Below are 115343 nucleotides of genomic sequence, written 5' to 3' on the forward strand. Positions count from 1 at the left end.
CGCGGAAAATGGAGGATTTAAGGAAATGGAAATGAAAACTCGAAACAAATCAAAATTGAAAAAGCTAGTTTTGACAGCACTCGTGGCTGCCAATTGCCTAGCCGCAGCACCTGCGTTTGCAGAGGAAATTAGTTCAGATTACACGTCAATCTGGTCACGTCAGCAAGCAGAAAAAGTAACGCCGACAGATAAAACAACAGCACCAAAAATTGATCTTGAATTTGATCTTGTAGCACCTGATCAATGGGTATGGGATACTTGGCCGCTTCAGAATAGAGATGGTTCACTGGCTATTGTTAATGGCTACCGCGTGGCTTTTGCATTGGTAGCACCGCGCTCCCTAGGTTGGGGTGAACGCCATACGGAAGCAAGAATTGGTATGTTCTACTCTAAAAACGGCAAAGATTGGACTTACGCAGGAATCCCTTATGACTATGATAAAGCCTTAGGTTATATGCAATGGGCTGGTACATCTATGATAGATGAGAATGGAAAAGTGCATTTATTCTATACGGCAACTGGTGATAGAGATAATTGGGATTACAATGGCTGGGATAAAAGAGCCGTACAGCGTCTTGCTAAAACTACCTTTGACATCAGTGCCGATAAAAACGGTGTCCATCTGACGAATGAAGGGAAACATCAAATCATTCTTGAAGCAGACGGCAAACACTATGAAACAATCGAACAAGCAAATAGTCCTATCATTACGGCATTCCGAGATCCATTCTTCTTACAGGATCCGAACACTGGAAAAGAGTATATTATCTTCGAAGGACAAGCTGGAAGCAACAGAGATTTTATCAAACCCGAAAATATCGGTGATGAAGAATACCGCAAAACCCACTCAGTTCCTGCTGGAGCCGAATTGTATAACGGTAATATCGGAATCGCAGAAGTACTTGATAAGGATGTAACAAAATTAAAGCTTCTGCCTCCATTGCTTGAGTCAGTGGGAACAAACCACCAGATGGAACGTCCGCATGTTGTCGTAAATGGAGATGATTATTATCTATTTACCATCAGCCATACATTTACTTATGCTCCAGGCTTAACTGGTCCTGATGGTGTCTATGGTTTTGTTGGTAAAGGGCTGTTCGGTGACTATAAACCAATGAACGAAAGTGGTCTTGTAATTGCAAATCCTAAGGAAAACCCATATCAAGCCTATTCTTGGATGGTCCTTCCAGACCAACAGGTAATCAGCTTTATTAACGAGCCGAAGGATGAGAACGGTAATGTAAAATTTGGAGGTACCTTCGCACCAACTCTAAAAGTGAAACTGAATGGAGATACATCTGAAATTACACATGAAGGTAAACACGGTGAAATTAAGCCATTTGGGGCAAATCGTTAATCGTTAAATTAAATAGGAAGAGGAGAAAAAGGATGATCTTTAATTATAAGAAAGCTGTATCTGCAATCGTGTTAACAGCAAGTGTTGTTGCCTCGACTTTTTCTGGACTAACTGTAAAAGCAGAAAGCACCGAGCAAACGGTAAATTGGACACGAGAACAGGTGTCAAAAATTGAACTTAATCAAGACAATACTTTACCTTATACAGATATAAGTGAGCTGGAGAAATTAGCACCAGGTTATCATATTTGGGACACATGGCCGCTGACTGATCGCGATGGAAATATCGCTAGCGTGAAAGGCTGGAAAGTGATGTTTGCACTATCCGCACCAAATGATGTGCTGCCGGGTAAAGTACATGATATCGCAACGATCCGCTATTTTTACTCGAAAAACGGTAAAGATTGGACTCTTGGCGGGACACTTTTCCAAGAAGGAGCTTCATTAGGTTCTCGTGAGTGGGCTGGATCTGCCATGATGGATAATGGGAAAATTCATGCATTCTATACAGCAACTGGACACAGAGGTGAGGAGCGGTTGACATTTGAGCAGCGCCTTGCCATGGCAACAGGTGATATTATTGCAGATCATAATGGAGTTCATTTTGAAAACTGGGGCAAACACAAGATCATTTTAGAGCCGGACGGCAAATATTATCAGACGAAAGAACAGGCTCATAAGGGTGAAGGCGGCGGTTATGCTTTCCGTGACCCGATGTGGTTTAAAGACCCAAAAACGAATAAGGAATATATTTTATTTGAAGGAAATTCAGGGGGGACTGTAGGCGAGCGCACATATAAACAAGAATTTGCTGGAAGTTCCGAGTATGCCAGCAAGAACCCTGTACCTGCAGGAGCCGTTCATGCGAATGCAAACATTGGTATTGCAGAGGTAGTTGATGGTGATCCTTCAAAACTTAAAATGATGCCTCCACTTTTGGAAGCAAATTATGTAAATGAAGAATTAGAACGCCCGCACATTGTTGTAAAGGATAAAAAATATTATCTATTTACTGACAGCCATATCAATAAGTATGCTGAAGGGCTGCAAGGACCTGAAGGGTTATATGGATTTGTTTCCGATACGTTGATTGGTGGTTATGAGCCGCTGAATGAAAGTGGTTTGGTTTTAGCCAATCCTCCGGAAAATCCATACCAAGCGTATTCATGGCTTGTACTTCCTAATTTAAATGTGGTCGGGTTTGCTCATTTTGGAGATTTAGGCGATATGTCAATTGGTGATGTTGGCAACCAATCACCAGAATTCCAATTTAGCCATTTTGGAGGCACATTGGCTCCAACAATCCAGCTGTCAATCAAAGGTGACACAACAAAAATAGCAAAAGAGTTAAGCCCAGGCTGGATTAAACAATAAGGAAATGATTTAGAATAATGAGAAAGGTCAGTCAATCGTTTAAAATATTGGCTGACCTTTCTATGAAAAGAAGAGGACAACGTTATATAGACAAGGAAGGTATTTAGGGGATGAAAAGGAACAAAATCAAAAAGAGCAAATCTATTATAGCTGCTATTATAGGACTTTTTACTATTTTTACACCCATTGTCAGCTCAAGTGTTTTTGCTCAAGAAAATACAGATACATTCAACTGGACACGAGAAAATGTTAGTAATCTTATGATAAATGACCATAATACAGCACCGGAAATTAATAAAGACGAGCTTGTTGAAATTTCTTCAGACTCTTATATTTGGGATACATGGCATTTGCAGGATTTAAATGGTCATCCAGCTGTTGTTAACGGCTATAAAATTATTTTCGCCTTATCCGTTCCAAAGGATGTACTTCCTGGAAAACGCCATGATACAGCTGAAATACATTATTTCTATTCAAAGGATGGAAAGAGCTGGGTGTCGGGTGGCCCAGTTTTTAAAGATGGTGAAGCATTGGGATCCAGACAATGGGCTGGCTCTTCCATTGTTACTCGAGATGGAAAGCTGCAAATCTTTTACACAGCTACAGGACAAAACAATGAAACTCAACTGAGCTATGATCAGCGGATCGCAACTGCAACTGCAGATATTCGTACAACAAACACCAGTGTGGCATTTACGAATTGGTCGGAACATGAAATTATTCTTGAGCCAGATGGTGAATACTATCAAACAAAGGAACAAACAGGACACGAAGAATCCTCTTATGCATTCCGTGACCCGTATTTTTTCCAGGATCCGAAGACTGGGGAAGAATATCTTTTATTTGAAGCAAACTCTGCTGGAAAGCTTGAAGACCGCCCATTTAAACATGAATATATTGGGTCCGAAGAATTCCGCCGAAACCATGTCAGCCCTGAAGGTTCAAAAGCTTTTAATGGCAGTATAGGTATCGCAAAAGCATCTGGTGAAGGGTTGGCTAAATTTAAACTGCTGCCGCCTTTATTAGAAGCAAATTATGTTAATGACGAACTTGAACGGCCAAGTGTAATCGTAAAAGGAAACAACTATTATCTTTTTACAAAAACACATACTGAGAAATTCGCATCTGGCCTTGATGCGCCGGAAGGATTATATGGATTTACTTCAGACTCACTCTTTGGAGGCTATAAACCGTTGAATAAAAGTGGACTAGTCATTGCAAATCCAATGGAAAATCCGTATCAGGCATATTCTTGGATGGTTATGCCGAATGGCACTGTTATAAGTTTTGTGAATTATGTTAATGTTGACGATAAAGATATTCATGAAATTGGTGAACAATCACCAGAGTATCAAAAGGAACATTTTGGCGGAATGCTGGCACCTTCCATAAAAATATCTATCACACGTGATGAAACAAAGATTCTTCATGAGAAGAAGCAAGGTGTTTTTAAATAATCGATTAGGATACGAGAGTGGCGTTCAGTTAATAACTGAGCGCCACTGTACATTGTTAAAGTATTTGTCATTATTTACCTGGAAATCAGGGCACAACAATAAGCCAAAACGGACGAATTTATAAATTCAAGGTGGAGGATGAATATACAAGACAAACGGAAAGAACCTCAGGATATTGCTCAAGACTTATTACCGTTATTAGGCGGAAAAGACAATATTAAAAAGATGACCCATTGCACGACCCGATTACGTTTTGAGCTTCAAGATGAGTGCAAGGTTAATAAAGCGGCAATAGATGAAATGAATGGTGTACATGGGACCTTTTCTCGAATGGGACTTTTCCAAATTATTTTAGCTCCAGGTGTTGTCAATAAGATATACAGGGCAATTCATGAAACAAAGCCAGATCCTGTTTCTGGAACCTCCAATACTGAACCGCCAAAGGTGAGAATGAATCCTTTTATTCAATTTGCTAGGACTTTGTCTAATATTTTTGTTCCTATTATTCCTGCTATTGTTGCAAGTGGTTTATTAATGGGACTTATCGGAATGATCAAGGTGTTTCAGTGGGCACCGCAGGATAGTTCCTTAATGAAAATGTTGGATATTTTTTCAAGTGCTGCCTTTATTATTTTGCCAATATTGATTGGTTTTAGCGCTGCTAAGGAATTTGGAGGCAATCAATTCCTGGGTGCAGTAATAGGAGGAATTTTAACTCACCCTGCCCTCTTAAATCCTTCTGCGCTTGGATATAAAGTACCAGAATATATCGAGGTGATAGGGATTGATATACCTTTAATCGGGTATCAGGGAACAGTAATACCGATATTAATTTCTGTTTTTATTATGAGCAGGCTTGAATTGCGCTTAAGGAAAATGGTCCCAAGTTCATTAGATTTGTTCCTTATCCCGTTTTTAATCATTATATTTATTGGTTTTATCTCCCTTTTAATTATCGGACCGATCTCATTATTTATCGGTGACATCATGACAAATACATTTGAGTTTGTCTATAAAGCTGGAGTAATCGCCGGGTTTTTATTTGGCGGCTTATATTCTCTCATTGTGATCACGGGGTTACATCATACTTTACATGCAGTCGAAATGGAATTACTCGCAAATCCAGAGATAGGTGTGAACTTTTTATTACCGATTTGGTCAATGGCCAATATTGCTCAAGGTGGAGCGGGGCTAGCTGTATTTTTTAAAACAAGGAACGAGAGAATAAAAAAAATTGCGATCCCTTCCGCTTTTTCAGCCTTTTTCGGTATTATTGAACCGGTTATTTTTGGGATTAATATAAAACTTGTTAAACCATTTATAGGTGCAGCTATAGGAGGTTCTTTTGGAGGAGCGTATGTGGTTCTTACACATGTCGTGGCAAATTCCTTTGGTTTAACAGGAATTCCAATGATTGCTATTGTAGCGCCATTAGGGATTTCGAATTTAGCGCATTACCTTATTGGTCTCGGTATCTCTGTAATGACTGCATTCATAGCTACTTTTATTCTTTGGGGGAATGAAGAAGCCGAATAAAGTAGTCATGATTATAATCACAGCCAAATGCGAGAGCAAAGGAGGAAGGTGAAAGATATGAGAATTAATAAAATCTTAAATAATTGTGTAGTTGTAGTGAAAGACGCAGACGGAGAAAAGATTGTGATGGGAGAAGGGATAGGATTCCAGAAAAGAAAGAATGATCTGGTGAATCAAGATAAAATTGATAAAGTTTTTATCATGAAGGATCCAAATGAGCATAAAAAATTCGAAGAAATATTACAATTCTTACCGGAAGAGCATATACAAGTAGCAGAAGAGATTATCACTTATGCAGAAAAGGACTTAGGTGTCATGGTAAACGAGCATATCCATGCTGCCTTTTGTGATCACTTATCATTTGCAATTGAACGATTAACAAATGGTATTTCCATTAAAAATGTACTGCTTGATCAAATTAAAATTCTTTATGTAAAAGAGTATCAAATAGGACTTTGGGCAAAGGAGTTAATAAAAGAAAAATTAGGAGTAGAAATTCCTGAAGATGAAGTAGGAAATATTGCGATGCATATGCATACTGCCAGAATGAATGCAGGCGATATGCAGGAAACAATTGATATTACAACGACTATTCAAGAAATTACGAGAATCATTGAAAGTTGTTTAAATATAAATATTGTCGAAGATACGATGTCATATGAACGATTAATTACCCATTTACGTTTTTCACTTAAAAGTCTATTATCAAATGAGACGAACCATGACTATGATCCAAAAATGGCTTCGATGATCAAGGAAAATTTTAAAGAAGCATTTTCCTGTGCACAAGAAGTTGGTCAATTTGTGGAAGGGAAATATCATATAAAATACCCAGATGCAGAGTTAATGTATATTTCCATGCATATTCAAAGATTTTATAATCGAGCTAATATGCAGGAAAACAAACATGAAGGCTGATGTTCATAAGATAATATTCAAGGCTTTCCGACTTATTCGGAAGGCTTTTTATGTTTTGAGTTAATTTTAGGACCTTACACTCGTTTTTTACAAAAGGTCGACAAAAAATATTAAATCCAGTCTAAAACTACAGAATACCTGGTGACTTAATTCATTTTTAATTAATAAGCTTGAAGGAAGTGGTAGCACTTATTAATTAAACTTAAGCGATTGCCAGTTTGGAGATAATGTTCTAATATTTGAAGATTTGGCTTAACATATTTTTTGCCGACTTTATTGTCATTTTGTATACAGAAGATTCTGTTTCGAAAATCGATTGTTTCTTCACTCATAAGTTGAAGTTTCTTAACCATGGAGTGAATATTGTCCAGAGGACTTGAAGTCACTACGCTGCTTTGCAAGCGGAATAGATAGGAGGGGTAGCCGGATTTGTGCTGAGAATGATATCCATGAGTGTGATACGAATAGCCGCAAAATAAAATATTAGTTGTCATATGCTCCCTCTTTTTTAATAAAATAGCAAAATAGTAGATGTTTTGATTATATCATCTATGTTTAAATGTTGTAACACCCTATAAGATGTAATTAAATAATCAAGGTTTCTAGAAATGGGGAAGAAGGATGACATATATTCCAGTTGCTGTCCAAATGTTCACATTGCGGGAAGAAAGTGCCCAAGATTTTGCCGGAACATAAAAAAAAGTAGCTGAGCTTAGCTTTGATGGTATTGAATTTGCCGGGTATGGCGGATTGACTGCAAAAGAAGTTAGAGCTTTATTAGATGGGTTTGGACTCCAAGCAGCGGCCAGTCACGTGCCTCTGGAAGAAATGGAAAATAATCTGTATCAAGTTATTGAGGATCAGAAAGTATTAGGAAGCTATTATGTGGTCTGCCCTTATTTACTGCCAGATCGCCGCAGCATTGAGGATTACAAAGCTCTTATTTCCTTTTTGGATCAAACTGGTGAAACCTGCCGTCAGGAAGGCATTTACTCTTTGCTATCATAACCATGACTTTGAACTAGAGCGGAGTTCAAATGGCAAAACAATCCTCGAAGCCATTTTTGATAAAACGCACTCTATTAATGTAAAAACAGAACTGGATGTATATTGGCTGACAAAAGCGGGCGAAAATCCGGTTGAGTGGATGGATCGATACAAAAATCGAACACCCCTTATTCATTTAAAGGACATGACGACAGACGGTGAACAATTTTTTGCCGAGCTAGGAACAGGCGGGTTGATATTGAAGCCGTGCTACATAAAGGAAAGGAAAACGGAGTTGAGTGGTGGGTGGTCGAGCAGGATGTTTGCCGCCGTTCACCATTTGAAAGCATTAAAATCAACATGAATTACTTAAAAACAGTGAATAATAATTAAGTTACCCGAGTTCAATATTTTCCACCCTACGTGTCAATGTAAGCAGTTTCATTAATGGTTCAATCCATTAAAATAATAGAAAAGTAATCTCAAAAGGGAGTTTGGTTATCATGGTAAAAGTAACTGTATGGAATGAAAATCGTCACGAACAAAAAAATCCGGTTGTAAGAGATATATACCCTGACGGCATTCATGGTACAATAGCAGAATTTTTAAAAGAAAACGGTCATGAAGTAAAGACCGCTACTCTAGACGAACCAGAGCATGGCTTAACGGATGAAGTTCTAGACAATACCGAGGTGTTAGTTTGGTGGGGGCATTTAGCACATGGTGAAGTAAAGGATGAAATTGTTCAAAAGGTTCAGCAGCGCGTTCTCGACGGTATGGGTCTGATTGTTCTTCATTCCGGGCATTTCTCAAAAATATTTAAGACATTGATGGGAACCAGTTGTGATTTAAAATGGCGGGAAGCAGACGAAAAAGAGAGACTTTGGGTAGTAAGTCCAAGTCATCCGATTGTAGAAGGTATCTCAGAGTATATTGAATTAGAAAAGGAAGAAATGTATGGGGAACATTTTGATATTCCGCAGCCAGATGAACTGATCCTTACAAGCTGGTTTGAAGGTGGAGAGGTGTTCCGCAGCGGCTGTACATTCAAACGTGGAAACGGGAAAGTATTTTACTTCCGTCCTGGACATGAAACCTATCCTACTTACCACAACAAAGACATCCAACGAGTCATTAGTAATGCGGTAAAATGGGCAAAGCCGGTAAAGCGTGAACGTCCAGTCTATGGAAATGCAAAACCACTAGAAGGTATTGCACGGAAATAAGAATGGAAAAATTAAAAGCAGGCTTGAAGTAGAATGATGAAGATAACTTCTCAGCTGCCTATTGGGGTGAGGAGTTTTTATATGTTATAGTATTTTTTATTATTTTGGCGGGAGGGTCATAGTGTGAAAATGAATGATCAATGGTGGAAGAAAAGTGTCGTGTATCAAATTTATCCGCGAAGTTTTATGGATTCTAATGGAGATGGAATTGGTGATCTCCAAGGGATTATCCAAAAACTCGATTACTTGAAGTTATTGGGTGTAGATGTTATTTGGCTCAGCCCTGTTTATGATTCACCAAATGATGATAATGGGTATGACATCCGAAACTATCAAGCCATCATGAAAGAGTTCGGAACCATGGGTGAATTTGACCAGCTTCTCACGGAAATACATAAAAGAGGGCTGAAGGTCATTATGGATTTAGTGGTTAACCATACCTCGGATGAACACGAATGGTTTGTAGAATCCAAAAAATCGAAAGACAATCCATATAGAGATTATTATATTTGGCGGGAAGAACCAAATAACTGGGGCTCAGTATTCAGTGGGTCTGCCTGGGAGCATGACGAAACGACGAATGAGTATTATTTGCATTTATTTTCAAAAAAACAACCAGATCTAAATTGGGAAAATCCAAAGCTCCGTCAGGAAGTATATCAAATGATGAAATTCTGGCTGGATAAAGGAATTGACGGCTTCCGAATGGATGTTATTAATTTTATTTCTAAACATCCAGATCTTCCGGATGGTGTGAAAGATGAGCAGCAGCAATATGGCGATGGCAGCCCTTACTTCATGAATGGACCAAGAATTCATGAGTTTTTGCATGAAATGAACCAAGAGGTTTTATCAAAGTCTCCGGTCATGACAGTTGGTGAAATGCCGGGTGCTTCACCTGAGGACGCCATCCAATATACAGATCCTAATCGGGAAGAAGTAAATATGATTTTTACTTTTGAACATATGGATTTAGACAGTGCACCAGGAGGTAAATGGAATTTAAAACCATTATATTTACCTGATTTGAAGGAAAACTTGGCGAAGTGGCAGACGGCACTGCATAATAAGGGCTGGAATAGCCTATATTGGAACAATCATGACCAGCCGCGGATTGTTTCACGGTTTGGTGATGATCAAGACTACCGCGTAGAATCAGCAAAAATGCTTGCAACATGTCTTCACTTTATGCAAGGAACACCGTATATTTATCAAGGTGAAGAAATTGGAATGACGAATGTGAAGTTTGATTGCCTTGAGGATTATCGTGATATCGAGACCATCAATATGTATCATGAGAGAAAATCTCTAGGAAATTCCCATGAGGATATCATGAATTCTATTTACACAAAGGGAAGAGATAATGCGAGAACACCCATACAGTGGGATGATTCGGAAAATGGAGGATTTACATCCGGCAAACCATGGATTCAAGTGAATCCCCGCTATAAAGAAATTAATGTTAAAGCAGCACTGGAAGATCCAAATTCAATCTTTTATTTTTATCAAAAATTGATTGCTTTACGAAGAGAACTGGATATCATTGTCGAAGGAAGTTTCCAATTGCTCTTAAAGGATCATCCAGAAATATTTGCTTACGAAAGAAAATGGCAGGATGACCATCTGATTGTATTGTGTAATTTTAGTAGCTCCGAAATTGTCATTGATGAGGAAGATTTGCTGTCAAAAATGCAGGAATATCAAGTGGTTATTTCCAATTATGAACAGGGTAATAAGGGGACTTTACGTCCTTACGAAGCTATTGTGTTAAGAAAGTAAATCATGAAAAAGGGGCTCTCTTACGAGCCCCTTTTCTCTTATATAATTTGTAAAATGGCAAATCCATTGCCTTCAAGCTGGGTCGTAAAAGCTTCAGCGGAATTCTTCTTTTCTTCTCCGGTCCATAAATCTTTAATATTTTTCTTTGCTGCACTAAATGGAATTTCAAAATTCACAGGATCGTTGCTAGTATTAAGGATGATGAGAATTGTTTGTTCATCATTTGCCTTTGTATAAGCGAGACAATCTAGATTTTCAGAATCAACAAAGGTAAAGTCTCCTTCGTTTCGAAGTAACGAATGTTCCCTTCGCAATTGAATTAGTTTATGAACATGGTTAAATAGGTCTGTATTTTGTTGCGCTGTATCCCACTCCATACACTTACGGCAGCCAGGATCTTGGGTACCGGTCATACCAATTTCATCTCCGTAATAAATACAAGGAGTTCCAATAAAGGTTAGTAACATGGTAAAGACTTGTTTTACCCGGTCGATATCATCGCCGCATTCCGTCAGTATCCGTGGAGTGTCATGGCTGCCGACCAAATTAAAAGCTACATCGTTTACATTTTTAGGATACATATGAATAACGCCTGTCATATTCTCCATAAATTGTTTTGCAGAGATGGTTTGCTTAGCAAATAAGTTTAATATATTTGTGGTAAAAGGATAATTCATGACAGCGTCAAACTGATCACCTCTAAGCCACGGCATCGAGTCGTGCCAAATTTCCCCTAGTATATATAAATCTGATTTGATTGCTTTTACTTCTTTACGGAACTCTCTCCAGAATGCGTGGTCTACCTCGTTTGCAACATCCAGTCTCCAGCCATCGATATCAAACTCTCTTACCCAGTATCGGCCTACCTCTAATAGATAATCTTTTACTTCAGGATTTTCAGTATTTAGCTTTGGCATAAACGGAGTAAAGGCGAATGTATCATAATTTGGTTTTGGTTCGGTTACAATAGGAAATTCATGGATATGGAACCAATTTTTAAATCGGGAATTTTCCCCTTTTTCAAGGACATCCTGAAAGTGAGGGAATAAAAAGCCGCTATGGTTGAATACGGCATCAAGCATAATTTTAATCCCATGTTGATGGCAGGATTCTACCAACTTTTTAAACGTTTCCTTTGTTCCGAACTGCGGATCTATTTCTAAATAGTCAATGGTGTCGTACTTATGGTTGGAAAACGCTTTAAAAATGGGAGTGAAGTAAATACCTGATATTCCAATTTTTTTTAGGTATGGTATGTTTTGCAATACCCCTTCAATATCTCCGCCAAAAAAGTTGGTTGGTGAAGGTTCTTCACTGCCCCATGGAACCACACCCTCAGGATCATTGGCTTTATTTCCATTAGCAAAACGTTCAGGAAATATCTGATACCACACCGTATCCTTTACCCAATGTGGAGCAGTAAAAATGTCGATCGTATTCATAAAAGGGAAACAAAAATAATAGGCAGTATCGTCCAACGGGGGCTCTGTATAGTACCCTTTTTCTGTTAGACAGGTAGTTTCTGCACCATCTTCTAAAATAAAACCATAGCGCAATCTTCGGAAGGGAGGAGCTACAGCCACAACCCAATAATCAAATAATTGATCAGAACCGCTCTTTTTTAATGGTGTCATGCTTGTCTGCCATTGATTTTCTTTCCAATCATAGGGATCACCATAGATAAGAGTAACTGCATAAACATCATTTTTTTTCGTGCGAATTTGGATATTCAACTTACCATCTGCGCAAACGTATGCATAATTATCCTTGGGCCGATGATAAATGGCTTCTTTTAACAAAAGAGTCAACTCCTTATTCATAGCTATTCATTCAAGGGCTATTTTACCCTAAAAGCCTTGATAATACTAGGATATATTTAGATAATAATTTCCCAATAAATCTATAAAAAAATTTTTTTTGAAAAAAGTTGTTGTATTTTTAAAAAATGGGCATATAATTAGACTTAAGTTGTGCAACCGTTTTCGCAAATGTAAGCGCTATTTGAAAGGGTTTGCTTTTTGAAAAGTGTTTGTACAATGCAAAACATCCTAAACAATGCACAGGAGGAGAAAAAATGAAAAAAGCAATATCCATTTTCATGCTTGTTGTTTTAATATTTGGTGTACTTTCAGCGTGTGGACCAAAAAGAGAAGAAACATCAGGTACAAAAGACACTAACAAAACAGAAGATGCAGCAAAACCAGAAAAATTAGTGGTTTGGGAAGATAAAGATAAATCAGGCTGGCTTGAAAAAGTAGCAGCTGACTTTGAAAAAGAATATGGAATTAAGATTGAGTATAAAGAAGTTGAAATGGCTACAAAGATGCGTGATCAGCTTCGTCTTGACGGTCCTGCTGGAACAGGTCCTGACATCGTTACATTACCACATGATCAAATTGGTCAAGTTGTAACGGAAGGCCTTCTTGCTGAACTGAAATTAGATAAAGAAGTTACAGACAAATTCTCGAAATCATCTATTGATGCACAAACATATGACGGTAAAATTTACGGACTTCCAAAGTCCTCTGAGACACCTGTATTTGTTTACAATAAAGATTTACTAAAAGAAGCTCCAAAAACAATGGATGAGCTTTATTCTTTCTCAAAGAATTTCACAAAAGATGGCAAGTTTGGTTTCTTAGCACTTTGGGATAACTTCTATTTCGCTCACGGTATTATTGGCGGTATGGGTGGTTATGTGTTCAATAATGACAATGGAACACTAGATCCTGAAGATATCGGCTTGAATAATAAAGGTGCAGTTGAAGGTACAGAGTATATTCAAAAATGGTACTCTGAAGGATTATTCCCTAACGGTATTATTGGTGAAAATGGCGGATCAGCAATGGACGGTCTATTCACAGAAGGTAAAGTTGCGGCAGTTATGAACGGACCATGGTCATTCCAGCCGTACAAAGATGCAGGAATTAACATTGGAATGGCAGCATTGCCAACTCTTCCAAATGGTGAACATGTTAAAACTTTCATGGGTGTAAAAGGATGGCATGTATCTGCTTACTCTAAGAACCAAGAATGGGCTACTAAATTCTTAGAATTTATTACAAATGATGAAAATGCAAAATACCGCTTCGAACAAACAGCTGAAGTTCCAACAAATACAGCTTTAGTTGATGATCCTGCAATCAAGGATAACGAAGGTGCAAGAGCAGTTGCTGAGCAATCTCAATATGCTGTTCCAATGCCAAACATCCCTGAAATGGGACAAGTTTGGGATCCAATGGCTAAGTCATTACAAACAGTGGTAACAGGTAAAACTGAACCTAAAGCTGCACTTGATTCTGCAGTGGAACAAATTAAAGCAAATATCGCTTCAACAAAATAATTTCAAAGTCAGCAGTACCTCTAAATTGGGGGTACTGCTGACAAATAATGAACAGTTTTGCTGCGTTATGAAGAAAAAAATATTTTTTTCTTGATAAAGCATTAAAGCTTATAAATTTGACTTTAGAAAGGGGAGTTTAGGATGTCTAAAGATTTATCCTATACAACCAGTCACCGTAAAAAAGCCATGATTCTTTCCATTATACCTGGGCTGGGTCAGCTATATAACAAACAGTTCTTAAAGGGAGCATCCTTTCTCATTATGAGTGCTGCTTTCATCTATGTTTTCTATGATTTATTAAACCTAGGTTTATGGGGTTTGGTTACGTTGGGGGAAATCCCATTTGAGGATCATTCTATCTTTTTATTAGTGTACGGTATCTTGGCACTTATCGTTTTAGTATTTGGAATTGGCTTTTATTTATTTAACCTGCGTGACGCCTATAAGGTTGGCCAGAAACGCGATAATCAAGAACCAGTAAGTACAGTGAGAGAGCAATACAGGAATTTGATTGACAATGGTTTTCCATATTTAATTATGTCTCCTGGCTTTTTATTATTAGTATTTGTAGTTATTTTTCCGATACTTTTCGTATTATTACTAGCATTTACGAACTACGATTTATATCATTCTCCTCCTGCGAAACTTGTGGATTGGGTATTATTTAAAAACTTTATTGACATTTTTAAGGTGGATATGTGGCGTGACACCTTCTTCTCGGTATTATCTTGGACTTTGGTTTGGACATTTGTTGCAACCACATTCCAGGTGGCTCTGGGTATTTTCTTAGCGATTATTGTCAATCAAAAGGATGTAAAAGGAAAAGCAATCATTCGTACCGTATTTATTCTTCCTTGGGCAGTACCAGCATTTGTATCCATACTTGTTTTTGCAGGTATGTTTAATGAATCCTTTGGTGCGATTAACAGAGATATTCTAGGATTCTTCGGTATGGAAGGTCTTCCTTGGATGACAGAACCAATTTTCACAAGAATCGCCTTAATCTTTATGCAAACATGGCTTGGCTTCCCGTTCATTTTTGCGATGACAACAGGTGTCCTGCAGTCAATTTCACAGGACTTATACGAAGCCGCTACGGTTGATGGTGCATCCAACTTCCAAAAGTTTAAAAATATTACTTTGCCGCTTGTGCTTTATGCTATTGCACCGGTTTTAATAACTCAATATACATTCAATTTTAATAATTTTAACATCATCTATTTATTTAATGGTGGCGGACCGGCTATCTCTGGTCAAAATGCTGGAGGAACAGATATCTTAATTTCTTGGATATACCGCCTGACAATGACTTCAGCTCAATACTCCAAGGCGGCAACGTTAACGATGTTGTTATCCATCATTGTTATTACAGTTGCGATCTGGCAGTTTAAAAGAACAAAATCATTCCAAGAAGAGGATATGATGTAATATGAAAAAACAAAATTTTGGTAGACTCACCCTTACGTACTTAGTTATCCTGATCATGTTTGTAATCATTTTATATCCACTTGCATGGATCATTGGATCATCATTTAACCCCGGGCAAAGCTTATCAGGGTCAAGTATTATTCCTGAGAATGCAACACTAGCCCACTACAAAGAGCTATTTGATACGAGTAAAAGTAACTATGTTTTTTGGTATATCAATTCGCTAAAAGTTAGTATCTTAACGATGATTTTTACTGTTATTTTAGTCAGCTTTACAGCTTATTCGTTCTCACGGTATCGCTTTGTCGGCCGTAAAAATGGTTTGATGACCTTTTTAATCCTGCAAATGATTCCTAACTTTGCAGCATTAATTGCTATTTATATCTTAGCCACTCTTACCGGATTAATTGATACTCATTTAGGCTTAATCATGGTATATGTCGGCGGACAAATTCCGATGAACACTTGGTTAATGAAGGGTTACTTAGATACGATTCCAAAAGAACTTGATGAATCTGCAAAAATTGATGGTGCGGGACATTTACGGATTTTTATCCAAATTGTTATGCCGCTTGCAACACCAATTATTGCGGTGGTTGCGTTATTCTCGTTTATCGCACCGTTTGCTGACTTCATCGTGGCAAGTATCTTACTAAGAACAGAAAAAAATTACACGCTGGCAGTTGGCCTTTACGATTTGGTGGCAAAACAATTTGGTGCCGAATTTACAACATTTGCTGCAGGTGCAGTATTGATTGCAGTTCCAATTGCAATTTTATTCTTGTCATTCCAACGCTTCTTCGTGTCTGGACTAACAGCAGGCGGAACCAAGGGATAAAAATGATTTTGCAAGAAGGAAAATCCTTATTTCTGGATTATAATAAAAACAAAAACCCTTTGAGGGGATGTAGAGTATGGCAGTTACGATTAAGGATGTGGCAGCAGTTGCGAATGTTGCTCCTTCAACCGTTTCAAGGGTGATAGCTGACAGCCCAAGAATTAGTGAAGAGACAAAAATAAAGGTAAAGAAAGCGATGGAGCAGCTTGGATACCATCCAAACTTAAATGCAAGAAACCTAGCAAGTCAGTCTACACAAGTGTTAGGACTTGTCATGCCAACGTCAAAAGATGTTGGCTTTCAAAACCCCTTTTTCCCGGCCGTTTTACAAGGTATTAGCGAGGGAGCACGAGAGAAAAATTATGCGTTACAAATGTCGACGGGAAAATCAGAAAAAGAAGTTCTTGATGCCGTTATACAGATGGTACAGGGAAAAAGAGTGGATGGAGTTATACTTCTTTATTCTAATGTTGATGATCAGGTTATATCCTATCTAAGGGAGCAAAAATTTCCTTTTGTACTAATTGGGAAGCCTTATATAGATATGGAGGAAATTACTCACGTTGATAATGATAATGTTCGTGCTGCAAAAGAAGCGACTGAATATTTAATCGGATATGGACATGAGAAAATTGGTTTTATTGGCGGTAGTCCTGAGCTTATGGTTACCGTAGATCGTGTGACGGGTTATCAGCTGGCCTTAAAAAATGCTGGGCAGGAAATCAAAAAAGAATACATGATTCATGAGGAGTTTTTAAGAGAAGGCGGTCAGGAAGCCGTTCGTGAATTAATGGCACTTGAGCAGCCTCCTACTGCACTTGTTGTAGCGGATGACTTTATGGCGCTTGGTGTTCTAAATACCTTGGATGAACTAGGAATTAATGTCCCGAACGACCTGTCTATTGTTAGCTTTAATAATGTACTGCTTGCAGAAATGGCAAGACCGCCATTAACCTCCGTTGATATAAATATATTTGAACTTGGCTATCAGGCATCGAAAAACCTAATTGTTATGGTGGAAAATAAGAACGAACCTACGAAGCGGTTAATCATTTCTCATCAAATCATCGAACGTTTATCATGCACTAAGCCAAATCCAGATAGGATTGGAAAGGATTTAACATGAAAAAATTATGGTGGAAAGAAGCAGTAGCCTATCAAATTTATCCTCGAAGCTTTATGGATTCAAACGGGGATGGAATAGGTGATATTCAAGGGATTATATCTAAATTAGATTATTTAAAAGAATTAGGCATTGATGTAATTTGGATTTGCCCAATGTATCAATCACCTAATGATGATAATGGGTATGACATTAGTGATTATCAAGAAATAATGGATGAATTTGGAACAATGGCTGATTTTGATCAGCTATTACATGAAACGCACCAACGAGGTATGAAGCTTATCCTTGATTTAGTAATCAATCATACAAGCGATGAGCACCCATGGTTTATTGAATCCCGATCCTCAAAAGATAGTCCAAAACGAGACTGGTATATTTGGAAGGACGGAAAAGACGGGAAAGAGCCAAATAATTGGGAAAGTATTTTTAGCGGGTCTGCTTGGGAATATGATGGGCAAACAGATCAATACTTTTTGCATCTCTTTTCAAGAAAGCAGCCTGACCTCAATTGGGAGAATAAAGAGGTTAGACAATCCTTATATAACATGGTGAATTGGTGGCTGGATAAAGGAATTGATGGATTTCGTGTTGATGCAATCAGCCATATTAAAAAAGAAGCTGGTTTAAAAGACATGCCGAATCCTAAGGGATTAAACTATGTTTCTTGCTTTGATAAAATGATGAATGTCGATGGAATTCATACATTTTTAAAAGAGCTTAAGGAAGAAACGTTTTCTAAGTATGACATCATGACCGTAGGAGAAGCAAATGGTGTAACGGTTGATGATGAAGCTGACTTAGAACAGTGGGTTGGAGAAGAACATGGTAAATTTAATATGGTTTTTCAGTTTGAGCACCTTAATCTATGGGATGCCGAAGTGAAAAAAGAACTTAATATTATTGAATTAAAAGATGTCTTAACCCGTTGGCAAAAAGGGCTTGAAGGTAAAGGTTGGAATGCCCTGTTTATTGAAAATCATGATAAAGCACGTGTTGTTTCAACGTGGGGTAACGACCAAGAGTTTTGGCGCGAAAGTGCAACCGCATTTGGAGTCATTTATTTCTTCATGCAGGGGACGCCTTTTATTTACCAAGGACAAGAAATTGGCATGACAAATGTTCAATTTGATTCTATTGATGATTATAACGATGTCTCAGCTAAGAACATGTACAGATTGAAGAAGGCTGAAGGGGTCCCTCATCAAGAGATTATGGAAGTAATCTGGTCTTCAGGCCGTGATAATTCCCGTACCCCAATGCAGTGGTCAGAAGAAAAAAATGCTGGATTTTCAACAGGTAACCCATGGCTGAAACTGAACCCAAATTATAAAACAATTAATGTTTCCTCTCAGGAAAGAGACGCTTCATCTGTACTGAATTTTTACAAAAAGATGATACAGTTAAAAAAGGAAAACGAAGTATTTACTTATGGTAAGTATGATTTGCTGATGGCGGACGACCCGCAAATCTATGCCTATACTAGAACGTTGAATGATGGAAAGATACTAGTAATGGCAAACCTTTCTATTAGTCCAGCAGAAGTTAAGGATGTTAAGCTGGAAAACCACCAACTATTATTAAATAACTATAATCATGATGAGCAAGAAGGGACGCTTATCCTACAGCCATATGAGGCAAGAGTTTATCGGATTAACTAGCATAAGAAAGAAAAAGACGATTTCAACTTTTGAAATCGTCTTTTTCGTGTTATTTACTTTATCCTAATTCCATGCGTCTATATACGCCGGGTGCGATACCGTACTTTTTATGAAAGACCCGATGAAAATAAGGATAGGTGCCAAAACCACATTCCTCAGCAATTTGTTCTAGTGTCAAGGAGGTGTATTTCATTTGATCAATGGCCGCGGCTAACCGAATTTCAAGAGCATATTCAATGATTGTTTTACCAATAGTGCTTTTGAAGAGATGAACAGTACGGGAAATGCTCAGTCCTGCATGCTGGGCAACATCCTCTATTTTCAATGCCTGGGTTGCGTGCTCTTCAATGTAACGCATCATACGTGTCACTGAATAGGGCCGGTTGAAAGATGGTGCAGTCTCACGAACAGTCCGCTCTAGAAATAAACAAAGCGCTTTAAATAAATAGCTGGCAAGTTCTTCGTCTTGATTGGAAGCAGGACGGCGTTTTTCCATCATGATTTGGCGCCAAAGAGATAGTAATTTTTCGTCGATATGAATGCGAGAAACATTTTGTTTCTTATTTCGATCCCACCATTCTTTCACCCAGTTTCCTTCACAAACAAGGTGATAATCCCCGCTAATTTGCCCATCTTCAACGAGCAGTTCATAGTGATCCCCGGGTTGAATGAATAAAAGGTCTCCTTTTTCAAGATTCATTTTCTGTCCCTTTACCACCACTTCACAATGGCCTTCTGTCTGCAGGCGCAACAAATATGAGGGGTATCCTGATTTATGTTGTGAGTGATATCCATTTGTATGATAAGAATAACCGCAAAATAAAATATTCGTCATAATGAATCCTCATAAAATAGCAAAATAGTAGATGTTTTCATTATATCATCTATGTTTATATGTTGTAAAAACCATTATTATGGTATCAAATCAGTAATGTCATTATAAGGAGGGCGTAAGTTGACAAACATTCCAATTGCATTACAAATGTACACATTGCGAGATGGGAGCGAAAGGGATTTTTCTGGTACATTAAGAAAAGTCAAAGAACTTGGTTTTGATGGTGTTGAATTTGCAGGTTTTGGAGGAATGTCCGTTCTTGAGGTTAAGGCATTAATAGAAGAAATTGGACTCCAAGCAGTGGCTTGTCATATTCCCCTAAATGAACTGAAGAATAATTTGTATCAGGTTATTGAAGATCTAAAAACACTTGATTGTCGCTATGTTGTCTGCCCCTATTTAATGCCTGATTCTCGAACCGAGGCAGACTATAACGCCCTCATTCCATTTTTAGACCATGCAGGTGAGATTTGCTGTAATGAAGGGATTACACTTTGCTATCATAATCACGATTTTGAATTGGATAAGTTGTCCGACGGAAAAATGGCACTTGAAACGATATTTGACAAAACACAATCTGAAAATGTAAAAGCTGAGTTGGATGTTTATTGGCTGACAAAAGCAGGAGAAAACCCAGTCAACTGGATGAAACGTTATCAAAACCGAACTCCGCTTATCCACTTAAAAGACATGACCTTAAATGAAGAAGGATTCTTTGCAGAACTTGGAACAGGCGGAGTCGATATTGAAGCAATTTTAGATCATGGTGAAAAAGCGGGAGTACAATGGTGGATTATTGAGCAAGATGTAAGCCGTTTAACACCCTTTGAAAGTATAGAGATTAGTATCAATTATTTAAAACAAAAATTGGAGGGATAAGAATGACTAAATTAAGAGTTGGAGTGATTGGTTGCGGCAGTATTGCGATTCATCGCCATTTACCTGAATATCTATCAAATAAAAACGTTGAACTAACTGCTGTGTGTGATATCAATGAAGAGCGCGCACAAAACACTGCTGATAAATATGGAGCAAAAGCTTTTACAAGCTATGAAGAGTTAATCAGCAGCGGTTTGGTAGACGCAGTCAGCGTTTGTACACCAAATTATCTCCACGCTCCGATTACAATCGCTGCTTTAAATGCTGGACTTCATGTTCTATGTGAAAAACCAATGGCCACGTCAAAACAAGAAGCAGAAGAGATGGTTGCAGCAGCAACAGCCAATGGCAAGAAGCTTATGATTGCTCATAATCAGCGGTTTGTAGCTTCACACCAAAGAGCACGTCAGTTAATCCAAAGCGGAGAGGTCGGTAAGATTTACAGCTTCCGTACCGCATTCGGACATGGAGGACCAGAAGGCTGGAGTGTTGATGGCAAAGAAAGCTGGTTCTTTGAGAAAGAAAAAGCATTTGTTGGGGCAATGGGGGATCTCGGTGTACATAAGACCGATTTACTGCGCTATGTGTTAGGTGAAGAAATTACCGAAGTAGGATCTTTTGTTGAAACAAACGCAAAGGGTTTCGCAACGGTTGATGATAATGCGGTATGTGTATTAAAAACAGAGAGTGGAATCATCGGAACTCTTGCTGCTAGCTGGGCTTATACAAGCAAAGAAGATAACTCAACTATTATCTATGGAGAAAAAGCGATTCTACGTTTGGAAGATGACCCTGTAAATTCTCTTGCCGTTCAATATACAAACGGAGAAATCGTGAACTATCAGCTCGGCAAAATTCAGTCCAATGAAGCCGGAGGGCAAAATAATTCTCGAGTAATTGATCTGTTTGTAGATGCTTTAATTCAAGATCATGAGGTGCCTGTTACCGGTGAAGAAGGCATGAAATCATTGGGTGTTATTTTGGCCGCGTTAGAGTCTAATGAAACGAAGCAAATAGTAAGAGTGAGAAAATGATGAAAAAGCTCCGTATTGGAATCATCGGAGTTGGCGGTATTGCGTTAGGCCGTCATATTCCTTCATTTTTACAGTTGAAAAATATTTGTGAGATTACTGCTTTAAGTGACATAAATGTGGAACATGCTCAGGAAACGGCAGAAAAGTATAATATCTCTCATGTTTTTTCGGATTATCATGATCTTTTTTCAGTGGTTGATGCCGTTTGTATTTGCACGCCAAATAAATTCCACGCTGAAATTACCATTGCAGCACTTGAAGCGGGAGTACATGTATTGTGTGAAAAACCGATGGCATTACGTGCTGAGGAATGTGAAGCGATGATTAAGGCTTCTATAAAGGCAGATAAAGTTCTTGCGATTGCTTATCATTACCGTTTCATGAAGGAAGCGCAAGCCGCTAAGAAAGCCATGGAGGATGTAGGTACACCTCTTGTTATAAGGGTACAGGCATTGAGACGACGAAAGGTCCCTGGCTGGGGAGTATTTACCAACAAAGACCTGCAAGGCGGAGGCAGTTTAATTGATTATGGGTGCCATCTATTAGATTTAGCTTTATGGCTGATGGGGAATCCAAAACATACATTGGTGACAGGCACCACCTATAACACATTAAGTAAATTGCCAAATCAAGTGAATCACTGGGGCTCGTTTAACCATGAGACCTTTAATGTCGATGATCATGTGACTGCCTATCTACAATTTGAAAGTGGTGCTTCCATGTTGTTTGAAACATCATGGGCAGCCAATATAAAGGATGACGCGGAGCACCTTAGCATTTCTGGTGTGGACGGGGGATTAAGTGTTTTCCCATTTGAGCTCTATACTACCAAGAACGGAATGCTTTTAAATAGTGAAGCTACATGGCTTCCTGGTGAAGAAGACCCTGGTTTGCAGCAGGCTAGAAACTTTATTGAAACATGTCTTGGATTAGATGAACTAGTAGTGAAACCGGAAGAGGCACTTCAAGTTTCGCAGATTATAGATCAACTTTATGAGAGTGGGGGAAATACATTATGAAACTAGGAGTTTTTACCGTACTATTTGGAGAAAAGTCATTTGAGGATATGCTTGATAGAGTCAAAGAAGCAGGACTTCATGCAGTTGAAATCGGTACAGGGTGTTATCCAGGAAACAGCCATTGTGATTTAGAGGGGTTATTAGAGAGTGAAGAAGCTCGTAATCTATATCTTCAACAAGTGGAGAGCCGTGGATTAACCATCAGTGCATTTAGTTGCCATGGTAACCCCATTTCTCCTGAAGAGGGTTTCGCTAAAACCTCACATGAAACACTATTAAAAACCATTAAGCTTGCTTCCCTATTAGGTGTTCCTGTTGTTAACTGTTTTTCTGGTACTGCAGGAGACCATGAAGGTGCAAAATATCCAAATTGGCCAGTAACACCATGGCCAAACGAATTTGGTAATGTGCTCAAGTGGCAATGGGAAGAAAAATTAATTCCTTATTGGAAAGAAGTTGGTCAGTACGCGAAGGAACATAATGTGAAAATTGGGCTGGAGCTTCATGGAGGGTTTTTAGTTCATACTCCATATACCCTATTAAAACTTCGTGAGCAAACATGTGACGCAATCGGTGCTAATTTAGATCCAAGTCACTTATGGTGGCAGGGAATTGATCCAGTTGCCGCAATCAAAATTTTAGCAAAAGAAAATGCCATCCACCATTTTCATGCGAAAGACACATACATTGACCAAGAAAATGTGAATATGTATGGACTGACAGATATGCAGCCCTATGGGGAAGTACGAACCCGGGCATGGACATTCCGTTCCGTTGGCTGTGGACATAGTTTAAAAGATTGGTCAGATATGCTGAGTGCGCTGCGTACGTATGGCTATGATTACGTAGTAAGCATTGAGCATGAAGACCCAATTATGTCTATAGATGAGGGCTTTCAACGTGCGGTGGCTAATTTGAAATCCGTTTTAATTGAAGAGCCTGTTTCACAAATGTGGTGGGCGTAAAAAAGGTAAAAAAAGGTAAAAAACTTAAGGGGCAGACGCCCCTTAAGTTTTTTAGTTTATGGTTTCTAATTTATTACTTTTCGCAAACCTCTCCCAAGGCTTTGTAAGCCAGCGTCTTGGACAAAAGTAAGTCCATAATTAAAAACCTCTCCATGGATATCATATAATCGGAGCAGCGGTTCACCTAAAATAAAAACAAAAATGGCAATACCTATTCCAAACCAGAAATTCAATCCGAATACGGAGTAGGATAACTGCCTGGCCCGCTGTAGTTTTCCTGCACCAAGGTTTGACTTAACATTAACGTTGCCACAATCCCCATGCCCAAATGAAGGGCTAACTCAATAAATAGCGGCCAGGTAATACTGAATAAAGTCTGTTCTTGATATTTATTTTGTTGTTCTTCCACGAAATTCTCCTGATTCTTATTATTTAAAAAGTATGATTAATTTTACTCTTATATGGATGAATTAGGAATAGGAAAATGGAAAAATAATAAGATTGTTATAAAGCCATGGATTTGCTATTTTAAAACTAACACATTACTAAAATGGGAGAAAACCATGGTCATAAAAGGAAATCTATATCGGGTTTTGTTAATCCTAATTTTTTGCTTATTATTCTCTTTAGAGGCTGCTGATCTACTCCTGCCTAATTTTTTTCACTCTATAAAAATGACAAGTTATTTAACCATCGCCATATATATAGTAGCAATCTTTACGTTGTTTCTTCTTACAAAAGAGTTTGATTATAAGGCAGATGAACTCCATAAAAGTCAGCAAAAAATGAAAAATATCTTTGATACCCTTGATGTGGCCATATGGTCGCACGATTTAAAAACCGACACGCTATTAATTACGCCAGGGATTGAAAAGTTATATGGCTTTAAGCTGGAAGCTTTTTATGAAAATACGGACCTTTGGAAGGAAGTTATTTACCCGGAAGATTTGTATGTTTTAGAAGAAAGGGCAAAGAAAATTGCGATGGGTGAAAATGTAACCAGCCAATACCGTATTGTACGTCCCGATGGTGAAGTTCGCTGGATTCAGGATAGCGGAATACCAACCTTTGATTCAAAAGGAGAGTTTGTTGATTTTAGCAGTGTATTATTTGATATTACAGACCGGAAAGAAAGCGAAGGCCTCTATCAAAGTTTAGTAGAGATGTCACCTGATATTATTGCTGTCGTTTATGATGGAAAAATTGAATATATCAATGAAGCGGGCTGCAAATTAATAGGTGCTGAAAATCAGGAGCAATTGATCGGTCAATCAGCTAAAAATTTTGTTGCACCTCAAATCACGGATTTAATAAAAAACAAAGTATTCTCCCCTAATAAGGCCGAAAACGAGAGATATAATTTTGAATTTCAAGTTAGGCGAATTAATGGTGAAAGTATTGACGTAGAGATGGCGGCCAGGTCTATTCTTTACGTAGGACGATTTGCCATTCAAGTAGTGGGCAGGGATATAACTCAAAGGAAGAAATCGGAGCAAACGATTAAATTCATGGCTTATTTTGATAGCTTAACCGGTCTGCCAAATCGCAATCAGTTCAGAAATCATCTAAATGAAGTATTACACCAACAAAAGAATAACATGCATGCAGTTATCTTTTTAGACCTAGACCGTTTTAAGATTATTAATGATACAAAAGGGCATTCAGTTGGAGATATCATTCTCCAAAGGGTTGCAGACCGTTTAGAAACAGCCGTTCAAAATGACGGTCTAGTTTCACGCCAGGGCGGGGATGAGTTTATTATCGTCCTTGAAGATGTAGACAAAGAAAATGCTTCACTAGTAGCGAAACGAATTCTTAATGAATTTTCAAACCCAATTGAAGTCAATAATGAAGAGTTTTATGTTACACCAAGTATCGGTATCAGTATTTATCCTACAGATGGAAGCGACGAAGAAACACTGATTAAAAATGCAGATACCGCTATGTACCAAGCAAAAGAACGCGGAAAAAATAACTATCAATTTTACTCAAATAATCTCTATGGAATTTCGACATGGAAAATGAAGCTAGAAAATTGGTTAAGAAGGGCTATGGAGCAAAATCAAATGACGCTCCACTATCAGCCGCAGATTGATTTAAACTCAGGCAAAATTGTCGGTGTTGAAGCATTAATCCGGTGGTACCATCCGGAATATGGCTATATTGCTCCGTCTGAATTTATTCCTTTAGCGGAAGAAACAGGTCTAATTGTGCCGCTGGGGAAATGGATTTTACGAGAGGCATGTGAACAGAGAAAAGCATGGAAGGATGCCGGTTTTAGTGATTTTCCTATAGCTGTTAACGTCTCTGTACGTCAATTTCAAGATGAGCAAATCATTCCATTTATTTCGGATCTGCTTGAGGAAGTTGGACTAGAGACAAATTATTTGGAACTTGAAATTACCGAAAGTCTTATGCAAAACCTTGAGAATTCAACCATCATTCTGAATCAATTGAAAAGCCTGGGCGTTCTGTTATCGGTCGATGATTTTGGTACTGGCTACTCCTCACTGAGTTATTTGAAACACCTTCCGATTGATAAGATTAAGATTGATAAATCCTTTGTCGACGATATTATCTATCATTCTAATCAAGGTATGATGGTGAAAACGATTATTGATATGGGGGTAAATTTAAAGTTCACTGTCATCGCGGAAGGAATCGAAACAGAAGAACAGGTTAAGTTCTTAACGGAGAATGCTTGTCAAATTGGACAAGGCCATTACTACAGCAAGCCCTTATCTGCTGATAAATTAGAAAAATTTCTTAATGAAGATAAGGATCATACTCCATCGTGAAGTAGTAAGAGCCAATATGTTTTAAAAAGAGACCTTCATCGAAGGTCTTTTAATTTCCCCATTTTAAGTTTACGGTTAAGGTACAGCAGGTCATTTGACTGCTTGGATCTGGTTGTGTTTTCAGTTCAAAGTTCACACCGGTTGGAGTAAAGGTTGTCTTCACAGGTACTTTTAGACCTATCGTTTTCATTAACCGATCCACTTCGGCTTGGTTTCCTTGTTGAGCAGCCGTCATTAACTTAACGTCAAAATCCTTATCGTCTAACCGATTCAACAAGATACTGCCCTGGCTCAATAATAACCGATAGGACTTAATGGACTTTGTGAAAACATTTACATCCACCGGTGGATATTGTCTGGTTATAGGGTAGTGGTAATGATAACCAGGGTAAGCGGGCTGCTGTGGGTACAGAGGGTAAGGATAGTGGTAATAATACATCATAAATCTCCTTCCTTCCATATTCAGTGCACAAGGCATTATACGATATGAGATATGGACTATTTTGGTTACAAGGGAAAATCGTCTGGATTTCGTATGTTGGAAGCTATATGGAAAATATTTTCGATGAGCAAAATATAAAAAACAATCACGGCACTTCACATAGAAGTGTCTTTTTTGATGTTATTCTGTGATTTTGGGTAAAGTAAAGGGAGAAAAATTCATTGACGTGAAACCAAAAGGTTTTATATAATTTAGAAAGTGAAACCAAAAGGTTTTATATTAAAAATGAAAGTAGGAGAATTTCTTGCAAAATACGTTACAAGATATTAAACAAACCGTTGTTATTAACGCACCAATCCAAAAGGTATGGGAGCAAGTATCATCTGCAGAGGGTATGTCTGCATGGTTTATGCCGAATGATTTCAAACCGGAAGTGGGAGCAGAGTTTCATTTACAATCTCCATTCGGTCCATCTCCATGTAAAGTGACTGAATTTAATCCTCCTCATTCTCTTTCGTTCAGTTGGGATACTGAAGGATGGTTTTTATCGTTTAGTTTAAAGGATTTGGGGGATAAAACAGAGTTTACCGTTATTCATGGCGGCTGGCCACAATCTGATGCAATCATTGGCAAGGCCAACCAAAAAGCTTCTGATATTAGAAATCATATGTCTCAGGGCTGGGCTGGTATCGTTCAAAAACTCCGTACCCTTTTGGAGAGCTAAGTGTCATCCTCTGCACAAAAGCATGATGTATTTCAAGCGATTGCTGACCCCACTCGAAGAGAAGTATTAAGATTACTTGCGGAAAAAGAGCGCCCCATCTCAGAAATAACCGCCCATTTTCCAATGAGCAGGACAGCCATTGCTAAACACCTTCAAGTTCTTTCAGAAGCTGAATTAGTTCATGGTCAAAAGGTAGGGAGAGAGAAAATTTACCGGCTTCAACCTGAGCCGCTGACAGAACTCAAGCAATGGCTTTCGTTCTACGAAAAATTCTGGGAAAATAAGCTTTCGATCCTTAAACATATTGTTGAAAACCCTGAAGACCAAAGACTTCAGGTAATAAAATCAGAAGAAACCGACAAAAATTAATGTCGGTTTTTTTATTTTATAGTGACCAAAGAGCATTCAACTCTAGGACATTCTTATTTATCATTTTTTTAAAAGCCAATTTCTAGAAAATCGTGATAAGATATTTGTAAACACGTGTATAGGAGAGAGCGATATGTGGGCTTTTATTTTGGTAGTGCTGGTCCTGTTTCTAATCCCAGGCCCGGCGGTGTTATTGACCTTGACTCAAACTGTAAGAGGCGGATTAAGAGCTGGGATTATCACAGGTGTTGGTATTGCTGTAGGAGACTTAATTCATACGATTGCAGCGGTTCTTGGACTTTCAGCCATCCTTATGACATCGGCTTTAGCTTTTGAAATAGTTAAATATTTAGGTGCTGCCTATTTAATTTTTTTAGGAATAAAGGCGTTTCTCGAAAAAACAAAACAACAGGAACTGCAAAATACAAAAATAGAGAAATCGGCGGTATCCTTTCGACAAGCATTACTCATTGAGTTGCTTAACCCAAAAACGGCATTATTCTTCCTTGCGTTTCTACCGCAATTTGTAAAAACTGATGGACCCCCAGTGGTCTATCAATTACTAACACTAGGTCTAGTTTTTGTAGTCATGAGTATTCTGTACACATCGTCCTTAGCCTTTCTAGCAAGTTCATTAGGGAATAAGCTATTTGCTAAAGATAGCAAGATGTCCCGCTGGCAGGGAAAAGTAGTAGGAACTATATACATTGGATTAGGTTTACAACTGGTATTCCAAAGTCAAAAATAAGAGATATAGAGAATCACTCCCAATCCTTACCTATTTGTAGAAAAAAGCCTAATTTTTTAGAGTGTTAGGTAAAATTAGGCTTCTACCATAATCTTATAAATTAAATTATAAATACTCGTCTAAATCCATAATCAACATATTTGTCAATAATACTTAAATTAGTCTTACCTAAAATCTAGAGGAGGTTATTTGCTAAACTTACTCTTCCATTAATAATAAAAGGTTATTAATAAACCCATCATAATTGTTGGATTTTAATAACAGGTAAACATTTTCGGGTTCTGATAATATTTTGATAAAACTATCATAGACATCCCGAAATATGCTTCGTTCTTCCTTATTTAGAGCAATTAGGGCAATAATCTGTACAGAATGGTTTCCCCATTTAACTGGTTTGTCATTTAATACAATCGATATAGCTGACTTTAATGCGTTCATTTGCATCGAGTGTGGCACAGCGACATTATTATTAAAGGATGTCGAGGACATCTTTTCCCTTTCAATGATGTCATCAATACCCCCTTCTTCCATATATCCTGACTGAACCAGTTTACCTCCAATAAACCTGATCATTTCAAATTCATCTTTTAAATAAATGTTATGCTGAAACAACTGGGGATCGAAGAGCCTAATTAAATGATTTTTCAGCTTCATACGACTTCGTTTTTTATTAATTTTTGTGATGATGTGCTGAATCTTCTGCATATCCTCTTCTAAAAAAAATGGATTTACATGGACAATTTCATGTTCTGTTATTTTGGGAAGCTGAACCGTTGTGATAATCAAGTCTGAGTCAATTTGTCCGAAATTACTATCAAGTTGGGTAATCACTCTGCTTATCTCAATTTGTTCTCCGAAAGACTGCTCAAGTCTTTTTAACATCGGGATGTGCATGTTGTAATACTCCGGACATACAACTGTGCAGGTGATTTTATATTCAAGCGCTTTTTGCCGCTCCAGGAAGGCACCAATATGGAAGGCAATATAGGCAATTTCATCTTCATTGATTTGAATATTTTCTTTTTTTTGTATCTCATTTGAAATAAATACTGCCAGGTCATAAATGAGTGGGTAAGATGATTTAATCTGCTTGGTTAATGGGTTTTTTGACAAATAATTATGCCTTGCCCGGTTAATTAAATTTCGTATGTGTAAGGTAAATTTTATTAGAAATTCATCACCATATATATCCACGAGATAGTAATCCTTCACTTTTTGTATAATTTCATTTACTAAGTAAATATAACGCTGCTCAATATATTCCCCAAGGTTTTCGTTGTTGAGGTTGTCATAACGTAAAATAGTGGCCTTACTAATTAAAAGAATCGTTAAGTAAGAAAGCTCTGCCCCCTCAAACGTAGTCCCAAATTCGGATTTTATTAACTTGGCGATATCCAATGCCGCCTTATATTCTTTTGTTTTGGTCAATGCATCTATGTTTTCTTTCGAAATGGTTCGCTGCTGCCTGACCCGTTCCGTTGCGATCACGATATGGAGCAGGATGTTTCCGATGGTATACTCATTTATATAAAGATTATAGGATGACAAAATTTTAATAAGCTCTTCCTTGAAATCATTTAAATCATAACCAAATGCGGATTGAATACTTTCTACATGCAAAAATTGGTCCCGTGTGTCTTCGTAAAAAATATGGCTCATTAGCTTACGTTTATCTCGTTCAAGTCCATTTAAAATAATCAAGTCTCCATCACGTTTGAACGATAAATTAAATTTTTCCAAAAGGCTTTTGGCTTTTTTTAAATCTCCTTCAATCGTAGAAGTACTTACATAAATTTCTTCACTTAGGTCAAATATATCCATACCTTCAGAATGGGCAATCGATTGCTTTAATAGATAATAGAGCCGCTCAAGTGGCGTCAGTCCTATTGTTGTTTCTTTATCCTCTTTCTGCTGCAGTTCTTGGTAAACGATTTCATTTATTTTATAACCAAGGTTGGAGGACATAATTAATACGTCTGGAGAGGTTGTTTCATTTATTGCATTTACATATTTGCGGATGCTCCGACTGGATACAGAGAATTGTTTAGCGAAAATGTCTGCTTTTACCCAATCGTTCTTATTTAACAAGAATTGAATAATCTCTCGCTCTTTCTCTTTTTTCATGCTACAACACCCCCCAAAAAGGTCTATTTATCGTTAGTTTTCCACTTATATATTGTAAAAAAACACATAATAAAATGATAGGTTGAAAAAGTTCCTACCCCCCGGAACATTTTCAACTTGAGATAAGATCTAAAAAAATAAGACAATGACCTCAGAAAGTTAATTCAAATTTTTCTAGGGAGGAATTTATGATGACAGAAAAGACCATTCTTTTAGTTTGCGGCGGCGGTGCATCCAGCGGATTCATGGCCCAAAATATTCGAAAGGCAGCTAAAAAAAGAGATATTGATTTAAATGTAATTGCCAGAAGCGAGTCTGAAGTAGACGATTATCTAAATGAAATTGATGTCCTGCTCATTGGCCCGCACCTGAAATACATGGAAGAGGATTTACAATCGAAGGTTAGACCGCATAACATTCCGGCTGCGGTGATCCCTCAAACCATTTATGGTCTGTTGGATGGAAACAAAGGTCTGGACCTCATTTTGGACCTTCTTGGCGAAAAATAAAATAGAACGGAGGTTATCCGGGTGAATACGTTTATTAATTGGATGAACCAAAACTTTACGCCAAAAATGAATAAAATTACGAGAAATGTATGGGTTTCTTCGATCCAGGAAGCCATTATGGCAACTTTGCCGCTGATTCTGGTAGGATCGTTGATTACATTGATTTCAATTTTGAATAATTATTTTTCAAAAATGCCTAATTTTTCACCTATTACTACCTTTTCATTTGGTCTTATTAGTATATTTGTTGCACTATTAGTTCCTTATTTCATTATGGAAAAAAAGAAAAAGAATGATAGAAAAATAATCTCAGGATTAACGGGTATTTCTTTATTTCTAATGCTGCTTGTTCCTAGGCTTACAGACGACGGCGGCATCACCTTCACGTTAGAACGTTTCGGAGGCAACGGCATGTTTGTTGCTTTGGTTGTTGGTCTTTTGGTTGGAGCATTCATGTATCTTTTTTCTAAGTTTTCTTTCTTTAAAGGATCAAGTTCGCTTCCGGATTTTATTATTATCTGGTTTGACACGATTATTCCTATCACCATTCTCCTTCTGTTCGGATGGTTGTTTACCTTCCAATTGAATGTTGATTTGTATGATTTAATCTTAAAAGCTTTTGAACCTGTTACCATGATTGCCCAAAGTTTTGCCGGATTTGTATTCATTAGTTTTCTCGGTATTTTCTTTTATTCTTTTGGAATCAGTGCCTGGATTCTGTATCCGATTATTTTTCCGATTTGGCTTGAGGCTATTCAAGAGAATATCAGTGGTACAGCCCAAAATATCCATACAATGGAGACGCTTACTGCTTGGGTGTGGATTGGAGGTATGGGTTCCACACTGCCATTGGTACTGATGATGTTATTCTTGGCAAAGTCCAGTCAATTAAAAGCAATCAGTAAAGTAACCATTGTACCTTCTATTTTTAATATTAATGAACCTGTTATTTTCGGTGCCCCGGTTGCATTCAATCCCATATTAATGGTGCCAATGTGGCTAAATGGATTGATTTTACCAGCTATCACTTATATTGTCTTGAATCTAGGATTGGTCACAGTTCCTGAAAGACTCTTCCAACTCTGGTATATGCCAGTCGGAATTTCATCCATCCTCATTAATTCCGATTTCCGAGGGTTGATTTTAGTAGCTGTAGTTGTAGTTGTTTCATGGTTAATTTGGTTTCCGTTTTTCAAAGTTTATGACATGCAGCAGTTTAAAAAGGAACAGGAACAGTAGAAACAAATTTGGAGGCTTACACAATGAACGAAAACAGCTTGAATGATATCAATGAAGTATCGATGAAAATCATCATAAATGCTGGTGACGCGAGATTAATCATTAAAGAAGCACTGGACTGTGTTGCAACTTGTGAGTTTGACGCGGCAAAGCAAAAGCTTAGTGAAGCAAAAAAGAAAATTAACGCAGCACACTCTGCCCAGACTGAAACGATTCAAGGAGAAGCTCGCGGAGAGAAGATTGCATTCTCCCTCTTGTTTGCCCATGCACAGGACACATTAATGACCATTATGAGCGAGTGGAATACAGCCAATCATATTGTTCGTTTATTTGAAGTGTACGATGAACGATTAAGTAAGCTTGAAGGAAAATAATCATGATTAAATGCCAGGTGGTCGTAAAATCTGGCATTTGCCTTTTCAGGAAATTGACAGATTAGGAGAGATTAAGATTATGCATAAACTAGAATTTCCAAGAAACTTTTTTTGGGGGGGCAGTATTGCCGCTCATCAATGTGAGGGAGCATATCAGGCTGACGGAAAGGGCCTCGGCCATATGGACTTAGTGACAACAGGAAGCTATGAAACGGAGCGTAAAATCACGAAGTCCATTGAGGAAGGAAATGTATATCCTTCGCATGATGGAATTGACTTTTATCATCGCTATAAAAGTGATATTCAGTTGTTTGGGGAGATGGGATTTAAAGCTCTCCGTATTTCCATTGACTGGTCCCGTATTTTTCCTCATGGAGATGATGAATTACCAAATGAAAAGGGACGGGCCTACTATCATCATGTCATCGATGAACTGCGAGCAAATCAGATTGAACCGATCATTACTCTATGTCATTTTGAGATGCCGATATCTTTAGTACGTAAAAATCAATCCTGGCTAAGCAGGGATACGGTTGAGTTATATCTTCGTTTTTGTGAAACTGTGATGAAGGAGTATAAAGGTAAGGTACGTTATTGGGTAACGTTTAATGAATTAAATCATTTAGAAATACAGAGTGATTTTTCTAATACTTTTACGTATATGATTACTGGCTTACAGTATTCTGATTTACATGATAGAGAGTTGCAGCTTGCGACAATGGGATATCATATGACGTTAGCGAGTGTTAAAGCCGTCAAAGTCGCACATGATATTGATCCGGATAATCAGGTTGGTTGTGTTTTTGGACTCACACCTTGTTATCCGAAGACTAGTAACCCTGCTGATGTATTGCAAGCCTTTAAAGATACAGAAAGAGATCTATACCAGGTTGATGCGATGTGCAATGGAGCGTTTCCTTTATATAAACTGAAGGAGTATGAGCGGAGAGGTATTACATTGCCAATTAGTGAAAGTGATCACCGTGCTTTTGAGGAAGGAAAAATAGACTTTATTGGGTTAAATTATTATTCCAGTGACGTTAGTTCGGCTGAACGTGATGAAAGCACTGAATCTTCTTTGTTTGGCGGAATAGCTAATGAGTATTTGGAAAAGTCATCATGGGGGTGGTCTATCGATCCAACGGGTTTAAGGTATATGCTGAACTATTTGTATCATCGATATGGCATTCCGATTATGATCACGGAAAATGGTTTAGGAGCTGTCGATAAAGTGGAAAACGATGGCAGCATCCAAGATGATTATCGCATCGATTATCTGAGGAAACATTTAGAAGCATTAAAGGCTGCCGTTGAAGAAGATGGTGTCGATTGTTTTGGCTACTTAATGTGGGGCCCCATCGATTTGGTTAGTGCTACTACGGGCGAAATGAAAAAACGTTATGGATTTATTTATGTCGACAAACAAGATGATGGAAGCGGAACATTTGAGCGAAGTAAGAAAAAGAGTTTTTACTGGTATCAGAAAGTGATAGCTACAAATGGAGAGGATTTAGATGTTAAAGGAGATTGATTGAAAAATGGTAGAAAAAATATATACAGTAACAGCGGAAACAGGAATTCATGCACGTCCAGCAACAGTATTAGTTCAATCAGCAAGTAAATATAATGCAGATGTAAGCCTAGAGTATAGCGGTAAAATAGTTAATCTAAAGTCTATCATGGGTGTTATGTCTTTAGGTATCCCTCAAGGGTCTCATATTAAAATTATTGCTTCTGGAGCAGATGAAGATCTAGCACTTGATGGGATTGAAGAAACATTAATAAGTGAGGGGTTAGGAGAATAATCGTTACACATTCGTAAATGGTTGCTGCGGCAACCATTTTTATTATGGTCTTGACACAAATATGAGTTTATGGTTTAAAATTAAATTACATTGGCACTCCTATAAGTGGAGTGCTAAAAAGCATGGAAAGGAGATATCTTTATGGCAAAAAAGCAGTTTAAAGCGGAATCTAAAAGGCTGTTAGAAATGATGATTAACTCAATTTATACCCATCGTGAGGTATTTTTGAGAGAGTTAATTTCCAATGCAAGTGATGCGATTGATAAAATCTACTACAAAGCCTTAACTGATGATGCGTTAAGCTTTGATAAGGACAGTTACTTTATTAAAGTAATACCTGACAAGGAAACGAGAACCTTAAAAATTATCGATACCGGTATTGGTATGACAAAGGAAGAGCTTGAGAATAACCTTGGTACCATTGCTAAAAGTGGATCTTTAGCTTTTAAAAAGGAAACAGAACTAAAGGATGGCTATGACATTATCGGCCAATTCGGCGTCGGTTTCTATGCTGCATTTATGGTGGCAGACGTCGTTACTGTAACAAGTAAGGCATTAGGAAGCGAAGAAGCCTACAAGTGGGAATCAGATGGAGCAGAGGGTTATACGATCGAACCTGCTGAGAAAGATTCAGTTGGAACTGAGATTGTCTTAAAAATCAAGGAAAATACCGAAGATGAGACCTATGATGAGTTTTTAGAAGAGTACCGTTTAAAGTCGATTATTAAAAAATACTCAGACTTTATCCGTTATCCAATTAAAATGGATGTTACCGGCAGAAGGCCAAAAGAAGGCAGCGAAAACGAGTTCGAGGACTATGTAGAAGAACAAATTATTAATAGCATGGTTCCAATTTGGAGAAAAAATAAAAGTGAATTAACGGATGAGGATTACGAGAATTTCTATGCTGAAAAACGATATGGTTTTGATAAGCCGCTAAAACATATCCATATCAGTGTAGATGGAACGATCCGCTATAATGCTATTTTATATATTCCTGAAAAAATTCCATTTGACTTTTATTCAAAAGAATTTGAAAAGGGACTAGAACTATACTCCAATGGCGTTTTAATTATGGACAAGTGTGCCGACTTGCTTCCAGACCATTTCAGCTTTGTTAAAGGGATGGTTGATTCTGAGGATCTGTCTCTAAATATTTCAAGAGAAATGCTCCAGCATGACCGTCAACTAAAGCTTATCTCCAAAAACATCAACAAAAAAATTAAGAGTGAATTGCAAAGCTTGTTAAAAAATGAAAGAGAAAAGTACGAAGAGTTTTATAAATCATTTGGCCGTCAGTTAAAATATGGGGTTTATAGTGAATTTGGTGCCAATAAAGAAGTATTGCAGGACCTTATCATGTTCTATTCTTCAAAAGAGAAGAAGCTTGTCACCTTAGATGAATATGTATCAAGAATGCCGGAAGATCAAAAGTATATTTATTACGCTTCTGGTGATTCCATTGAAAGAATCGATAAACTGCCACAGGCAGAGTTTGTCTCTGAAAAAGGCTATGAGATTCTCTATTTCACTGAGGATATCGATGAATTTGCAATCAAGATGTTAATGACTTACAAGGAGAAAGAATTCAAATCTATCTCCAGCGGTGACTTAGGAATAGAAGGAGAAGAAAACAAGAGTGATTCCGAATCAGAAGAGAAGGAATACAAAGAAATCTTTGACTATATGAAAAATATTTTAGAGGGTAAAGTCAAGGATGTCCGCGTTTCTAAGCGCTTAAAGTCTCACCCTGTCTGCCTGGCAACCGAAGGTGATATTTCAATTGAAATGGAAAAAATCCTTGCTGCGATGCCTGATAATCAAAATATTAAAGCAGATAAAGTACTTGAGATTAATAAAAATCATGAAGTATTCCAATCCTTAAAGGCTGCTTTTGAAAATGATAAAGAAAAGCTCAATCTGTATACAAAGTTATTATACAATCAAGCATTGCTTATAGAAGGTTTGCCTATCCAAGATCCAGTGGAATTTACGAATGATATTTGTAAGGTGATGGTATAATTTATAGATAATTCTTCACCATTTCTTTTGACAAAAAGGAGCAGGCAACAACCTGCTCCTTTCAAATTTGTATTACAATGAGAGCCACCACGATTGTGACTGAATTATGGTCCCATTCGTCAAGATGTTTTAGTTATTTAAAGCAATCTTGATCGTTTCTAAATTTTTACGCATGATAGTGAAGTAATCATCTTTTTGTTCAATGTTTTCTTGTGTTGCTGCTTCTAGATTATGGAGCGTTAGTGATTTTGCACCTATTTCGTTTTGAATTATTTTTGCCACCTTTGGTGATAAATTTTGTTCAAAAATAACATAATTAATGTTATGTTCCGATGATTCTTCAATAATAGCCTGTAACTCTTTCTGGGAGGGTTCTTGCGTTGGAGATAAGCCTGCAATCGAAATCAGTTCAATGCCATAACGCTTTTCCCAATAACCGTAGGCAGCATGTGCAACTAATAAATATTTCGTCTTTGAAGCATCAATGGATGTCTGAAATTCTTGATCAAGCTGTTCTAACTCGCTTTTTAGATTATTAAAATTGGTTTCAAACTCAGCTTTGTGTCCGGGCATGATTTCGCTTAACGAGTTTTTTATATTTTCGGCAAGATCAATCGCAAGAACTGGATCTAACCATACGTGGGGATCTAAATCGCCATGATTATGTTCATCTTCTGCATGTTCATGAGATTCCGCCTCACCTTCAGAATGTCCCTCTTCACCTTCATGGTGTTCGCTTTCGGAATGCGTTTCTTCACCTTCATGTTGATGCTCATCAGAACTAGGAATGAGTTCAATTCCTTCTCCAGCTTTTAAAATTTGAACATCTTCTTTTTGTAATGTTTCAGCTGCTTTATCTGCAAACCCTTCAATGCCAACTCCTGTATAGATGAATAAATCAGAATCTGCTAGATTAATCATGTCTTTTGTCGTAGGTTCATAGGAATGAGCATCCACATTTGGCGGGTAAATACTTTGAACTTCGACAAACTCACCGCCGATTTTTTTTGTGAAATCCTCCAGTGGATAAATCGTTGTATAAACCGTTAATGTTTCTTTCTCATTCTTGTCTGTATTCTCACTCACCGTTTCTGTTTTCCCACATCCAGATAGTATAAGACTGAACGTCAGAATCGAAGTGGAGACTAAATGCTTCATTTTCATTTTTATTACTCCAATCTGTTATTTTTTTGAAAATCGTAATTATTTCGTTTTAAATTCCATATTATCTCATGTGCTTTAAATGAAAATACGATTCGTATATTTAGCTAATCGAAATCGTTACGTTTTACATTCTAGAACATCTCTATGATTTTGTAAATGAAATTATGAATCTTTTATTTTGGGAATTCAAATGATGGAAGAATTCCTTCCTATGGGAGAAAAAGGGGATGAGCCTGTTTTTTTTTAAAACTTGCATTTAAGAAAAAGATTTATTATGATGTTAACCGTAACTATTACGATTTAGTTCAATCTATTTAATTACCATTATGCTACGCTTAAAGGGAGAGGTATAGAAGATGAGAATAAATAGATTAAGTCTACTCTTTAAATCGTAATGATTTTGATTTATAAAATGAGGTGAAGAAATTGGCTAAAAAAATCCCAGTTACTGTGCTCAGTGGTTATTTAGGTTCAGGGAAAACAACGTTATTAAATCATGTTTTAACCAATCGTGAGAATAAAAAGATTGCTGTTATTGTAAATGATATGAGTGAAGTCAATATTGATGCAGCCATGATTAAACAAGGTGGTTTCTCTCGGACGGATGAAAAAATGGTAGAACTTCAAAACGGATGTATATGCTGCACTTTAAGAGAAGACTTGATGATTGAAGTGGAAAGGCTGGTTCGGGCAGGGGATATTGACTATATCTTAATTGAATCATCAGGGATTTCGGAGCCTGTTCCTGTTGCTCAAACCTTTACATATGTTGATGAAAGTTTGGGAATCAACTTATCTGATTATTGCAGGCTTGATACCATGGTGACAGTGGTTGATGCAAATCGATTTTGGCATGATTTTTCATCTGGAGAAAGTCTTCTTGACCGGAAGCAAGGTACAGACGAGTCGGACACTCGTGAAGTGGTGGATTTATTAATAGATCAAATTGAATTTGCAAATGTGTTGGTCTTAAATAAAATCGATTTAGTTGATCAAGAGAGTGTAAGGGAACTAAAGGCAGTCCTCCAAAAACTAAATCCAGATGCCAAAATAATTGAAAGTGCTCATTCACGAGTCCCATTAAATGAAATCTTAGATACCCATTTATTTGATTTTGAAGAGGCAAGTCAAGGGGCAGGATGGATCAAGGAATTAACGGAAGAACATACTCCAGAAACAGAAGAATATGGGATTTCATCCTTCGTCTATCGTAGGAAAAAACCATTTCATCCCGAAAGATGGATGCAATGGTTAGAGAATTGGCCAATAGATGTCGTTCGGGCCAAAGGATTCTTTTGGCTGCCAACCCGAAATGATATGACAGGGTTGTTGTCACAAGCTGGACCTTCCATCATGCTTCAGGGAGCTGGTGAATGGCTCGCGGCTTATCCTGAACAGGAAAGAAATCAAATACTGAAGGAAGAACCAGACCTATTGGAAAATTGGGATGAAGAATTCGGCGACCGGATGACAGAGCTTGTTCTAATCGGTGTAGATATGGATCGCGAGGAAATTGAAATCTCATTAGATAAATGTTTATTAACAGATGATGAAATGAAAATGGAGTGGAAAGCATTTAGCGATCCGCTTCCAGCGTTTACAGTCACAGCATAAAGAAAACGATACTAGGAGGAAATCAATATGAGAGTAAAAATTACGTTAGCATGTACAGAAACAGGAGACCGCAATTACATTACTACTAAGAACAAACGAAACAATCCAGACCGTATAGAATTAATGAAATACTCGCCAAGGTTAAAAAGACGTACATTACACCGAGAAACAAAATAATTATTACTCGAAATATTACGTAAGAGCTCCTTATATTTGAGGGGCTCTCATTTAATAAACCTATGAACTAATAGACATAAAATTTACTGTATTTTCACAAAAAAGGGGCTTCATTATGATAACAATAAATAAAAATACCGGGCGCTGTTACGTCAGTATTAAAAGTTTCCATAAATACATAAATAATCGCTTTCTTAAAATTAGTATCTTTTTGATATGTGTCAGCTTGTTAAGTGCTTGTGCACAATCCTCGCAAAGCAATGATAAGGAAAAAGCAGATGATAGGCACATTAGTTTTCTTTATAATTTTTCCACTAATTCTTTAGATCCCCATGTTGATTCAAGTTATGTCCCATTAAGGGCCGGAATAACTGAAACGTTAGTCCGACTAGATGAAGAAAACTTAACCGTTGCACCATGGCTGGCTGAAAGCTGGGAAGGTATGGATGGGCAACATTGGACGATTAAACTTCGTGGAGATGTTACGTTCCAAAATGGAAATAAAATGGATGCTAAAGCAGTGAAAGCTTCTCTTGAACGAGCACTGAAAGAGAGTGTTGCTGTTCAAAATGCACTCAAAATCGATAAAATTGAAGCAGATGGCTATACATTGCACATTTCGACGACACAACCTTTTCCAGAATTTGTTTCTGAATTAGTTAACCCAAATGTTTCAATCATTGACGTAACTGAACAGGATATTGTCAATAAGCCGGTCGGTACAGGACCTTTTGCATTGAAGTCATTCACACCGGGAAGCAAGCTTGAGCTTGAACGCTATGCTGATTACTGGGATGGTGCTTCAAATCTTGATTCAGTGACATTTGCGTTTAATGAGGATGCCAATGCTCGCACGCTTGCACTGAAGTCTGGGCAAGTTGATATTGTTTATCGTCCAGAGGTAGAAAGCCTGGAAGCATTACGAGCACAAGATGGGATTAAAGTTGAGTCAACAGCGACCTTCCGTGTACATCAAATGACGATGAACATGGAGCGAAAAAGTTTGCAGGATGTCAATGTACGTCGTGCCGTTAACGCAATGATCGACCGTCAGAAGATTGTTGACAAGATTCTTTTGGGGTATGCTGAACCTGCCGTTGGTCCGTTTTTACCATCACTGCCGTTTGCCCCATCTTATGAAGAGACTGAAACAGGATTGGAAATAGCTGAAAAGCACTTGAAGGAAGCAGGTTATTCACTTGAAGATGGGAAAATGCAAAAGGATGGAGAACCTCTTAAATTTACCCTTTTAACCTATAGCGCAAGAGCTGACTTGCCATTAATTGCCCAAGTTTTCCAATCGGACGCTAAACGGATCGGAATTGATGTCGAAATTCGTCAAATAGATGGCCCTGAGGAATATATGGCTTCAAATCGTGAATGGGATTTGGCTACGTATAGTAATTTAACAGCCCCGCGTGGAGATGCAGGCTATTATTTAAACGCTACCTATCACCCGACTGGTGCTCTTAACTTTAGCGGTGCCCATGAGCCTGAACTAACTGCAATTATTGACAAGCTTAATCAAACTGTCAGTCAAGAAGAAAGGGCTGTCCTTGCAGAGCAGGCAGCGGATTTTGTCCATGACCATGTAATTAATTCATTTGTGTTACATCCATCCACGATTGTTGCGTATAACGAAAATAAAGTTAAAAACTGGCTTACAACGCGAAGTGAATATTACATGATTACAAATGTCTTGGATGTGAAGTAAATGGTTCAAATTCTTACTCGGAAGTTTTTTGAAGTTTTATTTTTTATGCTATTTATAACATTTGTTAGCTTCTTGTTTGTTCGGCTTGCACCCGGCGATCCTGTTTTGACCATATTGAATGTTGATGAGCTATCAGTAAGTCAGGAGCAAGTAGAGGAATTAAGAGAAGAGATGGGGTTCAATAAACCATTGCTCGTTCAATACGGGCTTTGGTTGTTTAAATTTATACAACTTGATTTTGGAGAGTCCTATGCCACAGGACAACCTGTAATGGATATGATTATAATCGGATTGCCTGCCACAATTGAATTGACGATTGGTTCGTTAATTGTCATGCTGATCGTCTCTGTTCCATTAGGTTCGCTTGCAGCTCTTTATCGAAATAGCTGGATTGATCAAGTGAGTAGATTTCTTTCTATCCTTGGCGCAGCTGTTCCAAGTTTTTGGCTTGGCCTTATTTTTATTGACCTTTTTGGTGTGCGCCTTAACTGGCTTCCTACAATGGGGAGAGATGGATTCATCTCTTTAATTTTACCTTCATTGACACTAGGGTTGGCCATTTCAAGCGTTTACGTTCGGTTGCTTCGTTCCAGTTTATTGGATTCACTTAGTCAGGAATTTATCCGTGCAGCCAGAACACGTGGGTTATCAGAACGGCGAATTTTTTTTGTCCATGCATTTAGACACAGCCTTCCTCCTGTTATTACCGTATTTGGAGTCAGCTTAGGAAGCTTGATAGGCGGGGTCGTAGTGATTGAAGTTTTATTTGCGTACCCAGGAATAGGGAAGCTTGTCGTTGATGCAATACGGCAACGTGATTATCCACTTATACAAGGATATATTTTAATCATGGCCATTATTGTTTTTATTGTAAATACTTGTGTGGATTTATCTTACCGTTATTTAAATCCTGAAATGAAACTAAAAGAAAGGAGGACCAATTGATGAAAGGGTTGTCTATACGTTTGCTGAAGGTAAAAAAGTACAGTTGGCAAAGAATGATGGTTTTGATTTGTATGGTCTTTGTTTTGGTAGCTGCCATCTATGCTTTTTTTTATTTACGTCATGATCCAACTCTAACAAATTTGGATGGAAGACTTCAGGGGGCGAGCCTTCGGCATCCACTTGGAACAGATCAACTTGGTCGAGATGTACTAACCAGGCTTTTACTGGGCGGTCAGCAAACCATTGGATATAGTTTGCTAGCAATGATTGTTGCTCTTATCATTGGAATCCCCATTGGTCTAATTTCTGGATATAAACGCGGATTAGTTGATCGGGTATTTATGCGAATGGCGGATGGCTTTTTAGCATTCCCCGATACGATTGTGGCAATTGTTTTAAGTGGTTTACTTGGACCGGGCATTGGCAACCTTGTGCTTGCTATCGTCTTGGTCAAATGGGTTAGTTATGCTCGGCTTGTTAGGAGCACCGTTTTATCAGAATCTCAAAAAGATTATGTACTGATTGCCCGCACAAATGGACTCTCTCCTAGTAAAATCATGCGTAAACATCTATTTCCTCATATTATAGGGCATGTTCTTGTACTAGCTAGTCTTGATCTTGGCAAAATTATTTTGCTTATTTCTGCCTTTTCATACATTGGCCTTGGGGCGCAGCCCCCCATTCCTGAATGGGGAGCGATGCTAAACGACTCACGTCCATATTTTCAGTCAAGACCGGAATTAATGGTATATCCTGGTTTAGCCATTGTGGTCGTTGTACTACTAACCAATATGCTGGGTGACTATTTACGGGACTATTTTGATGTGAAGAAAGAGGTGCGGCAATGATTTTATCGATTGAGCAAGTAACGATTAGCAGTCGAGAAAAGAAAATAGTTGATAACGTGTCACTCTCTATTGGTGAAGGAGAGTGGTATGCACTTGTTGGACAAAGTGGGAGTGGTAAAACTTTACTTTCACAGGCAATTGGACGATTGCTTTCACCAAACTTACAAGTTGAGGGAAAAATTTTTCTTAATGAAGAGGATTTGTTGTCGTTATCACCAAAACAAATGAGGACAATTCGTGGCCGAAAATTGTCTTATATTTTTCAAGATTATCAGGGCTCATTTACACCCTTTAGAACAATAGGCCAGCACTTTGAAGAATACCAGAAAAGCCACGGTATCCTTGATTCCAAAACTCGGAAGGTAAAATCAATGGATGCACTTGACTCAGTAGGGTTAGATGAAGCTCTGTATAATAGGTACCCATTTCAGCTAAGTGGGGGGCAACTTCAACGAGTTTCGATTGCGATGGCATTATTGATGTCACCGGATATATTAATTGCGGATGAGGTAACTACAGCACTTGATAGTGTTTCTGGACATAAAGTCTTAGAATTACTTGCAAGGAGACAAAAGGAAACTGGCTGTGCGATTTTATTCATTACCCATGATTGGCGCCATGTCAGACGATATGCGACCCGCATAGCTGTTATGAAAGAAGGAGAAATCGTTGAATCAGGAGGGAAGCATCGTATACTTGACCATCCACAACATAAATATACAAAGCAGTTAATCGAAGCTGCTCCAACACTCGGACAAGGTCTTCCATCGGGATTACAGGAGGTTGAAAAGTATGAACCTGCTTACCGTTAAACAACTGACAAAATCATATCTAGAAGGAAAAACGGCGATAAACAACCTATCATTTGAGTTGAATAAGGGTGAATGCCTGGGTCTCGTTGGTGAGAGTGGCTGTGGTAAAAGCTCATTGGCTCGTTGTTTATTACGAATTGAACCGATTAACAGTGGGTCAATCTACTTTAAGAATGAGGCAATCGAACAGCTTAATGACCGTCAGTTACAACCCTATCGAAAAAAAATTCAAATCGTCTTTCAAAATCCATCAGCTGCTTTAAATCCAAAGCTTAAAATAAAGGACTCACTGGTTGACCCTTATAACCAGTACAGTAAGGAGCTTAAGCTTAGCCATTTTTCCTATAGCTCTAAGGAATCCTTTGTAAAGCAGCTTCTTGAAGCTGTTGAATTGCCGCCGGAGTTAGCTAATCAATATCCTCATGAATTAAGTGGGGGGCAGAGGCAACGTATAACAATTGCCCGAGCTATTAGCATTGAACCAGAGCTCATTGTTCTAGATGAGCCGACCGCAAGCCTTGATGTCATCTCACAAGGGGCCGTACTTAAGTTATTGACAAAGCTGCGGGAAACTTTAAATCTCTCTTACTTGTTTATTTCACATGACCTTGCTGCTGTGAGTCAAATAAGCCAGCGGATCATGGTGATGAAAGATGGGAAGCTTATCGATCAATTCCACGGTGATCAGTTATTTGCTGAGGAGCGCCATCCTTATACAAAAGAGCTTATTTCAATTTTTTAGATAGAAACGATAGTGAATGATGACCGCTCTCATTCTAAAGTGAGGCGGTTTTACCATTATTGTTAACATACGAAAAAGGTAAAAAAATCATTATAGGTAGTCGATATAGTTGTATAAATATCAAAACAGATTATGAAATAATGAAAACGCTAACAATATGTTACCGAAAAACTCAGATAATTATTGAGATAAAAAAGGAGGATAGTAATTAACATTAGTGTTTTACCTTTACGCAGCTCCTTAGACAAACCTCAGAAAACATATCTACTAGGAAATCCACCAGATTAGCCACTAAAAACTAGCATTACCATATATAAAAGCGAAGGAGAAGGGATGAAAGTACATGGGAAGACAAACAAAAAAAATTAAAAAAATGATAGGCAATCTCTGTGTTGCTTCCATGCTGGTTGGATCTTTTGGCTTAATAGGTTCAAACGAAACAAAAGCTGAAGTCATCACAAAAACCATTACCATTGACGGAAACAATGTTGATCAATACAACCGCTTTAAAGGGTTTGGAACCGTAACAGCTAATAATACATCTCGATTGATGTTAGATTACAAAGAAGAGCACCCAGAAGAATACTGGAAAATAATGAACAAGCTATTTAATAAGGATACCGGCGCAGGACTCGCGCACGTCAAGATAGAATTAGGAGGCGATGTTAACTCATCTTCCGGAACAGAACCTGCAACGATGCGTTATGCGGATGAAGCAGCAAATGTTCTCAGAGGGGCAGGATTCCAGTTTGCAGCAGATGCCAAATCTATTAATCCGGATATTACCACCGAAATTCTGCGTTGGGGTGAACCTCGGTTTACATGGAATGGCTCTTCAAAAAATGAATATGAGAATCGATATCAATGGTACAAGCAGACAATAGATGCTGTTTATAATGAATATGGCTTTAAATTGGATTATGTTGGTATCTCTCAAAATGAAAGAGCACAAAACAATAATCGTATTGAAACAGAGTGGTTAAAATACTTCACAACAAAAATTAAACAAGAGCCTAATTATGAATCAGACTATAAGCATATTAAACTTGTTGCAGCAGACGGCTATCGTGATACCAAATCAATCAGCCGTGTCCTGCTCGATCATCCAGATTTGATTGATGAAATAGATGTCATCAGCTCCCATTATGGTCTGACCGGTTCCACGGAATTAAATCAATTACAAGCAAAACTAATAGCCGATGGCAAGAAGCCAAAAGAAAGCTGGGTGTCAGAAGGAATTGCTCCGATGATTAATGCCCGTTATCGTGAAAATATGGAGCCAAATTATAAGGGGCTTGGAGGAAAAGCAGGGATTATCGACGTCACTTCGCGTATTATTTCTGTTTATTCATGGACAGGAGCAGGAAACACTCCATTAAACGCGGTTTCCTTTGATTTTCAGCCATCCGTTGCTGCGTTCTATGAAGGTTCCGCTTATAATCCAAAACATTTAATTAGTGCGATGGATCCATGGTCTGGTTTTTATGAGGTAGATGGCGGTCTTCAGGGGGTTCGTCATGTGATGAACTTTGTTGGTTATGATGATCACAGTACACCTGAGAATGAGCGCTGGATGTACGTAAAAGATGCAACCTTTAGTGATGGGGCATTCTTTGATGGCGGTGTAGATGTTGATACAAGTACCCATAACTATCTAACATTAAAAGATCCAAAAACCAATGATTATTCAACAGTTTTTTCCAATAACACAAAAGAGACTCGTAAATATAAAATTAAAGCACAAAATCTAAATGGCAAAGAAAATGCACCGATATATGTATGGGAAACACGCGGTGCCGATGAAGGGCAAGAAGTTGACGCCAACTGGTTTAAAAATATCAACAAAATTACCCCAGTAAATGGTGAATATGAAGTGGAGGTAAAGCCATACTCAATCGTGACGATTTCAACGTTAGATAAGGAATCTGAGGTTGAAGGCTTTGAATATAAATCAGAACCAGTTGATTTAACAAAAGATACGATCATGCCGCTGCCGTATAAAGATGATTTTGAATATGATAAGTATCCTGTTGACGAAAAGGGCAGGGATTATGTAGAGCGCCGCGGAGGAACGCCGCGATATACGACTGACCAGACCGGTGCTTTTGAAGTTGTGAAGGAAGCAACAAAACCAGCAGCAAGTGGAAGTGCGGAACGAGCTGCCTTGGAAATTCCGGATGCAAAGTCTCATGGAAATATGCTGCAGCAGAAAATCAGCCATGACATTATCGGTGCAGAGTGGGCTGTTTGGGGCGGAAAAGATGGCTCAGCAGCTAGCGGTAACCCTAATACCACTATCGGAGATCACCGCTGGGTGAACTATAAAGCATCTTATGACTTTTTACTAGATACGCATACATCTGAAGTAGAAGGCAGAAGTAACTACGCCTTAATCGGTGTAAGGCAGGTAAAGGCTGGCGGGGCAGATTCATATGCACCATATAATGCGCGAGTATATTCAAATGGAAAATATGAAATTCTTAAACTAGGAAAGGTTGAAAAAAGTGGAACGATTGAAGGCTTTGATAACAAGGTTTGGCATAATCTAGCATTTGAAGCAAAAGAAAATGTATTTACACTTTACCTTGACGGCACAGAAATCGATTCATATACAGACAAAGATTCAACCGTAATGGCAGGAAGAGTTGCATTAGGTTCTGGATACTATGAAACTCTTATCGATAACTTAGTAATTGAACCAATTAAAGGATATACCTATACATCAGAAAAAATTGACAGTGCTCAAGGTAAGAAATATGGTACGGAAGAAGAAGCTTTGAACAATAAAGATTTAATTAATCCTATCGGATATTTGGGCAAATGGGATTATACACAGGCAGGTTATGCTCATTTTAACCGTACACAAATGACGGCAAAAACTGATATTCCTGTTTGGAATGGAGTAACTGTAGGTCATAGGGACACGACAACAGTACCAGGAACCCTGAATAAAGTATTCTATTCTCAAGGCTGGTCATCTAACAGTAGTAATGCATGGGCATCTACAGGTAGTTCGCTTGAAATTAAATTTAAGGGTACTGAGGTAAGACTTTATGGAGAAACGAATCCGTCAAATGGAAAAGGCGATGTATATTTAGATGGAGTATTAGTCGGTGAAGCCAACTATACAAATAATAGCAGTATCACTCAGATGGTTTGGACTGCTGGAGATTTAGAAGATAAAGAACATACGCTTAAAGTGGTAGCAAAAGAGAAGTATATCAGTTTCACTAAAGTTGAAGTTGAAACCACTGATCCAGTATTAGCTGTTAAAAAATCAGGACCAGCGGATATTGTGAAAATTTCAGATGAATCCCTAATAGAGAATAAAGAGAACACAGTTTATGCATTTAGAAAGAATACTGCTTGGGGCTCTAACAGCACCAATGCCTGGGCGAATTTTAATGATGAACCTTATATTCTAGTTAACTTCACGGGTAGTGGTATTGATTATTTGTCAGGAACCGGTGATAAAACACTTTATAATTTCGAGCTTGATGGTGTAGATATGGGTAACTTTGCCGTTAATACTAGCACAGGCATAAGGTATTCTGTAAGAGGATTGGAAGAAAAACCACATACGTTGAAGGTTTCTCTGAAAGATAATGAAGTAAAAGAAACCTTTATGGATTACCGTGGAGTCAATATCTACAGTACACCGAAAGTAGAGGGTCCTAACAGCAGCATGATCTTCAATTTTGAGGGTTCAGGCTTTAATCTATTTGGAGCGACCCCTGATGCATTGATTGACGTGTACATTGATAATCAATTAATCAATGAGAATTTTAGAATTTTTGCGAAAGGTGACAGACATACCTCTTATACGATTCGGGGACTAAAAGATACAAAACACACTGCTAAAGTGGTGATTAAAGGCGGTACTTTTACTTTGGATGGTATCGATGTTGTTACAGGCAGAAATAAAGTCGAAGTAAACAAAACAAAATTACAGGAATTGTATGATGCACACAAAGACAAGGATCACAAAGACTACACCAAGGAAAGTTGGATAATATTCCATAAAGCGATACAAACAGCAAAAGAGGTATTAAAAAATCCTCAAAGCACTTTGGATAAAGTGGTTGCTGCAAGAACCTCTTTAGAGACAGCAATTGAAGGCTTAGCAGAAATAAACGAATAATTAAGCAAAAGAATATTTGCAAAAGAGTTACTACCATTAAAAGGCCATCCAGTGTGTTCTGGATGGCCTTATTACTCTTTTAAACTCCCTTAAACGCTTTACGATAAATTTCAGCTAATTCTGTTACTAATGGCAGTTTAGGGTTAGCTGTAGTACATTGGTCCTCAAATGCTTTATCTGCGAGATAGTCAACCTTGCTTTCGAAAGCCTGAGGATCAACCCCATTTGCCTCAATGCTCATTGGAATCTCTAGTTCCTCTGCAAGACGGATGATTGCCTGAACAAGGCTTTCGACTCCTTCCTCCGTTGTATTCGCAGGCAGTCCAAGGGTTCTGGCAATTTCCGCATAACGCTTATCCGCTACAAAGTGGGCATATTTCGGGAATGCTGTGAACTTATTTGGTTTGGCTGCGTTATAACGGATGACATGCGGCATTAAGATTGTATTTGCACGTCCATGGGCGATATGGAACTCTGAGCCAAGTTTGTGTGCAAGGCTATGGTTAATACCAAGGAATGCATTGGCAAAGGCCATCCCTGCGATAGTTGAAGCATTGTGCACTTTTTCACGTGCTAATTCGTCACTGCCATTTCGGTAAGCTCTTGGCAGATATTCGAATACAAGCTGTATTGCCTTCATTGCCAGTCCATCTGTATAGTCGTTTGCCATACAAGATACATATGCCTCGATAGCATGAGTCAATACGTCCATTCCAGTATCAGCTGTAATATGTTTAGGTACCGTCATAACGAACTGTGGATCAATGATTGCTACATCTGGTGTTAATTCATAATCAGCAAGCGGATATTTAATATTTGCTTCTTTATCGGTAATAACTGAGAATGAGGTTACTTCTGATCCTGTTCCTGATGTTGTTGGAATTGCTACAAACTGAGCTTTTTCCCCTAACTTAGGATATTTCACAATTCGTTTACGGATATCGAGAAACTTCTGTTTTAAACCAAAGAATTCAGATTCTGGATTTTCATAGAACAGCCACATTCCTTTTGCCGCATCCATCGCTGAACCGCCGCCAAGGGCAATGATTACATCCGGCTGGAATTTAGCCATCATTTCGGTACCCTTCATGACGGTTTCAATGGATGGATCTGGTTCCACCTCTGAAAAAATTTCACAATGGACATAATCAGGACGTTTTCTTAAATAATAAAGTACCTTATCAACATAGCCTAGTTTTACCATTCCAGGGTCTGTTACAATGAATGCTTTAGAGATTTTCGGCATTTTAGCTAAATACTGAGTTGAGTTTTTCTCAAAATAGATCTTGGAAGGGACTTTAAACCATTGCATATTAACATTCCTTTGGGCTACTTTTTTAATATTGATTAAGTGAATCGCACCGACGTTCGTTGAAACGGAATTTCCTCCATATGAACCACAGCCAAGTGTCAATGAAGGCATATAAGCATTGTAAATATCACCGATAGCACCCTGTGATGATGGGGCATTGACTATGATTCTGCCTGCTTTCATCCGGTATCCATACTGCTTAATTACATTTTGGTCTTGGGAATGGATGACGGCAGAATGTCCTAAACCGCCGAATTCGAGCATTTCTTCTGCACGTTTTAAGCCTTCTTCATGATTGCCTGCCATGTAACAGGCAAGTACTGGGCTTAACTTTTCTCTTGATAGCGGGTATCCAGGTCCGACACCAGTTAATTCAGCTACTAGAATTTTTGTGTTTTCTGGAACGGTTACTCCTGCTAAAGCAGCAATTTTGCTGGCAGCCATCCCAACAATATTCGGATTAACAGCACATGACTTTTCATTAATCACTAATTTTTCCACTTTCGCCTTTTCTTCTTCATTTAAGAAGTAGCAGTTATTGGCAATCATTTCATTTTTTACAGCTGAATAGATTTCTTGATCGATAATAACAGCCTGCTCAGAAGCACAGATCATTCCGTTGTCAAAGGTCTTTGATAAAATTAAGTCATTTACTGCTTGATGGATATTGGCTGATTTTTCGATATAGCATGGAACGTTTCCGGGACCAACACCGAGGGCTGGTTTACCAGAGCTATAAGCAGATTTGACCATTCCCGCTCCGCCGGTTGCAAGAATCATTGAAATCTTTGAATGATTCATCAGTGCTTGTGTCGCCTCAATAGAAGGAGTTTCAATCCATTGAATGCAATTCTCCGGTGCACCTGCCTTTATCGCTGCGTCCCTGAGGATTCTTGCTGCCTCACTGCTGCACTTTTGTGCGGATGGATGGAAAGCAAACACAATTGGATTTCTTGTTTTTATGGAAATCAGTGCTTTAAACATGGTTGTAGACGTTGGATTGGTTACAGGTGTAACACCAGCAATCACTCCAACCGGTTCGGCAATTTCAATGATTCCTTCATGCACGTTTTCGTTAATAATACCAACGGTTTTATCATATTTGATATTATGATAGACATATTCAGTCGCAAACATATTTTTTATGATTTTATCTTCATAAACACCTCGTTTGGTTTCCTCGACAGCAAGTTTTGCAAGCTGCATATGCTGGTCAAGCCCAGCTAAGGCCATTTGCTTCACAATATTATTAATCATTTCTTGGTCAAAGCTGCGGAATTCATCTAAAGCTTTTAATCCATTTTCCACTAAGGTATCAATCATGTTGCTTACACTTTGGACTTCGTTACCTGTTTTTTCTGCCACTGCCATGTTAATTCCTCCAAATTCCAATTAGTTTGTGAAAAAATTCACAAGTAGATTTAAAAAAATAACAACAAATAATATTGCTATGACCTTACAGGGTTACTCGCATACAGGGTTTCGTGGGATCTTTTCAAAGGAAATGTCAGTAAGGACCTTTGAGTATTTTTTTACAATGATGACATAATTAACAGTCCAAATATAACTTGGAATACTCTCGTTATCTTTAAACATCATAGCTTCAAATTCATCACCAATAGTTTCTTCGAACGCTTCTAGTGTATACGTTTCAGCGTCAGTGGAGAAGGATTTCCATTCGCATAACATCATGTCATATCACTCCTTGTGTTCTTTATGAATTTATCATACCATCAATTTCGCATAAAAGTTTGTGAAATATTGAACAAACTTTGAACTATTTACGAAAATACGAAAAATGGTCCTATTATCCTAATGAAGTGACAAGAGGGAAGGAGATGTTCTTAGTCGAGTCTGGATTGAGGATAAATCTCATGAAGCGATGCAGGGGATTAGTCCTTAATCGGGGGTCTTGAGGACAAATCTCATGAAGCGGAGTAGAAGAATGGTCCTTAATCGGGGGTCTTGAGGACAAATCTCATGAAGCGGAGCAGGGGATTAGTCCTTAATGGGGGGTCTTGAAGTCAAATCTCGTGAATCGATGCAGGGGATTAGTCCTTAATTGGGGGTCTTGAGGTCAAATCTCATGAATCGATGCAGAGGATTAGTCCTTAATCAGGGGTCTTGAGGACAAATCTCATGAAGTGGAGCAGAAGATTAGTCCTTAATCGGGGGTCTTGAGGACAAATCTCATGAAGCGGAGCAGGGGATTAGTCCTTAATCAGGGATCTTGAGGACAAATCATATATCACTATGAAAGTGTGACCAATAATCTACTCTTCCTTATATGAATAAACGAGCCTTCCTGTTGGCTCCTTCCAACTATTTCGGATCATTGCCATTTTTGCGGTGCCTGTTCGATTTTATGTCCGACGGATGCGTTAAGAATGATCACGGAAAATAACCAGGTATCAATCACACTCAATCCTGCCAAATGTGTAGACTGTTCATTATGCGAAGAGATCTGTTTTACGAAAAGTATTCAATTAAAGCACATGCAATACAGAACCCTTCTCAAACAGGAGCAGCGTCTTCTCGTGAAGGGCATTAATCAGTAATACCTTGCATCATGCATCAAAAAATAACAGCCCAACTCAGGGCTGTTATTTTTCTTGTTTTTCTTTATCAAACCAAAGCAGTTCTTGGTCCTCTTCATCGCCATTATAGTTAATCAGAATTTCTTCGCCAGCTTTTATGTCTTTGTAAGCAAAAAAGTCAAAGGTGTGGTTTGGAAAATTGATTTCATATGTGGCATTCGGCTGATAGGAATGATTAAATAGCATCCCATAACCTAAAAGAATACATGTATGGTTAATTCCATATTCAAATGCATAGTCGGCAAGCAATGTTTTTTCAATGTGCTCGTGCTCTGCATTTGGATAGGCGATAACGGGTGCTTCATGGATCAGTTCACCCTTTTTAATATCACGAGTAGCAAATACGCCTCGATTGAACTCTCCGTCACTAAGTTTTGAAGTTTTTATTTCTATCATGTTTGTCACCTACATTTACTTTCTGTGAAGTCAATTATCATTATAGTTTGACAGGTATTGGCCTTGAAAGCAACCGTTTTTCGGTTTCTCGCATGATAGTCTGTCTAAAAGGCACGAATTTTAAACGTTACTAATATCAATGTGCTTGAATATTGAAACCTTAAATAACCCTCTATCTGTAAGTTTTAACTCTGGAATGACAGGAAGAGCTAAAAAGGAAAGCGTTAAAAAGGGATTAAAATGATCGTTAGCCCCCAGCTTTTCAAGAGCAATGTGGAGGTTATTAAGACTACAGTAGACTTCCCGGTAAGGGCGGTTTGATATTAATCCTGCAATGGGTAATTCTAATGACGCGAGGATTTGGCCGTCTTTAATCACAACCAGCCCGCCCTGCATTATTTTAATGGTATTTGCAGCTAACACCATATCTTCATCATTGGTCCCAGCAATAATGAGATTATGGGAATCATGGGCAATGGTGGTGGCAATGGCACCATACTTTAATCCTAAACCTTTCACAATGCCCAGGCCAATTTGCTTGGTGAGGTGATGGCGCTCGATTACCGCAAGCTTTAACTGATCGCCGCTGGTCGAGGGTTGGAAGAACCCTTGACTGCATATTTCCACCTCTTCCACGATATGCCTTGTTACAAGAGAGTTCGGAATGATTTCAATGATATTCGCTTTGTTTGCTGATAAGGAAATTTCGAAATTTGCTTTTGTGATCTCATCAAAATGTACTGAATTTTTTAATGAATCACTGCCGTCCTTATGGATGGCACTGCAATCAGTAACCAACGTACCATTTTGTACAACAGCTTTTCCATTTTTATAAACATCTAAGATTTTTAAAGTATCAAGATCTTCTACTAAAGAAAAATCGGCTTTGTAACCGGCGGCGATTGCCCCCTTATCACTAAGCCCGAAGCACTCTGCTGCATTGATGGTAGCCATTTGAATAGCAACTATCGGTGATATTCCTAAGTTGATCGCGAGCCTGACATTATGATCGATGCTGCCACTAAGCACAAGGTCATCTAAATGCTTATCGTCTGTGACAAATAAGCACCTGCGGGAATTAAACTGATTGACTACTGTAATCAAATTTTGCAAATCTTTTGCAACAGTCCCTTCACGAATCATTAAATACATTCCGCTCCGAAGGCGCTCTTTTGCTTCTTCTGCTGTTGTACTTTCATGATCGGTCATAATCCCTGCAGCTGTATACACATTCAAATCACTTCTAGATAATCCTGCAGCGTGACCATCGACTTTTTTTCCAAATTGTTTAGCGTCTGCTATTTTGTTGAGCATATCATCCTCAGCATTTAGGACTGCAGGAAAATTCATTACTTCTGCTAAGCCTAGGACTCGTGGATGCTGGTAAAAGGGGAGTAGATCTTCCGCCTTTAAAATTGCACCTGAGTTTTCAAAGCTTGTCGCAGGAACACAGGAAGGAAGCATAATATAAATATCAAAAGGAAGGTGTTCGGAAGAATCAAGGATATATTGAATGCCGGCAGTACCTAAAACATTCGCAATTTCATGGGGATCAGCGATTACGGTTGTTACTCCGTGAGGAAGAAGGACTTTAGCAAACTCACTTGGCGTCACCAACGATGATTCAATATGAACATGACCATCAATAAAGGCAGGAAGTACATAACGCCCATGTGCATTAACAACATTCTTCCCATCATATTGCCCTATACCCGCAAAATAACCATCCACTATGGCAATATCACCTTCGATGATTTCTCCGTTAAATACATCGATAATCCTGCCGTTTTTTACAACGGTATCCGCGGGTTCTTTTCCTGAAGCTACTGAAATTCTTCGGGTTAATTGATTTCTCTCCATTGCTCAACACCCTCTTGATTAGGATTAGTATTCAACTTTGTTCTTAGAATTTTCCCATGTTCGAAAAGGAAGGTCCCCATCGTCCGGAAAGATCTTTTTCATTGGTATTACCCGATTTTCCATTGGAAGTTCGAGCTGTTCATAAATGAATTGATCATCAAAACCTATCTTGGCCGCATCCTGTTTCGTACAGGCATAGTAAACGGCCTTCGGTCTTGCCCAATATATCGCACCAATGCACATGGGACAAGGTTCACAGCTCGTATAGATTTCACAATCCGTCAGTTGAAAATCCTTTAAATAGCCGCAGGCAGCACGAATGGCTTGGACCTCTGCATGTGCTGTTGGATCGTTGGAGGATGTCACTTCATTACGGCCAACCCCAATTATTTTTCCATCTTTCACCACAATCGCACCAAACGGCCCGCCGTGATTGGTTAGAACATTATTTAGCGCTTCCTCAATGGCTTTTTTCATAAAATGAATATCAGACATGTAATCTCTCCATTCTGCTGTTCTATTTAACTTAAAATTTATTATTTAATAACCTGCATAGAAATTCTTCCTTGTTGTCAGTTTTGTTTACACACTATTTTGATCTGGGACAATTTAAAAAACTTGTTAGATTATATGACACTTTTGTAGATACTATTTCGGCATTTCGTTATTATAGTGAAAAATTAGCAGGACAAGTTCGCTGTGCCGCCGATAGCTGACAATAGCCGAGCCATTTATGGAGTTTCATAAGAATAGAGATAGAACAGGCGGTATTTTTAGGGGGTCTAAAAAATATATATAGTTTTAACAGCAAGCAAGCGGCTGGGGATTTAAAAGATTGTGTTTCTCCCATATTAACCCCATAACACATAAGAAGGGGAGAGATGAAGAAATGGCTAGTATTGAATGGAGTAAAGTAAATCAAATGAATCAGGAGGAGTTTGTACGAAAGGTAGGATGGGTGTTTGAACACTCTCCTTGGGTAGCTTCGGCTGCATGGAAAAATACACCCTATGAATCGCACGAGACTCTCTTACAAGCGATGATTGACATTGTCCAAAGGGCAGAGGAATCTAAGCAGTTAGCACTGCTTCGTGCACACCCAGATTTAGGAACAAGATTGCAAATGTCACAGGTTTCACAAAAAGAGCAAGCTGGTGCTGGTCTTGATAAGCTCTCAAAAGAGGAGTTTGAGGAATTTGTTTCTCTTAATCAAAGCTATGTAAATAAATTCAACTTTCCTTTTATTATGGCCGTAAAAGGGCAAAGCAAGGAAACCATATTAGCCGCAATGAAGCAGAGGATTCATAACTCTTACGAGGAAGAATATAACATTGCCTTACGTGAAGTGTATAAAATCGCTGAGTTTAGATTGAATGATATTTTTATAGGATAATGCGTTCATGATGACCAAAATCCAAGAAAAGTTGAAATAGTGGTAACCATGAAGCGTTCATGGTGATCAAAATCCAAGAAAAATTGAAAAAATGGTAACCATGAAGCGTTCATGATGACCAAAATCCTAAAAAAATTAGAAAAGTGGTAACCATGACACTTTCATGATGACCAAAATCTAAAAAAATCAGACAAAGTGGTAACCATGACAAAGCCTTTTAACATGACCAAAGGAGGCTTACAAATATGAAAAGAACGATGTGCTACGGAAAAGCGGATGTTTGGGTTTACCGTACGTATGCGAAGCCGTTAACCGGAATTCGAAACATTCCCGAATCCACCTTCACAGGCAGAAGCAACATTCTTTTCGGTATGAATGTAAAAGTCGCTGTAGAAGGTGAAGCGTTTTTTTCCTCATTTAAAGATGGCGATAACACGTTAGTTGTTGCAACCGATTCAATGAAAAACTTCATCCTGAAGCATGCAGGCGATTATCAGGGAGCCACCCAGGAAGGATTTCTTGAATTTGTCGCACACCGCTTTCTTGAGACATATTCTCACATGTCAGGCGTTAACATCTCAGGTGAACAGATTTCCTTTGAAGAGCTTCCTGTCCCGACAAATGGCAGCTTTGAACCAAGCCCTTTGGTGTTTCGCTATTCATTAAACGAACAGGCTGGAGCCACCATAGACGTAAAACGTGAAAAAGACGAAATTATCACTACCAATCACCTAAGCAGTTTAAAAGGTCTTAAGCTTATTAAAGTAAAGGGCAGTTCGTTTTACGGTTATGTGAAGGATGAATATACGACATTGCCGGAATCCTATGATCGCCCGCTGTTTATATTTTTAAATATTGATTGGCGTTATAACGACCTTGAGGATGCAAGGGGTAATACATCACAGGGCTATGTGGCAGCAGAACAGGTCAGAGATATTGCCTGCACCGTCTTTCATGAAGAAAACTCTCCATCTATCCAAAATCTTATTTACCGTATTGGAACTAGAATCCTAGAAAGATTTCCACAGTTACTTGAAGTTCGTTTTGAATCAAATAATCGTACGTGGGAAACGATTTTAGATGAAATTCCAGTCTCACAAGAAGGGAAAGTATTTACTGAACCACGCCCTCCTTATGGCTTCCAATGTTTTTCAATGACCCGTAAGGACCTAGATCCTGAAGGGGATACAAGTAAATGACAGGGAAGTTAACAACGCATGTCCTCGATATTAGCATAGGAAAGCCAGCCAAAGGTGTGTTAGTGGAGTTAAAAGGTGTTGGTCCTAATAATGAGAAAGAGTCTATCTGCTCAGCTTGTACAAATGAGGAGGGTAGATTAAGTAAACCCCTTTTGGATGGGGACAATATGAAAAAAGGAATCTATGAACTTTATTTTTATATAGGTGACTATTATCGAAGTCACAGAGCAGCCCCTGAAGATCCTGCGTTTCTGGACCTTGTTCCTGTTCGATTTTGTATTTCTGAACCAGATTCCCACTATCATGTGCCGCTTTTGATATCACCGGGTGGATACAGTACCTATCGAGGGAGTTAGGAGGGAAAATGATAACAGAACTTTGGGTGAAAAATGGATATGTTTTTACAGATAACGGTTTTCGATATGCAAGTATAAGAATAAGAGATGGCAAGATTGATTCACTCTGCGAATGTGAACCTGAACCAATGACAGAAAACAACGTCCAGCTCATAGATGCAAGTGGCTGCCTAGTGGTCCCTGGATTTATGGACGCACATGTTCATTTTAATGATCCCGGACGGACAGATTGGGAAGGAATTGAAACTGGCAGCCGTGCTGCAGCCATTGGAGGAACGACAACTATTTTTGATATGCCACTAAATTGTTCTCCTTCTGTAACAACCGTAAAGAATTTACACAATAAGATAAAGTATTTAACCTCCAAATCTTTTATTGATTATGCTTTGTGGGGCGGTATGACAGGTAATTCCGTCAGCTGTAACGATGAACTGTCCCAAATGAGTGAGGGCATTATTGCTTGGAAGGCATTTATGTCTGAGAGCGGTATCGAAGATTTTCCTTTTGTTACCCCCGGCCAATTAAATCTCGCAATGAAAATAGCAGCAGATCAAAATAAAATCCTCGCTTTGCATGCAGAGTGGGAAGAAGAGATTAAGAACCTTACCACTTTATATAAAAAACAAAATGACCTTAATGAACGCAAGGCCTTTCTTGCAAGCAGACCGATTTCAGCGGAAGAAAAGGCGGTTAGGTATGCATTAGAGGCAGCTGCAAAATATGGTACATCTGTCCACTTTGTTCATATCAGTTCAGCGCGAGTAGTTGAACTCATTCAACAAGCAAAGAACACCGGGATAAACGTTACCGTAGAGACCTGTCCCCATTATTTGCTATTTGATGAAGAAGATTTCCTAAATACCGGTGCCATCCTTAAATGTGCCCCGCCGCTTCGGCCAAGGGAAGAAGTAGAGGGGCTGTGGGAATGTATTAAAAACGGCTGGATTGATACGATTGGCTCTGATCATTCCCCTTGCCTTTATTCCATGAAAAACAAGGATTCCATTTGGGAAGCATGGGGGGGAATCCAGGGAGTACAATTTACTTGGCTTGCATTACTCGATGAGGCATTGAAAAGGAAAATACCACTAAAAGAAATACTTCCTCTGGGCACTGCTAATGTTGCTGACCGGTTTGGAATAGGTGGAAGGAAAGGAAGAATTCAACCAGGATTGGATGCAGATTTAGTCTTGCTATCATTAGATGAGATCACGATAGCGGATCAGCAATCGATTGCCTTTCGAAATCAGTTTTCCCCCTATGAAGATAGAAAATTTCTACTAAAAGTAAAGAAAACAATTTTACGAGGAAAAATCATTTATGACGATCAAACAGGGGTAATACAAGAAAAGTTTGGTCAGTATATTCAGCCAAGGAAGTGAGTATAATGGGTCAATTCCCCATTAATCTGGAAGAGGCAATTGAGTGGTTGGCTTCATTTGGCGGAGAATCTGATGGTGGTGTAACCCGAACACTTTATTCCCAGTCTTGGAAAGAAGCCCAGCAAGCCTTAAAGGGATGGTTGGAGGAAGCTGGGCTCCTGGCAAATTATGATTCGATTGGAAATTTATTTGGAAGACTGCCGGCTGCCAATCCAAATGCCCAGACTATCTTAATTGGCTCACATGTTGATACCGTTAAATCTGGCGGTAAATATGATGGAGCTTACGGAATCATTTCTGGGATTCTAGCATTAATTCAATTGAAACAACAGTTTGGACCGCCAGCCATAAACCTTGAAGTGGTTTCTTTTTGCGAAGAGGAAGGAAGCCGCTTTCCGCTTGCTCTTTGGGGTTCAGGGATGATGACGGGTATTTATTCATTTAACGACATTCGTGATATCAAGGATTCAGAAGGCATAAGTTTTGAGACCGCTATGATGGCGGCAGGATTTGGACTTTCTGAGTTCAGGGTCCGGAATGATATCCACACTTTTATTGAACTACATATCGAACAAGGGCCCACCCTTGAAAAAGTAGAAAAATCAATCGGCATTGTCAAAGCCATTGTTGGGCAAAAACGGTTCCGAATAACTGTGAATGGTGAATCGAACCATGTTGGCACAACCTCGATGAAATGGAGAAGAGACGCTCTTCATGGGGCGGTAAACATGATTCATGACTTATACAAGAGTGTGAAGGAATATGATGAAGATCTTGTATCAAGCGTGGGGCAGCTATTTGTGGAGCCCAATGTTCCCAATGTTATTCCCAATCAAGTTCAATTTACAGTTGATGCGCGGCATCCGAATGAATCGGTCCTGCGATCTTTTTGTCAGCAATTCACAGAGATGTTTGAAAACCATGCAAAAAAACTCGATCTAGAATTAAAAGTTGAAATGTGGCATGAAGTCCAGCCTGCCCAAATGGATCGTAAGCTTAATGAAACCATACAAAGAATCTGTACTCAAAACAATTTTCCATCACATTGGATGAATAGCGGTGCGGGGCATGACGCCCAGCTGTTTGCGCGGATTTGTCCTACGACGATCCTATTCGTTCCGAGCCAGGGCGGAATTAGCCATTCACCACTCGAATATACTTCGACACAAGACTTAGAAAATGGCCTAGGGGTTCTCATACAACTATTACATCAGTTAGCATACAACTGCTGAGGAGTGATTTTTATGAATGCGGATAAAGCAAAGATTGTGCAGTGGATACAGGACCATGAGCAAGACCTCATTGCATTTTTAAAAAAATTAGTGCAAACTCCATCGGATAATCCAGCTGGTGATTGTTTACCGATCGCTCGAGTTTTAGGGAAACAACTTTCTGAGCTTGGGTTTGATAATGTGTCTCTCCTAGAAGTAGACGAAGAGAGTGCAAAAGCAAATGGAATGATCAGTATGGCCAATGTCCTTGCCCCCGCAGTCTTTGGTGAAGGGACAAATGTTGTGTTAAATGCGCACGGAGATGTCGTCCCTCCCGGTTTAGGGTGGAGTGTCGACCCCTATGGAGGGGAAATTGTTGATGGAAAAATGTATGGGCGGGGAGTGGCTGTGTCCAAGTCAGATATTGCTGCTTATACCTATGCAGTCCTAGCTTTAAAACAGGTCAAAGAAAAGCTCTCTGGAAGGGTCGATCTAGCGTTTACATTTGATGAAGAAACGGGAGGAGAAATTGGGCCAAAATGGCTGATAGACCGAGGCTATATTCAGCCTGATCAAGCTATCGTTGCCGGGTTCACCTATTCAGCTGTTAATGCGCATAATGGATGCTTACATTTTGAAATCAAAACAACTGGAAAATCAGCGCATGCAGCTCTTCCTCATACTGGAATTGATGCGATTGAGGCAACTGCTAAAATCTTGCAGGTTTTATATGATTATCGAAAGACACTCGCAGAAAAAAGATCATTGATTCCAGGCATTGATTTTCCGACCTTGAATGTGGGGCTCATCTCAGGCGGAATTAATACCAATGTTGTACCAGATGAATGCACGATCAGGGTGGACCGCCGATTAATTCCTGAAGAAGACTTTATCACAGCTGAGACGGAGTTTAGAGAACTTGTTCAGCAATCTGTAAAAGAAATCCCAGGTATAAAAATTGAAATCAGGAAAATTCTCCATGCGAAAAGTTTTGGGCCGACTCCAGATGATACACCTTTAGTTCAAATATTGGCAGAAAATTGGAAATTGATTTTAAAAGAGGACGAAGAGTTACCTGTTCACGGAGTACCGTTATATACAGATGCCCGGCACTTCTTTTCGGCAGGAATTCCTACCATTATGTTTGGGGTTGGACCTAAAGTGTTAGAAGAGGCAAATGGACACCGGGCAGATGAAAATATTCGGCTTTCTGATTTACAAGCTGCCACCAAAATTATCGCTTGTACTCTTTATGATTTATTAGCGGGAGGAAAATCATGAAATTAACCCAGCGTGAACAGGAAAAATTAATGATTGTTGTCGCGGCGGACTTGGCACGGCGTAGAAAAGACCGCGGATTAAAATTAAATTATCCTGAAGCGATCGCCCTCATTACCTATGAAATTATGGAGGGTGCTAGAGATGGCAAAAGTGTTGCTCAGTTAATGAGCGAAGGAACAACGATTCTTTCCACTGATGACGTGATGGAAGGAATACCGGAAATGATTCGGGATATACAGGTAGAAGCCACATTCCCGGATGGAACAAAGCTCATAACGGTTCATGAACCGATTCGATAAAATGCTAGTTTAATAGTAAAGGCGGAGAATTGGATGATTCCTGGAGAATACGTATTAAGACAAGAGCCTATTGTCTGTAATCAAGGAAGATCAGCTTCTAAGGTGTTGGTGTTAAATAAAGGGGACCGTCCTGTACAAGTAGGGTCCCATTTTCATTTTTTCGAAGTGAATGGGTCTCTCCATTTTGAACGCCAACAAGCATTTGGAAAACACTTAAATATTCCGGCTGGCACGGCTGTCCGATTTGAACCAGGTGATGCAAAAGAGGTAGAGCTGGTCCCTTTTGCAGGTAAACGTGAAGTCTATGGTCTAAATAATAAAACCGATGGCCCGTTAGACCAAAGTAAGGGGGACCTGGCATGAGTTTCCGAATGTCAAGAAAGCAATACGCAGATATGTTCGGTCCCACTACAGGGGATGCCATTCGTCTGGCGGATACCGATTTATTTATTGAAATTGAAAAGGATTTTACCACATATGGGGATGAAGTGAAATTTGGCGGCGGTAAAGTTATTCGTGATGGGATGGGACAGCACCCGCTTGCGACAAGAGCGGATGGTGCGCTTGATGCGGTTATTACCAATGCCATTATTGTTGATTACACTGGAATTTATAAGGCTGATATTGGGATTCGAGATGGAAGGATTGCAGGAATTGGAAAGAGTGGTAATCCACTGCTTATGGATGGAGTGGATATGGTCATTGGGGCTTCAACAGAGGTCGTTGCAGGAGAGGGAATGATTGTCACCGCCGGAGGTATAGATGCGCATATCCATTTCATTAGTCCTCAGCAAATTGAAACAGCGCTATCATCCGGGATCACAACGATGATTGGCGGAGGAACTGGCCCTGCTACTGGTACCAATGCAACAACTTGTACTCCTGGTGAGTGGAATATTCATCGGATGCTCGAAGCGGCAGAAGAGTTCCCGATGAATCTTGGATTTTTAGGAAAGGGAAATTCATCCTCTGAAGCACCGTTAATCGAGCAGGTGAATGCAGGTGTCATTGGGCTTAAGCTCCATGAAGACTGGGGGACGACTTCCTCAGCGATTGACCACTGCTTACGGGTAGCGGACCAATATGATGTTCAAGTAGCCATCCATACCGATACCTTAAATGAAGGCGGGTTTGTGGAAGATACGCTTACTGCCATTAATGGCAGAGTCATACATACCTACCATACTGAAGGTGCAGGGGGAGGTCATGCCCCTGATATTATCAAGGTTGCGAGCTATCCTTATATACTTCCTTCCTCCACCAATCCGACTCGTCCATATACTAAAAATACATTAGACGAGCATTTGGATATGCTTATGGTTTGTCATCATTTAGACCCTGATGTACCAGAGGATATCGCATTTGCTGATTCGCGTATCCGTAAAGAAACCATTGCGGCAGAGGATATTCTCCATGATATGGGCGTATTCAGCATGATTAGTTCAGACTCGCAGGCAATGGGCAGGGTCGGCGAAGTCATTACGAGGACATGGCAGACAGCGGATAAAATGAGAAAGCAAAGAGGGAAATTGCCAGAGGATTCAGGTATGGGAGATAACTTCCGTGTGAAGCGATATGTAGCCAAGTATACGATCAACCCAGCGATTACCCACGGGATTGCTGATGAAGTTGGCTCCATTGAGATTGGGAAATTGGCTGATTTGGTGATTTGGGATCCAGCCTTTTTTGGTGTTAAGCCTGAGATTGTTATCAAAGGCGGCATGATTGCTCACAGTTTGATGGGAGATCCAAATGCTTCAATCCCTACACCTCAGCCTGTTATGTACCGGCCGATGTTTGCTTCCTTTGGAAAAGCAAAATATTCAACATGTATTACCTTCTTGTCAAAAGCGGCCATTGAACTTGGTGTTCATGAAAAATTGGGGTTACAAAAACAAATCAAGCCCGCACATGGAACCCGTCAACTTTCAAAAAAGGATATGAAGCTCAATGCTGAAATGCCAAAAATTAAAGTGGACCCGCAGACGTATGAAGTCATTGTGGATGGAAAACTAGTGACCTGTGAACCAGCGGAAGTACTGCCGATGGCACAGAGGTATTTCTTATTTTAGGAGGGGCGAAGTTATGATAATTACTGAGATTGTTGGAAACGTCGACGATATTTCGTCAGTTGGCAGACATATAGAAAGAGTTTATTTTTCAAGCGATGACTTGGTTAAACGAATACAGCGAGTGACAACAGACCATGGAAATGAGGTGGGAATTCGCTTAGCGGACCCGAAAGATTTGGTGGATGGAGATATTTTATACATGGACGAACGAAACATGATTATCGTTAGTGTGAAAAGTGATGATCTTCTTGTCCTCCGTCCTTTGAGCATGCAACAAATGGGTGAAATCGCTCATCAGTTGGGAAATCGCCATCTGCCCGCGCAGTTTGAAGAAGAGGTCATGCTGGTTCAATATGATTATCTTGTTGAAGAACTGCTCGTTCAATTAGAGATTCCTTATACAAGGGAAGAAAGAAAAGTAAAAAAGGCTTTTCGCCATATCGGTCACAGTCATGGATAGTCAGCTGTTAAGCTTACTGCAATTAGGGGATTCTAATTTTCCATCGGGAGCATTTTCCCATTCATTTGGATTAGAAACCTATATCCAGGACGAAAGTGTCCATAATAAGGAAACATTTTTTGAATGGATTACGATCTTTCTGGAAAAACAACTAGCCTATACCGATGGGTTAGCCTGTCGCTTAACTCTTGAGGCATTAATGAATCAAGATGTTGCTGAGATATGGAACCTCGATCGAAAATTGTTTGTTCTGAATATGCCGGAAGAAACCCGGCAGGCGAATCGGCGGATTGGAGAAAGGCTAGTGGTAATCGGAATCGATCTCTATTCCATTCCTTTATTAGAGGACTATTTGAAAAAAATTCGAACAAATGAAGCGTTTGGACATCCTGCGATTGTTTTTATGATTATCTGCAATTTTTTAAAGATTGATAGAGACCAAGCGATTGTAACCTTCTTATATTCTACGATCACCACTCTCGTTCAGAATGGTGTTCGAGGAATCCCGCTTGGCCAGACTGCTGGTCAAAGGATTTTACTAGAAATACATCCAGTTTTATTGAAGACAGTTAAGAAGATTAAAACCTTAGAGATAGACGATTTTGGAGCCGTTGCGCCGGGAATTGAAATCGCACAAATGCGTCATGAAAAGCTGCATGTCCGGTTGTTTATGTCTTAAATTCTTGTAGGAAAGAGGGAAAAAGTATGGAACCAGTACGAATCGGAATTGGCGGGCCAGTTGGAGCTGGGAAGACGATGCTAGTCGAGCGCCTAACAAGATACCTTAATGATGAATTAAAAATGGCTGTGGTAACGAATGATATCTACACAAAAGAAGATGCGCAGTTTTTGATAAAAAATAGTGTTCTGCCAGCAGACCGAATTATTGGGGTTGAGACAGGCGGGTGTCCTCATACTGCCATAAGAGAGGATGCCTCGATGAATTTCGCTGCCATTGAGGAATTAAAGGCTAAACACCGTGACCTTTCAATCATTTTTGTTGAAAGCGGTGGTGATAATCTGGCTGCGACTTTTAGTCCGGAGCTAGTTGATTTTTCAATTTATATCATCGATGTCGCCCAAGGGGAAAAGATACCTCGTAAAGGCGGACAAGGGATGATTAAATCTGACTTATTTATTATTAACAAGAGATTTAGCGCCATATGTCGGGGCAAGCCTAGAGGTAATGGAGGAAGATACGAAAGCAGCAAGGGGGAAGAAACCGTATATCTTTACCAATTTGAAAACAGATACAGGGTTGGATGAAGTTGTAGTCTGGATTAAGAAAAATGCATTATTGGCAGGATTGGGGTAAGTGGTACAGCATACGGGATATCTAAGATTATCAGCTGCGAGGAAGAATGAGAAAACAATCTTTAATAAAACCTATTCAGAAGGAGCTTTTAAAATAACTAGACCTGTTTACTTGACTTCAAGCGGCGAGGCATATGGGTACGTAATGAATCCTGGCGGCGGCTACGTTGACGGAGACACTTATAACATTACGATTTATTTAGAGGAGAATGCGGAGGTTCTCTTAACCACGCAGTCCTCCACGAAGATTTATAAAACAAGGACAAAGCCTGCTATTCAGGAGATGGATATTCATTTGAAAAAAGGAAGTCTTCTTGAATATCTGCCAGATCCAGTTATTGCGTACGAGGACTCCTGTTTCAAACAAATGATGACTGTACAGATGGAGCAAGGTGCCTCATTGATTTGTTCGGACATCTTTACCCCTGGCTGGGCACCTGATGGCAGCCTTTTTCGCTATGACTTACTCCAATCAAAACTAGAAGTATATTTTGAAAAACAGCTTGTTTTATTGGATCATATCAAACTAGAACCGGATGAGGATATGACGGATATAGGCTATATGGAGGGATATACCCATTTTGGCACAATGATCGTGATTAACGAGCGAGTGAGTAAGGTATTTTTAGAGGAACTTCATGACCTTTTTGATACTTTGAACGAAAAAATCAGAATTGGTGCCTCCATGCTTTCGGTATCTGGGTTTGCATTGAGGATACTCGCAAATTCCACACAAGCTATTGAACAGGTACTACATGTAACCCATGAAATCATACGGAAAAAAATTTTTGGGAAAGAACCTGTCTTTCTTCGAAAATATTAGAAAGATTTAGGAATCGCTGTCTAAGATTTTTCTTGCCCAAACTATTAATTAACTGAACCTCAACCTGGCATTTGCCAGGTTTTTCGTTGACTATGATGGTGCGGAGACCCTTTTAGCGGGTAAATTAATAGCTGGCTCGTAACTATAGGGGTAACATTACCTTGACAATCAGCATAGGATTAATTAAGATGTTAATATCCAAGATTGAGTATCTAATATTGGGGGTGTGTGAGATGTCAAAACTAATTATCCTCGGACTATTAAAGAAAAAACCAATGCATGGCTATGAGATACAAACCATCATACAAGAGAGCAGAATGGATCAGTGGGCAAATGTTTTATCAGGATCGATCTATTATGCCCTAAACAAAATGGAAGATGAAGGCATCATCGAAACCGTGAAAGAAGAGAGAACAGGTGCGAGAATTCGAAAAATTTATGGAATTACGGAAAAAGGCGAACAACAGTATTATGTGCTTTTAAAACAGCATTTAGGTTCCCAGCCTCATTCTTTGAAATCCGACTTTATGCTTTCTCTAGCCATGATTGACCAGCTCTCAAAGCAGGAGGCCATACAAATTTTAGAGGATAACTTACGAAATTTAGAAGCTTCGAAAAGAGAGTGGGAGCTAGGGCAGGGTAATAAAGCAGCCAGTGGTGCTTACAATCCTATCATGGAGATAGCGTTTGAAAGCACATTACAAATTATTGAAGCAGATATCCAAATGATCCAAAAAGTCATCAATCATATAAAATAAAAAATTTTCGTTAATTGTCCAATGTTGGATAATTAAGGTTGAGTAGGTTTGAGGCCTTTTTTGCCTAATATCCAACATTGGATAAACAAATTTAAATATAAGGAGAGATTGATAATGAACATATTTGTAAAAGCCAGACCAATTGTGGATGAAATGGGAAAGGTTAAAGAAGGTAGTATCACAGTGCTTGAGAAAGTGAATATAGGTGGAGTCGATCAGCATATCTTAATACGCGGGGAAGACGTTAACAATCCAGTTCTTCTTATGGTACATGGTGGACCTGGTCAAAGTGAAATTTATATGTCTCATCTTTTAAATGGCCCGCTTGAAAAGCATTTTACCATCGTGAATTGGGATCAGCGAGGGGCTGCCAAATCATTTTCACGTGCAGTGAAGCCGGAAACCATGAATTTAGATCAACTACTCAGGGATGCCGAAGAACTAATACAATACTTGCAAAAACGCCTAAAGACGGAGCGGTTTTACCTTCATGGCCATTCTTTCGGTACGATACTAGGAATGCTGATGGTTAATAGGTATCCAAATTATTTTCATTGTTATGTTGGTGTGGCTCAATCAGTAGGATTACAGGAAGATTTAATGGTATCTTACGAATTTGTAATGCGAAAGGCAAAAGAAGCAGGAAATAAAAAAGCGATCGAGGATTTGGAATCAATCGGGCAGCCGCCATTTAAGAATTTTTCAAAAGGATTATGGAAGTATTCCCTCTGGCTTGAAAAATTCGGTGGTAAAACGCACAGTAAACCAGGAAGGGACATCTTCAAATCCATTTTTTCAGCACCAGAATATAGCCTTCTAGATAAAATCAATTTCTTTAGGGGTTCATTGTTTAGCGTGAAGCATCTGCATCAAGAGCTTTTAAAAACAGATTTAAAAAAGTTGGTGAGAAAAGTAGATATTCCGGTATACTTCTTCCTTGGAAAACATGATTATTCTGTACCGTTTGAATTAGCGGAAAACTACTTTAAGGAGTTAGCTGCTCCTAAAAAAGAAATTGTTTGGTTTGAACAATCTGGGCACCTTCCACAATATGAAGAGACAGAGAACTATCAAAATCAATTGCTGCGAGTTTTGTTAAAAAAATAAAAAGAGCCAACGGGGTCGGCTCTCTAGATATTAAAAGGTATGAGCTAAATCTTTCGCGCGTGCGATGGCATTTTCTTTGATTTCTTGTGCTTTGTCAGGCATTGCATTATGACCCTCAACAAATAAACCTTCAAAAGATGGAACGCCATAGAACTGCATCATAATCTCAAGATAGCGGTGACCCATCTCCATTGCTGCCGCTGGACCTTCGGAATAGATACCGCCGCGTGCTTGAATATGCAGTGCTTTTTTGTCAGTTAGGAGGCCGATTGGCCCTTTTTCTGTATACTTAAAGGTTTTTCCTGCTACTGACACTGAATCCAAGTAAGCCTTCATAACAGGCGGGAAGGAAAAATTCCATAATGGTGTTACAAAAATATATTTATCGGCAGAAATAAATTGCTCACAAAGCTCAGAAAGTCTGCCAACCTTTGCTTTTTCATCCGAAGAAAGCTGCTCAAAATCTGTACCAGAGCGAAGCTTCCCCCAGCCGCTAAAAACATCAACATCCAGCTGCGGAATATTTTCTTTGTAGAGGTCTAGGTTTATGATTTCATGATCTGGATTGACTTCTTTATAAGTGTCAATAAAGGCTTTTCCTACCGCCATACTATAAGACTGAGTATCATCATGAGGATGAGCTGTTATGTACAATACTTTTGTCATTTTCGTATCGATCCTTTCTGTATCAAGCTACATTCTAGTTTGTGTAATGAATGTAAATATATGCAGATACAAAAATAGATAAAAGCCAATAATAAAAGGAATTTGCTTTTTGCAAACTCCTTTTATTTTTTAGTTGTTATTTTCGCTGAAGTAAGGGTTTCCACTAATGTTTGCACGCATTTCATCGGTTAATGTGAACGGCTCATTTACGGTTGAATTAGCAGCTGAAGTTTCATTGTTTTGAGTGCTTCCATCATAATGAACTAGGTTATTTGTCATAGGTAAAATCACCTCCATTAATCTAGTCTATACATAAATTCTACTATTTATTAACGATTATTAATAGGAAATTTTTAATATTCTAAATTTAATTTTACTTGTGATTATTTACTTGATAGGTACTTGTGCCTAGAATTATATTGCGTTCTCTATTTAACCTTACCTTGTTATTTATGTTAAAATTTTTAAAAAAGGAGTCGGGTGATTATGAAATTAATTGATCTGCATTGTGACGCATTACTTAAACTTTCTGAAGGGAAAGGTTCGCTGCGTTTTGCAGACGCAAAAGAATTACAGACCAATAAAAAAAGATTACATAAAGGTCAAGTCAAGGTTCAATGTTTTGCAATCTTCATTGAGCCAGACATTCCTTCCGATCAGAAATTTCAAGAGGCACTTGTACAAATTGATTATTTTTATAAAGAAGTACTAGGGAAAAATCCAGACATGGTTCATTTAAGGGATTGGTCAGATTTTGAAAAAATCAATATCGGTCAAATTGGTGCCATGCTAACCCTTGAAGGAGTCGATGCGATAGGCAATGATTTAACGAAGCTGCACATCCTTTACCAGTTGGGTGTTCGTTCTGTTGGACTGACATGGAATAATGCAAATTTAGCAGCAGATGGAGCCGGTGAACCGCGTGGAGGCGGACTTACACTTTTCGGAAAAGAGATTGTTCAGTTTAATAATAAACATCAAATCCTAACAGATATTTCACATCTAAGTGATAAGGGGATTTGGGAAGTCATTGAATTAGCCAAGTATCCGATTGCAAGCCATTCCAATTCACGGACTCTGTGTGATCATCCTCGTAATGTCACGGACGATCAGGCAAGAGCGATGTTTAAAAGAAATGCGATGATACATGTGGTTTACTATCCTCCCTTTGTGAAAGAAGCAGGCAAGGTAAAGGTAACGATTTCTGACCTCATCAGGCATATCGATCATTTCTGCTCCTTAGGCGGAGTGAATAATATTGGCTTAGGCTCTGATTTTGATGGAATAGGGACATTTATAACCGACCTAGAGGACGCGTCCAAAACACAGAATCTTATTAACGAATTATTGAAACATTTTAAAGAGGATGAAGTGAGAGGATTTGCTTACCAAAACTTCCTAAACCACCGTCCTGGAGTGTTAAGATGAAGGTAAAAACAAAGGAATAAAGGCTGAGGAATGATGATATGTATCTAACCATAAAAGAAACAGCAGAGTATTTATCAATGCCAGAATCAACAATAGAAGACCTAATCAAACAAAAAAAAATCCGCGCCATCCACGACGGAGAAGAATGGGTCATCAACAAAGAACAATTCAACACCCACCTAAAACAAATCGAAAAATACAAACACCTAATCCAAGAAATCCTAAACGAACCCATCCCCGAAGACCTCGACATAAAAGATGAGGATTAAATGATTTGGTGCCGATTTGGTGCCTGTCACCGCCCGTGGACAGTGTCCACCTGGTATGGACACTTTTCTCAAAATCTAGACAGGAGGGATTTAAATGGGTGATTTATTCTTGAAGAGGGTTTATGTGCCGTATGATGGGTCGGATGGGTTTCGGATCTTAGTAGACCGGGTCTGGCCGCGCGGGATTTCGAAGGAGACTGCTAAGTTAACGGCTTGGCAGAAGGAGGTTGCTCCAAGTCCGGAACTTCGGAAGTGGTTTTGTCACAAGCCAGAATTGTTTGAGGAGTTTCGAACGAAGTACATAGAGGAATTGCGATCGGATGAACTGAAACAGAAGCTAATAAATGAAATCATTACGTTAACATCAAACGGGAGAGTGACTCTCCTATATGGTTCAAAGGATCCTGTATATAATCATGCAGTCGTGCTGCTGGATGAACTAAACAGAATTAGAAGTGAAGTAAATGCATAGAAGAGGGCTCCCAATAAAAGGGACTCCTCTTCTATTTTTATATCTTTATTTCTTAGAGGAATATTACATGCCTTCAAAGAATTAACATAATACATGGAGTTAAACTCACTGCAACTACATGAGTCTGGGTGTCATTGGGAAAACTCCTAAATAAATCAACACAACTAGGAGTATCAACATGAAAAATTATGTCTTTTTATTCTGTATTATTTTGGTCCTGTTTGGCACCTATACTGGCATTCATGGTTCGTCGGCTAGCACAAAGGTCATTAACCTTGTCGCCCTCGGTGATTCCATTACACATGGAATAGGGGACCCTGCAAAAAAGGGGTATATAGAAGGAGTTAAAGTGAAATTAGAAGAAGTACATAAGACTTCTATCAAAGTGAGGAACTATGCCGTACCAAGATATTCAACAGATAAAGTTCTCAAACAAATGCAGGATAAAAATATCACGAAGCAAATAAAAAAGGCAAATTGTATTATTCTTTATATCGGTACGAATGATTTCAGAAAGAGTGCCAATCATCAATTTTATCCGCTTAATGTAAAACAAGTAAATGAGGGTAAGGTAACTTTCACTACAAACCTTTATAGAATCCTTGAAAACATAAGAAAAGGCAATTCTGCAGCCCCAATTTTTGTTCTAGGTTTATATCAACCCTATATAGAATACTCGAATCGGCAAGAAATCTTAAGCGTTATAAAAGAATGGAACGATGAGATTATCAAAGTGGCGGGTAATTTTGATCAAACCTACTTTGTTGCTACCCTAGACCTATTTCAAAACAAACCAAAAAGTAACTATTTCAGCGATTCCTTACACCCAAATCCAGCTGGATATCAATTAATCTCCAATCGATTATCTGAAAAAGTCTTAAAAGAACTGAGTTTTTATAAACAATGATTTCATAATCGATGAATGAAGAAAAAGGAGTACTTAGGATGATAACACTAAACGAAAAGCCTGTTGTAAAAGCAGAAATGCTTATTCGCAAACCAGTTGAGGAAGTATATGCAGCTTTAATTAACCCTGAAATCACGACAAAGTTTTGGTTCACCAAAAGCAGCGGGAGATTAGAAGAAGGTAAAACGGTAAGATGGGACTGGGAAATGTATGGTGTTGGCGATGAATTGTATGTTAAGGAATTAGAACAAAATAAACTAATTAGAATCGAATGGACCGATGGCACCCAGGTTGTTTGGAAATTTACTCCTCGAGCAGAAAATGAAACTTTTGTTTCTATTACCAACTCAGGATTTTCGGGAAGTGGAGATGAAATGGTAAACCAAGCCATTGATTCTATGGGTGGGTACACAATGGTACTTTCTGGCTTAAAGGCTTATCTAGAATATAACATTCAATTAAATCTTGTTGCCGACAAGGCACCGGACGCGAACATAAATAGGTAAGAGTAATAAGGCAGCTAATTCTATACTGATTTAGTCTGCCATTTTGTCATGATAAGAGAAGAATCAAATAGGAGTACAGAGAATGGAGAAATATATTGAGCGTATTAAACAGGTTTTCCCCAGCCTTTCTATTAAAGATTATAAGCTTAATGATATTGGTCAAAATAATGATGTCCTCATTGTAAACGAATCAATCGTTTTTAGATTTCCAAAGTATCAAAAGGGGATAAACTATTTAAAACGAGAGACTAAGATATTAAAAGCTATTAACAGTAAAGTAACGATTCCAGTTCCACATCCAATCTATCAATCTTTTGAAAAATGGGAAGCAGGGAAAGCTTTTGTAGGCTATGAGTTAATTCAAGGGTCCCCATTATGGAGAGAGAGTTTCCGAACCATTAATAATGAAAAAGTTTTAAAAAGACTAGCGTCACAACTCGTTAACTTCCTTACCGAGATTCATTCAATTTCAAAAAATGATCTACGATTAGAGGAAACCGATCCCCGTGAATAAATGGTTACTCTTTATCAAAGTATACAAAATAAGCTTTATCCATTTATGAAGATAGAAGCACAACGACAAATTGCTGATTCTTTTGAAACCTATTTAAATAGCGAAGCATGCTCAAACTTACACACCACTTTGATTCATGGTGATTTCGGGGCTACAAATATATTATGGGATCCATCCACCTATACTATTTCAGGAATCATTGATTTTGGCGGCAGCAGCATAGGTGACCCAGCATATGACTTTGCAGGATTACTGTCCAGTTATGGGGAAGCTTTTTTTAATAGGTGCTTGAATTTATACCCAAATGGAGCCGAGATAGCCGAACGAGTTAAGTTCTATAGAAGTACATTCGCTTTACAGGAAGCCTTGCATGGTGTGGAAAATGACGATATAGAAGCACTTGAAAATGGTATGAAAGCATATAGATAAAATCCAAATCTGGAGGGGAAAAATATGAGGCAAATTATTGCTCTTGGCGGCGGTGGTTTCTCCATGGAACCAGAAAATACATTATTGGATACATATATTCTGAAGCAATCAGGTAAAGAAAATCCGAAAGTTTGCTTTATTCCCACTGCGAGTGGAGATTCAGAGGATTATATTCAAAGGTTTTATCGTTTTTTCGAAAAACAAAACTGCAGACCAACACATCTATCATTATTTAGACCGCCGACCAGAGATTTGGAGAGCTTTATTATGGAAAAGGATATTATCTATGTTGGTGGGGGGAATACAAAGAATCTGTTGGCTTTGTGGAAGGAATGGGAATTAGACACCATTTTGAAAATGTCCTGGAATCAAGGAATCCTATTAGCGGGGATTAGTGCGGGATCCATTTGTTGGTTCGAGGAAGGTGTAACGGACTCCTATGGGGAAGGATTAGAGCCGCTCAACTGCTTGGGGTTTTTAAAAGGCAGTAATTGTCCTCATTATGATGGGGAAGCCGATAGAAGACCAGCGTATCATAATCTGATTGGAGCTAAGAAAATACAATCAGGTATTGCAGCAGATGATGGGGTTGCTCTTCATTACATTGACCAAGAATTAAGTAGAATAGTCAGCTCAAGACCAACCAGCAAGGCTTATCTTGTTTCCAACGAAAATAAAGTAACTGAAACCGAACTTCAAACAGTGTATTTAGGTTCTGAATAAATTTGATTCTAAATACCTAATATTATACTTTTTTGTGATAAAGAAATAAAGGGAAATTAGGTATAATATCCTACCCGCTTAAGCATTATAATGTTGTTACTAGCCAATATGTACATAGAAGGAGGATAAAATCAGTGACAAATAAAAACAACAATCGTAACCAGCCGCATACCGGTGGAAGTAAGGCAGATACAGAATTCGGCGCGGAGCAGGGATTAAGCAAAAAAGCAAGAAAACAAGCTGCAAGACAAAATAAAAACAACTCATAATGTATAAAAAAAACGCCTAAGGGCGTTTTTTCATTTTATATTACAAAGTAAAACACACATAAGAAGTGAGACAAACTCCCAAGCATGATAAAGATATGAAAAATTTCATGAAAACCCATATATTTAAATTGAAGGAATCTTGGCTTAGCTCCATAGATGATGCCGCCAATGGTATAAAAAACCCCTCCGAGTATTAATAAAAATAAACCTTTTGGATCTAAGCTCCCTGCTAGTGGCGAGAAAACAAACACAATCATCCAGCCCATAACAAGATACAGTGCGGTTGAAATCCAGCGCGGACAATTAAACCAAACCATTTTAAACACAACTCCACTCAATGCTACCGCAGCAATAATGGAAAATAGTATATTCCCAGTTGTTCCATTTAAACTAATAAAACAAAATGGTGTGTAGGTACCTGCAATTAAAATAAAAATCATCGAGTGGTCGAGCCGTCTTAAAAAAGCAATGACATGATCTCTAGCGATTACCATATGATAGGTGGCAGAAGCTGAATAAAGGAGGATCATGCTGACGCCAAAAATGATGACTGCCGTAATATTCATTGCTGACGATGTGGAACTAGACACTTTAATGACCATCGCTAGAAGTCCTACAAAAGATAATAGCGCTCCCGATAAATGAGTGAGTCCATTAATTGGTTCTCGAATATAATTACTCAAATGATAACCCTCCTATTGCAATATGTAGTTTTAATAACTACTTATAATAATACTAATAAAACCATACCTAGTCAACGGATAATTGTTACGATATAATGTTAATCAGATAACAATTGGATCGGAGATTTTTATAATGGAAAAAGTCAAAGAAATACTTGAACAGCTTAAATTAGAAACAAATCTTTCCTTAGATGAAATACCGAATATTGATTTGTATATGGATCAAGTGATTCAGTTATTTGAAAACAAATTTGCCAATTCAAAGCGAAATGAAGAGGAAAAAGTCCTTACAAAAACCATGATCAATAACTATGCAAAGGGGAAGCTGATTTTCCCGATAAAAAATAAGAAATATTCTAAAGAGCATTTAATTTTAATCAGTTTGATTTACCAGCTAAAAGGGGCTCTTTCCATTAACGACATCCAAGTAACACTGGAGGGGTTGAATAAAAGGATTATCAAGGAGGACATAGAGGTTGATTCTTTTTATAACAGTTATTTAGCTTTGGCCCAAAAAAATGTTGCTGATTCTACTATCGATATTAATGAACGAGTAAAGGATGTAAATGAAGAAGTAGCAAAAATGGAGGATCGGAACGCTGACTATCTTGAGCAGGTTCTTATGATTTCTTCACTCGTGCATATGAGTAACCTATATAGAAAAGTTGCCGAAAAGCTGGTGGATGAAATTGTAGTGGATAAAGAAGGAAAGCGTCATAGATAATCATATCTGTGACGCTTTCTTTATTGGTTTCTTTCGTAGATCTTGTACATCTTTCCCAATATCAATAGTCTTTAGGGCTGAGTCATGAACCTGAACGTGATCTATGGAGACAGAATCGGCACGATTTTCTCCTCCATAGACCTTAATTCCTGCACTGGCATTTTTAAAATCTCTGATAGAAATATTGTTTAAAACTATATTTCTTGCTCTGTACTGTATTGCGATCACAGGGCAGCCACTATAGTCATAATCAGGATCGCCAATCAATGTAAAATGATTAACCACCACATTTTTATAGCCGGATACCACTAAACCGCGAGGAGTGGAATCTTTATATAAATCTGTATTAATGGGTCTAATGGCTGCAAGATTCACAGCAGTAATATTGTATGCCGACTTTGACTCGGTATCTGTACTTTTGTGGTGTCCGATATGGCGGAAGTTATAGGAACGGTTGTCTTTTACGGAGATATGCCCAACGATTTGAATATTAGAGGCAGCTGTCGAATTTTGATGAGCTTTTACTTCGATGCCGCCAAAGCACCTGGCCGAAGAATTATTAACTAAAAGGACATTCCTTGAGCCATCATCAATTTCAAATCCATTTGAATTGGAATAACCGCGTTGATGGGCCCGGCCGCTCGGGTCACACATATGAGAGCAGGTAATTAATATATAATCACTATGATGGGTGGTAATTCCGTCATCCCCAAAACCATATCCATTAAGGTTGTCGAGCCACACATATTGGCTGCCCCCTTTGGCACGAAATCCGTCTCCGCCATAATTATACAAGGTGGAGGAAATATCAAAACAATGGAGTCCTGGATTGATTGCTTCAACATCTTTTACCCAGCCATAGCTGACATTTGCATAGGTTAGACAGCTTGAATGATTGCCCCACGTACTCGTCTTTTGAACATCACCAAGCCTTTCGATATTCCAATCTAAACTCATTCCCTGCACATATACATGATGATTCCCTCTCCAATGATTGGCATTGGTAATTAATCGTGTTCCTTTTGAGGCACTCTCATGCAGTTTGATGGTTGTTTTACCCTTTCCGGATCCTGCTATAATTGTCAAGGAAGGAAGCCGAATGCCCTTCGTGATAAAAACACCTTCAGGAATATTTACTCTAACCCTGCCATTACCAAGCGCTCTTTTAAAGGCAGCTGTGTTATCCGTTTTTCCGTCCCCAATCCCGCCAAAATCTTCAATATTTACTTCCTTTGTTATGCTGCTCAGCAGGTTTTCGTACTCTTCATCAAGCTGCGTCTTCCATTCGGGATATACATTTCCTGACGAATCGACGTATAGCTGTGTAGGCTCAAGGAGGCTGAATGGCCTGGCTGATAATCGAAACAATACCTCTATCATCTTTTTCAAAAGAGGAACTGGTTTTGGTCCCTTTGTGAACTGAGATACAGGCTTATTCTCCCGGCATTCTTGGAATAAGACATTGGTCTCTGCGATAACTTTATTAACATTAAGTTTTTTACCTGTAATCTCCTCAAGCAGTTCTCCATTTTTTCGAGGCTCATGATTTCTATTGAAATTTTTCATTAACATTTTTCACTCCAAAATGAAAGCTTTTATAAACCTATTATTGCCGATTCAGCAAAAAAGCTCCAATTATGAAGTACCCCAGTCTTATTCTTTAATATAGGCTGTGTTATATTTGGCTGTTGATTTACGCTCCAGGCGCTACGCTTTCCGCGGGCTCGCCCGTGAGCCTCCTCGGTCGTCCCGACCTGCGGGGTCTCACTCAGCTCGTTCATCCCGCAGGAGTCGAGCGCCTTCCGCTCCAATCAACAGGTTCTAAAAACAACAGACTTCTTTAACACAGCCTAAATATAAAACCCTGCGGCTAACAAACCAACTGGTAAACTTCCAGCAATAAATAGCCTAGCCATACTGACCTGTCCATATAAAATAACCGTACCAATTTTACAATCCCAAGTCGATATCCCATTGCCCTTTAAGTCTCGATAAGAAAAAAAGAAGCAAATTACATTTAAAATAGGGATACCGAATCCCATACCTAGAAAGTTAACAAAAAGGCTTCTCTTAAAAGCAGTAATAAAATTAAGCTTATCGCCATTCACACTTTTGATTCTCATATTTAAGAAGGCCCTTCCAAAAGTATTGCCGAAAATAGATAGAATGACAGATTCAATAATAATCCAGAAAACCAAACTAAGAATAAATATATATAAATTAAAAGTATCTTCAATAAAAGAGGGAAAAAGAATCGATACCGATAGGATAAACGTGATTGAAAATAAGGATAAGTCGAAAAATCTGGCAAGATAACGGACGTATGGTCTTCCACTAGGATATGTGGCTTCTACATACTCTTTTTTTGTTTTGAAATTATCCGGGAGCAGGTGAATTCTTGAGGATTCAAGGATACTGTCTGAAAAAATATCAAGGCTTTTTGCCATTTGCCAGCATTCCATTGACTTGTTCCAGACAAAGGTGTCACCTGGAAGAACTCGCTGTTCAATTAACTTCTTTAATTCAAATAAACAAACAGGTCCTTGCTGCTGAGAATCTTGTATAAAAAACCAAATATTTTCATTAGTTGATTCCATAAAGTCGCCCCCAATAGGTAAATTATACCACGTGCGGTTTATGGCCTTTTTTGTCAGTTTTGTGTATTTTGAATATTTCTTAGCCATGAACAGCAAAATACTAACATACGTTCGGAGGTGGCTGTTGTGGAAAATAAGGATTATGAAAAAATTTATGAGGAATATAAGCAGCAAAGTGTGCAGCAAGCTCAGTTAGAGGCGGGTCAAAGTAATCCTGATGGAAAAGAGGAATTCGTAGCCGTAAGGAAAAACGATGATGGAGACATCATCGCATTTAAAACAAGCTCAGGAAGAGAGCTGGATTACATCACTGCTTTAACCGAAGCCAAAGCAGGTCAGATCGCCCACGTTGATGTTTTTCATAAATACGGAAGAGATATTATTCGAAGTGAACCAGATGGGATAAAAGAAAACAATCTCGATCAACTTCCCGAATTTTAGTTGGCAAAGGGAGTGGCACAACGTTGCTGCTCTCTTTTCTTCTTTCACTGACAAGGATCGTTAGTATTAGCAAAAGTCTAATTTCAATTTTATTGTAAAAAAGTAAACATCTATCCATTTCATGCTCGTCCTAGAAAGCATAGTATAACTAAAGACGTTATGAAGGGAAGGATGTTGGATGTTTGATTCCTTATTTGAATTCTTAGCTCAGCTATTCACATTGATTTACCAGTTCCTTTTAAACATTTTAGGAGTATTTCAAAATATTTTATAAAGGTCGAGAGAACCGGCCTTTTTTTTGTTAAAGTGAAATTAGTATTTTTAACATTAGGAGGAGATTGCGTATGATTACGCTATACATAACAAGGCACGGTGAAACAGACTGGAATCGAGAAAAAAGAATGCAAGGCTGGCTGGATTCAAATCTAACAGAAAACGGTATAAAAAATGCAGTATGTTTAGGTGAAAGATTGAAAGAAACAGAGTTAACAGCTATTTTCTCGAGTCCAAGCGGGAGGACGAAAGCCACTGCCAGTTTGATACGGGGAGAAAGAGATATCCCCGTCATTTACGATGAAAATCTGAGAGAAATTAAACTGGGTCAGTGGGAAGGAAAAACTCATACCTCGATTAAAGAATTGTATCCAGCAGAGTTTGAGTCATTCTGGAATACACCACATCTATTTAACACTGTTGGAGGAGAACGGTTTGAAGAAACACGGGCAAGAGCGGTTCAGGTTTTAGAACGAATAAAAAGAGAATATAAATCTGGAAATATATTAATTGTAACTCATTCTGTTGTCATTAAATGTTTGTATTCTTTTTTTAATAATTTACCAATTGAATCTTTATGGGAACCGCCTTATATACATGATACGAGTCTTACGATTGTAGAAATGGATGAAAGTGGTTTTAAGCTTGTGCTTGAAGGTGATATAACCCACTTGGAGTCTGTGAATTTTATATAGAAGGGGCATCGATAAATAGCACAATTGGAGTGTGAGAAATGAATAGGATACATCCATACAAAGCCGCGGAACTGTTTATCCTGAACCATTTTCCGAATTGTCAGGGAGCTTTATTAGCCGGGAGCGTCATTCGAGGTCAGGCCACGGAAACATCTGACCTTGATATTGTGATATTTGACAGTGAATATCAGTCTGCGTATCGGGAGTCAGTCATTGACTTTGGCTGGAATATAGAGGTTTTTGTCCATAATTTAACTTCATATAAGGAGTTTTTTAAAAGTGATTGTGAACGAGCAAGACCTTCCTTGCCTAAAATGGTTTCAGAGGGAATTGTGTTAAAAGATTGTGGAATCATGGAGCATATAAAACATGAGGCAAGAGACTTACTAGAAAAGGGTCCCGAAGAGTGGTCAGCTGATACTATAAAAATCAAGCGTTATTTTATAACAGATGCACTTGATGATTTTATAGGTTGTACTAATAGAGCGGAGGAAATATTTATAGCGAATACACTTACTGAATTAGTAAGCGAATTTGTCTTGAGAACGCATCGACAATGGATTGGTGCTTCTAAATGGATGATCCGTTCATTGAGAAACTTTGATGAAAAGTTTGCAGACCAATTTGTCGAGGCGTTTGACACCTTTTATAAAACAGGTGATAAAAATAAGGTTATTAACATGGTGGACGAAATCCTGCGGCCATATGGCGGGCGGCTATTTCAAGGATTTTCATTAGGAAAATAGTTTGTTTGATTCGGCCTACCCCACTAGAAAACACTGATGGTAATCCAAATCAAGGTACTATTCCACCTGAATCGATCATTATCCTTCAATTGTTTTTATGATTTTTGCGGGATTTCCACCTACAACAACATTATCAGGTACATCCTTTGTTACGACAGCGCCGGAGGCAATAACGACATTATTTCCGATATTGACTCCTGGATTAATAACAGCACGTCCGCCAATCCAAACATTGTGACCAATGGTTACTGGTTTTCCATACTCTTGACCCGATATTCTTTCCATGGGGTCAAGGGGATGTGTTGCAGTGTAAATGTGTACTCCAGGAGCAATAAAGCAATTATCTCCAATACGAAATTTCACATACATCCAGAAAGACACAATCAAAATTGGCATAGAAATTCTCACCTACATGAAGGTTATAACCATAATCACAGCGGATGGCTGGTTCTATGTATATATTCTCACCAGTTGAGCCGAATAATTCTTTTAATAGTGTAGTTCTAGTTTCTTCATCGGTTTCAATGGTTTGATTGTATATTCTTGTTTGTTTTCGCGCATTTAATCGGTCTTGGACTAATTCTGAATCTGCTGGATTATAAAGTTCACCAGCCAGCATTTTTTCTTTTTCAATTTTCATTTTAAATGCCTCGCTTAAAAGTTGATAAAAACGATTGTACCATATCCTAAGAAAATCTGTATGAAATACGGTTAATCCACACATACTTTCCTCAGTAGACTTAATATAGAGGAGCAGTAAAATGCATTGGTATGAAAAATTAAATCAATATTTTCCCGTTGAAGAAATGAAATCGAGAGAGCATATGGAAACGTTGCTTCGTGAGCGGTCCGACATCTATCATAAAGATGAGGGAGCTAATCATGTGTTGATGTATGCTGAATCTGATGATTTTGTATTTATTGATTATCTCTTTGTTTCAAAAAATGCCCGTGGACAGGGACTTGGTCATAAGCTTATTGAAAAAATGAAACAAAAAGGAAAGCCAATCATTCTTGAAGTTGAACCCGTTAACTATAAGGACAGTGATACAGAAAAAAGGCTTCATTTTTATAAGCGAGAAGGTTTTGAACACGCACATTCAATTGGGTATGAGCGAAGGTCATTAGCGACAAATGAGATGAATAAAATGGAAATTCTTTATTGGGCTCCAAATAAAGAGTCGGAGGAACTCATCTTTGAAGCCATGAGAAAGACGTATAATAAAATTCATACCTATAAGGATCAGCACTTCTACGGAGAATCATACCAACCAGTTGAAGAGGTTTTGACCTTTAATGAAAATCCACAAAGTCAAAATATCTTAGATAATCTATAATAAAATGCCTTACTCTTATGACGGAGTAGGGCATTTCCTTTTGGATTATTTAAATACTACATTCCTAATAGAAACAGGGGTATCCTTGTATGCTTGTAAAACGCCATTTTTCTCAATTTGTTCTTTGTTTACAGATCTAAAGGGCAATTCTACTTCCATTTCACCCTTCAAAGGTGAAAAGGAAAGCGAAACCGTTTCTTTGTTTTCCCAATGTGCGACAATTGGATCGCCGGTCACAAAAGCAAATAACTGCGGAAATCCATTGCGAAAAAAAGGATGAACTCCTTTATTATCACCAGGTTCGTTTAGACTTATATACAGGGATAGATAATCACAAAGTTTTAAAAGGTCTAGGTGGTACATTAGGGTTTCTTGTTTAGTCTCATTTCCCGTTAATTGCAATTCCTTTAAAAGATGTTCCTGTCTTTGCTTTTCTTCTTTCCAAAATTCCCTGACAGCAGGCTCGCTGGAATCTTGTATAAACGACGCATAGTGCAAACTGCATAAAAGTCCTGCATACTTGCTCATTTTTTCTACTTCATCTAAACCCTTTTTATAAAAAGTAATCTTGAGTGACAAAGGATAATCAATAAAAGAGTATGGCTTCTCCGTTTGATCATTCCATACCGGGGACGAATCCATCTCAATCCAGCCTCGGTCATGTTCTTTAATGGCCAGCAGTACTTCTTGAGTACGAAGATCATCAAAAAAATAATCCTCTTTGCAATTCCGAGCAATAACGCCAGCAATTTTGGCGTGGTCATTCTGAGTTACCATAAGATAGCTTTGTTCCCGTTCCAGTACAATCATTCTCGTAAATCCCTTTCCTTTGTAAAAACTGAACTTGTTTGATTTTAGGCTTCCTTTTATATTTCCTGTTATAAATAGATTTAAACCAATGATTTTCCTGCAATCAAGAATACAAAAGAAGGAAAAAAACGAGCATGTAAAGAATTAACTATTTCGGCTGAGTATTTTTAAAGTTAGAGAATCTTTATATAAAAAGTTCGTGTGCGTGGTCCGTCAAACTCGCAAAAATAAATGCCCTGCCACGTACCTAAGAGTAATTGGCCGTTTTTAATAATAACATATTGTGATGCCCCAACCGTACTTGCTTTCATATGGGCCGCGGTATTGCCCTCCATATGTCGATCCAGTGGGTGATGCCATGGGTAAACTTCGTCAAAGCGGCGAATCATATCAGTTTTTACATCAGGGTCAGCATTTTCATTAATGGTAATGCCTGCTGTTGTGTGTGGGCAATATACGATAGCAGATCCTTCTCGCACGTTATTTTCAGTAATGAAGGCCTGAACCTGATGGGTGATGTCTATCATTTGATCACGGGTTTTTGTTTTTAAAGTGAGCTTTTTAAGCATACTATCCTTCCTTCCAAGTCTATTAAAAAATTTAATAAAGGTGGCGGTTGTAATGTTTAGTCAATCTCCCTATGCATGTCGAATGGAATGGGGCAGACGCGGCGCTAGGGAAGCGGCAGACCGCGGTGATATTATTATTATAGTCGATATCCTAAGTTTTTCATCGACTGTCGTATCCGCATTACATTACGGTTCGGTGATTTATCCTTATCCCCCGTATGTAAACGGCAAAGAATACGCAAAAGAAATTAATGCAGAATATATTTTAGGCAGAGCAGAGGCAGCAAAAGCGGGAAAACCAACATTATCCCCTGTTACCTTTAATGAAGAACATTCAAATAAGAGGTATGTACTTTCCTCACTAAATGGTGCATTTTGTACTTGGATTGCCTCAAAGGCTCAAGCACTTTTCGCAGGCTCTTTATTAAATGCGGAGGCAGTTGCTTCCGCAGCTAATCAATTAAGATTAACAACTAAAGCAAACATTACAGTAATCCCTTGTGGTGAACAATGGAGCTATGGAAGAGAAGAGGAAGATACCCTCCGTCCTGCTATAGAGGATTATTTAGGTGCCGGCGCTATTTTATCTTATTTGGAAGGTGAGAAATCACCAGAAGCGGAGGTTTGTATGGGTGCATTTCTACAGGCGAAGCCAAAATTAAATGCATTGATTTGGGATTGTGGAAGCGGTCGGGAATTGCGTGAACGGGGATTTGCTTCAGATGTAGAACATTGCAGAAGGTTAAATGTCTATCAAACTGTTCCGGTATTAAAAAATAATCATTTTGTTTCCTATCATGGGGAGTTGTAGCCGATGGAGCATTTTCATATTCGACAGTACCAAGAAGATGATTTTAATAGAATTCAAGAGTTAAACCAAGAAGAGGGCTGGAGTAACTTGGTAGAAAAAAACGAAGATACAAAAGAGGCATGGAAACATTCAAATGTATCGTTGGTTGTGGAAACAGAAGGTGATGGAATCGTAGGATATATTAGAGGTTTTACTGATACACGTATCACTTTATATATTTGTGAATTGTTAATTGACAAAAAGTATCGTGGAGCAGGTATCGGAAGAGAGTTACTTCGGTACGTTCATGCCCAATATCCAAGTACAAGAATGGAACTTCTCGCATCTAGTACATCACATACATTTTATGAAGGTCAGGGCTATCGCCCATTTTACGGATTCAGAAAGACCTTTCAAGAATAGGAGTGAAAGTATAATGAAGAAGATTTACCTTATTAGGCATTGTGAAGCGGAAGGGCAGCCGGCGGAGGCCGCGCTAACAGACAATGGTTTAAAACAAGCTAACCATTTATCGGAATTCTTCAAAGATATTCCTATAGACCGCATTATCTCTAGTCCTTACAAGCGTGCTGTACAAACGGTAGAACCGCTTGCAAAAAGAATGAATCTTGAGATAGAAAAAAATGATCTGTTAACAGAACGTGTATTAAGTAACCAGAACCTTTCTGATTGGCTTGAAAAACTAAAAGCAACCTTTGATGATCTAGATTTGAAATTTGAAGGTGGAGAGTCCAGCAATGAGGCAAAGAAACGAATTGTTGGTGTGGTGGAGGGAGTTCTAAATAGTTCGGCTCAAAATACCATCATTGTTACACATGGTAATTTATTGTCTTTACTTTTAAAAAATTATAATCATCAATTCGGCTTTGAAGATTGGAGAAGTTTAAAAAATCCGGATGTGTTTCTTTTGAAGAAACAGGATGAAACTGTAACATATGAAAGATTGTTAATGGAATCTAGCGGTCAACTTTCCTTGATTAAACCCACGATAGAGCTGAGGGATGAATACCTCTCATTCTATAAAGAATGGGTAGATAGCAAAGAAGATATGGTACCTTGGGTGATTCAAAAAGATCCATCAGACTTTGAGGCAATGGTCCAATTTTTAAAAGATAATGAGCAAGGAAGTAATCTGCCAGAGGGTTGGGTGCCTGATTCAACATACTGGTTAATAAAGAAGACGAAAGAATACTCGGTGCTGTCAATATAAGACATCAATTAACACAAAATCTTTTAAAACGTGGCGGACATATTGGCTACGGTATCCGTCCTTCAGAGAGAAGGAAAGGATTTGCAACTAAATTGCTGTCATTATCGCTTGAAAAAGCTAAAGAGTTAGGAATTAAAAAAGCTCTGGTAGTATGCGATGAAGATAATAAAGGGTCCTATAAAACGATTATTAATAATGGAGGAATACCAGATTCCGACTTTATTGAAGAAGAGGGAAATATCATCAAAAGATTTTGGATAGAAATATAATATAACCTGTTTTGAATGAGAAAGGAAAGACCATGGAAGAAAACAAAGCCATTAATTCTATAGATGAATACATCGTACAATTTCCGAGTGAAGTTCAAGAAATACTACAAAAGATTAGGAATGTAATAAAGGAGTCAGCACCAGATGCAGTAGAAAAAATAAGTTACCAAATGCCGACCTTTTACTTACACGGTAATCTAGTTCATTTTGCGGCCAATAAAAATCACATTGGATTTTACCCAGCTCCTAGCGGAATTGAAGCTTTTAAAAATGAATTATCCGAATTTAAAAGTTCAAAAGGAGCAGTCCAGTTTCCTAAAAACAAGCCGCTGCCATATGGAGTAATTAGTGAAATTGTTAAATTTCGGGTTGCTGAAAATAAAAAGAAAGCAGAAGCAAAAATTAAAAAGAATATATAGAGGAGAAACCAGTGGGCAAAAGAAATGAGGAAATCAAAGTTGTGATTGGAGCAGGGGAGTACAATAATAATCCTGGTTGGATTCATACTCAGGAAGATGAACTTAATTTAATCGATATTAATACTTGGATAGGCAGGTTTGATTATCATTCTATAACAGCTATTCTAGCTGAACACATTTGGGAACATTTAACTTACGAAGAAGGAGTAAATGCTGCACAACTTTGTTTTAAATTCCTAAAGCCTTCAGGTTACATACGTTGTGCTGTTCCAGATGGATTCTTTCCAAATGAGGAATACCAAAATATCGTTAAAGCAGGTGGTCCTGGTCCAAATGATCATCCTGCTTCAAGTCATAAAATTGTACATAACTATAAAACCTTATCTAAAATGTTTGAAACGGCTGGATATATTGTGAATTTACTCGAATATTGTGATGAGGACGGCAACTTCCATTTTAATGAATGGGATGGGAAAGACGGAGTTATTTTTCGTTCGAAAAGATTTGATCCTAGAAATCAAGGGGATAAATTATTATTTCCATCGCTTATAATTGATGCAGTTAAACCTAATTTATAAATTAAGAGGGCAGATAATCCTGCCCCGTTTCATTAGATTGGCTTCTTACCCTGATATTTCATCTTAAACTCAGCTTCACTCATATTTGGATTTTTTCTAGGTGTAGTTTTGCTTAGGGCCTTCTTCATTTCTACATTCGCGTCGTCGCTTGTATTATATTTTCCATCCATCGTAATCCCTCCTTTTTGATACTTATTATCAAACCCTAATCATTTTTTCATTCTTTTTTCTTATGAATATAGGAGAAGAAATGAATTCGAAAATAGAATAATGTTGAACTTAGATGTAATTAAAGTGTGGTGATCTTATTGAAAATAGGAATTCCTAAAAAAATCCATATTATCGGCTCGGTTGGAAGTGGTAAAACCACATTAGCAAAAAAGCTGTCAGCGAAGTTACAGATTCCCTTTTATGAATTGGATAATGTTGTTTGGAAAAGGCACAAATCTGGTGATATAAGAAGGACGGAAAATGAAAGAAAGGAATATTTGAATAAAATCATTCATTCCGAGGGCTGGATTGTGGAGGGTGTTCATAATGAGGATTGGGTGGAAAATAGTTTTCAAAATGCGGAGCTAATCATCTTTTTAGATACAAATTACGCGGTAAGAACGTATAGAATTATTAAGAGATTTGTTTTACAGAAACTTGGTGTAGAAAAATCAAATTATAATCCCACGCTTAAGATTTTTTTGAAGATGTTTAAATGGAATAGGTATTTTGAAGAGGAAGGGAAACCCAATTTCTTAAAAAAATTTGCCATTCATCATGATAAAACTTTAATTGTTACGAAAAATGGTGAGATAAAAAATTACTTTAATATAGATTAAAGAAAATTAGGAGTTCTATATATGAACTGTTGGAATCAGATGTTGGTTGGTTGAAACCACACGATTTAGTTAGACAAAGGTACAAAACGCTGAATCGATACGTCCGATTCAGCATTTTTGCTATTCTCCGGTGAAATCACCACCATCGTCTATGTTATCATCCTCATCGAATGGCGCTAGAAAGATTTGTCTTTCAATCGGAGGCCTTGAGGACAAATCGTAGGAGTCGGCAGAAAATTTGTCTTTCATCGAGGGTCTCGAAGACAAATCGCATAAGTGTTATATAGGAAAAAAACAGAGGATGTGATTGTATGTTTCAAGCAACTCTATTATTTATTTTAGCAGGCATAGTAGAGATAGGAGGGGGGTATTTGATTTGGCAATGACTGCGGGAAGGGAAGCCATCCTACTGGGGACTAATTGGAGGAGTGGTGCTCGTCTTATACGACGAGATAGCTACCTTTCAGGCATTCCCATCATTCGGAAGAGTATATGCGGCTTACGGGGAGTTTTCATTGTGCTCTCGCTTCTGTGGGGGTGGGGCATTGACAAAAAGACTCCAGATTTATACGACTGGATTGGCGGCGGAATATGTATAATAGGAGTTTTGGTGATGTTATTAGCACCAAGACAATAGAAAAATGAGCTTGGATGTCCAAGCTCATTTTATTTATTTATGTGCAAGTTCATATTGTGAAATCTTATCTTCATAGTTCAGAGTTACTCCAATTTCATCCCAGCCGTTAAGCAGCATTTCTTTTGGGTATGGAGCAATATCGAACTTAATTTCTAAACCTTGATTATCATAAACTACCTGGTCTTCTAGATTCACAGTTAATGAATATCCTTCAGATTCAGCATTATGCATAATACTTTGAACTTGTTCTTCGCTTGCTTGAATCGTAAGAATACCATTCTTTACGCAGTTATTTTTAAAAATATCTGCATAACTTTGCGCAATAATGACTTTAAAGCCAAAATCCTGAATCGCCCATGGAGCATGCTCACGAGAAGAACCACAGCCAAAGTTTTCACCCGTTACTAAGATGGAGGCTCCCTGATATTTTGGGAGATTCATCGAAAAATCTTTTCGAAGGTTACCATCATCATCAAAGCGCCAGTGATAAAATAAAAATTGTCCAAAGCCGCTTCGTTCAATTCTTTTTAGGAATTGCTTTGGAATAATCTGGTCTGTATCAACATTACTTCGATTTAACGGACAAACGATTCCTGTATGAATGCGTAGTGGTTCCATTATAATACCTCCTGAGCAGTGAACTTGCGGACATCGACGAAGTGACCTGCAACTGCAGCAGCTGCAGCCATTTCAGGACTTACAAGGTGGGTACGAGACCCGTTTCCTTGACGGCCTTCAAAATTACGGTTAGAAGTAGAGGCACAGCGACCGCCTGGAGGAACGATGTCATCGTTCATGGCAAGACACATACTGCAGCCCGCTTCGCGCCATTCAAAGCCTGCTTCTTTAAAAATTTGATCAATTCCTTCTTTTTCGGCAGCCAATTTTACACTAAATGAACCTGGTACGACAATTGCTTTCACCTTTGGATTAACCTTGTGCCCGCGTACGACATCAGCCGCTTTACGCAAATCACTTAACCGTGAATTTGTACAAGAACCAATAAAGACATGATCAATTTCTACACTTGAAATAGGCTGGCCAGCTTCAAGTCCCATATATTGAAGGGCACGAGAAATTTCATCTTTCTTATTAGACTTTGCTTCGTCATCTGGATTAGGAACAGATGCTGTAATCGGGATACACATACCTGGGTTCGTTCCCCATGTAACCTGCGGTTCAACCTCAGAAGCCTCAATTTCAACCACTGCATCGTATTGTGCACCTTCATCAGTGGCAAGGGCGCGCCATTTTGCAACTGCTTCCTCGAAAGCCTCACCTTTAGGAACATGTCTGCGTCCTTTTAGGTATTCAAAAGTTGTTTCATCAGGAGAAATCAAGCCAGCTCGAGCACCAGCTTCAATCGACATATTACAAACGGTCATACGCTCTTCCATTGAAAGGGAGCGGATTGCCTCACCTGTATATTCCATTACATAACCGGTTCCGAATTGAACCCCGAATTTTCCAATAATTGCTAGGATTAAATCCTTCGCTGTTACACCTGTACCAAGCTTTCCATTCACTTTAACATTCATTGTTTTAGGAGGTGCTTGCCAAAGTGTTTGTGTTGCTAGGACATGCTCTACTTCACTTGTCCCAATTCCGAACGCTAGGGCACCAAACGCACCATGTGTAGAAGTATGGCTGTCACCGCATACGATTGTTTTTCCAGGTTGTGTAAGACCAAGCTCAGGACCGATTACATGAACAATCCCATTATCAGGATGTTGGCGGTCTGAAAGTTCAACGCCAAATTCTTGGCAGTTCTCTTTCAATGTATCAATTTGTTTCTTTGAGATTGGATCCTTGATTACGTTTCGATCACGGGTTGAGACATTGTGATCCATTGTCGCATATGTTAAATCTGGGCGGCGCACTTTACGGCCGTTCATTCGTAATCCTTCGAATGCTTGAGGAGAGGTTACTTCATGAACAAGGTGCAAATCAATATATAGTAAATCAGGTTTTCCTGCTTCTTGATGTACAACATGCTGCTCCCAAACTTTTTGAATAATATTTTTTGGTTTTTGCATAATGTCCTTCCTCACATTTATAGATTTGGTAGAGAGGGGGTAGTTTGTCCCCGGATAATAGTTCCTTGATAAGGAGAAGCAGCTGGACTTATGAGCCCAGCTGCGAGTAATTTAAACGTAACAGCTCATGATACATTTTGATGCGTTTTGGGACTTAATATAATCAACAATTAGACGTGTCATTTCTTCTGTTCCCACTTGTCTTCCTTCAGGAATGTGAAGGTCTGCTGTGTGGAATCCACTATCTAATACAGACTGTACCGCGTCTTCAATTAATGTTGCCTCATCATTCAGTTGGAAAGAGTAACGCAGCATTAATGCAGCTGATAAAATCATTGCAGATGGATTAGCAATCCCTTTGCCGGCAATGTCTGGTGCTGAGCCATGAACTGGTTCATATAAACCAACACCATCTTCGCTCAAGGATGCAGATGCAAGCATTCCAAGTGATCCTGTTAAAACAGACGCTTCATCACTAAGAATGTCACCAAACATGTTCTCTGTCACAATGACATCAAACTTAGTAGGATTTGTAATCAATTTCATTGCAGCCGCGTCAACCAATACATGCTCAACCACCACGTCTGGATACTGAGCTTTTTTCTCTTCCACAATTTCACGCCACATTTTACTGGATTCTAATACGTTTGCTTTATCAACAGAAGTAAGGTGTCCACTCCGTCCTTGTGCTGCTTGAAAGGCTTTGTCTACGATTCTTTCAATCTCTTTACGTGTATAAGCAAGTGTATCAACGACAGTTTGACCGTTGTCGCGGCGTTCACTTGGAGTACCAAAGTAAATACCGCCTGTTAGTTCACGGACAATCAATAAGTCACTGCCTGCCACAACCTCTTCTTTTAAAGGAGAAGCATGAAGCAAATTTTTAAACCCTTTAATCGGCCTTAAATTTGCATATAGATCTAGAGCCTTACGAATACCGAGTAATCCTCTTTCAGGGCGTAAATGGGAGGGGTTGTTATCCCATTTTGGGCCGCCAACCGCACCTAATAATACCGCGTCCGCCTGCTTACAGGCGTCGACTGTTGTTTCTGGCAGAGGAGTTCCATGAAGGTCAATGGCTGCCCCTCCGATTTCATGGGTTTCGAAGGTAAAACTGTGGTTAAATTCTTCAGCAATAGCGTTCAATACATCATGTGCAGAATTAATAACTTCCTTGCCAATCCCATCACCAGGTAGTAATACAATACGTTTTTTCATTCGAAGCAACCTCCTCATCATTTTTTACATCGCCTCAAGAAAGGTTTTTATGCTTGAGCTAGTTCAGCTTGAGCTTGCGCAACAGCTTTAGTGTTGAATAATACACGATTTACAGTATTTAAGAATGCTTTAGCAGAAGCTTCTAATACGTCCTGAGCTGATCCGCGGCCACTTACTTGTGTACCATCAACCGTCATTTTAACATGTACTTCAGCCAATGCGTCGCGCCCTTGACCAACGGAATTTAGTTTATAATCAGTAAGATGAATTTCTTCTTTAATTAGAGCTTCTAATGTATTCATTAGTGCTTCAACACTTCCTGAACCTGTACGGGCAGTTTCTACTCGAACACCTTCTGGCGTGTTCAGTGCAACTGTTGCGGTAGGGAGGTTGGCTGAACCATAATGAACCTGGAAAGCCACAAGCTCATATTTTTTAATATCAGCAACTGCTGTTTGGATGTCAGTTAAAATGGTAAACAAATCTTCATCTGTAACTTCTTTTTTACGGTCGGTGAGCTGTTTAAAAGCTGTAAATGCTTCTTGAAGCTTTTCAGCTGATAATGTAAAGCCCATAGTTTCAATTTTATCTTTAAAGGCATGACGTCCAGAATGCTTACCAAGAACTAAATCATTGGATTGAATACCGACCATTTCAGGAGTGATAATTTCATAGGTTAATGTATTTTTTAATACTCCATCCTGATGAATACCCGACTCATGAGCGAAAGCATTTTTTCCTACTACAGCCTTATTACCGGGAACTATCATTCCTGTAAAGCGGCTGACAAGGTCGCTAGTACGTTTGATTTCTTTTAAAACAAGATTCGTAGTATAAGGGTATTTATCTTTTCTAATATTTAGTGCTACTGCGACTTCCTCTAGTGAGGCATTCCCGGCACGTTCCCCAATCCCGTTAATCGTTCCCTCGACTTGGGTAACTCCATTTTCAATAGCAGCTAGTGTATTGGCTACAGCCATTCCTAAATCATCATGACAATGACAGGAAAGTGAAGCCTTATGGATGTTTGGAACGTTTTCTCGAATATAACGGAACATGTAACCATATTCTGCTGGAGTGGCATACCCTACCGTGTCAGGGAGGTTAATGACAGTTGCTCCTGCGTCGATAACCTTCGTAATGATTTTGACAAGAAAATCAAGATCTGAACGAGATGCGTCTTCAGCAGACCATTCGATATGAGGGAATCTTTGTTTTGCGTAACTCACCATATCGACTGAGGTTTGAATGACTTCCTCAGGTGTTTTGAACAATTTATATTTCATATGAATAGGGGAGGTTGCAAGGAAAACATGCAACCTTGGTTCTGCAGCATCCTTTAATGCGTCCCACGCAATGTCAATGTCCGATTTGGTTGCTCTTGCCAGGCCTGTGACGGAACTGTTTTTAATACTCCGGGCAATTGCTCTTACTGCCTCGAAATCCCCTTGTGAGGAAGCCGGAAACCCGGCCTCCATAATATCAACACCAAACTTTTCTAGTTGTCTAGCGATTTCCAGTTTTTCAAGCTGGTTTAAATTTACACCAGGAGATTGTTCACCATCACGCAGTGTCGTATCAAAGATGTTAACGTGAACCATTTACCACAGCTTCTTTCTTTTGGTTTACAGGTTTTTTAATAAATGGCATTAATTCACGAAGCTCACGGCCGACAACCTCAATTTGGTGATTGTTTTCGCTGCGGTTGATTGCGTTAAATTGTGGACGGTTTGCTTGGTTTTCCAAGATCCAGCCTTTCGCAAATGCACCAGTTTGGATATCTGTTAATACATCTTTCATGCGGGCTTTTGTATCTTCGTTAACAACACGTGGTCCAGAAACGAAATCTCCCCATTGAGCTGTATCAGAGATAGAATAACGCATGTTTTCTAATCCTCCTTCATATAGAAGGTCAACGATTAGTTTTAATTCGTGTAAACACTCAAAGTAAGCAACTTCAGGCTGGTAACCAGCTTCTACTAGAGTTTCGAAACCAGCTTTGATTAAGGCAGTAGTACCGCCGCAAAGAACTGCTTGTTCTCCGAATAGATCTGTTTCTGTCTCTTCTTGGAAAGAAGTTTCCAATACACCTGCACGTGCAGAACCGACACCTTTAGCATAAGCTAGAGCTAAATCACGCGCTTGGCCAGTGTAGTCTTGGTAAACTGCATATAGTGCTGGAACACCAGCGCCTTCTGTATAAGTGCGTCGAACTAAATGTCCTGGTCCTTTAGGTGCAACTAGGAACACGTCAACCTCAGCTGGAGGAACGATTTGTGTAAAATGAACGTTGAAACCATGTGCAAATACTAATGCGTTGCCAGCTTCAAGGTTTGGTTTAATGCTTTCTTCGTAAACTTTAGGCTGCATTTCATCTGGAAGTAAAACCATTACGACATCTGCTTGACGAGTTGCTTCTGCAACTGAAGTTACTTCAACACCATCCTCAACTGCTTTGTCCCAAGATTTTCCTTCTCTTAAACCAACAACAACGTCAAATCCGCTTTCCTTTAAGTTTAATGCATGTGCATGACCTTGTGATCCATAACCAATTACTGCGATTTTCTTTCCTTGTAAAACTGCCTCTTGAATATCTCCGTTATATAATACTTTTGCCATTATAATCATCCCTTCGAAAATGTTTATTTTATTTGAGAGTAGGTAGTTAACTCGTTAACTTGTGGTTGATGTCCGCGCAAGAAGGCGGTTAGTCCTGTTCTAGCAATCTCTTTAATTCCATATGGGCGAAGTAAGTCAATCAACGCGTCAATTTTGTCTGGCCTGCCTGTGATTTGAATCGCTAGGCTATCTTTGCTGACATCAATAATCAAGGCACGGAAGGGGTCAATGATCCCGTTAATTTCACTGCGGAGCTGTGAGCTGCCGGCTACTTTAATTAAAGCCAGTTCACGTGCGACAATCGCCTTATCTGTAATATCTGAAACCTTTAAAACATCAATTTGCTTGTTTAATTGTTTTGTAACTTGTTCAAGGCGCTGTTCATCTTCGACTTCAACTACCAAGGTCATTTTTGAAATGCCTTCGGTTTCAGTTGGACCGACCGAGATACTTGAAATATTAAATTGACGTCTCTGTAATAGGCCCGTGACACGATTTAATACACCACTTCGGTCCTGAACGGTTAAGGATATAATCCGTTTCATGATGGTTTCACCCCAATCATTTCATGTATTCCTTTTCCAGGAGCAATCATTGGGAAGACCTTTTCCTGCTGGAGCACCCTGCAATCCATTAATACAGGACCATCATAGGCAAACACTTCAGGAAGCTTGGTGACCAGTTCTTCTTGGCTTTCGATTTTGTATCCGCGGATATGATAGGCTTCCGCAAGCTTTACAAAATCTGGGTGTGTATGCAAAATTGATTCTGAAATACGGTTACCATGTAATAATTCCTGCCATTGTCGAACCATACCTAGGGCACCGTTATTAACAATGATGATCTTAACAGGTAAATTCTGTTCATAGATTACAGATAACTCTTGAAGAGTCATTTGGAATCCAGCATCTCCAACTATTGCTACTACTGTGCTGCCTGGAGACGCCATTTGTGCTCCAATAGCGGCAGGGAAGCCGAAGCCCATTGTTCCAAGTCCACCAGATGTAACCCAGCGATGCGGTTTTTCAAAATTGTAATACTGAGCTGCCCACATTTGGTGCTGACCTACATCTGTCGTCACAACAGCCTCACCATTTGTGACTTTATGAATGGCTTCAATTAACCATTGTGGAGACATTCCGTTTGGATCATGCTTATACCACAATGGGTACTCTTCTTTTAACTTATTTAGTGTTGCTAACCAATCTTCAGCCTCTGGTGATTCCGTTGTCTGGTTCATTAATTCAACTAATGCTTCTTTTGAATCGGATACAATTGGTATTTGTGTTGGAACATTTTTACCAATTTCAGCAGGATCGATATCAATATGGGCAACCTTCGCATTTGGAGCAAAGTGCTTTAAGTTCCCAGTAAGCCGGTCATCAAAGCGGGCACCGATATTAATCAGTAAATCTGCTTCGTACATTGCCATGTTAGCTGTATACGTTCCGTGCATGCCGCCCATCCCAAGAGAGAGAGGGCTGTTTGCTGGGAAAGTTCCAAGCCCAAGAAGGGTGGTTACCACTGGGATCTTGTGCTTTTCAGCAAAGGCGGTTAACTCTATTGAAGCTTTTCCGTGAAGAATTCCTGCACCAGCCAGAATTACTGGTTTTTTAGCTCTAGAAATGGCATCAGCAAGTTTTTTGATCTGCAGCGGATTGGGCTTGGTTGTAGGCTGATAACCAGGAAGGTCAATCGTTCCTTCTGCAGGAATTTCAAATAATTCTCCGGCAGAGATATCTTTAGGAATATCAATCAGAACCGGTCCTGGCCGCCCTGTAGAAGCGATATGAAAGGCTTCTTTTACAATCCTTGGTAAGTCTGAGATGGATTGAACCTGATAATTATGTTTTGTAATAGGTGTCGTAATTGCCATGACATCGGCTTCTTGAAATGCGTCGGTTCCGATTATTCCTCTTGCTACCTGTCCAGTGATAACGACTAGAGGTAAAGAATCCATCATTGCGTCAGTAATTCCAGTCACCAAATTGGTAGCACCAGGACCAGAAGTTGCGATTACAACACCGGGTTTTCCTGTTATACGTGCATACCCTTCAGCAGCATGAATGCTTCCTTGCTCGTGACGGAAGAGGACGTGCTTAATGGTGCCTTTTGCACGATAAATCGCGTCATATATTGGCAGAACGGCACCACCCGGATAGCCAAATAGCGTATCAACACCTTCATTAATTAATAAGTCAATGAGCAGGTCTGCACCCGTTTTTGGTGCCGTACTTGTTTGGAAATCCGGCTTTGCTTCTACTTTCACCTCGTATTCCCTCCTTGTGAATATTCAAATCTTTAAATAGTGAACCGGTGTAGTTATCGTACCAGTATAATAAAAAAGGCCATTTTCTCTCCGAATAAACTGCAGGTCATAAAGATAACAGCAGAATATTTCGGGGAGAAAAGGCCTTCCATTTCTCGGTACCACCCGGTTTTACAGCATCCTCACGAATACTGCCTCTTGAAGCGATAAAATAAAACCATTACCGCTTCTTTTTGTAACAGGTGCCTTAGAGTACACCCGATTGAGCCTAATAAGTTAGGACTGTTCAGCTCAATACTCAGGGAGGATGTCGGAATAAGGTGTATTACTGGGCTCACAGCAACCCCAGCTCTCTGAAAATACATGATCTTATTCCTTTATTCCCGTCATCGATTTTGTCTATAAATTTTTCAAATATACTGTAATGTCTTTAACCTCGGCGATTAAAAGGGAGCCTAAACCCTGAGCAGGTTAAAGCGACAGTAACTAACTGCTATATTTTCATAACCCCGCCAGTGTTGGCAGATGTAACTAACTTTGCGTATTTGGCTAAGTAGCCAGATTTGATTTTAGGTTCTGGTTTTTGCCATAAACGGCGTCTTTCTGCCAGTACCTCGTCATCAACAATCAATTCAATCGTTCTTGCCTCAAGATCAATGAGAATCTTGTCGCCATTCTCAACGAGCCCGATAGGACCGCCTTCAGCAGCTTCCGGTGAGATGTGGCCAATGGAGATTCCACGGCTTGCGCCAGAGAAACGACCATCAGTAATGAGAGCAACTTCCTTCCCTAAACCGCGGCCGGCAATTGCTGATGTTGGAGCAAGCATTTCTGGCATTCCTGGTCCGCCTTTTGGTCCTTCATAACGAATGACGACAACATGACCAGCCTTAACAGTTCCATTATTAATCTTTTCCAGTGCTTCATCTTGGGACTCAAAAACAATTGCTTCACCAAGGAAGGTTTTAATAGATGGATCAACAGCACCAACTTTGATAACACCGCCATCGGGAGCAATGTTTCCATATAGAATGGATAGACCGCCAACCGGGCTATATGGATTATCTTTAGTCCGAATGACTTCTTCATTTGTTATTGTTGCATCCTTCACATTTTCAGCAAGAGTCTTACCGGTAATACTTAAACAATCTTGATGGAGCGCACCTTCTACTTTACATAACTCATTTAGAATGGCACTAACTCCTCCAGCGCGATGTACATCATCCATAGAATAATCAGACGCCGGCATAATTTTAGATAAATATGGAACTCGTTCAGCAATTTTATTAATTTCACGTAGATCATAGTCAATACCAGCTTCATGAGCGATAGCTAAGGTATGTAGAACGGTGTTCGTCGATCCCCCCATAGCCATATCTAAAGCAAATGCATTGTCTATTGCTTCTTTAGTGACAATATCTCGTGGTTTAATATCCTTTTTCACTAATTCAACTAAGTGTTTTGCTGCTTGTCGAATTAACTCGTGTCTTTCTTCAGAAGTAGCTACAATTGTTCCGTTACCCGGAACCGTCATGCCTAACACTTCCATCAAACAGTTCATGGAGTTTGCAGTAAACATTCCGGAACAAGATCCGCAAGTAGGGCATGCTGCAGTTTCAATTTCAAGCAGCTCCTGCTGAGTCATTTTTCCACTATGGTATGCTCCAACTCCTTCAAATACAGAAGTAAGAGAAAGGTTTTTTCCGGTAGAAGAAACACCTGCTTCCATTGGACCACCTGATACAAAAACAGAAGGGACGTTGGTTCTGACTGCTGCCATTAACATTCCTGGTGTGATTTTGTCGCAGTTCGGAATGTAAAATACACCATCGAACCAATGAGCATTAATTACCGTTTCTGCACTATCAGCGATAATTTCACGGCTTGGAAGCGAGTAGCGCATTCCAACATGACCCATTGCAATTCCGTCATCTACACCGATTGTGTTAAATTCAAAAGGTATTCCGCCAGCTTCTCGTATCGCTTCTTTTACAATCTCACCGAAATGATTAAGGTGTTTATGTCCAGGGATAATTTCAATGAATGAGTTACAGACACCGATAAATGGTTTATCTAAGTCCTTTACAGTTACCCCGGTTGCGTATAATAGGCTGCGGTGGGGAGCACGGTCAATCCCCTTTTTAATCATATCGCTTCGCATTTATATTCTCCTAACTGACAATGGCGTGGTTTGCTGATTCTGGGTAGCAAGCCACTCCGTCTGTTGTTACGATTTTTCTAAATTCTTCTAAAAGGTCGTTTGTAACATTTCCTGGTTTGCCGCCGCTGATTTCACGGCCATCGACTGCGATGACTGCAATGACTTCAACAGCTGTACCGGTTAGGAATACTTCGTCAGCGACATAAACATCGTGACGAGTAAATGGAGATTCTCTAACCTCATACCCTTTTGCTCTTGCTACATCTATAATAGCGTTTCGGGTAATTCCTTCTAATGCTCCTAAGTAAACAGGAGGAGTGTAAATAACGCCATTTTTTACAATAAAGATATTGTCAGCTGAGCCTTCTGTAACATATCCTTGATCATTGAGCATTAAAGCTTCTTGCACACCAGCCTGATTGGCTTCTAATTTAACAAGAATATTATTTAAATAGTTAAGTGATTTAACTTGTGGACTTAGTACATCTGGGCGATTTCGTCTGCTCGGTACAGAAGCAATTTTAATTCCTTGCTCATAAAATTCTTTAGGATATAAGGCTAATTGCTCAGCGATAATAATAACGTTTGGCATTGGGCAGGAGGAAGGGTCCAGTCCGAGATTTCCTTTACCTCGTGAAACAACGACACGAATATAGGCGCTGTCTAATTCATTTTTTCTGATCGTATCGACAATTAATTGTGTCATTTCTTCCTGTGTATAAGGAATTTTCAACATAATGGATTGTGCTGATTCGAACAGTCTTTTTAGGTGGGCATCGAGTCTAAAGACGTTTCCGCTGTAAACACGAATGCCTTCAAATACTCCATCTCCATATAAAAATCCATGGTCAAAAACTGAAACTACAGCATCCTCTTTCTTGACGAACTCTCCGCCAAGGAATATCCATTGACTTCCCAACCTAACCACTCCTTTTATTCATACAACGCTTTAGGTAATTAAAATCCTTTGTAAAAAAATTCCCATGCCATAACTCCTAATTTTAGTGAAAAGCGAAGGCATGTTCATTTGTTAGAATATTTAATTCAAATTATATTTTCAGTTATCTTACACCCATTCTAAATCTTGGTCAACACAAAAATCTGACAATTCAAATAAATTAGAAATATTGATAGCGTTTTCATCCTTGTCAGATTAAGGTTGGGGAAAAATAAAAATAGTAAAAAAATTTTTTTTGAGGTCAAAAAAGAAGGGTAGAAAGGGGTCATTTTTCACGAGGTTTCTACTATTGTCAAGTAAAAAAACAATTTAGTTTACACGGTCGATCGATGGTGAAGGAACGTGCATTAGTTTTTTACTATAGTTGTTTTTCTCTTATTCTACTATCTAATTTTCGCGAGGTATTCGTAAACTTCACGAAGGTTTTTATAACCCATGGATTGCGCAAGCTCCAAATAATGACCCCAAATATAAGCAGTCAGTTTCGCATCGCCAAGGGCATGATGACGGTTGATTACCTCTATACCACATTCCTTGCAGGCGTCTTCAAGTGGAATAGATTTAAGCACTGGATTTGCTAAACGCAGTAAGAAGGAGGTATCAATAATTCTGTGTTCGAATCTAGTTTTTAATAAATCCCATGAGAGTTTTTGCATGAAAGACTGTTCATGCTTGGCATGGTGGGCGACAAGCGTTTGATTCTTAACGAATTTGTAAAACTCCATTAAAACTTCAGATACAAAAGGTGCACTGCGTAATTCCTCATTCGTAATGTTGGTTAAGGTAGATATTTCATTTGAAATGGGTTGTGGAGAATGTACCAGGGAATAGAATGTTTCTGTTTTCGAAGGTTGGCTGCCGGTCATTTTGATTGCGCCGATGGAGATGACATGATCTCCTTTTTCAGGATAGAAACCGGTAGTTTCTAAATCAAATACAACAACCTGTAATTCCTCAAGATGTGTGTCTAGGCAGTTGTTTTCTTTCATTTCTTTTTGCAGCTGTCGGATGAAAGAAATATTTTGCATATTGGTTTGCCCTTGAACACCTGCATAAATATTAGAACCAAGTCTGCCAGACATCTGTCTGAAAAATTGAATCATATCATTCATTCCCATTAGGTATCCTCCTTTTCTATTAAATTTCTTACATATTTATACAATGCTGTTCCATTCTTTAGAATTTCTTTTACTTCTTCCTTTTGCTTTTTTGAGAGAGTGGAGATAGGCAGATAGTGGCTATTTTCGTAATTATCTGGTTTTGATAGCGATAGGCGAAAGTTTAGTAATTTTATGAACTGCTGCTTATATAATTTTCTCTTTATAGAAGGAAGTTCCATTTCGGACAGTTTTTCAAGCCTCGAAATAGTAGAGGTATCAAGGATATTCCCTTTTATAGCCAATAATCGAACTGCATTTACATATGGAAAGAGGGCTTTTTCTTTTATATTTAAGGAGCCTGTATGTGGTCCGTGTGTTTCCGTGAGTATTTGACCTAATATACCGATGCCTTTTTTTAGGTATAGTGTGTTATTAAGCACTCTTTTAAAAAGGTTCTCTTTATGGATAGTCCCATATACTACTATTTTTAAGTCTTCTAAAAAACTAGCTTCACCATAAAGGGACCTGCCATCAATAAAAATCAATAAATGGCGTATATATTCCCAGTTTGAGTCGTTGGACCAATTTACTAATTGAAGCCTCCATTCGGAAATTGATTTACACCATAAAGGATTACTAGCCATAACGTCTCCATCACAATACTCATATCCGGCAAGCTTCAGACCGTGTGAGATTTCTTTTCCTAATTCCAAAAAGTATTCATTTATTTCTGCCCCTTGTTGTTGATAAATAATCCCGTGATCCTGATCGCTCCATATGGATTGCTCAAACCGGCCAGCACTTCCCATCATGAAAAAGGTGAAGGGGCAGGGAAGGGTGCCGTACTTTTGTTCCGTTTGTTTAACTGCAACTGAAATGACATGCTGGATGATTTCATCATGAAGTTGATTTAACAGTAAGTGATTGCGGGAAACCCAAATCATTTGGTCATCGCGAAATCTTCTAATCTCTAAGTAGCTGTTCATCCATTAAGGAACCTCCTTTTCAGAAATATACTCCATCCCCTTGAAAGGGGATGGAGACTGTCAATTAAGCATTAAGCTTTGAATCTGGATTCATAATTACTTTATCTGTCTTTACTATTTCAGGGTAACCATAGCTTCCGTGCTCACTCATGTCAAGGCCAATAATTTCTTCTTCTTCTGTAACACGCAACCCGTTCATAAAGGCTTTCATGATAGTTAAAAGGATAAAGGAGACGATAAAAGCAAAAGCACCGCTGCTTATAACTCCTAACGCCTGAACTCCAAGTTGATGTAAACCGCCTCCGTAAAATAATCCCGGCTCACCGACTGTTGCTAATTCCGGTGTTGCAAACAATCCTGTAGATAAGGTTCCCCAAATACCTGCAGTCCCGTGTACCGACAACGCTGCGATTGGATCATCAATACCTTTGCTTTCAAAAAATCGAATGCTATAAAATACTAGGAATCCTGCAATGAAACCGATTAGGACTGCAGCCCATGTATCAACAAATGCACAGGAGGCTGTGATAGCAACTAGTCCAGCTAAGGCACCATTCAACATCATTGGGACATCTGCTTTGCCCATTACAATCCAAGAGATAATCATTGCTGCAATCACACCTGCACCTGCAGCAAGGTTTGTGTTAACTGCTACGAAACCAAAGAAGGCGCCGTCAACAGAAACTGTACTTCCAGCGTTAAATCCAAACCACCCAACCCATAAAAGCAATACACTTAGGGCAGTAAATACTTGGTTGTGCCCTGCAAGATTATTTGCTGACCCATCTTTATTATATTTTCCGATACGAGGCTTTAGGATTAATGTGGCTGCAAATGCTGCCATCGCGCCTGTTAAGTGAACAACAGTTGAGCCTGCGAAATCTTGTTTCCCATGGTCTGCTAACCAGCCGCCACCCCAGATCCAGTGAGCAATCGGCGGATAAACGATTACTGAGAATAATACTGCAAATACAAGATATGCTCCAAGTTTTGCTCTTTCAGCAAAACCTCCAAATGCGATTGTTAAGGAAATTCCAGCAAAAGCTAATTGGAATAAAAAGAAAACAGCTCCGGAAAGTGATAAACCTTCAATATCATATCCTGAGTAGAAAAAGTCTGAAAAACCGATCAGTGCGTTTCCTGAACCGAAAATTAAACCATAACCAACTGCCCAAAACACAACAGACCCAATACCAAATGTAAGTATGGTTTTCCCTGCGATATGTCCAGCATTCTTCATTCTGGTTGATCCGGTTTCTAGTAGAATGAAGCCTCCAATCATGAGTATAACAAGTACTGCTGAAATCATTACCCATAAACTGTTCATTAAGAATAAAGTATCCATCATTTCTCCCCCTTAAGTACATGTCAATTATCTTAACATTCGGTGTATTTGTATTTTTACATGGATTCAAAGTGGATTCTACAATTGTGTAAGGTTTCCTAACACGCTTTTTGAAAACCTAACTAATATAAGGGAGTTATTCATGCCATATTAGAGCGGAGAGGGGAAATCGCAGGCACTATTACACAGCCTAACCAAAAAAATCCATCCTCTTTTTTAAGAAGATGGACCTTTCCGTAAACCAAACTGTGCATTCAATTGTCCTTGAATCATCTTTCTTGTAACCTCATTCTGATTTTGCTTTTTCTGAGCTCGAAGCATTTCTTTTCTAATTTCATGAGTTTGAACACCGTCTTCAATCTTGTTTGCAATTTCCACCAATAACTCAACATCTGCAAAGGAATATTTTCTGCTCCCGCCTGACGATCTTTCGGGGAAAATTAATTTTCGTTCCTCATAGTAACGTATTTGCCGTTCTGAAAGACCCGTTAGGTCCCGAACAATTCCAATCGTAATTACCTTTTTATCTTTATATGACGAATCATTTGCCAATTTTGATCTCACCACGCTCTTATGTGATTAGTTATACCATAATCTATGTTAATTTTCCTAACATTGATTGGATATTGATACTACGTACTTTCGGTGTTTAGTGTATTTTTTTGGGGGAAAGTCTTTTTAAAAATAATTTGCAGTTCACTTAATGTGAGGGAATACAGATCATCGTCAGAAGCGTTATAAAGACCAGATTCAATTAATCTATTAATGTAAAATAGTTTAAGTGTTTCGACTCCTTTACGCAATTGATTTGTCATTGCAGCTTCCCTCCTCGTTTTATCGATTTTGAAGTGCGCGAATCAGTTCATGTGCACGGGAGCCAAGTTTTTTCATAAGCTCTTCATACAATTCATCCCTTCGTTTATCCAGCTGTAAAATCTTTTCAGCTAATTTAATATCATTCGTTCTATACATCGCCAATCTCCCCTTCACTAAAAAGTATGTATTCTAAAAGTTAACGAAATAATTTGAATTTGTCAGGGATTGTGTCAGAAACACTGACAAGATTTTTGATTTTGAAGAGGAAATCTTACAAAATCAAAAGAACCAGGCGTTAACTCCTGGTTCTTACATACCTTTTAATAATCTCCATCGAATGGTGTGAATGGGAAGTTAAAACGTCTTTCCACTTGACGCAGGCGTTGATTAACACGCTGCAAGCGGCGCTGAAGTTGGTTTACATCACGTTGAAGTTGATTAATTTCTCTTTCCTGCCGCTCATTTTCTCTTTCTAGACGAGTGACTCTTCGCTCCAGCTGTTGTGGCTGTCTATCAGGATCATAAGGGTCATACTGTTGTTGTTGAGCATACGGATCATACTGTTCATATTGATTGTAGTCATTTTGTGTTGGTGGTGCTTGATAATAGCCATATGGATACATTGGGCAACTCTCCCTTTTTTAAATTAATACCATATAGATTATGTAGTCATCTGCGGAGAGTGTGGGCAGGTGCCTAGAAATATGCATGGCCGATAATGAAAAATAAATGGAGCGAGGCAATTATCCTTTTAATACTATTTTTATATTACTTTTTTAGCGAATTAAAATAGTAAACGATTAAAGTATCGCTAATAAAATATTGAATAAGTCAACAAAAAAAGTTATAATCACTTATATTCTAAAAATTTTAAATGTTTAAAAGATTGGTTTATTAAAAAAATATTTGGGGGGTCAAAAATGAAGAAGGCAAAATATGTAGTCACGTTTATGGTCATGGTTTTTATGTTCATTCTAACTGCTTGCGGCTCGAGTGAAACAAGTGGGAACGGCTCGGATTCTAGTGAAGAAAAGAAAACTCTCCGTGTTGTAACCGACGCAGCCTATGCCCCATTTGAGTATCAGGATAAGGGTGAAATTGTTGGGTTTGATATTGATTTAATTAAAGCGGTTGCGAAAGAAGCAGGATACGAAATTGATATTGCCCACACAGGCTGGGATCCATTATTTGTAGAATTAGAGAAAAAAATTGCTGATATTGGTATCTCGTCTATTACGATTAATGAGGATAGAAAGAAAACGTATGACTTTTCGGTACCATACTTCTTATCTACTAATATGATTCTGGTTCCAGAAGGAAGCGATATTAAGAGTGCCGAAGATTTGAAAGATAAAACCGTTGCAGTTCAAAACGCAACTACAGGGCAGGAAGCGGTTGAAGGACTGCTTGGTAAAAACAGCAGCCAAATTAAAAAATTTAAAAATAATAACTTGGCCATTTTAGAACTTAAGAATAAAGGCGCAGATGCAGTTGTTGCGGATAACACGGTTATTGAAGAATATGTAAAAAATAATCCGAATGATAAATTTGTCGTGATTGAAGATGTTGATGCTTTTGCTCAAGAGTTCTATGGTTTAATGTTTCCAAAGGGAAGCAAGTTAAAGGCTGATTTTGATAAAGCGCTAAACGAAGTTTTCGATAACGGCACATATGCAAAAATCTACAACGAATGGTTTAAGGTAGATCCAGACGTTCAAATACTAAAAGACCAACAATAATCATAAAATTGCGTAACTCTTGAAAACTAGAAGTTACGCAATTTTTGGTTTTAACCCTAGTCTTACATAATTTAACAGAGGGTCAACGTATGCATAGGAGGAGTTTTATGGGTATTCAGTGGGATATTTTAGCAGAATACGCACCCTTTTTTCTAAAGGGGACGCTGCTTACAATTGGATTATCGTTAGCTGGTATTTTATTAGGGACAATCCTTGGATTGTTTATCGGTTTAGGGAAAATGATGAAAAATAAATACTTATCCTTGCCGTTTGGCATTTATATCACGATTTTCCGTGGCACACCAATGCTGGTACAGATTATGTTAATTCATTTTGCGGTAGTACCACTGTTTACTGGCGGAACGAATGCGATTGCCGCAACTATTGTAACGCTATCATTAAATTCTGCAGCATACATTGCTGAAATCTTTCGTGCAGGAATACAATCTATTGATAGGGGGCAAATGGAAGCGGCCCGTTCACTCGGTATGACACATGTACAAGCTATGCGTTATGTTATTCTCCCACAAGCGTCAAAACGAATGATTCCACCTTTAGGTAATGAATTTATTGTTTTAATTAAAGAATCGTCGCTTGCTTCAATCGTTGCAGCTCCAGAGCTCATGTATTGGGGACAAGCCATGCAAGGCCAATATTTCCGCGTATGGGAGCCATATATTACGGCCGCACTTATTTACCTTGTATTAACGCTTTCGCTAAGCTACTTATTAAGTCGTCTTGAAAGGAAGTTGGCAACAGAATGATTAAAGTGAAAAATTTAAAAAAATCATTTGGAATGAATGTTGTCCTAAAGGATATTAATGTAACCGTAAAGCCGCAAGAGGTGGTAGTCGTAATCGGTCCATCTGGTTCAGGTAAATCTACATTCCTGCGCTGTATAAATCTTTTAGAAACCATTACGGATGGACATGTCTATATAGAAGGAACCGATATTACCGACAAAAAGACTGATATTAATAAAGTAAGGACCGAAGTGGGGATGGTTTTTCAGCAGTTTAATCTATTCCCGCATAAAAAGGTCATTGAAAACATCATGCTCGCTCCTATGAAGGTTAGAAATATTTCTGCTGAGCAGGCACGAAAAAAAGGTTTAGAGCTTTTAAGAAAAGTAGGATTAGAGGATAAAGCTGAGGCGTATCCTGATTCCTTGTCCGGCGGACAAAAGCAGCGTGTTGCGATTGCCAGGGCGCTTGCAATGGAGCCGAAAATCATGCTGTTTGATGAACCAACCTCTGCTCTTGACCCTGAAATGGTCGGAGAGGTTTTGGAGGTTATGAAGCAGCTTGCCAAAGAGGGCATGACCATGGTTGTTGTCACTCATGAAATGGGGTTTGCAAAAGAAGTAGGGGACCGAGTGATATTTATGGATGGCGGGCTCATTGTTGAAGAAAATACCCCAAATGAATTATTTGATTATCCAAAGGAATCTCGAACCAAAGCCTTTTTGAGTAAGGTATTATAACATCGGAAGGCAGGTGCCTCCCGATTTTTTTATTACCTGTATTGTAGCCAAATTGAAATATAATTGAAATCTGAATTAAAAATTCGTTTGGTAGAATCGATATAATTGGGACTAAAAATGAGTACGCAGTTCGTATTGTATAGAGGAATATTTCTGCCTCTTTTCCATATGAATGACATAGAAGTGGTGGTATAGGAGGGTAAGTCATGACAGTGGAAAGTCAATTAGTAAAAAAGTCATATTATCAAATGTACATAAATGAACATGAAGACGTGCAGCCAATCCGGGTATTAGGCGAAGCATATCAGGAAGAGCTTCAAAAAGACCTGCCTAATTTAACATCTATTCGTTTCGCACAAGGTGAAATTTATTTTCATAATCGGGACTTTGAAGCAGCCATTTTTAAATGGGAAAACATTGCTGGTGAACTTGAATTATGGGCTAAGAAAAATATTGCGGATGCCTACTATGAATCAGGTCTTCTCTCAAACGCAGAGGATCTTTATCTTTCAATTGAAACGAATAATCTCACATTAAAGACAGAGGTTGCACTGCAGCTTTTTTCACTCTACATTGATCGGGAGAAGCGTGACGAAGCAGTTGAGATAATCAAAAAAACGATTGATTCAAACCCAGATTACCCAAATGTGACCGATATCGCACGTTCCTATTTTGAGGATCAGCAGGATTGGGATAATGCCATTGAATTGGCAGTAAACGAAGCGAAGCGAACAGGTTCAATTGAGTGGTTTGAAATCGTAAATTCTTATGTGAAAAAAGATCTTACGAAAAGGTTACATCCGAATTACTTCACACAAGCTATATTTGAATTGTGCAGCATAGATCAGAGAATGTTTGAAGAGCTTACATCTTCCCTATGGAAAAGTTACCGAGATGAAGAGTCATATTTCACTTGGCTCAAAGAGGTAAATCATCTGCTATTAAATCTCGAAGTTAGCCGAAACAGTAACTTTGAATCCCTTTCAGAGTTACATTATCAAACTTATTTTGGTTTAATAAATAGCGACTTTTTTATTAAAACGCTTGAAGATCTAGTACCTGACCTTTTAACAAATTGGCTGCGGTTATCTGTTCCGAAGCATACTGTCCTAGTTTCAGCGTCGGTATTGTCATGGAACGAGCTCTTCCCAGCAAGTATAAGCATGTCCATTGTTAGTGAAGCTGAAACTCTTATTAGTGAAACAGATAGTAATATTGACGAGTTAGAAGAGAGTTTAAGTCTATTTGAGGCGATTATTAGTTGGGCAAAAGCAAATGATATGGGAGAGAATAACCACTTAAAATGGATGGTCAAACAATTAAATGATTTTGAGACCCATCACCTATTCATTACAGGCCTGAGCGGAAGTGGAAAGTCTGCTTTCGTAAATTCAGTCTTAGGTGAAGAAATCCAGGATGGCCCAACTTCTTCTCTTGTAATGTTTAAAGACTTTGACGACTTAAATATATATGAAATAACCGATCAAGAAACAGTTGCCCTAGCGGATTTTACACATTTCCAAGAGCGGATGGATCGACGCAGGAATGCACTTGAGTCGATTATCGAATTTCAACAGCCATTTCCATTCTTGTATGAGCAAAAGTTAGCATTAATTGAAACGCCAGGATTAAAAGGCAGCCGCCAAGATCGCTATGAAATACTCCAAAATGTTCAAATGGCGGATACATTATTATTTGTATTAGATGCAAATGCTCCGTTTACGGAGATAGAGAAAGCGGTTCTTTCAGAAATCAATGAGCTTGCACCGGATATTCCTGTCCATTTTCTCTTAAATAAGATGGATACGATTGTTAATGAACAGGAAGCAATGAGGATTTTTGATGAAACAACGTCTAAGATTCAGTCTTTTTTTCCTGAGGCACAGGTATTCGCCTACTCCTCCCAGTACGAAAGAGGACAGCAATTAGTCGAATTAAAAGGCTTTATCAAATCAATCAAAGATACAAGAAACATAGCAGATAAGCGCTTGGCGAAGCTTTTATTCTTCATAAGGACTACTATTTCCAGGCTGTTACAAAAGAGAATTGATGTTGAGAATCAATTAATTGAGTCGGTTCGCTGGAATGAAGAGGTAGTAATGAAGCTAAATGGGGCTCTTAATCAATTAAAGGACGCTGAGGCGCAAAAAACAAAAGTCATCACAAGGTCATATCGTTCCATAAAGGAAACCATCCAAAATGAAATTTCTATCGAAGTACCGAAAATTCTTCAGGAATGCTCAGAGTTCATTAATGAAGACAGTAACCTAAGTACGATTCATATCGAGCTAAATGATGTGATGAATAATCGAATACAAGATTACCTAGAGCGGGACGTAATGCCGAAGTATTATACGGCACTTCAAGAATGGATTAACAGTAGTAAAGAGGAATTTGTGCAAGGACAGGAATTTTTAGATGAGATGACGGAAGGATTAAATAGCTTATATGGCGAAGAGCGAATTAAGACAGAATGTGATTTTAAAGTACTTGATGATTGGCGTCGGGATACGGATAGAATGACGAGCCGACTCCAATTAGAAAAGGTAAATATCTTACTTCGCAACACACCATCACAATTATTATTAAAAAGTGCAGGGAAGCTTTTTGGAGCATTATCTCAAAATAAAGCAATGCTTTATAATAAATATAAAGCTTTTGTGAAAAATGATAGCTACTCTGAACCAACTGAGATTGTTATTGAACGCTTTTTCCAACAGTTTGAGCTATTTGAGAAATCACTGGAAAGAGATATAACGTTGTTCTTTAAACAGCCATTGAAAACACTTAATGAAGCCATTGAAGAATCACTTTCTCAAATATCGACAAATCAGGATATCTTGAAAAAAATGAATACGAACCCGGAAATGTTCCGCGATCCGTTAACACTATTTGAAGTTAGACTGCGTCAATTTGAATGGGCAACAATAGCAGGGAAGGGTGTACACACGTTATATTAATTAATAAAGGGTGCCTCATATGTGAGGCACCCTTTCCTATTAAACAAATGCAGCAATAATAATCCCCATAATCGTTAAAGCCACTACATGATAGCCAGCACTAATAAAGAATAAAGTATAATTCCGACTCTCAAAGAATGTTGGGGACAATTCTCGGAAGGCGGCAATTAAACCAATCAGGAATCCGAATAAAGCTCCATCCAAAATCGTTACCGTATCTAATAACTGAATAAAAAGGGAAAGAATAACGGCAGTAAAAATTCCCCCGAGTGTGGTTAAGCCGTAACCTACATAAGCCCCTTTTGGATCGATATCCTCCATTTTCTTACCTAGTGCTTTCACCCAAATATTCGAAAAAAGAATAGGAGAATACCAGAGTGCTCCAATCACCATATTGGCTATGACGGCTAGAATGATGGCTAATATACTAATATTTATAAACTCCAAAACAATTACCCCTTTATTTCCTATTTTTGGTGAATTATAACATGATAATTCTATTAATTCAAAACTCTTTTAGGCCATCTTCTAAAGAAAAAGGCTGCAAGTTGAAAATGGTGCAGCCCAATCATTTACAGCCCTTTTTCTTCGAGCAATTTGAGTAATAGGTCTGGTCGATTTGTTAATATTCCGTCAGCACCTGCGTCGATAAGTGTTTCCATCGTCTTTTGGTCATCAATCGTCCAGTAATGGATTTCCATTCCAAGACGGTGTGCCCCGTCAATTAACTTCTGATCTGTTAAATCAAAGCCGCTGTCCTCCACAGGGATTTGGAAAGCATCTACTTTTGGTACATAAAGATTGCGTAAAAAGAATTTATGAAAGACAACAAAGCTTTTAACCTCTTGTCTTCCAGCTGTAATGGCGACACGGCCTTTTGCATACTTTTCAAATGTTTGGAGAATCTTTTGGTCGAATGAAGCAATTATAACTTTTTCTTCCATTTGGTATTTTTCAATAAGTTCCCATAATTTCGAAGCCATTTCCTCTATTCTTTCTGGAGGGTTATCATCTTTAATTTCTATTTCTATTTTCATGTCATCGAATGTTTGGAACATCTCTTCCACCGTTGGGATATAGACACCTTTATCACGGAAACTATAGTTGCCATCTAAGTCTTTGAAATGATAACCCGCATCAAGTGCTTGAAGTTCTGCTAAAGTAAGGTCTGCCACCTTACCTTTTCCATTGGTTGTACGGTTAACATTAGGGTCGTGGATGGTAACTAAATGACCGTCCTTTGTAATATGTATATCCGTTTCAAGAACATCCACTCCCATGTTAGCAGCATTCTCAAATGCCGCCATTGTATTAGAAGGTGCCAACAATTCACCGCCTTGGTGGGCAATCACTAATGGTCGATTATGATTAAAAAAACTTTTCTGTTTGATTGGTTTGACCGAAAATAAATTAATGACTAACAGGAAAATGACAATAGTTGCCGCTAGCATTTTAAAAGATAGAAGTACCCTTTTCTTTCTCTTCGTTTTCTCAATAGTGACATGCTGCATAATAGTGCTCCTCTGCTAATGGCCTTTAGAAAAATCCTTTTCTTCCATCTGATTTCCGTTACTATTTATGATACCTGAATTGACTGAAAAAGGATAAGAATTGTACAAGAAACATAGAGAAAAAGAGATGTTTTTACTAGGCTTCTATGCTATTATTTAGTGATGCGAAATAAGTTAAATTTTTCCGCGATTTTTCTACAGGAAGATAGATAGGGGTGTTTCTTTGAAAGAACGTTTGTGGACAAAATCATTTATTATGCTGATGGTTGGAAATCTTTTTGTGTTTATGTCCTTCCAAATGCTTATTCCAACTTTACCGCCCTATATTAAATCGATAGGTGCAAGTGGACTGGAAATTGGCTTGGTTACTGCCTTGTTTTCGGTCGGTGCTGTGCTAATTAGACCGTTTATCGGGTATATGCTTGAATACAAACATAGAAAACCTCTGGTATTAATTGGAGCAGTCATTCTTTTAGTTATAACAATTCTATATCCAATCTCTAGAATTGTCATGATTTTCCTTCTTATTCGATTTGTGCATGGCCTTGCTTGGGGTTGGTCAACAACCGTGAATGGTACAGCGGCAGTTGATGTCATTCCATTTTCTAGGCTTGGTGAAGGCATGGGCTATTTTGGGTTATCAAATACAATTGGGTATATCATTGCCCCAAGTTTAGGAATCTTCTTATATAACGTTACTTCATTTACTAATCTTATAGTTATTTCAAGTGTTTTAGGATTTATCTCGGTAGTAATGCTCACGCTTGTAAACTACCGGACACCTGAAGTGGTTGTTAATACAAAAAAGCAGGACCTTAAGTTCTCCTACCTAGGTTCTTTAGTGGAAAAATCGAGCTGGTATCCTGCTTTTATTACCTTCATTATTTGTCTTGGTTATGGCTCAGTCTCAACTTTCATCGTCATCTTCGGGGAAGAAAGAGGAATAGACCAAATCATCTTATTCTATATTCTCAATGCAATTGTCGCGACCGCGGCAAGACCATTCGCGGGAAAGTGGTTTGATGAAAAAGGCCCGATTGCCATGGTCTATTTCTGTATTTTGGCTACCTTTATTGGGTTATGGGTCCTTTCGTTTGCCCAAACTAATTTCTTACTAGCTGTAGCTGGTGGACTGTTTGGAATTGGATTTGGCTGTGCCTTGCCTATCTTACAATCCTGGACCTTATCTATGACACCCGAAAATCGAAGAGGTGTAGCGAATGGAATGTTCTTTTCCGCGATTGATTTAGGAATTGGCTTAAGTGGGTTGATTTTCGGTGCAATAGCTTTATTCACTGATACTGCAAATCTCTTCCGAATAAGCAGTCTATTTTTAATTATTGCTATCATATTAACTATGTTAGAAGTTAGAAAAAAAAGAGGTACTCCAAAGGAACGAATTGTCTCATAAACAAAAGGTCAGGACCTCTAGTAAAAGAGGGGCTGACCTTTTTTAATATAAATATTTTTTATAGTAAAATATTCTAAATATTCGTTACATTTGTTACAATAGGATTGGAATATAGGTAACTATTAATATGGGATTGCGTCCACATGAGCGCAACCTTCACGCAGCACCATTCATCTACCCATCACAGTTAATCTTTTCCTAATTTCAGTGTTGCTCTAGGGCCACACTCATCTTCCATTGTGACTTTCAACCTGTCAAAACACTTCAAACCATTCAAGAATTTAAATTACTCACTTCTTTGGTGTTCCAGCTCAATACGATTTATCCTCCATAAGTAAAAGCTTAGGATTGGTTATAAGTAGAAAGCGAGGCAATCACAATGAAACTACACCCCTATTTAACGGAAGATCATGAAATATTCCGCAAGTCATTAAGAAAGTTTTTGGAGAAAGAGGCTGTACCTCATTATGAGAAATGGGAAGAGGAGAGAATGATTCCACGTTCCTTATGGAGAAAGATGGGAGAGCAAGGTTTCCTTTGTCCAGATTTAGATGAGCAATATGGCGGCAGCGGTGTCGACTGGGGGTTCTCTGTTGTTATAAATGAAGAGTTAGAAAGAGTGGGTTCAGGTCTAGTAGGGATAGGTCTGCATAATGATATTGTTGTGCCTTATATCAATTCATTTGCCTCAGTGGAGCAAAAACAACGCTGGCTCCCTCGTTGTGTTACTGGAGAACTGATTACTGCTATTGCTATGACTGAACCTGGCACTGGTTCTGATCTTGCCAATATTAAAACCACTGCAAAGCTTGAGGGTGAGCACTTTATACTGAATGGACAGAAAACTTTTATTACAAATGGAATTCAATCTGATCTAATCCTCGTGGCTTGTAAAACGGACACTAATGCAGTACCAAAGCATAAAGGGGTGAGCTTGCTCTTAGTTGAAAGGGATACACCTGGTTTTTCACGGGGCAGAAAGCTGAATAAAGTCGGACTTCATAGTCAAGATACCGCCGAGTTGATTTTTGAAGACTGCAGAGTACCCAAGCAGAATCTACTTGGAGAAGAGGGTAAAGGGTTTCTCTATATGATGGATAAACTCCAGCAGGAACGTCTTGTTGTAGCGATTGCAGCACAAACAGCTTCAGAAGTCATGCTCCAAGGAACCATTGAATATGTAAAGAGTCGTGAAGCCTTTGGAAAGCCTGTCAGTCAATTCCAAAATACTCAGTTTAAAATTGCTGAAATGGCAACAGAGGTGGAGATGGGAAGGGCGTTCTTAGACCAGTTAATATCTGAACATATAGATGGTCAAAATGTTGTGACAAAGGTATCAATGGCGAAATGGAAGCTGACGGATACTGCTAAGAAAATTGCAGGAGAATCCCTGCAGCTTCATGGCGGCTATGGATATATGGAAGAATACGAGATTGCAAGAAGATTTCGAGATATTCAGGTTTCAAGTATCTACGCTGGTACGAATGAAATCATGAAAACTATTATTGCAAAAAACCTAGGATTATAATTGGGGGAGATTCGATGACAACTACTATTGGACAAATTTTTGACTTAACGGTAAAAAGATATCCGAATAAGGAAGCTATTTATGATGTTAGGAAAAATGTTCGCTATACGTATAAAGAATGGAGCGAGCAGGTAAACAGGCTTGCAAATGCATTGGTGAAAGAGGGTGTAAAAAAAGGCGACCGAGTTTCCACATTCATGTTTAATACGGAGGAATTAGGGACGGCTTTCTTTGCCTGTGCCAAGCTTGGGGCGATCTTTAACCCCATTAACTTTCGCTTAACGCCTGAAGAGGTCGCTTTTATTATTTCAGATGCGTCGCCTAAGGTGGTTCTTTTTGAAAAGGCATTGGAACCTGTCATTTTGGCGATTGAAAATCGTTTTAATTCAACTTCCTTTTGGTTTATAGACGAGGAAGCACCAGCCTATGCAGCAAGCTATCAGGAAAAATTAGCTGCTGCTTCAAACGAAGACATTCAAGCTGAAGTAAATGAAAATGACAT

113 protein-coding genes and 7 pseudogenes (1 of these 120 running past the window's edge) are annotated in these 115343 nt (G+C 38.7%); 80 read left to right on the top strand and 40 right to left on the bottom strand.

The window, feature by feature from the left end; all coding sequences use genetic code 11:
- Positions 1-25 precede the first annotated feature (25 nt).
- The 5 genes from QNH29_RS04455 to QNH29_RS04475 all read left to right on the top strand — a co-directional run bounded on the left by QNH29_RS04455 (position 26) and on the right by QNH29_RS04475 (position 6641).
- On the top strand, positions 26-1357 hold the full coding sequence (locus tag QNH29_RS04455; protein WP_283863648.1) for a glycoside hydrolase family 68 protein: 1332 nt from the start codon (positions 26-28) through the stop codon (positions 1355-1357).
- Between the two features lie 32 nt (positions 1358-1389).
- Entirely contained in the window at positions 1390-2730 is a 1341-nt protein-coding gene (locus QNH29_RS04460; RefSeq protein ID WP_283863649.1) for a glycoside hydrolase family 68 protein, read from the top strand.
- A gap of 110 nt (positions 2731-2840) precedes the next feature.
- A complete protein-coding gene (locus QNH29_RS04465) occupies positions 2841-4187 on the top strand; it encodes a glycoside hydrolase family 68 protein (RefSeq protein WP_283863650.1) in 1347 nt (448 codons plus the stop codon).
- Positions 4188-4325: 138 nt separating this feature from the next.
- Positions 4326-5723: a sucrose-specific PTS transporter subunit IIBC gene (locus tag QNH29_RS04470; protein ID WP_283863651.1), complete on the top strand. Its 1398-nt coding sequence runs from the start codon at positions 4326-4328 to the stop codon at positions 5721-5723.
- Between the two features lie 57 nt (positions 5724-5780).
- Positions 5781-6641 carry a PRD domain-containing protein gene (locus QNH29_RS04475; RefSeq protein WP_283863652.1) on the top strand — a complete coding sequence of 287 codons (861 nt, stop codon included), beginning with the start codon at positions 5781-5783 and terminating at the stop codon, positions 6639-6641.
- A 161-nt stretch (positions 6642-6802) separates the two neighbouring features.
- On the opposite strand, the gene QNH29_RS04480 is transcribed toward QNH29_RS04475, so the two are convergent.
- Positions 6803-7135 (bottom strand): hypothetical protein, encoded by a 333-nt coding sequence (locus QNH29_RS04480; protein ID WP_283863653.1) that lies wholly within the window; start codon positions 7133-7135, stop codon positions 6803-6805.
- Between the two features lie 127 nt (positions 7136-7262).
- On the opposite strand from QNH29_RS04480, the pseudogene QNH29_RS04485 reads away from it, so the two are divergent.
- The 3 genes and pseudogenes from QNH29_RS04485 to QNH29_RS04495 all read left to right on the top strand — a co-directional run bounded on the left by QNH29_RS04485 (position 7263) and on the right by QNH29_RS04495 (position 10633).
- A pseudogene (locus tag QNH29_RS04485) lies at positions 7263-8021 on the top strand (sugar phosphate isomerase/epimerase family protein).
- 110 nt (positions 8022-8131) lie between these two features.
- Positions 8132-8854 (top strand): ThuA domain-containing protein, encoded by a 723-nt coding sequence (locus QNH29_RS04490; protein ID WP_283863654.1) that lies wholly within the window; start codon positions 8132-8134, stop codon positions 8852-8854.
- A gap of 129 nt (positions 8855-8983) precedes the next feature.
- Positions 8984-10633, top strand: a complete 1650-nt coding sequence (locus QNH29_RS04495; RefSeq protein ID WP_481858817.1) for a glycoside hydrolase family 13 protein — start codon at positions 8984-8986, stop codon at positions 10631-10633.
- Positions 10634-10671: 38 nt separating this feature from the next.
- On the opposite strand, the gene QNH29_RS04500 is transcribed toward QNH29_RS04495, so the two are convergent.
- On the bottom strand, positions 10672-12432 hold the full coding sequence (locus QNH29_RS04500) for an alpha-glycosidase (protein ID WP_481858818.1): 1761 nt from the start codon (positions 12430-12432) through the stop codon (positions 10672-10674).
- Between the two features lie 275 nt (positions 12433-12707).
- On the opposite strand from QNH29_RS04500, the gene QNH29_RS04505 reads away from it, so the two are divergent.
- The 5 genes from QNH29_RS04505 (at position 12708) to QNH29_RS04525 (ending at position 19026) form a co-directional block, all read left to right on the top strand.
- On the top strand, positions 12708-13976 hold the full coding sequence (locus QNH29_RS04505) for an extracellular solute-binding protein (RefSeq protein WP_283863657.1): 1269 nt from the start codon (positions 12708-12710) through the stop codon (positions 13974-13976).
- Positions 13977-14117: 141 nt separating this feature from the next.
- Complete coding sequence (locus QNH29_RS04510) at positions 14118-15404, top strand: sugar ABC transporter permease (protein WP_283863658.1); 1287 nt, start codon at positions 14118-14120, stop codon at positions 15402-15404.
- A gap of 1 nt (position 15405) precedes the next feature.
- On the top strand, positions 15406-16242 hold the full coding sequence (locus tag QNH29_RS04515) for a sugar ABC transporter permease (RefSeq protein ID WP_283863659.1): 837 nt from the start codon (positions 15406-15408) through the stop codon (positions 16240-16242).
- A gap of 76 nt (positions 16243-16318) precedes the next feature.
- Positions 16319-17368, top strand: a complete 1050-nt coding sequence (locus QNH29_RS04520) for a LacI family DNA-binding transcriptional regulator (RefSeq protein WP_283863660.1) — start codon at positions 16319-16321, stop codon at positions 17366-17368.
- Positions 17365-19026, top strand: a complete 1662-nt coding sequence (locus QNH29_RS04525; RefSeq protein ID WP_283863661.1) for a glycoside hydrolase family 13 protein — start codon at positions 17365-17367, stop codon at positions 19024-19026. The genes QNH29_RS04520 and QNH29_RS04525 overlap by 4 nt, the downstream gene beginning before the upstream one ends.
- 58 nt (positions 19027-19084) lie before the next feature.
- Here the strand turns inward: QNH29_RS04525 and QNH29_RS04530 are convergent, their stop codons facing one another.
- The gene (locus QNH29_RS04530) at positions 19085-19861 is read right to left on the bottom strand and encodes a helix-turn-helix domain-containing protein (protein WP_481858777.1); all 777 of its coding nucleotides are present in this window, start codon (positions 19859-19861) and stop codon (positions 19085-19087) included.
- A 120-nt stretch (positions 19862-19981) separates the two neighbouring features.
- Here QNH29_RS04530 and QNH29_RS04535 point away from each other — a divergent pair, with 120 nt between their 5' ends.
- From QNH29_RS04535 to QNH29_RS04550, 4 genes are read left to right on the top strand one after another with little or no spacing between them, the layout of a single operon-like run.
- On the top strand, positions 19982-20740 hold the full coding sequence (locus QNH29_RS04535) for a sugar phosphate isomerase/epimerase family protein (protein ID WP_283863662.1): 759 nt from the start codon (positions 19982-19984) through the stop codon (positions 20738-20740).
- Positions 20741-20742: 2 nt separating this feature from the next.
- Entirely contained in the window at positions 20743-21774 is a 1032-nt protein-coding gene (locus QNH29_RS04540; RefSeq protein ID WP_283863663.1) for a Gfo/Idh/MocA family protein, read from the top strand.
- On the top strand, positions 21774-22793 hold the full coding sequence (locus tag QNH29_RS04545) for a Gfo/Idh/MocA family protein (RefSeq protein WP_283865532.1): 1020 nt from the start codon (positions 21774-21776) through the stop codon (positions 22791-22793). Before QNH29_RS04540 ends, QNH29_RS04545 begins: the two co-directional genes overlap by 1 nt.
- Positions 22790-23758, top strand: a complete 969-nt coding sequence (locus tag QNH29_RS04550) for a sugar phosphate isomerase/epimerase family protein (RefSeq protein WP_283863664.1) — start codon at positions 22790-22792, stop codon at positions 23756-23758. The genes QNH29_RS04545 and QNH29_RS04550 overlap by 4 nt, the downstream gene beginning before the upstream one ends.
- A 65-nt stretch (positions 23759-23823) precedes the next feature.
- Here the strand turns inward: QNH29_RS04550 and QNH29_RS30300 are convergent.
- Both QNH29_RS30300 and QNH29_RS30305 read right to left on the bottom strand, forming a co-directional pair.
- Positions 23824-24033, bottom strand: a pseudogene (locus QNH29_RS30300) (MATE family efflux transporter); the annotation flags it as partial.
- Positions 23988-24167 carry a hypothetical protein gene (locus tag QNH29_RS30305; protein WP_349654887.1) on the bottom strand — a complete coding sequence of 60 codons (180 nt, stop codon included), beginning with the start codon at positions 24165-24167 and terminating at the stop codon, positions 23988-23990. The gene QNH29_RS30305 and the pseudogene QNH29_RS30300, both read right to left, overlap by 46 nt.
- A 265-nt stretch (positions 24168-24432) precedes the next feature.
- Here QNH29_RS30305 and QNH29_RS04560 point away from each other — a divergent pair, with 265 nt between their 5' ends.
- Positions 24433-26556, top strand: coding sequence for a sensor domain-containing protein (locus QNH29_RS04560; RefSeq protein WP_283863665.1), 2124 nt, complete (start codon positions 24433-24435; stop codon positions 26554-26556).
- 49 nt (positions 26557-26605) lie between these two features.
- On the opposite strand, the gene QNH29_RS04565 is transcribed toward QNH29_RS04560, so the two are convergent.
- Positions 26606-26998 (bottom strand): YuzC family spore coat inner layer protein, encoded by a 393-nt coding sequence (locus QNH29_RS04565; protein ID WP_283863666.1) that lies wholly within the window; start codon positions 26996-26998, stop codon positions 26606-26608.
- 304 nt (positions 26999-27302) lie between these two features.
- Here QNH29_RS04565 and QNH29_RS04570 point away from each other — a divergent pair, with 304 nt between their 5' ends.
- From QNH29_RS04570 to QNH29_RS04580, 3 genes are all read left to right on the top strand, one after another.
- Entirely contained in the window at positions 27303-27722 is a 420-nt protein-coding gene (locus tag QNH29_RS04570; protein WP_283863667.1) for an SRPBCC family protein, read from the top strand.
- Complete coding sequence (locus tag QNH29_RS04575) at positions 27723-28091, top strand: ArsR/SmtB family transcription factor (RefSeq protein WP_283863668.1); 369 nt, start codon at positions 27723-27725, stop codon at positions 28089-28091.
- A 133-nt stretch (positions 28092-28224) separates the two neighbouring features.
- Positions 28225-28839 (top strand): LysE family translocator, encoded by a 615-nt coding sequence (locus tag QNH29_RS04580; RefSeq protein ID WP_283863669.1) that lies wholly within the window; start codon positions 28225-28227, stop codon positions 28837-28839.
- A gap of 198 nt (positions 28840-29037) precedes the next feature.
- Here the strand turns inward: QNH29_RS04580 and QNH29_RS04585 are convergent, their stop codons facing one another.
- Positions 29038-30963, bottom strand: coding sequence for a BglG family transcription antiterminator (locus tag QNH29_RS04585; RefSeq protein WP_283863670.1), 1926 nt, complete (start codon positions 30961-30963; stop codon positions 29038-29040).
- A gap of 188 nt (positions 30964-31151) precedes the next feature.
- Here QNH29_RS04585 and QNH29_RS04590 point away from each other — a divergent pair, with 188 nt between their 5' ends.
- From QNH29_RS04590 to htpG, 6 genes are all read left to right on the top strand, one after another.
- Positions 31152-31472 (top strand): PTS sugar transporter subunit IIB, encoded by a 321-nt coding sequence (locus QNH29_RS04590; RefSeq protein ID WP_419954258.1) that lies wholly within the window; start codon positions 31152-31154, stop codon positions 31470-31472.
- 21 nt (positions 31473-31493) lie between these two features.
- Positions 31494-32711 carry a PTS sugar transporter subunit IIC gene (locus tag QNH29_RS04595; protein ID WP_283863671.1) on the top strand — a complete coding sequence of 406 codons (1218 nt, stop codon included), beginning with the start codon at positions 31494-31496 and terminating at the stop codon, positions 32709-32711.
- Between the two features lie 23 nt (positions 32712-32734).
- Entirely contained in the window at positions 32735-33085 is a 351-nt protein-coding gene (locus tag QNH29_RS04600; RefSeq protein WP_283863672.1) for a PTS sugar transporter subunit IIA, read from the top strand.
- Positions 33086-33164: 79 nt separating this feature from the next.
- The gene (locus QNH29_RS04605) at positions 33165-34616 is read left to right on the top strand and encodes a glycoside hydrolase family 1 protein (protein WP_283863673.1); all 1452 of its coding nucleotides are present in this window, start codon (positions 33165-33167) and stop codon (positions 34614-34616) included.
- 7 nt (positions 34617-34623) lie between these two features.
- Positions 34624-34890 carry a phosphocarrier protein HPr gene (locus tag QNH29_RS04610; RefSeq protein WP_283863674.1) on the top strand — a complete coding sequence of 89 codons (267 nt, stop codon included), beginning with the start codon at positions 34624-34626 and terminating at the stop codon, positions 34888-34890.
- Positions 34891-35031: 141 nt separating this feature from the next.
- On the top strand, positions 35032-36912 hold the full coding sequence (gene htpG / locus QNH29_RS04615; protein WP_283863675.1) for a molecular chaperone HtpG: 1881 nt from the start codon (positions 35032-35034) through the stop codon (positions 36910-36912).
- A gap of 129 nt (positions 36913-37041) precedes the next feature.
- On the opposite strand, the gene QNH29_RS04620 is transcribed toward htpG, so the two are convergent.
- Positions 37042-38076, bottom strand: a complete 1035-nt coding sequence (locus tag QNH29_RS04620; RefSeq protein WP_283863676.1) for a metal ABC transporter solute-binding protein, Zn/Mn family — start codon at positions 38074-38076, stop codon at positions 37042-37044.
- 426 nt (positions 38077-38502) lie between these two features.
- Between QNH29_RS04620 and QNH29_RS04625 the strand changes: the two genes are divergently transcribed.
- The 8 genes from QNH29_RS04625 (at position 38503) to QNH29_RS04660 (ending at position 49069) form a co-directional block, all read left to right on the top strand.
- A complete protein-coding gene (locus QNH29_RS04625) occupies positions 38503-39690 on the top strand; it encodes a GTP-binding protein (protein WP_283863677.1) in 1188 nt (395 codons plus the stop codon).
- Between the two features lie 27 nt (positions 39691-39717).
- Entirely contained in the window at positions 39718-39867 is a 150-nt protein-coding gene (rpmG, locus tag QNH29_RS04630) for a 50S ribosomal protein L33 (protein ID WP_088090954.1), read from the top strand.
- A gap of 115 nt (positions 39868-39982) precedes the next feature.
- Positions 39983-41581 carry a nickel ABC transporter substrate-binding protein gene (nikA, locus tag QNH29_RS04635; protein WP_283863678.1) on the top strand — a complete coding sequence of 533 codons (1599 nt, stop codon included), beginning with the start codon at positions 39983-39985 and terminating at the stop codon, positions 41579-41581.
- On the top strand, positions 41582-42526 hold the full coding sequence (gene nikB / locus QNH29_RS04640; protein ID WP_283863679.1) for a nickel ABC transporter permease: 945 nt from the start codon (positions 41582-41584) through the stop codon (positions 42524-42526).
- Positions 42526-43374 (top strand): nickel transporter permease, encoded by an 849-nt coding sequence (gene nikC, locus QNH29_RS04645; protein ID WP_283863680.1) that lies wholly within the window; start codon positions 42526-42528, stop codon positions 43372-43374. The genes nikB and nikC overlap by 1 nt, the downstream gene beginning before the upstream one ends.
- Entirely contained in the window at positions 43371-44186 is an 816-nt protein-coding gene (locus QNH29_RS04650) for an ABC transporter ATP-binding protein (RefSeq protein ID WP_283863681.1), read from the top strand. The genes nikC and QNH29_RS04650 overlap by 4 nt, the downstream gene beginning before the upstream one ends.
- Positions 44167-44928, top strand: coding sequence for an ABC transporter ATP-binding protein (locus QNH29_RS04655; protein ID WP_283863682.1), 762 nt, complete (start codon positions 44167-44169; stop codon positions 44926-44928). Before QNH29_RS04650 ends, QNH29_RS04655 begins: the two co-directional genes overlap by 20 nt.
- A gap of 343 nt (positions 44929-45271) precedes the next feature.
- Positions 45272-49069, top strand: a complete 3798-nt coding sequence (locus QNH29_RS04660) for an S-layer protein (protein WP_283863683.1) — start codon at positions 45272-45274, stop codon at positions 49067-49069.
- A gap of 79 nt (positions 49070-49148) precedes the next feature.
- On the opposite strand, the gene adhE is transcribed toward QNH29_RS04660, so the two are convergent.
- Both adhE and QNH29_RS04670 read right to left on the bottom strand, forming a co-directional pair.
- The gene (gene adhE / locus QNH29_RS04665; protein WP_283863684.1) at positions 49149-51752 is read right to left on the bottom strand and encodes a bifunctional acetaldehyde-CoA/alcohol dehydrogenase; all 2604 of its coding nucleotides are present in this window, start codon (positions 51750-51752) and stop codon (positions 49149-49151) included.
- A 93-nt stretch (positions 51753-51845) separates the two neighbouring features.
- On the bottom strand, positions 51846-52073 hold the full coding sequence (locus QNH29_RS04670; RefSeq protein WP_283863686.1) for a hypothetical protein: 228 nt from the start codon (positions 52071-52073) through the stop codon (positions 51846-51848).
- A 632-nt stretch (positions 52074-52705) separates the two neighbouring features.
- On the opposite strand from QNH29_RS04670, the gene QNH29_RS30375 reads away from it, so the two are divergent.
- On the top strand, positions 52706-52939 hold the full coding sequence (locus QNH29_RS30375; RefSeq protein ID WP_481858819.1) for an NADH-quinone oxidoreductase subunit I: 234 nt from the start codon (positions 52706-52708) through the stop codon (positions 52937-52939).
- Positions 52940-52984: 45 nt separating this feature from the next.
- On the opposite strand, the gene QNH29_RS04675 is transcribed toward QNH29_RS30375, so the two are convergent.
- From QNH29_RS04675 to QNH29_RS04685, 3 genes are all read right to left on the bottom strand, one after another.
- Entirely contained in the window at positions 52985-53374 is a 390-nt protein-coding gene (locus tag QNH29_RS04675; protein ID WP_283863687.1) for an SET domain-containing protein, read from the bottom strand.
- 120 nt (positions 53375-53494) lie between these two features.
- Positions 53495-55234: an adenine deaminase gene (ade, locus tag QNH29_RS04680; protein ID WP_283863688.1), complete on the bottom strand. Its 1740-nt coding sequence runs from the start codon at positions 55232-55234 to the stop codon at positions 53495-53497.
- 24 nt (positions 55235-55258) lie between these two features.
- Complete coding sequence (locus tag QNH29_RS04685) at positions 55259-55729, bottom strand: nucleoside deaminase (protein ID WP_283863689.1); 471 nt, start codon at positions 55727-55729, stop codon at positions 55259-55261.
- A gap of 394 nt (positions 55730-56123) precedes the next feature.
- On the opposite strand from QNH29_RS04685, the gene uraD reads away from it, so the two are divergent.
- From uraD to QNH29_RS04760, 15 genes and pseudogenes are all read left to right on the top strand, one after another.
- Positions 56124-56627: a 2-oxo-4-hydroxy-4-carboxy-5-ureidoimidazoline decarboxylase gene (gene uraD / locus QNH29_RS04690; protein ID WP_283863690.1), complete on the top strand. Its 504-nt coding sequence runs from the start codon at positions 56124-56126 to the stop codon at positions 56625-56627.
- Positions 56628-56872: 245 nt separating this feature from the next.
- Positions 56873-57826, top strand: coding sequence for a factor-independent urate hydroxylase (pucL, locus tag QNH29_RS04695; protein ID WP_283863691.1), 954 nt, complete (start codon positions 56873-56875; stop codon positions 57824-57826).
- Positions 57823-58182 (top strand): hydroxyisourate hydrolase, encoded by a 360-nt coding sequence (uraH, locus tag QNH29_RS04700; protein WP_283863692.1) that lies wholly within the window; start codon positions 57823-57825, stop codon positions 58180-58182. The genes pucL and uraH overlap by 4 nt, the downstream gene beginning before the upstream one ends.
- 8 nt (positions 58183-58190) lie before the next feature.
- Positions 58191-59564 carry an allantoinase AllB gene (gene allB, locus QNH29_RS04705; protein WP_283863693.1) on the top strand — a complete coding sequence of 458 codons (1374 nt, stop codon included), beginning with the start codon at positions 58191-58193 and terminating at the stop codon, positions 59562-59564.
- Positions 59565-59569: 5 nt separating this feature from the next.
- Complete coding sequence (locus tag QNH29_RS04710; RefSeq protein WP_283863694.1) at positions 59570-60796, top strand: Zn-dependent hydrolase; 1227 nt, start codon at positions 59570-59572, stop codon at positions 60794-60796.
- A 12-nt stretch (positions 60797-60808) separates the two neighbouring features.
- Complete coding sequence (locus QNH29_RS04715) at positions 60809-62056, top strand: ArgE/DapE family deacylase (RefSeq protein ID WP_283863695.1); 1248 nt, start codon at positions 60809-60811, stop codon at positions 62054-62056.
- Positions 62053-62355 (top strand): urease subunit gamma, encoded by a 303-nt coding sequence (locus QNH29_RS04720; RefSeq protein ID WP_283863696.1) that lies wholly within the window; start codon positions 62053-62055, stop codon positions 62353-62355. The genes QNH29_RS04715 and QNH29_RS04720 overlap by 4 nt, the downstream gene beginning before the upstream one ends.
- Positions 62356-62388: 33 nt before the next feature.
- Positions 62389-62718: an urease subunit beta gene (locus QNH29_RS04725; protein ID WP_283863697.1), complete on the top strand. Its 330-nt coding sequence runs from the start codon at positions 62389-62391 to the stop codon at positions 62716-62718.
- Positions 62715-64427 carry an urease subunit alpha gene (gene ureC / locus QNH29_RS04730; RefSeq protein ID WP_283863698.1) on the top strand — a complete coding sequence of 571 codons (1713 nt, stop codon included), beginning with the start codon at positions 62715-62717 and terminating at the stop codon, positions 64425-64427. The genes QNH29_RS04725 and ureC overlap by 4 nt, the downstream gene beginning before the upstream one ends.
- A gap of 13 nt (positions 64428-64440) precedes the next feature.
- Positions 64441-64887, top strand: coding sequence for an urease accessory protein UreE (gene ureE, locus QNH29_RS04735; RefSeq protein ID WP_283863699.1), 447 nt, complete (start codon positions 64441-64443; stop codon positions 64885-64887).
- Positions 64880-65566, top strand: a complete 687-nt coding sequence (locus QNH29_RS04740) for an urease accessory protein UreF (RefSeq protein WP_283863700.1) — start codon at positions 64880-64882, stop codon at positions 65564-65566. Before ureE ends, QNH29_RS04740 begins: the two co-directional genes overlap by 8 nt.
- 26 nt (positions 65567-65592) lie before the next feature.
- A pseudogene (gene ureG, locus QNH29_RS04745) lies at positions 65593-66202 on the top strand (urease accessory protein UreG).
- On the top strand, positions 66203-67024 hold the full coding sequence (locus tag QNH29_RS04750) for an urease accessory protein UreD (RefSeq protein WP_283863701.1): 822 nt from the start codon (positions 66203-66205) through the stop codon (positions 67022-67024).
- 233 nt (positions 67025-67257) lie between these two features.
- Positions 67258-67782, top strand: a complete 525-nt coding sequence (locus QNH29_RS04755; protein WP_283863702.1) for a PadR family transcriptional regulator — start codon at positions 67258-67260, stop codon at positions 67780-67782.
- 114 nt (positions 67783-67896) lie between these two features.
- Positions 67897-68889 carry an alpha/beta fold hydrolase gene (locus tag QNH29_RS04760; protein ID WP_283863703.1) on the top strand — a complete coding sequence of 331 codons (993 nt, stop codon included), beginning with the start codon at positions 67897-67899 and terminating at the stop codon, positions 68887-68889.
- Between the two features lie 30 nt (positions 68890-68919).
- Here the strand turns inward: QNH29_RS04760 and QNH29_RS04765 are convergent, their stop codons facing one another.
- Both QNH29_RS04765 and QNH29_RS04770 read right to left on the bottom strand, forming a co-directional pair.
- A complete protein-coding gene (locus QNH29_RS04765; RefSeq protein WP_283863704.1) occupies positions 68920-69555 on the bottom strand; it encodes an FMN-dependent NADH-azoreductase in 636 nt (211 codons plus the stop codon).
- Positions 69556-69684: 129 nt separating this feature from the next.
- On the bottom strand, positions 69685-69834 hold the full coding sequence (locus QNH29_RS04770) for a hypothetical protein (protein ID WP_283863705.1): 150 nt from the start codon (positions 69832-69834) through the stop codon (positions 69685-69687).
- 207 nt (positions 69835-70041) lie between these two features.
- On the opposite strand from QNH29_RS04770, the gene QNH29_RS04775 reads away from it, so the two are divergent.
- The 9 genes from QNH29_RS04775 (at position 70042) to QNH29_RS04810 (ending at position 75072) form a co-directional block, all read left to right on the top strand.
- Positions 70042-70983, top strand: a complete 942-nt coding sequence (locus QNH29_RS04775) for a dipeptidase (RefSeq protein ID WP_283863706.1) — start codon at positions 70042-70044, stop codon at positions 70981-70983.
- 38 nt (positions 70984-71021) lie between these two features.
- Complete coding sequence (locus tag QNH29_RS04780) at positions 71022-71252, top strand: excisionase family DNA-binding protein (RefSeq protein ID WP_283863707.1); 231 nt, start codon at positions 71022-71024, stop codon at positions 71250-71252.
- Between the two features lie 94 nt (positions 71253-71346).
- Positions 71347-71724 (top strand): DUF488 domain-containing protein, encoded by a 378-nt coding sequence (locus QNH29_RS04785; RefSeq protein WP_283863708.1) that lies wholly within the window; start codon positions 71347-71349, stop codon positions 71722-71724.
- 178 nt (positions 71725-71902) lie between these two features.
- Positions 71903-72631, top strand: coding sequence for a GDSL-type esterase/lipase family protein (locus QNH29_RS04790; RefSeq protein WP_283863709.1), 729 nt, complete (start codon positions 71903-71905; stop codon positions 72629-72631).
- Between the two features lie 38 nt (positions 72632-72669).
- Complete coding sequence (locus QNH29_RS04795; protein WP_283863710.1) at positions 72670-73137, top strand: SRPBCC family protein; 468 nt, start codon at positions 72670-72672, stop codon at positions 73135-73137.
- An 82-nt stretch (positions 73138-73219) separates the two neighbouring features.
- On the top strand, positions 73220-73651 hold the full coding sequence (locus QNH29_RS30310; protein WP_349654888.1) for a phosphotransferase family protein: 432 nt from the start codon (positions 73220-73222) through the stop codon (positions 73649-73651).
- Positions 73652-74080 carry a phosphotransferase family protein gene (locus tag QNH29_RS30315; RefSeq protein ID WP_349654889.1) on the top strand — a complete coding sequence of 143 codons (429 nt, stop codon included), beginning with the start codon at positions 73652-73654 and terminating at the stop codon, positions 74078-74080.
- Between the two features lie 24 nt (positions 74081-74104).
- On the top strand, positions 74105-74803 hold the full coding sequence (locus QNH29_RS04805) for a Type 1 glutamine amidotransferase-like domain-containing protein (RefSeq protein WP_283863711.1): 699 nt from the start codon (positions 74105-74107) through the stop codon (positions 74801-74803).
- A gap of 134 nt (positions 74804-74937) precedes the next feature.
- Entirely contained in the window at positions 74938-75072 is a 135-nt protein-coding gene (locus QNH29_RS04810; RefSeq protein ID WP_283863712.1) for a hypothetical protein, read from the top strand.
- Between the two features lie 35 nt (positions 75073-75107).
- Here the strand turns inward: QNH29_RS04810 and trhA are convergent, their stop codons facing one another.
- Positions 75108-75755, bottom strand: a complete 648-nt coding sequence (gene trhA / locus QNH29_RS04815; RefSeq protein WP_283863713.1) for a PAQR family membrane homeostasis protein TrhA — start codon at positions 75753-75755, stop codon at positions 75108-75110.
- 133 nt (positions 75756-75888) lie between these two features.
- Here trhA and QNH29_RS04820 point away from each other — a divergent pair, with 133 nt between their 5' ends.
- On the top strand, positions 75889-76479 hold the full coding sequence (locus QNH29_RS04820; RefSeq protein WP_283863714.1) for a DUF1836 domain-containing protein: 591 nt from the start codon (positions 75889-75891) through the stop codon (positions 76477-76479).
- Here the strand turns inward: QNH29_RS04820 and QNH29_RS04825 are convergent, their stop codons facing one another.
- Positions 76480-78051: a glycosyl hydrolase family 28-related protein gene (locus tag QNH29_RS04825; protein WP_349654890.1), complete on the bottom strand. Its 1572-nt coding sequence runs from the start codon at positions 78049-78051 to the stop codon at positions 76480-76482.
- Between the two features lie 278 nt (positions 78052-78329).
- Positions 78330-79076 carry an RDD family protein gene (locus tag QNH29_RS04830; protein WP_283863715.1) on the bottom strand — a complete coding sequence of 249 codons (747 nt, stop codon included), beginning with the start codon at positions 79074-79076 and terminating at the stop codon, positions 78330-78332.
- Positions 79077-79202: 126 nt separating this feature from the next.
- Between QNH29_RS04830 and QNH29_RS04835 the strand changes: the two genes are divergently transcribed.
- From QNH29_RS04835 to QNH29_RS04845, 3 genes are all read left to right on the top strand, one after another.
- The gene (locus tag QNH29_RS04835) at positions 79203-79517 is read left to right on the top strand and encodes a DUF3892 domain-containing protein (RefSeq protein WP_283863716.1); all 315 of its coding nucleotides are present in this window, start codon (positions 79203-79205) and stop codon (positions 79515-79517) included.
- Positions 79518-79861: 344 nt separating this feature from the next.
- Positions 79862-80485 (top strand): histidine phosphatase family protein, encoded by a 624-nt coding sequence (locus QNH29_RS04840; RefSeq protein WP_283863717.1) that lies wholly within the window; start codon positions 79862-79864, stop codon positions 80483-80485.
- Positions 80486-80523: 38 nt separating this feature from the next.
- A complete protein-coding gene (locus QNH29_RS04845) occupies positions 80524-81231 on the top strand; it encodes a nucleotidyltransferase domain-containing protein (protein ID WP_283863718.1) in 708 nt (235 codons plus the stop codon).
- A gap of 78 nt (positions 81232-81309) precedes the next feature.
- Here the strand turns inward: QNH29_RS04845 and QNH29_RS04850 are convergent.
- Positions 81310-81871: pseudogene (locus QNH29_RS04850) on the bottom strand (maltose acetyltransferase domain-containing protein).
- A gap of 121 nt (positions 81872-81992) precedes the next feature.
- Between QNH29_RS04850 and QNH29_RS04855 the strand changes: the two are divergent.
- Positions 81993-82568 carry a GNAT family N-acetyltransferase gene (locus QNH29_RS04855; protein ID WP_283863719.1) on the top strand — a complete coding sequence of 192 codons (576 nt, stop codon included), beginning with the start codon at positions 81993-81995 and terminating at the stop codon, positions 82566-82568.
- 45 nt (positions 82569-82613) lie between these two features.
- On the opposite strand, the gene QNH29_RS04860 is transcribed toward QNH29_RS04855, so the two are convergent.
- A complete protein-coding gene (locus tag QNH29_RS04860; protein WP_283863720.1) occupies positions 82614-83378 on the bottom strand; it encodes a DUF3891 family protein in 765 nt (254 codons plus the stop codon).
- A 173-nt stretch (positions 83379-83551) separates the two neighbouring features.
- Positions 83552-83947: a secondary thiamine-phosphate synthase enzyme YjbQ gene (locus QNH29_RS04865; RefSeq protein ID WP_283863721.1), complete on the bottom strand. Its 396-nt coding sequence runs from the start codon at positions 83945-83947 to the stop codon at positions 83552-83554.
- A gap of 52 nt (positions 83948-83999) precedes the next feature.
- On the opposite strand from QNH29_RS04865, the gene QNH29_RS04870 reads away from it, so the two are divergent.
- The 6 genes and pseudogenes from QNH29_RS04870 to QNH29_RS04895 all read left to right on the top strand — a co-directional run bounded on the left by QNH29_RS04870 (position 84000) and on the right by QNH29_RS04895 (position 87234).
- Entirely contained in the window at positions 84000-84758 is a 759-nt protein-coding gene (locus QNH29_RS04870; RefSeq protein ID WP_283863722.1) for a 2-phosphosulfolactate phosphatase, read from the top strand.
- 3 nt (positions 84759-84761) lie between these two features.
- The gene (locus QNH29_RS04875) at positions 84762-85160 is read left to right on the top strand and encodes a GNAT family N-acetyltransferase (RefSeq protein ID WP_283863723.1); all 399 of its coding nucleotides are present in this window, start codon (positions 84762-84764) and stop codon (positions 85158-85160) included.
- 13 nt (positions 85161-85173) lie between these two features.
- A pseudogene (locus QNH29_RS04880) lies at positions 85174-85635 on the top strand (histidine phosphatase family protein); the annotation flags it as partial.
- A gap of 72 nt (positions 85636-85707) precedes the next feature.
- Positions 85708-86237: pseudogene (locus tag QNH29_RS04885) on the top strand (GNAT family N-acetyltransferase).
- Between the two features lie 32 nt (positions 86238-86269).
- A complete protein-coding gene (locus tag QNH29_RS04890; protein WP_283865535.1) occupies positions 86270-86656 on the top strand; it encodes an iron chaperone in 387 nt (128 codons plus the stop codon).
- An 11-nt stretch (positions 86657-86667) separates the two neighbouring features.
- On the top strand, positions 86668-87234 hold the full coding sequence (locus tag QNH29_RS04895) for a class I SAM-dependent methyltransferase (RefSeq protein WP_283863724.1): 567 nt from the start codon (positions 86668-86670) through the stop codon (positions 87232-87234).
- 32 nt (positions 87235-87266) lie between these two features.
- Here QNH29_RS04895 and QNH29_RS04900 read toward each other — a convergent pair whose 3' ends face one another.
- Complete coding sequence (locus QNH29_RS04900; RefSeq protein ID WP_283863725.1) at positions 87267-87404, bottom strand: hypothetical protein; 138 nt, start codon at positions 87402-87404, stop codon at positions 87267-87269.
- 138 nt (positions 87405-87542) lie between these two features.
- Here QNH29_RS04900 and QNH29_RS04905 point away from each other — a divergent pair, with 138 nt between their 5' ends.
- Both QNH29_RS04905 and QNH29_RS04910 read left to right on the top strand, forming a co-directional pair.
- Positions 87543-88064, top strand: coding sequence for a shikimate kinase (locus QNH29_RS04905; protein ID WP_283863726.1), 522 nt, complete (start codon positions 87543-87545; stop codon positions 88062-88064).
- 311 nt (positions 88065-88375) lie between these two features.
- Positions 88376-88701: pseudogene (locus QNH29_RS04910) on the top strand (YnfA family protein).
- Positions 88702-88734: 33 nt separating this feature from the next.
- On the opposite strand, the gene leuD reads toward QNH29_RS04910, so the two are convergent.
- From leuD to QNH29_RS04990, 16 genes are all read right to left on the bottom strand, one after another.
- Positions 88735-89319, bottom strand: coding sequence for a 3-isopropylmalate dehydratase small subunit (gene leuD, locus QNH29_RS04915; protein WP_283863727.1), 585 nt, complete (start codon positions 89317-89319; stop codon positions 88735-88737).
- Positions 89319-90737: a 3-isopropylmalate dehydratase large subunit gene (leuC, locus tag QNH29_RS04920; RefSeq protein ID WP_283863728.1), complete on the bottom strand. Its 1419-nt coding sequence runs from the start codon at positions 90735-90737 to the stop codon at positions 89319-89321. Before leuC ends, leuD begins: the two co-directional genes overlap by 1 nt.
- Positions 90738-90848: 111 nt before the next feature.
- Positions 90849-91955 (bottom strand): 3-isopropylmalate dehydrogenase, encoded by a 1107-nt coding sequence (leuB, locus tag QNH29_RS04925; RefSeq protein ID WP_283863729.1) that lies wholly within the window; start codon positions 91953-91955, stop codon positions 90849-90851.
- Between the two features lie 47 nt (positions 91956-92002).
- The gene (locus QNH29_RS04930; protein WP_283863730.1) at positions 92003-93556 is read right to left on the bottom strand and encodes a 2-isopropylmalate synthase; all 1554 of its coding nucleotides are present in this window, start codon (positions 93554-93556) and stop codon (positions 92003-92005) included.
- A complete protein-coding gene (gene ilvC, locus QNH29_RS04935) occupies positions 93543-94574 on the bottom strand; it encodes a ketol-acid reductoisomerase (RefSeq protein WP_283863731.1) in 1032 nt (343 codons plus the stop codon). Before ilvC ends, QNH29_RS04930 begins: the two co-directional genes overlap by 14 nt.
- A 23-nt stretch (positions 94575-94597) precedes the next feature.
- Positions 94598-95119: an acetolactate synthase small subunit gene (ilvN, locus tag QNH29_RS04940; protein WP_283863732.1), complete on the bottom strand. Its 522-nt coding sequence runs from the start codon at positions 95117-95119 to the stop codon at positions 94598-94600.
- Positions 95116-96843 (bottom strand): acetolactate synthase large subunit, encoded by a 1728-nt coding sequence (gene ilvB / locus QNH29_RS04945; protein WP_283863733.1) that lies wholly within the window; start codon positions 96841-96843, stop codon positions 95116-95118. The genes ilvN and ilvB overlap by 4 nt, the downstream gene beginning before the upstream one ends.
- 493 nt (positions 96844-97336) lie before the next feature.
- The gene (ilvD, locus tag QNH29_RS04950) at positions 97337-99004 is read right to left on the bottom strand and encodes a dihydroxy-acid dehydratase (protein WP_283863734.1); all 1668 of its coding nucleotides are present in this window, start codon (positions 99002-99004) and stop codon (positions 97337-97339) included.
- Positions 99005-99014: 10 nt separating this feature from the next.
- Positions 99015-99923: a branched-chain-amino-acid transaminase gene (gene ilvE / locus QNH29_RS04955; RefSeq protein WP_283863735.1), complete on the bottom strand. Its 909-nt coding sequence runs from the start codon at positions 99921-99923 to the stop codon at positions 99015-99017.
- Positions 99924-100345: 422 nt separating this feature from the next.
- Positions 100346-101080, bottom strand: a complete 735-nt coding sequence (locus QNH29_RS04960) for an exonuclease domain-containing protein (protein WP_283863736.1) — start codon at positions 101078-101080, stop codon at positions 100346-100348.
- A complete protein-coding gene (locus QNH29_RS04965; protein WP_283863737.1) occupies positions 101080-102048 on the bottom strand; it encodes a DUF294 nucleotidyltransferase-like domain-containing protein in 969 nt (322 codons plus the stop codon). The genes QNH29_RS04960 and QNH29_RS04965 overlap by 1 nt, the downstream gene beginning before the upstream one ends.
- 64 nt (positions 102049-102112) lie before the next feature.
- Positions 102113-103393: an ammonium transporter gene (locus QNH29_RS04970; protein WP_283865536.1), complete on the bottom strand. Its 1281-nt coding sequence runs from the start codon at positions 103391-103393 to the stop codon at positions 102113-102115.
- Between the two features lie 216 nt (positions 103394-103609).
- Positions 103610-103945 (bottom strand): MerR family transcriptional regulator, encoded by a 336-nt coding sequence (locus QNH29_RS04975; RefSeq protein ID WP_283863738.1) that lies wholly within the window; start codon positions 103943-103945, stop codon positions 103610-103612.
- A gap of 80 nt (positions 103946-104025) precedes the next feature.
- Positions 104026-104208, bottom strand: coding sequence for a Fur-regulated basic protein FbpA (locus QNH29_RS04980; RefSeq protein WP_283863739.1), 183 nt, complete (start codon positions 104206-104208; stop codon positions 104026-104028).
- Between the two features lie 19 nt (positions 104209-104227).
- Positions 104228-104365, bottom strand: coding sequence for a hypothetical protein (locus tag QNH29_RS04985; protein ID WP_283863740.1), 138 nt, complete (start codon positions 104363-104365; stop codon positions 104228-104230).
- Positions 104366-104529: 164 nt separating this feature from the next.
- Positions 104530-104832, bottom strand: a complete 303-nt coding sequence (locus QNH29_RS04990) for a hypothetical protein (protein WP_283863741.1) — start codon at positions 104830-104832, stop codon at positions 104530-104532.
- Positions 104833-105129: 297 nt separating this feature from the next.
- Between QNH29_RS04990 and QNH29_RS04995 the strand changes: the two genes are divergently transcribed.
- The 4 genes from QNH29_RS04995 (at position 105130) to QNH29_RS05010 (ending at position 110391) form a co-directional block, all read left to right on the top strand.
- The gene (locus QNH29_RS04995) at positions 105130-105948 is read left to right on the top strand and encodes a basic amino acid ABC transporter substrate-binding protein (RefSeq protein WP_283863742.1); all 819 of its coding nucleotides are present in this window, start codon (positions 105130-105132) and stop codon (positions 105946-105948) included.
- A 107-nt stretch (positions 105949-106055) separates the two neighbouring features.
- Positions 106056-106712: an amino acid ABC transporter permease gene (locus tag QNH29_RS05000; protein WP_283863743.1), complete on the top strand. Its 657-nt coding sequence runs from the start codon at positions 106056-106058 to the stop codon at positions 106710-106712.
- Positions 106709-107431: an amino acid ABC transporter ATP-binding protein gene (locus QNH29_RS05005; RefSeq protein ID WP_283863744.1), complete on the top strand. Its 723-nt coding sequence runs from the start codon at positions 106709-106711 to the stop codon at positions 107429-107431. The genes QNH29_RS05000 and QNH29_RS05005 overlap by 4 nt, the downstream gene beginning before the upstream one ends.
- A 206-nt stretch (positions 107432-107637) precedes the next feature.
- Positions 107638-110391 carry a P-loop NTPase family protein gene (locus tag QNH29_RS05010; RefSeq protein ID WP_283863745.1) on the top strand — a complete coding sequence of 918 codons (2754 nt, stop codon included), beginning with the start codon at positions 107638-107640 and terminating at the stop codon, positions 110389-110391.
- Positions 110392-110430: 39 nt separating this feature from the next.
- Here the strand turns inward: QNH29_RS05010 and QNH29_RS05015 are convergent, their stop codons facing one another.
- Both QNH29_RS05015 and QNH29_RS05020 read right to left on the bottom strand, forming a co-directional pair.
- Entirely contained in the window at positions 110431-110838 is a 408-nt protein-coding gene (locus QNH29_RS05015) for a DUF1761 domain-containing protein (RefSeq protein WP_283863746.1), read from the bottom strand.
- Positions 110839-110963: 125 nt separating this feature from the next.
- Positions 110964-111902 carry a glycerophosphodiester phosphodiesterase family protein gene (locus tag QNH29_RS05020; RefSeq protein WP_283863747.1) on the bottom strand — a complete coding sequence of 313 codons (939 nt, stop codon included), beginning with the start codon at positions 111900-111902 and terminating at the stop codon, positions 110964-110966.
- 223 nt (positions 111903-112125) lie between these two features.
- Here QNH29_RS05020 and QNH29_RS05025 point away from each other — a divergent pair, with 223 nt between their 5' ends.
- The 3 genes from QNH29_RS05025 to QNH29_RS05035 form a co-directional block, all read left to right on the top strand.
- Positions 112126-113313 carry an MFS transporter gene (locus QNH29_RS05025; protein ID WP_283863748.1) on the top strand — a complete coding sequence of 396 codons (1188 nt, stop codon included), beginning with the start codon at positions 112126-112128 and terminating at the stop codon, positions 113311-113313.
- Between the two features lie 379 nt (positions 113314-113692).
- Positions 113693-114841 carry an acyl-CoA dehydrogenase family protein gene (locus QNH29_RS05030; protein WP_283863749.1) on the top strand — a complete coding sequence of 383 codons (1149 nt, stop codon included), beginning with the start codon at positions 113693-113695 and terminating at the stop codon, positions 114839-114841.
- A gap of 14 nt (positions 114842-114855) precedes the next feature.
- On the top strand, positions 114856-115343 hold the 5' portion of the coding sequence (locus QNH29_RS05035) for a fatty acid--CoA ligase (RefSeq protein WP_283863750.1). 1075 nt of this gene lie beyond the right edge of the window; 488 of the gene's 1563 nt are visible here — the first part of the coding sequence; its start codon is at positions 114856-114858; its stop codon lies off the right edge, out of view.

It is taken from the genome of Neobacillus sp. DY30, from assembly GCF_030123065.1.
Taxonomy (GTDB): Bacteria; Bacillota; Bacilli; order Bacillales; family Cytobacillaceae; genus Neobacillus.

Excerpts from the sequence above, each read along its gene's own strand:
- QNH29_RS04780 (WP_283863707.1), top strand. The coding sequence starts at position 71,022 with ATGTATCTAACCATAAAAGAAACAGCAGAGTATTTATCAATGCCAGAA.
- ureE (WP_283863699.1), top strand. The coding sequence starts at position 64,441 with ATGATAATTACTGAGATTGTTGGAAACGTCGACGATATTTCGTCAGTT.
- QNH29_RS04960 (WP_283863736.1), bottom strand. The coding sequence starts at position 101,080 with ATGGGAATGAATGATATGATTCAATTTTTCAGACAGATGTCTGGCAGA.
- nikA (WP_283863678.1), top strand. The coding sequence starts at position 39,983 with ATGATAACAATAAATAAAAATACCGGGCGCTGTTACGTCAGTATTAAA.
- QNH29_RS04805 (WP_283863711.1), top strand. The coding sequence starts at position 74,105 with ATGAGGCAAATTATTGCTCTTGGCGGCGGTGGTTTCTCCATGGAACCA.
- QNH29_RS04855 (WP_283863719.1), top strand. The coding sequence starts at position 81,993 with ATGCATTGGTATGAAAAATTAAATCAATATTTTCCCGTTGAAGAAATG.
- QNH29_RS04520 (WP_283863660.1), top strand. The coding sequence starts at position 16,319 with ATGGCAGTTACGATTAAGGATGTGGCAGCAGTTGCGAATGTTGCTCCT.
- ade (WP_283863688.1), bottom strand. The coding sequence starts at position 55,234 with ATGGAGAGAAATCAATTAACCCGAAGAATTTCAGTAGCTTCAGGAAAA.
- ilvC (WP_283863731.1), bottom strand. The coding sequence starts at position 94,574 with ATGGCAAAAGTATTATATAACGGAGATATTCAAGAGGCAGTTTTACAA.
- QNH29_RS04965 (WP_283863737.1), bottom strand. The coding sequence starts at position 102,048 with ATGAACAGCTACTTAGAGATTAGAAGATTTCGCGATGACCAAATGATT.
- QNH29_RS04720 (WP_283863696.1), top strand. The coding sequence starts at position 62,053 with ATGAAATTAACCCAGCGTGAACAGGAAAAATTAATGATTGTTGTCGCG.
- QNH29_RS04465 (WP_283863650.1), top strand. The coding sequence starts at position 2,841 with ATGAAAAGGAACAAAATCAAAAAGAGCAAATCTATTATAGCTGCTATT.
- QNH29_RS04475 (WP_283863652.1), top strand. The coding sequence starts at position 5,781 with ATGAGAATTAATAAAATCTTAAATAATTGTGTAGTTGTAGTGAAAGAC.
- QNH29_RS04980 (WP_283863739.1), bottom strand. The coding sequence starts at position 104,208 with ATGACAAATCAATTGCGTAAAGGAGTCGAAACACTTAAACTATTTTAC.
- QNH29_RS04675 (WP_283863687.1), bottom strand. The coding sequence starts at position 53,374 with ATGATAGAAATAAAAACTTCAAAACTTAGTGACGGAGAGTTCAATCGA.
- QNH29_RS04670 (WP_283863686.1), bottom strand. The coding sequence starts at position 52,073 with ATGATGTTATGCGAATGGAAATCCTTCTCCACTGACGCTGAAACGTAT.
- QNH29_RS04530 (WP_481858777.1), bottom strand. The coding sequence starts at position 19,861 with ATGACGAATATTTTATTTTGCGGTTATTCTTATCATACAAATGGATAT.
- QNH29_RS30310 (WP_349654888.1), top strand. The coding sequence starts at position 73,220 with ATGGAGAAATATATTGAGCGTATTAAACAGGTTTTCCCCAGCCTTTCT.
- QNH29_RS05020 (WP_283863747.1), bottom strand. The coding sequence starts at position 111,902 with ATGCAGCATGTCACTATTGAGAAAACGAAGAGAAAGAAAAGGGTACTT.
- QNH29_RS04900 (WP_283863725.1), bottom strand. The coding sequence starts at position 87,404 with ATGGATGGAAAATATAATACAAGCGACGACGCGAATGTAGAAATGAAG.
- QNH29_RS04490 (WP_283863654.1), top strand. The coding sequence starts at position 8,132 with ATGGTAAAAGTAACTGTATGGAATGAAAATCGTCACGAACAAAAAAAT.
- QNH29_RS04775 (WP_283863706.1), top strand. The coding sequence starts at position 70,042 with ATGAAATTAATTGATCTGCATTGTGACGCATTACTTAAACTTTCTGAA.
- QNH29_RS04470 (WP_283863651.1), top strand. The coding sequence starts at position 4,326 with ATGAATATACAAGACAAACGGAAAGAACCTCAGGATATTGCTCAAGAC.
- ilvD (WP_283863734.1), bottom strand. The coding sequence starts at position 99,004 with ATGCGAAGCGATATGATTAAAAAGGGGATTGACCGTGCTCCCCACCGC.
- ilvN (WP_283863732.1), bottom strand. The coding sequence starts at position 95,119 with ATGAAACGGATTATATCCTTAACCGTTCAGGACCGAAGTGGTGTATTA.
- htpG (WP_283863675.1), top strand. The coding sequence starts at position 35,032 with ATGGCAAAAAAGCAGTTTAAAGCGGAATCTAAAAGGCTGTTAGAAATG.
- pucL (WP_283863691.1), top strand. The coding sequence starts at position 56,873 with ATGAAAAGAACGATGTGCTACGGAAAAGCGGATGTTTGGGTTTACCGT.
- QNH29_RS04495 (WP_481858817.1), top strand. The coding sequence starts at position 8,984 with ATGAATGATCAATGGTGGAAGAAAAGTGTCGTGTATCAAATTTATCCG.
- QNH29_RS04770 (WP_283863705.1), bottom strand. The coding sequence starts at position 69,834 with ATGACAAATAACCTAGTTCATTATGATGGAAGCACTCAAAACAATGAA.
- QNH29_RS04650 (WP_283863681.1), top strand. The coding sequence starts at position 43,371 with ATGATTTTATCGATTGAGCAAGTAACGATTAGCAGTCGAGAAAAGAAA.
- QNH29_RS04865 (WP_283863721.1), bottom strand. The coding sequence starts at position 83,947 with ATGCTTAAAAAGCTCACTTTAAAAACAAAAACCCGTGATCAAATGATA.
- QNH29_RS04785 (WP_283863708.1), top strand. The coding sequence starts at position 71,347 with ATGGGTGATTTATTCTTGAAGAGGGTTTATGTGCCGTATGATGGGTCG.
- QNH29_RS04605 (WP_283863673.1), top strand. The coding sequence starts at position 33,165 with ATGCATAAACTAGAATTTCCAAGAAACTTTTTTTGGGGGGGCAGTATT.
- allB (WP_283863693.1), top strand. The coding sequence starts at position 58,191 with ATGATAACAGAACTTTGGGTGAAAAATGGATATGTTTTTACAGATAAC.
- QNH29_RS04600 (WP_283863672.1), top strand. The coding sequence starts at position 32,735 with ATGAACGAAAACAGCTTGAATGATATCAATGAAGTATCGATGAAAATC.
- QNH29_RS05030 (WP_283863749.1), top strand. The coding sequence starts at position 113,693 with ATGAAACTACACCCCTATTTAACGGAAGATCATGAAATATTCCGCAAG.
- QNH29_RS04860 (WP_283863720.1), bottom strand. The coding sequence starts at position 83,378 with ATGATTGTACTGGAACGGGAACAAAGCTATCTTATGGTAACTCAGAAT.
- QNH29_RS04755 (WP_283863702.1), top strand. The coding sequence starts at position 67,258 with ATGTCAAAACTAATTATCCTCGGACTATTAAAGAAAAAACCAATGCAT.
- QNH29_RS04820 (WP_283863714.1), top strand. The coding sequence starts at position 75,889 with ATGGAAAAAGTCAAAGAAATACTTGAACAGCTTAAATTAGAAACAAAT.
- QNH29_RS04655 (WP_283863682.1), top strand. The coding sequence starts at position 44,167 with ATGAACCTGCTTACCGTTAAACAACTGACAAAATCATATCTAGAAGGA.
- leuC (WP_283863728.1), bottom strand. The coding sequence starts at position 90,737 with ATGCAAAAACCAAAAAATATTATTCAAAAAGTTTGGGAGCAGCATGTT.
- QNH29_RS04725 (WP_283863697.1), top strand. The coding sequence starts at position 62,389 with ATGATTCCTGGAGAATACGTATTAAGACAAGAGCCTATTGTCTGTAAT.
- ureC (WP_283863698.1), top strand. The coding sequence starts at position 62,715 with ATGAGTTTCCGAATGTCAAGAAAGCAATACGCAGATATGTTCGGTCCC.
- nikB (WP_283863679.1), top strand. The coding sequence starts at position 41,582 with ATGGTTCAAATTCTTACTCGGAAGTTTTTTGAAGTTTTATTTTTTATG.
- QNH29_RS04790 (WP_283863709.1), top strand. The coding sequence starts at position 71,903 with ATGAAAAATTATGTCTTTTTATTCTGTATTATTTTGGTCCTGTTTGGC.
- QNH29_RS30315 (WP_349654889.1), top strand. The coding sequence starts at position 73,652 with ATGGTTACTCTTTATCAAAGTATACAAAATAAGCTTTATCCATTTATG.
- QNH29_RS04460 (WP_283863649.1), top strand. The coding sequence starts at position 1,390 with ATGATCTTTAATTATAAGAAAGCTGTATCTGCAATCGTGTTAACAGCA.
- QNH29_RS04740 (WP_283863700.1), top strand. The coding sequence starts at position 64,880 with ATGGATAGTCAGCTGTTAAGCTTACTGCAATTAGGGGATTCTAATTTT.
- QNH29_RS04875 (WP_283863723.1), top strand. The coding sequence starts at position 84,762 with ATGGAGCATTTTCATATTCGACAGTACCAAGAAGATGATTTTAATAGA.
- QNH29_RS04590 (WP_419954258.1), top strand. The coding sequence starts at position 31,152 with ATGATGACAGAAAAGACCATTCTTTTAGTTTGCGGCGGCGGTGCATCC.
- QNH29_RS04930 (WP_283863730.1), bottom strand. The coding sequence starts at position 93,556 with ATGGTTCACGTTAACATCTTTGATACGACACTGCGTGATGGTGAACAA.
- QNH29_RS04830 (WP_283863715.1), bottom strand. The coding sequence starts at position 79,076 with ATGGAATCAACTAATGAAAATATTTGGTTTTTTATACAAGATTCTCAG.
- QNH29_RS04515 (WP_283863659.1), top strand. The coding sequence starts at position 15,406 with ATGAAAAAACAAAATTTTGGTAGACTCACCCTTACGTACTTAGTTATC.
- uraH (WP_283863692.1), top strand. The coding sequence starts at position 57,823 with ATGACAGGGAAGTTAACAACGCATGTCCTCGATATTAGCATAGGAAAG.
- nikC (WP_283863680.1), top strand. The coding sequence starts at position 42,526 with ATGAAAGGGTTGTCTATACGTTTGCTGAAGGTAAAAAAGTACAGTTGG.
- QNH29_RS05010 (WP_283863745.1), top strand. The coding sequence starts at position 107,638 with ATGACAGTGGAAAGTCAATTAGTAAAAAAGTCATATTATCAAATGTAC.
- QNH29_RS05005 (WP_283863744.1), top strand. The coding sequence starts at position 106,709 with ATGATTAAAGTGAAAAATTTAAAAAAATCATTTGGAATGAATGTTGTC.
- QNH29_RS04795 (WP_283863710.1), top strand. The coding sequence starts at position 72,670 with ATGATAACACTAAACGAAAAGCCTGTTGTAAAAGCAGAAATGCTTATT.
- QNH29_RS04480 (WP_283863653.1), bottom strand. The coding sequence starts at position 7,135 with ATGACAACTAATATTTTATTTTGCGGCTATTCGTATCACACTCATGGA.
- leuB (WP_283863729.1), bottom strand. The coding sequence starts at position 91,955 with ATGAAAAAACGTATTGTATTACTACCTGGTGATGGGATTGGCAAGGAA.
- QNH29_RS04995 (WP_283863742.1), top strand. The coding sequence starts at position 105,130 with ATGAAGAAGGCAAAATATGTAGTCACGTTTATGGTCATGGTTTTTATG.
- QNH29_RS04715 (WP_283863695.1), top strand. The coding sequence starts at position 60,809 with ATGAATGCGGATAAAGCAAAGATTGTGCAGTGGATACAGGACCATGAG.
- QNH29_RS04765 (WP_283863704.1), bottom strand. The coding sequence starts at position 69,555 with ATGACAAAAGTATTGTACATAACAGCTCATCCTCATGATGATACTCAG.
- adhE (WP_283863684.1), bottom strand. The coding sequence starts at position 51,752 with ATGGCAGTGGCAGAAAAAACAGGTAACGAAGTCCAAAGTGTAAGCAAC.
- QNH29_RS04845 (WP_283863718.1), top strand. The coding sequence starts at position 80,524 with ATGAATAGGATACATCCATACAAAGCCGCGGAACTGTTTATCCTGAAC.
- QNH29_RS04870 (WP_283863722.1), top strand. The coding sequence starts at position 84,000 with ATGTTTAGTCAATCTCCCTATGCATGTCGAATGGAATGGGGCAGACGC.
- QNH29_RS04710 (WP_283863694.1), top strand. The coding sequence starts at position 59,570 with ATGGGTCAATTCCCCATTAATCTGGAAGAGGCAATTGAGTGGTTGGCT.
- QNH29_RS04580 (WP_283863669.1), top strand. The coding sequence starts at position 28,225 with ATGTGGGCTTTTATTTTGGTAGTGCTGGTCCTGTTTCTAATCCCAGGC.
- QNH29_RS04660 (WP_283863683.1), top strand. The coding sequence starts at position 45,272 with ATGGGAAGACAAACAAAAAAAATTAAAAAAATGATAGGCAATCTCTGT.
- QNH29_RS04505 (WP_283863657.1), top strand. The coding sequence starts at position 12,708 with ATGAAAAAAGCAATATCCATTTTCATGCTTGTTGTTTTAATATTTGGT.
- QNH29_RS04540 (WP_283863663.1), top strand. The coding sequence starts at position 20,743 with ATGACTAAATTAAGAGTTGGAGTGATTGGTTGCGGCAGTATTGCGATT.
- QNH29_RS04545 (WP_283865532.1), top strand. The coding sequence starts at position 21,774 with ATGAAAAAGCTCCGTATTGGAATCATCGGAGTTGGCGGTATTGCGTTA.
- QNH29_RS04840 (WP_283863717.1), top strand. The coding sequence starts at position 79,862 with ATGATTACGCTATACATAACAAGGCACGGTGAAACAGACTGGAATCGA.
- QNH29_RS04525 (WP_283863661.1), top strand. The coding sequence starts at position 17,365 with ATGAAAAAATTATGGTGGAAAGAAGCAGTAGCCTATCAAATTTATCCT.
- QNH29_RS04565 (WP_283863666.1), bottom strand. The coding sequence starts at position 26,998 with ATGATGTATTATTACCACTATCCTTACCCTCTGTACCCACAGCAGCCC.
- QNH29_RS04510 (WP_283863658.1), top strand. The coding sequence starts at position 14,118 with ATGTCTAAAGATTTATCCTATACAACCAGTCACCGTAAAAAAGCCATG.
- QNH29_RS04990 (WP_283863741.1), bottom strand. The coding sequence starts at position 104,832 with ATGTATCCATATGGCTATTATCAAGCACCACCAACACAAAATGACTAC.
- QNH29_RS04985 (WP_283863740.1), bottom strand. The coding sequence starts at position 104,365 with ATGTATAGAACGAATGATATTAAATTAGCTGAAAAGATTTTACAGCTG.
- QNH29_RS05000 (WP_283863743.1), top strand. The coding sequence starts at position 106,056 with ATGGGTATTCAGTGGGATATTTTAGCAGAATACGCACCCTTTTTTCTA.
- rpmG (WP_088090954.1), top strand. The coding sequence starts at position 39,718 with ATGAGAGTAAAAATTACGTTAGCATGTACAGAAACAGGAGACCGCAAT.
- QNH29_RS04760 (WP_283863703.1), top strand. The coding sequence starts at position 67,897 with ATGAACATATTTGTAAAAGCCAGACCAATTGTGGATGAAATGGGAAAG.
- QNH29_RS04560 (WP_283863665.1), top strand. The coding sequence starts at position 24,433 with ATGACAAGTTATTTAACCATCGCCATATATATAGTAGCAATCTTTACG.
- QNH29_RS04585 (WP_283863670.1), bottom strand. The coding sequence starts at position 30,963 with ATGAAAAAAGAGAAAGAGCGAGAGATTATTCAATTCTTGTTAAATAAG.
- uraD (WP_283863690.1), top strand. The coding sequence starts at position 56,124 with ATGGCTAGTATTGAATGGAGTAAAGTAAATCAAATGAATCAGGAGGAG.
- QNH29_RS04970 (WP_283865536.1), bottom strand. The coding sequence starts at position 103,393 with ATGGATACTTTATTCTTAATGAACAGTTTATGGGTAATGATTTCAGCA.
- QNH29_RS04890 (WP_283865535.1), top strand. The coding sequence starts at position 86,270 with ATGGAAGAAAACAAAGCCATTAATTCTATAGATGAATACATCGTACAA.
- QNH29_RS04550 (WP_283863664.1), top strand. The coding sequence starts at position 22,790 with ATGAAACTAGGAGTTTTTACCGTACTATTTGGAGAAAAGTCATTTGAG.
- QNH29_RS04685 (WP_283863689.1), bottom strand. The coding sequence starts at position 55,729 with ATGTCTGATATTCATTTTATGAAAAAAGCCATTGAGGAAGCGCTAAAT.
- leuD (WP_283863727.1), bottom strand. The coding sequence starts at position 89,319 with ATGGAACCACTACGCATTCATACAGGAATCGTTTGTCCGTTAAATCGA.
- QNH29_RS04825 (WP_349654890.1), bottom strand. The coding sequence starts at position 78,051 with ATGTTAATGAAAAATTTCAATAGAAATCATGAGCCTCGAAAAAATGGA.
- QNH29_RS04455 (WP_283863648.1), top strand. The coding sequence starts at position 26 with ATGGAAATGAAAACTCGAAACAAATCAAAATTGAAAAAGCTAGTTTTG.
- QNH29_RS04610 (WP_283863674.1), top strand. The coding sequence starts at position 34,624 with ATGGTAGAAAAAATATATACAGTAACAGCGGAAACAGGAATTCATGCA.
- QNH29_RS04620 (WP_283863676.1), bottom strand. The coding sequence starts at position 38,076 with ATGAAAATGAAGCATTTAGTCTCCACTTCGATTCTGACGTTCAGTCTT.